This window comes from Ruegeria atlantica (assembly GCF_013033965.1).
Classification (GTDB): Bacteria; Pseudomonadota; Alphaproteobacteria; order Rhodobacterales; family Rhodobacteraceae; genus Ruegeria; species Ruegeria atlantica_D.
Genome location: NZ_WQFE01000002.1, coordinates 397,137 through 495,383, shown reverse-complemented (window position 1 = coordinate 495,383; position 98,247 = coordinate 397,137). Strand labels below are relative to the sequence as shown.

Annotated in this window: 98 protein-coding genes and 1 tRNA gene (1 of these 99 cut by a window edge); 60 read left to right on the top strand and 39 right to left on the bottom strand. The window is 58.8% G+C overall.

Annotation, left to right across the window (positions count from 1 at the left end; translation table 11 throughout):
* The first annotated feature begins 160 nt into the window (after positions 1 to 160).
* Positions 161 to 1,156, top strand: a complete 996-nt coding sequence (locus tag GOW16_RS06350) for a helix-turn-helix domain-containing protein (protein ID WP_170411947.1) — start codon at positions 161 to 163, stop codon at positions 1,154 to 1,156.
* 151 nt (positions 1,157 to 1,307) lie between these two features.
* On the opposite strand, the gene GOW16_RS06345 is transcribed toward GOW16_RS06350, so the two are convergent.
* Positions 1,308 to 2,000 (bottom strand): Crp/Fnr family transcriptional regulator, encoded by a 693-nt coding sequence (locus GOW16_RS06345; RefSeq protein WP_170411944.1) that lies wholly within the window; start codon positions 1,998 to 2,000, stop codon positions 1,308 to 1,310.
* 180 nt (positions 2,001 to 2,180) lie between these two features.
* Between GOW16_RS06345 and hemA the strand changes: the two genes are divergently transcribed.
* The 3 genes from hemA to GOW16_RS06330 all read left to right on the top strand — a co-directional run bounded on the left by hemA (position 2,181) and on the right by GOW16_RS06330 (position 4,578).
* The gene (hemA, locus tag GOW16_RS06340) at positions 2,181 to 3,404 is read left to right on the top strand and encodes a 5-aminolevulinate synthase (protein WP_170411943.1); all 1,224 of its coding nucleotides are present in this window, start codon (positions 2,181 to 2,183) and stop codon (positions 3,402 to 3,404) included.
* A gap of 170 nt (positions 3,405 to 3,574) precedes the next feature.
* Positions 3,575 to 3,979: a hypothetical protein gene (locus GOW16_RS06335; RefSeq protein ID WP_170411940.1), complete on the top strand. Its 405-nt coding sequence runs from the start codon at positions 3,575 to 3,577 to the stop codon at positions 3,977 to 3,979.
* Positions 3,928 to 4,578, top strand: coding sequence for a hypothetical protein (locus GOW16_RS06330; RefSeq protein WP_170411936.1), 651 nt, complete (start codon positions 3,928 to 3,930; stop codon positions 4,576 to 4,578). The genes GOW16_RS06335 and GOW16_RS06330 overlap by 52 nt, the downstream gene beginning before the upstream one ends.
* An 18-nt stretch (positions 4,579 to 4,596) precedes the next feature.
* Here GOW16_RS06330 and GOW16_RS06325 read toward each other — a convergent pair whose 3' ends face one another.
* Genes GOW16_RS06325 through GOW16_RS06300 form a run of 6 tightly spaced genes read right to left on the bottom strand, consistent with a single transcriptional unit; the run spans position 4,597 to position 10,015 of the window.
* Entirely contained in the window at positions 4,597 to 4,884 is a 288-nt protein-coding gene (locus GOW16_RS06325) for a cytochrome C oxidase subunit IV family protein (RefSeq protein WP_170411932.1), read from the bottom strand.
* 5 nt (positions 4,885 to 4,889) lie between these two features.
* The gene (locus GOW16_RS06320) at positions 4,890 to 5,438 is read right to left on the bottom strand and encodes a cytochrome c oxidase subunit 3 (RefSeq protein WP_170411929.1); all 549 of its coding nucleotides are present in this window, start codon (positions 5,436 to 5,438) and stop codon (positions 4,890 to 4,892) included.
* Positions 5,435 to 7,357 carry a nitric oxide reductase activation protein NorD gene (locus tag GOW16_RS06315; RefSeq protein ID WP_170411926.1) on the bottom strand — a complete coding sequence of 641 codons (1,923 nt, stop codon included), beginning with the start codon at positions 7,355 to 7,357 and terminating at the stop codon, positions 5,435 to 5,437. Before GOW16_RS06315 ends, GOW16_RS06320 begins: the two co-directional genes overlap by 4 nt.
* 9 nt (positions 7,358 to 7,366) lie before the next feature.
* A complete protein-coding gene (locus tag GOW16_RS06310; RefSeq protein ID WP_254429695.1) occupies positions 7,367 to 8,176 on the bottom strand; it encodes a CbbQ/NirQ/NorQ/GpvN family protein in 810 nt (269 codons plus the stop codon).
* Between the two features lie 5 nt (positions 8,177 to 8,181).
* Positions 8,182 to 9,549 (bottom strand): cbb3-type cytochrome c oxidase subunit I, encoded by a 1,368-nt coding sequence (locus GOW16_RS06305; protein ID WP_058274912.1) that lies wholly within the window; start codon positions 9,547 to 9,549, stop codon positions 8,182 to 8,184.
* A gap of 16 nt (positions 9,550 to 9,565) precedes the next feature.
* Positions 9,566 to 10,015, bottom strand: a complete 450-nt coding sequence (locus GOW16_RS06300) for a c-type cytochrome (protein ID WP_170411920.1) — start codon at positions 10,013 to 10,015, stop codon at positions 9,566 to 9,568.
* Between the two features lie 306 nt (positions 10,016 to 10,321).
* On the opposite strand from GOW16_RS06300, the gene GOW16_RS06295 reads away from it, so the two are divergent.
* Positions 10,322 to 11,371 (top strand): Hint domain-containing protein, encoded by a 1,050-nt coding sequence (locus tag GOW16_RS06295; protein WP_170411916.1) that lies wholly within the window; start codon positions 10,322 to 10,324, stop codon positions 11,369 to 11,371.
* Positions 11,372 to 11,398: 27 nt separating this feature from the next.
* Here the strand turns inward: GOW16_RS06295 and GOW16_RS06290 are convergent, their stop codons facing one another.
* Entirely contained in the window at positions 11,399 to 12,577 is a 1,179-nt protein-coding gene (locus GOW16_RS06290) for an NnrS family protein (RefSeq protein WP_170411913.1), read from the bottom strand.
* Positions 12,578 to 12,811: 234 nt separating this feature from the next.
* On the opposite strand from GOW16_RS06290, the gene GOW16_RS06285 reads away from it, so the two are divergent.
* The 20 genes from GOW16_RS06285 (at position 12,812) to GOW16_RS06190 (ending at position 33,193) form a co-directional block, all read left to right on the top strand.
* Positions 12,812 to 14,488, top strand: a complete 1,677-nt coding sequence (locus GOW16_RS06285) for a cytochrome D1 domain-containing protein (RefSeq protein WP_170411910.1) — start codon at positions 12,812 to 12,814, stop codon at positions 14,486 to 14,488.
* A 124-nt stretch (positions 14,489 to 14,612) separates the two neighbouring features.
* Complete coding sequence (locus tag GOW16_RS22955; RefSeq protein WP_170411907.1) at positions 14,613 to 16,400, top strand: NapC/NirT family cytochrome c; 1,788 nt, start codon at positions 14,613 to 14,615, stop codon at positions 16,398 to 16,400.
* A 54-nt stretch (positions 16,401 to 16,454) separates the two neighbouring features.
* A complete protein-coding gene (locus GOW16_RS06275) occupies positions 16,455 to 16,856 on the top strand; it encodes a cupredoxin domain-containing protein (protein WP_170411905.1) in 402 nt (133 codons plus the stop codon).
* Positions 16,857 to 17,046: 190 nt separating this feature from the next.
* Positions 17,047 to 17,808, top strand: a complete 762-nt coding sequence (cobA, locus tag GOW16_RS06270; RefSeq protein WP_170411902.1) for a uroporphyrinogen-III C-methyltransferase — start codon at positions 17,047 to 17,049, stop codon at positions 17,806 to 17,808.
* Positions 17,801 to 18,157 (top strand): c-type cytochrome, encoded by a 357-nt coding sequence (locus GOW16_RS06265; RefSeq protein WP_170411899.1) that lies wholly within the window; start codon positions 17,801 to 17,803, stop codon positions 18,155 to 18,157. The genes cobA and GOW16_RS06265 overlap by 8 nt, the downstream gene beginning before the upstream one ends.
* Positions 18,154 to 19,299: a cytochrome D1 domain-containing protein gene (locus GOW16_RS06260; RefSeq protein ID WP_170411898.1), complete on the top strand. Its 1,146-nt coding sequence runs from the start codon at positions 18,154 to 18,156 to the stop codon at positions 19,297 to 19,299. The genes GOW16_RS06265 and GOW16_RS06260 overlap by 4 nt, the downstream gene beginning before the upstream one ends.
* 3 nt (positions 19,300 to 19,302) lie before the next feature.
* Complete coding sequence (gene ahbB / locus GOW16_RS06255; protein ID WP_170411895.1) at positions 19,303 to 20,292, top strand: siroheme decarboxylase subunit beta; 990 nt, start codon at positions 19,303 to 19,305, stop codon at positions 20,290 to 20,292.
* Positions 20,289 to 20,738 (top strand): Lrp/AsnC family transcriptional regulator, encoded by a 450-nt coding sequence (locus tag GOW16_RS06250; RefSeq protein WP_170411892.1) that lies wholly within the window; start codon positions 20,289 to 20,291, stop codon positions 20,736 to 20,738. Before ahbB (GOW16_RS06255) ends, GOW16_RS06250 begins: the two co-directional genes overlap by 4 nt.
* Complete coding sequence (gene ahbB, locus GOW16_RS06245; protein WP_170411889.1) at positions 20,735 to 21,217, top strand: siroheme decarboxylase subunit beta; 483 nt, start codon at positions 20,735 to 20,737, stop codon at positions 21,215 to 21,217. The genes GOW16_RS06250 and ahbB (GOW16_RS06245) overlap by 4 nt, the downstream gene beginning before the upstream one ends.
* Positions 21,218 to 21,221: 4 nt before the next feature.
* Positions 21,222 to 22,436, top strand: coding sequence for a heme d1 biosynthesis radical SAM protein NirJ (gene nirJ / locus GOW16_RS06240; RefSeq protein ID WP_170411886.1), 1,215 nt, complete (start codon positions 21,222 to 21,224; stop codon positions 22,434 to 22,436).
* Positions 22,411 to 23,964, top strand: a complete 1,554-nt coding sequence (locus GOW16_RS06235; RefSeq protein ID WP_170411882.1) for a nitrite reductase — start codon at positions 22,411 to 22,413, stop codon at positions 23,962 to 23,964. The genes nirJ and GOW16_RS06235 overlap by 26 nt, the downstream gene beginning before the upstream one ends.
* On the top strand, positions 23,921 to 24,184 hold the full coding sequence (locus tag GOW16_RS06230; protein WP_170411880.1) for a hypothetical protein: 264 nt from the start codon (positions 23,921 to 23,923) through the stop codon (positions 24,182 to 24,184). The genes GOW16_RS06235 and GOW16_RS06230 overlap by 44 nt, the downstream gene beginning before the upstream one ends.
* An 89-nt stretch (positions 24,185 to 24,273) precedes the next feature.
* Positions 24,274 to 24,738: a DUF2946 family protein gene (locus tag GOW16_RS06225; protein ID WP_170411877.1), complete on the top strand. Its 465-nt coding sequence runs from the start codon at positions 24,274 to 24,276 to the stop codon at positions 24,736 to 24,738.
* 44 nt (positions 24,739 to 24,782) lie between these two features.
* Positions 24,783 to 26,906, top strand: coding sequence for a NosR/NirI family protein (locus GOW16_RS06220; protein WP_217354540.1), 2,124 nt, complete (start codon positions 24,783 to 24,785; stop codon positions 26,904 to 26,906).
* A gap of 16 nt (positions 26,907 to 26,922) precedes the next feature.
* Positions 26,923 to 28,830: a TAT-dependent nitrous-oxide reductase gene (gene nosZ, locus GOW16_RS06215; RefSeq protein WP_170411871.1), complete on the top strand. Its 1,908-nt coding sequence runs from the start codon at positions 26,923 to 26,925 to the stop codon at positions 28,828 to 28,830.
* Positions 28,831 to 28,833: 3 nt separating this feature from the next.
* The gene (locus tag GOW16_RS06210; protein WP_170411868.1) at positions 28,834 to 30,090 is read left to right on the top strand and encodes a nitrous oxide reductase family maturation protein NosD; all 1,257 of its coding nucleotides are present in this window, start codon (positions 28,834 to 28,836) and stop codon (positions 30,088 to 30,090) included.
* Positions 30,080 to 30,970, top strand: a complete 891-nt coding sequence (locus tag GOW16_RS06205) for an ABC transporter ATP-binding protein (protein ID WP_170411865.1) — start codon at positions 30,080 to 30,082, stop codon at positions 30,968 to 30,970. The genes GOW16_RS06210 and GOW16_RS06205 overlap by 11 nt, the downstream gene beginning before the upstream one ends.
* Positions 30,970 to 31,791: an ABC transporter permease gene (locus GOW16_RS06200; protein ID WP_170411862.1), complete on the top strand. Its 822-nt coding sequence runs from the start codon at positions 30,970 to 30,972 to the stop codon at positions 31,789 to 31,791. Before GOW16_RS06205 ends, GOW16_RS06200 begins: the two co-directional genes overlap by 1 nt.
* Complete coding sequence (locus GOW16_RS06195; RefSeq protein WP_170411859.1) at positions 31,788 to 32,303, top strand: nitrous oxide reductase accessory protein NosL; 516 nt, start codon at positions 31,788 to 31,790, stop codon at positions 32,301 to 32,303. Before GOW16_RS06200 ends, GOW16_RS06195 begins: the two co-directional genes overlap by 4 nt.
* Positions 32,300 to 33,193 (top strand): FAD:protein FMN transferase, encoded by an 894-nt coding sequence (locus GOW16_RS06190; RefSeq protein ID WP_170411856.1) that lies wholly within the window; start codon positions 32,300 to 32,302, stop codon positions 33,191 to 33,193. The genes GOW16_RS06195 and GOW16_RS06190 overlap by 4 nt, the downstream gene beginning before the upstream one ends.
* A gap of 70 nt (positions 33,194 to 33,263) precedes the next feature.
* Here GOW16_RS06190 and GOW16_RS06185 read toward each other — a convergent pair.
* From GOW16_RS06185 to GOW16_RS06170, 4 genes are all read right to left on the bottom strand, one after another.
* Positions 33,264 to 33,353, bottom strand: a tRNA-Ser gene (locus GOW16_RS06185).
* 404 nt (positions 33,354 to 33,757) lie between these two features.
* A complete protein-coding gene (locus GOW16_RS06180) occupies positions 33,758 to 34,015 on the bottom strand; it encodes a hypothetical protein (protein ID WP_170411853.1) in 258 nt (85 codons plus the stop codon).
* Between the two features lie 427 nt (positions 34,016 to 34,442).
* Positions 34,443 to 34,760, bottom strand: coding sequence for a DUF3775 domain-containing protein (locus tag GOW16_RS06175; RefSeq protein ID WP_170411851.1), 318 nt, complete (start codon positions 34,758 to 34,760; stop codon positions 34,443 to 34,445).
* Between the two features lie 87 nt (positions 34,761 to 34,847).
* Positions 34,848 to 35,621, bottom strand: coding sequence for a DUF1365 domain-containing protein (locus GOW16_RS06170; RefSeq protein ID WP_170411848.1), 774 nt, complete (start codon positions 35,619 to 35,621; stop codon positions 34,848 to 34,850).
* Positions 35,622 to 35,770: 149 nt separating this feature from the next.
* Between GOW16_RS06170 and GOW16_RS06165 the strand changes: the two genes are divergently transcribed.
* Genes GOW16_RS06165 through GOW16_RS06155 form a run of 3 tightly spaced genes read left to right on the top strand, consistent with a single transcriptional unit; the run spans position 35,771 to position 37,551 of the window.
* Complete coding sequence (locus GOW16_RS06165; protein ID WP_170411845.1) at positions 35,771 to 36,427, top strand: sigma-70 family RNA polymerase sigma factor; 657 nt, start codon at positions 35,771 to 35,773, stop codon at positions 36,425 to 36,427.
* Positions 36,428 to 36,437: 10 nt separating this feature from the next.
* The gene (locus GOW16_RS06160; protein WP_170411842.1) at positions 36,438 to 37,088 is read left to right on the top strand and encodes a ChrR family anti-sigma-E factor; all 651 of its coding nucleotides are present in this window, start codon (positions 36,438 to 36,440) and stop codon (positions 37,086 to 37,088) included.
* A gap of 58 nt (positions 37,089 to 37,146) precedes the next feature.
* On the top strand, positions 37,147 to 37,551 hold the full coding sequence (locus GOW16_RS06155; protein ID WP_170411838.1) for a hypothetical protein: 405 nt from the start codon (positions 37,147 to 37,149) through the stop codon (positions 37,549 to 37,551).
* Between the two features lie 3 nt (positions 37,552 to 37,554).
* Here GOW16_RS06155 and GOW16_RS06150 read toward each other — a convergent pair whose 3' ends face one another.
* From GOW16_RS06150 to GOW16_RS06125, 6 genes are all read right to left on the bottom strand, one after another.
* Positions 37,555 to 38,784 (bottom strand): DNA recombination protein RmuC, encoded by a 1,230-nt coding sequence (locus tag GOW16_RS06150; protein WP_170411835.1) that lies wholly within the window; start codon positions 38,782 to 38,784, stop codon positions 37,555 to 37,557.
* Positions 38,785 to 38,836: 52 nt separating this feature from the next.
* The gene (gene mutL, locus GOW16_RS06145; protein ID WP_170411832.1) at positions 38,837 to 40,687 is read right to left on the bottom strand and encodes a DNA mismatch repair endonuclease MutL; all 1,851 of its coding nucleotides are present in this window, start codon (positions 40,685 to 40,687) and stop codon (positions 38,837 to 38,839) included.
* 282 nt (positions 40,688 to 40,969) lie between these two features.
* Positions 40,970 to 41,899: a metal ABC transporter permease gene (locus GOW16_RS06140; protein WP_170411830.1), complete on the bottom strand. Its 930-nt coding sequence runs from the start codon at positions 41,897 to 41,899 to the stop codon at positions 40,970 to 40,972.
* The gene (locus GOW16_RS06135) at positions 41,896 to 43,101 is read right to left on the bottom strand and encodes a metal ABC transporter permease (protein ID WP_170411828.1); all 1,206 of its coding nucleotides are present in this window, start codon (positions 43,099 to 43,101) and stop codon (positions 41,896 to 41,898) included. The genes GOW16_RS06140 and GOW16_RS06135 overlap by 4 nt, the downstream gene beginning before the upstream one ends.
* 3 nt (positions 43,102 to 43,104) lie before the next feature.
* Positions 43,105 to 43,908, bottom strand: a complete 804-nt coding sequence (locus GOW16_RS06130) for a metal ABC transporter ATP-binding protein (RefSeq protein ID WP_170411994.1) — start codon at positions 43,906 to 43,908, stop codon at positions 43,105 to 43,107.
* A 3-nt stretch (positions 43,909 to 43,911) separates the two neighbouring features.
* Positions 43,912 to 44,865, bottom strand: coding sequence for a metal ABC transporter solute-binding protein, Zn/Mn family (locus GOW16_RS06125; protein WP_170411991.1), 954 nt, complete (start codon positions 44,863 to 44,865; stop codon positions 43,912 to 43,914).
* Positions 44,866 to 45,063: 198 nt separating this feature from the next.
* On the opposite strand from GOW16_RS06125, the gene deoC reads away from it, so the two are divergent.
* Genes deoC through GOW16_RS06110 form a run of 3 tightly spaced genes read left to right on the top strand, consistent with a single transcriptional unit; the run spans position 45,064 to position 49,241 of the window.
* The gene (deoC, locus tag GOW16_RS06120) at positions 45,064 to 46,062 is read left to right on the top strand and encodes a deoxyribose-phosphate aldolase (protein ID WP_170411826.1); all 999 of its coding nucleotides are present in this window, start codon (positions 45,064 to 45,066) and stop codon (positions 46,060 to 46,062) included.
* Positions 46,063 to 46,073: 11 nt separating this feature from the next.
* Positions 46,074 to 48,407, top strand: coding sequence for an aldehyde dehydrogenase family protein (locus GOW16_RS06115; protein ID WP_170411823.1), 2,334 nt, complete (start codon positions 46,074 to 46,076; stop codon positions 48,405 to 48,407).
* Between the two features lie 24 nt (positions 48,408 to 48,431).
* Complete coding sequence (locus tag GOW16_RS06110; RefSeq protein WP_170411821.1) at positions 48,432 to 49,241, top strand: SDR family oxidoreductase; 810 nt, start codon at positions 48,432 to 48,434, stop codon at positions 49,239 to 49,241.
* Between the two features lie 21 nt (positions 49,242 to 49,262).
* On the opposite strand, the gene GOW16_RS06105 is transcribed toward GOW16_RS06110, so the two are convergent.
* The 7 genes from GOW16_RS06105 to GOW16_RS06075 form a co-directional block, all read right to left on the bottom strand.
* Positions 49,263 to 50,573: a M16 family metallopeptidase gene (locus GOW16_RS06105; RefSeq protein WP_170411819.1), complete on the bottom strand. Its 1,311-nt coding sequence runs from the start codon at positions 50,571 to 50,573 to the stop codon at positions 49,263 to 49,265.
* Entirely contained in the window at positions 50,570 to 51,910 is a 1,341-nt protein-coding gene (locus GOW16_RS06100) for a M16 family metallopeptidase (RefSeq protein WP_170411817.1), read from the bottom strand. Before GOW16_RS06100 ends, GOW16_RS06105 begins: the two co-directional genes overlap by 4 nt.
* Positions 51,911 to 51,991: 81 nt before the next feature.
* Positions 51,992 to 52,510 (bottom strand): DUF3035 domain-containing protein, encoded by a 519-nt coding sequence (locus GOW16_RS06095; RefSeq protein WP_170411815.1) that lies wholly within the window; start codon positions 52,508 to 52,510, stop codon positions 51,992 to 51,994.
* A 50-nt stretch (positions 52,511 to 52,560) separates the two neighbouring features.
* Positions 52,561 to 53,031 (bottom strand): signal peptidase II, encoded by a 471-nt coding sequence (gene lspA, locus GOW16_RS06090; RefSeq protein WP_170411812.1) that lies wholly within the window; start codon positions 53,029 to 53,031, stop codon positions 52,561 to 52,563.
* Positions 53,031 to 54,620, bottom strand: a complete 1,590-nt coding sequence (purH, locus tag GOW16_RS06085) for a bifunctional phosphoribosylaminoimidazolecarboxamide formyltransferase/IMP cyclohydrolase (protein WP_170411808.1) — start codon at positions 54,618 to 54,620, stop codon at positions 53,031 to 53,033. Before purH ends, lspA begins: the two co-directional genes overlap by 1 nt.
* Positions 54,621 to 54,642: 22 nt before the next feature.
* Entirely contained in the window at positions 54,643 to 56,382 is a 1,740-nt protein-coding gene (locus GOW16_RS06080) for a heparinase II/III family protein (RefSeq protein WP_170411805.1), read from the bottom strand.
* 87 nt (positions 56,383 to 56,469) lie between these two features.
* On the bottom strand, positions 56,470 to 57,729 hold the full coding sequence (locus GOW16_RS06075) for an RsmB/NOP family class I SAM-dependent RNA methyltransferase (RefSeq protein WP_170411802.1): 1,260 nt from the start codon (positions 57,727 to 57,729) through the stop codon (positions 56,470 to 56,472).
* Between the two features lie 89 nt (positions 57,730 to 57,818).
* On the opposite strand from GOW16_RS06075, the gene GOW16_RS06070 reads away from it, so the two are divergent.
* Positions 57,819 to 58,001 carry a DUF1674 domain-containing protein gene (locus GOW16_RS06070; protein ID WP_170411799.1) on the top strand — a complete coding sequence of 61 codons (183 nt, stop codon included), beginning with the start codon at positions 57,819 to 57,821 and terminating at the stop codon, positions 57,999 to 58,001.
* Positions 58,002 to 58,005: 4 nt separating this feature from the next.
* Here GOW16_RS06070 and GOW16_RS06065 read toward each other — a convergent pair whose 3' ends face one another.
* Positions 58,006 to 58,860 (bottom strand): LysR family transcriptional regulator, encoded by an 855-nt coding sequence (locus GOW16_RS06065; protein WP_170411796.1) that lies wholly within the window; start codon positions 58,858 to 58,860, stop codon positions 58,006 to 58,008.
* Positions 58,861 to 58,958: 98 nt separating this feature from the next.
* On the opposite strand from GOW16_RS06065, the gene tmpA reads away from it, so the two are divergent.
* The 4 genes from tmpA to GOW16_RS06045 all read left to right on the top strand — a co-directional run bounded on the left by tmpA (position 58,959) and on the right by GOW16_RS06045 (position 62,310).
* Positions 58,959 to 60,095: a 2-trimethylaminoethylphosphonate dioxygenase gene (gene tmpA / locus GOW16_RS06060; RefSeq protein WP_170411793.1), complete on the top strand. Its 1,137-nt coding sequence runs from the start codon at positions 58,959 to 58,961 to the stop codon at positions 60,093 to 60,095.
* Positions 60,092 to 60,682, top strand: coding sequence for a (R)-1-hydroxy-2-trimethylaminoethylphosphonate oxygenase (tmpB, locus tag GOW16_RS06055; RefSeq protein WP_170411790.1), 591 nt, complete (start codon positions 60,092 to 60,094; stop codon positions 60,680 to 60,682). Before tmpA ends, tmpB begins: the two co-directional genes overlap by 4 nt.
* Positions 60,679 to 61,347 carry an ureidoglycolate lyase gene (locus GOW16_RS06050; RefSeq protein ID WP_170411787.1) on the top strand — a complete coding sequence of 223 codons (669 nt, stop codon included), beginning with the start codon at positions 60,679 to 60,681 and terminating at the stop codon, positions 61,345 to 61,347. The genes tmpB and GOW16_RS06050 overlap by 4 nt, the downstream gene beginning before the upstream one ends.
* Before the next feature lie 99 nt (positions 61,348 to 61,446).
* Positions 61,447 to 62,310 carry a hypothetical protein gene (locus GOW16_RS06045; protein ID WP_170411784.1) on the top strand — a complete coding sequence of 288 codons (864 nt, stop codon included), beginning with the start codon at positions 61,447 to 61,449 and terminating at the stop codon, positions 62,308 to 62,310.
* Between the two features lie 413 nt (positions 62,311 to 62,723).
* Here the strand turns inward: GOW16_RS06045 and dapB are convergent, their stop codons facing one another.
* Positions 62,724 to 63,533, bottom strand: a complete 810-nt coding sequence (gene dapB, locus GOW16_RS06040; RefSeq protein WP_170411781.1) for a 4-hydroxy-tetrahydrodipicolinate reductase — start codon at positions 63,531 to 63,533, stop codon at positions 62,724 to 62,726.
* Between the two features lie 89 nt (positions 63,534 to 63,622).
* On the opposite strand from dapB, the gene rbfA reads away from it, so the two are divergent.
* The 7 genes from rbfA (at position 63,623) to GOW16_RS06005 (ending at position 68,382) form a co-directional block, all read left to right on the top strand.
* A complete protein-coding gene (gene rbfA, locus GOW16_RS06035) occupies positions 63,623 to 64,018 on the top strand; it encodes a 30S ribosome-binding factor RbfA (protein ID WP_010438628.1) in 396 nt (131 codons plus the stop codon).
* Positions 64,015 to 64,749 carry a phosphodiester glycosidase family protein gene (locus GOW16_RS06030; protein WP_170411778.1) on the top strand — a complete coding sequence of 245 codons (735 nt, stop codon included), beginning with the start codon at positions 64,015 to 64,017 and terminating at the stop codon, positions 64,747 to 64,749. Before rbfA ends, GOW16_RS06030 begins: the two co-directional genes overlap by 4 nt.
* Before the next feature lie 60 nt (positions 64,750 to 64,809).
* Complete coding sequence (truB, locus tag GOW16_RS06025; protein WP_170411775.1) at positions 64,810 to 65,715, top strand: tRNA pseudouridine(55) synthase TruB; 906 nt, start codon at positions 64,810 to 64,812, stop codon at positions 65,713 to 65,715.
* A gap of 22 nt (positions 65,716 to 65,737) precedes the next feature.
* Entirely contained in the window at positions 65,738 to 66,241 is a 504-nt protein-coding gene (locus tag GOW16_RS06020) for a DUF1643 domain-containing protein (protein WP_170411772.1), read from the top strand.
* A 95-nt stretch (positions 66,242 to 66,336) separates the two neighbouring features.
* Positions 66,337 to 67,344, top strand: a complete 1,008-nt coding sequence (locus GOW16_RS06015; RefSeq protein WP_170411769.1) for a calcium-binding protein — start codon at positions 66,337 to 66,339, stop codon at positions 67,342 to 67,344.
* Positions 67,345 to 67,488: 144 nt separating this feature from the next.
* Positions 67,489 to 67,758 carry a 30S ribosomal protein S15 gene (gene rpsO, locus GOW16_RS06010; protein WP_008757925.1) on the top strand — a complete coding sequence of 90 codons (270 nt, stop codon included), beginning with the start codon at positions 67,489 to 67,491 and terminating at the stop codon, positions 67,756 to 67,758.
* Positions 67,759 to 67,950: 192 nt separating this feature from the next.
* Positions 67,951 to 68,382 (top strand): VOC family protein, encoded by a 432-nt coding sequence (locus GOW16_RS06005; protein WP_170411766.1) that lies wholly within the window; start codon positions 67,951 to 67,953, stop codon positions 68,380 to 68,382.
* A 39-nt stretch (positions 68,383 to 68,421) separates the two neighbouring features.
* Here GOW16_RS06005 and GOW16_RS06000 read toward each other — a convergent pair whose 3' ends face one another.
* Positions 68,422 to 69,390 (bottom strand): LysR family transcriptional regulator, encoded by a 969-nt coding sequence (locus GOW16_RS06000; protein WP_254429694.1) that lies wholly within the window; start codon positions 69,388 to 69,390, stop codon positions 68,422 to 68,424.
* Positions 69,391 to 69,470: 80 nt separating this feature from the next.
* Here GOW16_RS06000 and GOW16_RS05995 point away from each other — a divergent pair, with 80 nt between their 5' ends.
* From GOW16_RS05995 to GOW16_RS05980, 4 genes are read left to right on the top strand one after another with little or no spacing between them, the layout of a single operon-like run.
* On the top strand, positions 69,471 to 71,000 hold the full coding sequence (locus GOW16_RS05995) for a trimethylamine methyltransferase family protein (protein ID WP_170411763.1): 1,530 nt from the start codon (positions 69,471 to 69,473) through the stop codon (positions 70,998 to 71,000).
* The gene (locus GOW16_RS05990) at positions 71,000 to 73,366 is read left to right on the top strand and encodes a GcvT family protein (RefSeq protein ID WP_170411760.1); all 2,367 of its coding nucleotides are present in this window, start codon (positions 71,000 to 71,002) and stop codon (positions 73,364 to 73,366) included. Before GOW16_RS05995 ends, GOW16_RS05990 begins: the two co-directional genes overlap by 1 nt.
* Positions 73,363 to 75,741 (top strand): GcvT family protein, encoded by a 2,379-nt coding sequence (locus GOW16_RS05985; RefSeq protein WP_170411757.1) that lies wholly within the window; start codon positions 73,363 to 73,365, stop codon positions 75,739 to 75,741. Before GOW16_RS05990 ends, GOW16_RS05985 begins: the two co-directional genes overlap by 4 nt.
* Positions 75,738 to 77,063: an aspartate aminotransferase family protein gene (locus GOW16_RS05980; RefSeq protein WP_170411754.1), complete on the top strand. Its 1,326-nt coding sequence runs from the start codon at positions 75,738 to 75,740 to the stop codon at positions 77,061 to 77,063. Before GOW16_RS05985 ends, GOW16_RS05980 begins: the two co-directional genes overlap by 4 nt.
* 117 nt (positions 77,064 to 77,180) lie before the next feature.
* On the opposite strand, the gene GOW16_RS05975 is transcribed toward GOW16_RS05980, so the two are convergent.
* The gene (locus GOW16_RS05975) at positions 77,181 to 78,782 is read right to left on the bottom strand and encodes a BCCT family transporter (protein ID WP_170411751.1); all 1,602 of its coding nucleotides are present in this window, start codon (positions 78,780 to 78,782) and stop codon (positions 77,181 to 77,183) included.
* A gap of 292 nt (positions 78,783 to 79,074) precedes the next feature.
* Between GOW16_RS05975 and GOW16_RS05970 the strand changes: the two genes are divergently transcribed.
* The 5 genes from GOW16_RS05970 (at position 79,075) to GOW16_RS05950 (ending at position 83,450) form a co-directional block, all read left to right on the top strand.
* Positions 79,075 to 79,428, top strand: coding sequence for an ArsR/SmtB family transcription factor (locus GOW16_RS05970; protein ID WP_170411748.1), 354 nt, complete (start codon positions 79,075 to 79,077; stop codon positions 79,426 to 79,428).
* The gene (locus tag GOW16_RS05965; protein ID WP_170411744.1) at positions 79,409 to 79,831 is read left to right on the top strand and encodes an SRPBCC family protein; all 423 of its coding nucleotides are present in this window, start codon (positions 79,409 to 79,411) and stop codon (positions 79,829 to 79,831) included. Before GOW16_RS05970 ends, GOW16_RS05965 begins: the two co-directional genes overlap by 20 nt.
* Positions 79,828 to 80,196, top strand: coding sequence for a DUF1761 family protein (locus GOW16_RS05960; RefSeq protein WP_170411741.1), 369 nt, complete (start codon positions 79,828 to 79,830; stop codon positions 80,194 to 80,196). Before GOW16_RS05965 ends, GOW16_RS05960 begins: the two co-directional genes overlap by 4 nt.
* Positions 80,197 to 80,427: 231 nt before the next feature.
* Positions 80,428 to 82,578 (top strand): polyribonucleotide nucleotidyltransferase, encoded by a 2,151-nt coding sequence (gene pnp / locus GOW16_RS05955; protein WP_170410729.1) that lies wholly within the window; start codon positions 80,428 to 80,430, stop codon positions 82,576 to 82,578.
* Between the two features lie 362 nt (positions 82,579 to 82,940).
* Entirely contained in the window at positions 82,941 to 83,450 is a 510-nt protein-coding gene (locus GOW16_RS05950; protein ID WP_170411738.1) for a hypothetical protein, read from the top strand.
* Here the strand turns inward: GOW16_RS05950 and GOW16_RS05945 are convergent.
* Positions 83,447 to 84,082 (bottom strand): DUF1326 domain-containing protein, encoded by a 636-nt coding sequence (locus GOW16_RS05945; protein WP_170411735.1) that lies wholly within the window; start codon positions 84,080 to 84,082, stop codon positions 83,447 to 83,449. The two genes, GOW16_RS05950 and GOW16_RS05945, sit on opposite strands and share 4 nt — an antisense overlap.
* A gap of 239 nt (positions 84,083 to 84,321) precedes the next feature.
* Here GOW16_RS05945 and GOW16_RS05940 point away from each other — a divergent pair, with 239 nt between their 5' ends.
* The 4 genes from GOW16_RS05940 to GOW16_RS05925 all read left to right on the top strand — a co-directional run bounded on the left by GOW16_RS05940 (position 84,322) and on the right by GOW16_RS05925 (position 86,769).
* Complete coding sequence (locus GOW16_RS05940) at positions 84,322 to 84,591, top strand: PepSY domain-containing protein (protein ID WP_170411732.1); 270 nt, start codon at positions 84,322 to 84,324, stop codon at positions 84,589 to 84,591.
* Positions 84,592 to 84,614: 23 nt separating this feature from the next.
* Positions 84,615 to 85,136 (top strand): helix-turn-helix transcriptional regulator, encoded by a 522-nt coding sequence (locus GOW16_RS05935; protein ID WP_170411729.1) that lies wholly within the window; start codon positions 84,615 to 84,617, stop codon positions 85,134 to 85,136.
* Between the two features lie 150 nt (positions 85,137 to 85,286).
* A complete protein-coding gene (locus GOW16_RS05930) occupies positions 85,287 to 85,976 on the top strand; it encodes an outer membrane protein (protein ID WP_170411726.1) in 690 nt (229 codons plus the stop codon).
* A gap of 70 nt (positions 85,977 to 86,046) precedes the next feature.
* Positions 86,047 to 86,769 (top strand): glycosyltransferase family 25 protein, encoded by a 723-nt coding sequence (locus GOW16_RS05925; protein WP_170411723.1) that lies wholly within the window; start codon positions 86,047 to 86,049, stop codon positions 86,767 to 86,769.
* Positions 86,770 to 86,826: 57 nt separating this feature from the next.
* Here GOW16_RS05925 and GOW16_RS05920 read toward each other — a convergent pair whose 3' ends face one another.
* Complete coding sequence (locus GOW16_RS05920; protein WP_170408508.1) at positions 86,827 to 87,477, bottom strand: peroxiredoxin; 651 nt, start codon at positions 87,475 to 87,477, stop codon at positions 86,827 to 86,829.
* Between the two features lie 204 nt (positions 87,478 to 87,681).
* Between GOW16_RS05920 and GOW16_RS05915 the strand changes: the two genes are divergently transcribed.
* Positions 87,682 to 89,121, top strand: coding sequence for an aldehyde dehydrogenase family protein (locus tag GOW16_RS05915; protein WP_170411719.1), 1,440 nt, complete (start codon positions 87,682 to 87,684; stop codon positions 89,119 to 89,121).
* 56 nt (positions 89,122 to 89,177) lie between these two features.
* Here GOW16_RS05915 and GOW16_RS05910 read toward each other — a convergent pair whose 3' ends face one another.
* The 3 genes from GOW16_RS05910 to GOW16_RS05900 form a co-directional block, all read right to left on the bottom strand.
* Positions 89,178 to 89,612 carry a glyoxalase superfamily protein gene (locus tag GOW16_RS05910; RefSeq protein WP_170411716.1) on the bottom strand — a complete coding sequence of 145 codons (435 nt, stop codon included), beginning with the start codon at positions 89,610 to 89,612 and terminating at the stop codon, positions 89,178 to 89,180.
* 176 nt (positions 89,613 to 89,788) lie between these two features.
* Positions 89,789 to 90,682: a cation diffusion facilitator family transporter gene (locus GOW16_RS05905; protein ID WP_170411713.1), complete on the bottom strand. Its 894-nt coding sequence runs from the start codon at positions 90,680 to 90,682 to the stop codon at positions 89,789 to 89,791.
* Between the two features lie 52 nt (positions 90,683 to 90,734).
* Positions 90,735 to 91,586 carry a methylated-DNA--[protein]-cysteine S-methyltransferase gene (locus tag GOW16_RS05900; RefSeq protein WP_170411710.1) on the bottom strand — a complete coding sequence of 284 codons (852 nt, stop codon included), beginning with the start codon at positions 91,584 to 91,586 and terminating at the stop codon, positions 90,735 to 90,737.
* Positions 91,587 to 91,704: 118 nt separating this feature from the next.
* Here GOW16_RS05900 and nth point away from each other — a divergent pair, with 118 nt between their 5' ends.
* Both nth and GOW16_RS05890 read left to right on the top strand, forming a co-directional pair.
* Entirely contained in the window at positions 91,705 to 92,349 is a 645-nt protein-coding gene (gene nth / locus GOW16_RS05895) for an endonuclease III (protein ID WP_170411985.1), read from the top strand.
* Complete coding sequence (locus tag GOW16_RS05890) at positions 92,346 to 93,335, top strand: adenosine kinase (protein WP_170411707.1); 990 nt, start codon at positions 92,346 to 92,348, stop codon at positions 93,333 to 93,335. The genes nth and GOW16_RS05890 overlap by 4 nt, the downstream gene beginning before the upstream one ends.
* An 8-nt stretch (positions 93,336 to 93,343) precedes the next feature.
* On the opposite strand, the gene GOW16_RS05885 is transcribed toward GOW16_RS05890, so the two are convergent.
* From GOW16_RS05885 to GOW16_RS05865, 5 genes are all read right to left on the bottom strand, one after another.
* Complete coding sequence (locus GOW16_RS05885; protein ID WP_170411704.1) at positions 93,344 to 94,183, bottom strand: DUF547 domain-containing protein; 840 nt, start codon at positions 94,181 to 94,183, stop codon at positions 93,344 to 93,346.
* Positions 94,180 to 95,553 (bottom strand): radical SAM protein, encoded by a 1,374-nt coding sequence (locus GOW16_RS05880; protein WP_170411701.1) that lies wholly within the window; start codon positions 95,551 to 95,553, stop codon positions 94,180 to 94,182. The genes GOW16_RS05885 and GOW16_RS05880 overlap by 4 nt, the downstream gene beginning before the upstream one ends.
* Positions 95,554 to 95,625: 72 nt before the next feature.
* Positions 95,626 to 96,336 (bottom strand): glutathione S-transferase family protein, encoded by a 711-nt coding sequence (locus tag GOW16_RS05875; protein ID WP_170411698.1) that lies wholly within the window; start codon positions 96,334 to 96,336, stop codon positions 95,626 to 95,628.
* 64 nt (positions 96,337 to 96,400) lie between these two features.
* Positions 96,401 to 96,940 carry an RNA polymerase sigma factor SigZ gene (gene sigZ / locus GOW16_RS05870; RefSeq protein ID WP_170411695.1) on the bottom strand — a complete coding sequence of 180 codons (540 nt, stop codon included), beginning with the start codon at positions 96,938 to 96,940 and terminating at the stop codon, positions 96,401 to 96,403.
* Positions 96,941 to 96,946: 6 nt separating this feature from the next.
* The gene (locus GOW16_RS05865) at positions 96,947 to 97,432 is read right to left on the bottom strand and encodes an RNA pyrophosphohydrolase (protein WP_170411692.1); all 486 of its coding nucleotides are present in this window, start codon (positions 97,430 to 97,432) and stop codon (positions 96,947 to 96,949) included.
* Between the two features lie 138 nt (positions 97,433 to 97,570).
* Between GOW16_RS05865 and GOW16_RS05860 the strand changes: the two genes are divergently transcribed.
* A protein-coding gene (locus GOW16_RS05860; protein WP_170411688.1) for an NADPH-dependent 2,4-dienoyl-CoA reductase crosses the window boundary here: on the top strand, positions 97,571 to 98,247 show its start. It continues 1,351 nt past the right edge of the window; 677 of the gene's 2,028 nt are visible here — the first part of the coding sequence; the start codon lies at positions 97,571 to 97,573; the stop codon falls past the right edge of the window.

The following is a 98,247-nucleotide window of genomic DNA, read 5'->3' as shown; positions in this document are numbered from 1 at the left end:
AGAAACCTCATCTGCACATGCCCCCCAATGGAAGCATACGAAGAAGCCGCCGAGTAAGAGGGCTGAGCGACACGACCGATCCCCGAACGCCCGGGGGTCGGTCAAAAAATGAGGGCGATGCCACAACAGGCAAGGCTCAAATCCAGCAGGTGGAGGAACAATGAAACACTATGTCCTCAATAACGGTCGTTCGCCCAAGGCCTGTGCAGCACGGCATACCCCCCACAGGAAACACCATGTCGATCTTGTCCTCTCTGGCACGGACACCGAAGCATCGGCACAGATCGTCCTGGACTTTTTCGACGCCCTGAACAGGCTTGCCGAACACCATTCCTATGTCATCAACATTCGCAGGCTGGCCGAAGGACCGGCAGAAGGGCCGCTTTATTGGTCTAGCAGAACGGCTGTGTTTTGGGGGGATATCCACGAAAACTGGCTGTTGAATGAACCTGAGAAATCTTGGACTTCACAGGTTGTTAACCTGTCGTCGCGCACAATTCTTGTTGGCGGCGCCGTTTTGCTGCTTGCGCAGATCGGACGTGCCGAGAAAACAGTCGCCGCGGTGCATCCCAACTTTACGGCTGCAGCGCAGGAAATCGGGTTGATCGAAGATGGTTCGGGTATCCATATGGCCCGAGATAATCGGCTACACAGTGCTTCAACCAGGCTAAGCGCGCTGCGGTTGTTGTCCAATTTCGTCTCGGTCGATCACGGAGAGCACCTGGCAGACACGCTGCGCGGCTATATTGGCCTGTCCGAGCCCAAAAGGATTGCCAATAGCCACCTTGCAACCCGGCTGATCCAACGATCCGAGGCAGACCCACAAGTGTGCAGAACTGTCGACACCATGCTTGATAATCTTGAGGATCCGTTGCGGATCTCTGATCTGGCGCAAACGCTGGGCACTTCGACACGGCAATTGCAGCGCCGGTTCCTGAACAGAACCGGCACAAAGCTTTTGACAACGTACAGAGAACTCCGCCTGGAACGGGCAAACACGTTGCTACGGACAACGGACCTGTCGCAGCGTGAGATTTCGGCCGCTACGGGCTTTTCGTCTACCGTCGCTCTGGGCCGCGCATTTCGCGTGCACTACAAGGCCTCTCCGGACGACATCCGCAATCAACGCTTTGCGGGGCAGCTTTCAATCAACTAGTCGGCACAGAACCGGGCCGCGCATTTCGGTCGTTCCACCCCAGCCCGAAATACGCGGCAGACCTAGGCGTTTTGCACACAAACATGCAAATCTATCCTGGCAACCGGATCGAAAACTATGTGCAGATAACCCAACTGCCGTGTCGATTGCGTTACTTTTCCGAGGAGTCTCTTTCGGCGTAGTCACGCAACGCCTGAATGTCCGCGATTTCGGCGTGATTTCGGTTGATTTTTACACCTACAGGCTTGAGCCGCGAAAACGCCCGGCTCAGGCTTTCGGGTTTCATGCCCAGGCGGCCGGCAATCAGCATCTTGTCATAAGGCAGCTCGACCTCGCAACCGCCGGACACCTTATCGGACAGGTTCAGCAGAAATTCAGCTACCCTTTGCGCACCGGTCTGCGCCTTAAGTTGTTCCAACTGTGCAACCAGTGAATGCAGATGGGTAAAGGTCGAGGCCAGGATCGACACGCCAATCTCAGGGTCTTCGCGCATCAGGGACAAAAGAACCGGGCTGGGAATGTGCATGATTTCACAAGCCGAAACGGCCTCAGCAGAGACAGGGTAAGGCACATTACGCAGCGCGACCGCTTCGCCGAAACTTTCGCCACGGGTAAAGACGCTGACCACTGCCTCGGCCCCGGTTGGCGCCATGCGAAACAGCTTGACCCAACCTGCCAGAACGACATGTACCGCCTTGGCCTCTTCTTCCTGAAGAAATATCGTCTCGCCCCGGTCGTAGCGCCGCCAGATCGCGTGACTAAGCAACTTGTCGATATGGTGTTCTGGCAGGCTTTTCAGCAGCAGTGACTGCCTGGCGATTATCTTTTGTGCTTCATGGGCCAAGAAGTGCCCCCTTTTTCCCTGGCCGATCTCCCGGCCGGTACATCCCTACTTTATGGCTATGCCAAACCTGAATTCCCGGCACCAGCCTTTTCGTGTGAGGCAACTTGACAATTGTCATGTCATCGCGCGGCCAGCATGCCTAACCTCAGGCCAAAGCCAGTAATCCCGGGAGTGCGTGAGATGGACTACGAGCGATTTTTCACCCAGAGCCTCAATGATCTGCGGGACGAAGGAAACTATCGTGTTTTCATAGATCTGCAGCGGCACTGCGGGGCGTTTCCGAACGCACGCCAGACCGACGGAGCGCTGCAGCGCGATGTGCGGATCTGGTGTTCCAATGACTATCTGGGCATGGGGCAGCATCCGAATGTGATTGGCGCGATGCATGACGCACTGGATCGCTGCGGTGCCGGCGCAGGGGGGACGCGCAACATCTCGGGCACAACGCATGACCATGTGCTTTTGGAAAACGAACTGGCGGATCTGCACGGGAAGGAGGCCGCGCTGCTGTTTACTTCGGGCTATGTCTCGAACTGGGCCGCACTGGGAACGCTGGCGGCCAAAATCCCCGAGCTCGTCGTTTTCTCGGATGCGTTGAACCACGCGTCGATGATCGAAGGTATCCGCCATTCACGGGCGCAGAAAGTCATCTGGAAGCACAACGATTTGGCGGACCTTGAGGCGAAACTGGCTGCAGCAGACCCCGACGCGCCTAAGATGATCGCGTTCGAATCCGTCTATTCGATGGATGGCGACATCGCTCCGGTCAAAGAGATTTGCGATCTGGCCGACAAGTATGACGCGATGACCTATCTGGATGAGGTTCACGCCGTTGGTCTTTATGGTCCGCGTGGCGGTGGTATTGCCGAACGTGAGGGGTTGATGGACCGCCTGACCGTCATCGAAGGCACATTGGGTAAGGCGTTTGGTGTGGTCGGTGGTTACATCGCCGCCTCGGCTGCGCTGTGCGATTTCGTGCGTAGCTTTGCCAGCGGGTTCATCTTTACCACCGCCCTGCCTCCGGCAATTGCGGCTGGGGCCGCTGCCTCAATCCGGCATTTGAAACAATCGAATACCGAACGCGACCTGCAAAAGGCCCGCGTGGCGCAAGTTCGCGCGCGGCTGGATGCCGAAGGCATTCCGCATTTGCCCAACCCCAGCCACATTATCCCCGTGATGGTAGGTGATCCGGTGAAATGCAAATTCATCTCGGACACGCTGCTGGAAGAGTTCGGAATCTACATCCAGCCGATCAACTACCCAACCGTGCCGAAAGGAACCGAGCGTTTACGGATCACCCCTTCGCCCGTGCATACGGATGAAGATATCGACCATCTGGTCGGCGCCCTTTCGGCCCTGTGGCAACGGTGCCAGATCGCCCGGATGCCAATCGCCGCTCAGTAGCCAAAGCACCCCCTCTCTTGGAAATTTGCCGCCTCACCGAGGCGGCTTTTTTGGTGCGACAAACTTTTGTCCAATTCACATTCTAACCGGAAAGCATGAAGCAGTTTATTCTCTTAGGTTGTATTGTTCTCGCCGTAATTGGGTGCAGTCGAGAAACCCCACGTGACAAGATGTTCGATGAATTGCGTGCGCAAAAGGACGTTCAGACGCCTTTTCCTAGCGCAGGTTACACATATGCCAGCTTTGACTCAGGCCACGGCTATCAAATTGAATATCTGGATCCCAATGGGCGCGCTTTTCTTTGGTACCCGGGCAATCGTAGTGCTGTGTCGGGTGAATGGAAAATCGTGCTGGACGAGATTTGCTATCGCTACGGTTCGAACACGTTCAACCCCCAAACATTGCAGCGAGGCGGGTCCTGGAGCTGCGATTACACGGGACGGGCTGGCTATCTGGTCACTGCCTATCAAAAAGGTGATCCCTTCAATCTGAGATCCGGGAAAATCCCTTATGACCGCAGCAAATGCGATCTTCCCAAAGAATTAAAGAAAATCAAGAAAGTGAGTTGCAAATGAGGATTGTTTTATCTGCTGTGGTTCTTGTTCTCATGAGCCACGCTGCAGCCAGTGCCTGCACCAGCATGAAGCGTTTGCCCGTATTCAACTACAAGAAACATGCCAGTGGTGACGCTGATTTCTACGGCCTTGATCCCAAAAAAGGTCGATACATCGTCATCCAGCACACGGGCGGCGTTTCAAAAATCGAAATTTCGGCAAAACGTGGTGCAAAGGCGCAATACACCCGAGCGGGTACCGGGGACCCTTTGCCTGTGACCGTTATGGTTTCCGAAAACCTGTGCACTCAAGGAAGCACGCGGCTGTTCACAAAGAAGTTTCATGCCCGATTAAAAGAACAATACTCAACGCAGTTCTACTTGCCGTTTTCTGCTTCTCAAAACAAGACCCCAGCTATTAATCTGGCTCAATCGGTTCTGCGGGCAACGTACTGCCCAAAGGGTGAAATCGCGCTCAACCACAAGTTTCAATACGTCGACAAGTCCGGCAGCAACCCTGTCGTGAAAACAGCGCCCGCAGCCCGAGCCTGGGGGTCCGATCCGTTCGATGAAAAGTGGATCATTCAACTGACATGTTCGGAATGGCGAAGCATCCAATAGGAACTATGGCAGAGGGCTTCAGATCAGGAACAGCGCCAGAATAAGGCACCCAAAAGCGATCATGACAAAAGTGAACCCGCGCAGCCACGTGGGGCTATCGGCAAGGTCCAGGTAACGCGCAAGGATTACCCGGGCTTTGATCAGCGCGAGGATCAAAATGCTGCTGCCAACAAAAGCCGGGGGCGCCGGCAGTGTGGTCAGCAACGTGGAGGCCAGGCTGAGTGCCAGCAGGGTAACCCACGCGCGTGTTAGTGTGCTCGGCGGCCATTGGCGGGAGAGTTTGGGAACAGATGAAGCAGCGCGCATGCTCGTTACCCCAGCAGGTAGATCACGGGAAACAACATGATCCAGACCAGATCGACCATGTGCCAGAACTGGGCACCCGCCTCGATGTTGCGGGCATCATCGCGCCAGGCGACGAACAGCAGGATACCCACCCCGGCCAACACATGTGCGGCGTGAAAGCCAGTCAGCAGGTAGTAGAACATGAAAAACGGGTGGGTCTCAAACGTGATCCCCTGCGCCGCTTTGCCCGCGTATTCGACACCTTTAATGATCAGGAACACTACCCCCAGCAGGGCAGAACCGATCAGGGCAAGACGCGCGGCGCTACGGCGCGCTGCCCTGTGCCAGTGCAATGCCTGCGCCGCGAGAAAACCTGAGGTGACCAGAACCGCCGTATTGAACGCAGCCCCCGTTCGGTAAAGATGCGACTGTGCCTCAGCAAAGCCAGACGGGTCGGTCAGGCGGACACCCATGAATGCGATCAGTCCTGCCCCGAACACCAGAAGTTCCGAGATGATGAGCACCCACATCAATAACTCACCCGGAAGCTCGTCAATCAGGGACGTATCGCTCATGCGCCGACCAGTTGGCGGTAAATTTGCGGCAATGCCATTGTCAGGCGGTGCGGGTCGGGGATGACGGCGAACCCGCCTTGCCCGAACATACGCGGGAACCAGCTTTTGCCGGATTTGTCGATGGTGACGCCGAACACCGATTGACCCACGCGGCGTGCTTCGCGGACAGCTTGCCGCGTGTCTTCGATACCGTGGCGGCCTTCGTAGTGGTCAAGATCGTTGGGCTTTCCATCAGTGATGACCAGCAAAAGGCGGCGCTTGCGCGACTGCGCTGCCAGTTCGGTCGAGCAATGACGGATCGCGGCCCCCAACCGGGTGTAATGGCCTGGGCGCAGCGAGGCGATGCGTTGTTCGACCGTCGCTCCCATCGGCTCATCAAACCGTTTGCAGCGTTGAACATAAACACGCTGGCGTTTCAGTGAACTGAAGGCATGGATGGCGAAGTCGTCGCCACAGGCATTCAGGCCCCAGGCTAGTGCGGCCAAAGCCTCGCGTTCGATGTCGATGACTGCACGGCCAGTGACGGCACTTTCTGTTGAACGGCTGACATCCAGCAGGATCGAAACCGCCAGATCGCGCGCTTCGGGACGGGATTGCATCCAGATACGCTCGGTTCCATCACCATTTGCACAGCGATCAACCTGCGCCCGTACGGCGGCCTCGATATCCAGTTGATCCCCATCCAGATGCCCGCGTGTCATGATACGACCGGGGCGCAAGGCCTCGAACTGGCGCTTGACCGCGCGGATACGGCGGGCGGTGGCTGGGTCTTTGCCAAACTCGGCCGCGTCTTCGCGGATTTCTGCATCAGAGAGCAGAACATTGACGTGATCGGGCAGATAACGGCCCGTACGCACATCCCACTCGGGATAGAGGATACGGCCTGACAAACGTTCTCGGTTCACGTCCTCGGGTGCGAGGTCGAGATGCAGTTTCAGCTTTGTGGGCGGCGCCTTGGATATCTGCCCAAGGCCAATCTCTTCCTGATCGTCAGCGGCTTTTTTGGCGTTGTCTGGATCGTCGTCATCGATGCGCCGGTTTATGTTCAAGAACTCGGCCCAACTGAGGATCGCCTCGAACTTGTGTAGGATAAAGCTGTCGCTGCGGGACGCCTGATCGGATTTGCGACGGCGGGCACGGTGAGTTTTCTCGCCGGATTCTTCGGGCGGACCCTCGGTATCGGGGTTTTCGACCTCGTTATGTTCGGAAAAGCCAACCGCACGCAGTTCGGGCCACAGTGGGACCGGGCGCATCGGTTGATAGCCGCGCGGTGCGGTCAGTTCATCGTCCATCGCCAACAGGTTTTCGGCCTGCTCCGACAATTCGGCGCGATCGCCCAGACTGTGCCGGATCAGCTCTTCGACAGCTGCTTCGACAGGCGGAAGGTTGGGAGTGTCGCGTTGAAGCAGAACACCTTTGCAAAGCTCGGTGTAAAGCGGGCGAAGGCCCGGGGCGTCTTCCAATGTTGCCCCGACCATGTCCTGCGCGGCGGTCAGGGCGCGCAGATCAGCACGCAGCGGATCATCTTCGTCAATTCTCGTCCCGGCATGCGCGGCAGCGGCCGCCAGCCAGACATAAAGTGCGCCATTTGCTTCGCGTGCAGGAAACACTGCCAAACGGTCCGGCAGTCGCAGCACCTCGCCATCAAACGAGGCGCGCGGCATCAATTCCACCTCAGCCCCCAGCCGGCGACGCCAACTCAGACGGTGGCGGGAAACCTCGGGTGAGACCGGGCGCAATTCGACGCCCGGACTACCCCCAAGCCCTCGGAAGAGGACGGCCAGCCGCCCCGCGACCTGTGACAGGTCGACCGCGGCTCCATCATGCACCTCAGGTGCATCGAGGCGGCTGGCAAGGGTGTGCCACAGTTTCCCGATCGTTTCTTCGGGTTCCCATGGCTCAAAGTCGATCTTGACCATCGGCCGGCCTCACCCAAAGACAGCCGTGACAAGATCGAGGAGCCCGCGTTTGATATCCTCGTCATCAGTCAGAGGTTCGATCATTGCGGCAAGGATGGCGCGGTCGGTGGACATGCCCTGGGCGATCAGCGTCGCGGCATAGACAACCAGACGAGTGGAAACGCCTTCCTCAAGATCCTGCCCCTTGAGCCCGCGCAGTTTGCCTGCAAGGCGCACCAACGGCTTGCAGCGTTCCAGCGGCAGGCCGCTTTCCTGCGCAACGACTTCAGCCTCCATCTCGGGCGACGGGAAGTCGAACTCCAGCGAGATAAAGCGCTGCCGGGTCGAAGGTTTCAGGGTTTTCAGGATATTCTGGTAACCGGGGTTATACGAGGCCACCAGCATGAAACCGGGTGCGGCTTCAAGCTCCTCTCCGGTGCGGTCGATCGGCAGGATGCGCCGGTCGTCGGTCAGCGGGTGCAATACGACGGTGACGTCCTTGCGGGCCTCGACCACCTCGTCGAGATAGCAGATTGCGCCTTCGCGCACCGCGCGGGTCAGGGGGCCGTCGACCCAGACGGTCTCGCCGCCTTTCAGCAGGTAGCGCCCTATCAAGTCCGCGGCGGCCAGATCGTCGTGGCAGGCCACGGTATAAAGCGGGCGGCCAAGACTGGCGGCCATGTGCGCGACAAAACGGGTCTTGCCGCAGCCCGTCGGACCTTTCAGCAGGACCGGCAGGTTGTTGGTATAGGCGGCAGCAAACACATCGCATTCGTCGCCTTGGGGCAGATAGAAGGGGGCGCTGGCCGCCCCCGTTCCCATTTGAATGGAGCCATCCATTTCCATCACTCCGCTGGGGTTTCAGCAGCGCCCGGCTCGATGATCTCTTTGCGAGGCACCCAGACCGAGTAGATGAACAGCAGCGCGCCAAGGACCACTACGACGCCGGACCCAAAGCGCATCCAGTAGAAGATCGCGATCTGGTCTTGCACGTCCATGAAGTAGTCTCCAACCACGCGCTGCATGTGTGTTTGCACGGTTCCACCGAAGGTCAGCACAAAGGTCATGAAGACCATGCCGCTGGTCATTAACCAGAAGCTGCCCATGTTCATCACCTGATTGTACGGATCACGGTTCTTCAGGATCGGCATCGCATAGCTGAAGATCGCCAGGTTGAGGCAGACATAGGCACCGTAGAAGGCCAGGTGGCCATGCGCGGCGGTGATCTGCGTACCGTGGGTATAGTAGTTCACCCCGTGCAGCGTGTGCAGAAAGCCCCAGACACCGGCACCGAAGAACGCCAGCGTGGCACAGCCCAGCGACCACAGAAGTGCGGCCTTGTTGGGGTGGTCACGACGGCCCTTCCAGACCATGACGAAGGCAAAGGCCATCATCGCAAAGAACGGGATCACTTCGAGGCTTGAGAAGATCGATCCGATCCACTGCCAATACGCAGGTGTACCGATCCAGTAGTAGTGGTGCCCTGTACCAAGGATGCCCGAGAACAGCGCGGCCGCGACGATGACATAGAGCCATTTCTCGACCACTTCACGGTCTACACCGGTCAGTTTGAGCATCAGGTAGGCCAGGATCGAGGCCATGATCAGCTCCCACACACCTTCGACCCACAGGTGGACGACATACCACCAGTATTGCTTGTCCAAGGACAGGTTGCCCGGATTGTAAAAGGCAAACAGGAACAACAGCGCCAGACCCCAAAGGCCCAACAACAGGATGTTGGTGATCGCGGTCTTCTTGCCCTTCAGAACAGTCATCGACACGTTGTAAAGGAAGATCAGCGCGGCCACGACGATGCCCGCCTTGACCCATTTGGGTTGCTCAAGGAATTCGCGCCCCTCTTTGCCCAGCAGCCAGTTGCCCTCGAACAGGTTGAAGGTATATGTCAGCACCACGCCCAGCGTTCCGACCACAAGGATGATCAGCTGCAAATAGGCCAGCATGGGCGAATGGATCTCACGCTCGGCCTCTTCCGGGATCAGGAAGTACGCCGCCCCGAAGAAGCCCAGGATCAACCAGACGATCAGCGCATTTGTGTGCAGCATCCGCACAATGTTGAACGGCAGAAGCTCGCTCAGGAAATTGGGCGAAACATAGATCCATCCGGCGATCAGACCGCCGATGACCTGGATCGCGAACAAGCCCATCGCTACGGCAAAGTAGGCGTAGGCAATTTTTTGGGATTCGTATTTCATTGCTCCGTTCCCTTTCTCAGCCAGCCTCGTTGGGCGGCCAGTCCTGAGCGTCGATATTGTCCGTCCAGATCAGGAAGTTGGTCAGATCACGGATCTCTTCGTCGCTGAGGTTGAATTGCGGCATCTGTCGGCGACCGGGAACGCCGGTGGGCTGCGCCTCCATCCAGCCCTTGAGCGCTTCAAAGGCTGATTCCGGGTCATCAAGGACGCCCCAGCGGGTCATCACATTCGCAACTTCCGGAGCAAAGTAGGCTCCTTCACCAAGAATGGTGTGACAGTTGATACAGGCGTGTTTTTCCCAGACGTGTTTGCCCCGTACCACGCTGTCATCAAGTTTCGCGGCATTCTCGGAATTGACGATGTACAGGTGTGAATGGGCCGACAGGGCCAGAAAGATGAGAATAAAGAACAGTGACCCGCCATAGAATATATTGCGCGCCATGCTCTTGGTCATGACTTCTCGCATCGCGCTCTCCTTTGCGCAGATTAGCTAGTGGAGAGCAGAATGCAGCGCGGGCCGGTTTACCGCCTTAACGAAAGTCAAGACTGGCAAACATTGCTGATGAAGCACCCAGAGCCCGCAACAAAAAGGCCAGCCCGAGTGTGGCCTGCGGGAAACTATTGTGCCTACAACTGGCCCAATTACCCCAAAAATGCCGTTTTGACGCCTTGAAAAACGTCGCCAGACTCAGCAACACTTTTTCGTGAGTACTCAGTAGCGTCGCTTTTGCGCGGCCTCGCAGAAGCAAAGCACACAAAGGTCAGGGTAACGATGGCAATTAATATTTACGGTGCATTCCGTTCTGACTCGACGATGTCGACCAGTCAGGCGCAGCTTTACCAAGTCAACACCACCTTCCAGATCTCGCAATACAGCCAAATTACAATCACCGATGGTGCCGACGGCACTATTATCGACGGTGACAACGTGGTCAACGAAGTGCCAAACGACCCGACACAGACCTATTTGGGCCGTGCGTTTGACTGGGATTACACCATTCGGGTCCGTGATGAAGATGGCAATACTTATGAAATCGGCGTCATGGATTGGGACATCAACAACAATGGGTCTATAAACACCAATTCCGCTGAGCAGGGTTATTTTCTTGGCTTCATCGGCGGAAGTGTTCCGCCACTGAACACGACGCTGACGATTATCGCACTCACCGATAACGGTCCGGACATTCCGGTGGATACGGTGGTACCATGTTTCACGCGAGGTACACTGATCGAAACGCCTGATGGTATGCGCCCTATCGAGACGCTGACCGTCGGGGACGAGGTGATGACAATGGACCGCGGTCCGCAGCGTATTCGCTGGATCGGCGCGCGCTCACTGACCGACCATGAGCTGTCGGAAAAGCCAAAACTGCGCCCGATCCGCATCTCAGCCGGAGCACTGGGCAGCGGACTTCCGCTGCGCGACCTGCTAGTGTCACCGCAGCACCGGATGCTGGTGCGCTCGGCCATTGCAATCCGTATGTTCGAGACCAGTGAAATTTTGGTGGCCGCGCACGCGCTTGTTGGCATTCCTGGTATTTCGGTCGAGGAAAACGCAGAAACGGTCGCGTATTACCACATGCTTTTCGAGCAGCATGAGATCGTTTTCGCCGAAGGTGCCCCGTCCGAAAGCCTATATGCCGGAGCCGAGGCGCTTAGGACTGTGCCCGCTGCGGCGCGAGCAGAAATGCTGGAGCTGTTTCCCGCCTTGGCCTCTGAGGGTTTCGTACCACCATCAGCGCGCCCGATCCCGGCCAAAGGCAAGCAGGTCCGGCACATGGTGCAGCGCCACATCAAGAATAGCCGATCATTGATCGAGTGACTTTGGCTTTTTGGAACAACAGGTTGCCTAGCCTCGCGTCACACGTGGGCCGGTCAAAGCGGGCCACATAGCAATCAGATACAGCGCAAAGGCGGTGACCCACAGGCCGTCCGACAAGAGCATCGCAACGAGATAGCCTGAATCCAGCTCGGCCCCAATCCAACGCGACAACGCAGCTACTGCCATCAAACCATAGGCAACAACCATCGGTCCCGGCGCGACCAGCGCGCGACCGCTATGTCCAAGCGCGGCGCGGCTCATGACCGCCAACGTCATGCCGCCTACGCACCCGATACCCAGAACGTGCAGGGCGGCCACTTCATTGCCAATCCCAAGTACTGCCATCCCCCACAGGATCAGACCCAGCGCCAGCATGCCCAGCCCCAGATGCAGCGCGAGAAGGATCGGTTCCCGGGCGGCCCATAAGGTCCGCCACCGGGCCATGCGCAGGATTTGTACGAGGCCCAGTGCCAGTGCCACGACACCTGCTACAAAATGCGTGCCTGATAGCAGCACAGCCAGCGGCAGGATCAGGGCCAAAACCATTCCTGGCTTGTCCAGTTGTGCAACCGACATTGGCCAGTCGGCCTCGGGCACGCCGGCCCGTTTCATGGCGTTGCGGGTAAAGGCCGGCGTTATCCGTCCGCCCAAAATGGCAATCATCGCGCATAGTGTCAGCAGACCCGCCCGCAACCCGGATTGCAGGGTGTCATCCGTCAATCCCATCCATTCCAGATGCGTGAACAAGTCGGCGATCCAGATAAAGCTAAGCAACAGCAGGAAAACCATGTTCTGCGGTTTCGGACGGCGGACCAGTTGCGTTGCGATTTTTGCTGCGAGGATCGGAACGAAAGCTAGGTCAATCACGGCAACCAATACCGTTGGCAGCATCCCCGAAAACCACATTGCCATCCGGCCCGCCAACCATACCCCTGCCGCGAGGGCGATGAACCGCGCGCGCGCATCAGGTGCTCCGGTCCAGTTTGGCACCGCCGTCAGAAAGAACCCACCCAACGCCGCAGTGGCATAGCCAAAGATCATCTCATGCGCATGCCACATAGGCGGCGTCATGCCGTAATCCGGCGCCATGTAAGGCACCGTCAGCCACAATCCCCAGACCAGTCCGACAAACAGGCCATACAGCCCGGCGGACAGAAAAAACACGCGGAACCCCTCACCAAAAATACGGGTGATGACTGCGGGCATGGCTGCTCTCCTAGGTCGTTTTTCCAAGCCCTAGCAGCCTGCTTGTTCGCGGCACTTAACCAAAATCAAAACGGCGGAAAACATGTCTATAAAACACAGATTTTCTGAGGTTTTTTTGGGTGAATTTTTGCATCTCTACCCCGGTTTACGCCCCATCCGTTGACTTTCGTCAAGGAGCCGAAGGCTTCGGTGGGCCAACCTTAGCCCTGCCTCACCAGCAAATGGAGAGTGATCATGTCACTTGGAATCAGCTACAAAAAAACTGGCCGTGCCTTTGGGGTCGGTTTGGCGATGCTGCTGGGCAGCGTCGCTGCTCCGACACTCGCCGAAGAGCCAACGCTTGACAAGGAAGCCTTTGAGTCGTCGAAACAATTGTACTTTGAACGCTGCGCCGGGTGCCATGGCGTGTTGCGCAAAGGGGCGACCGGCAAAAGCCTTGAGCCATTGGTCGAAACGAAAAACGCCGACGGCACCGTGACCGAATCCGGCACCCTGAAACTGGGTCAGGAACGGCTCGAAAAAATCATCGCCTGGGGGACCGAAGGCGGGATGAACAACTTCTCGGATGTGATGTCCGAGGACGAGATCAGCAATATGGCGACCTACATTCAGATGGAACCGCCCAAGCCGCCGGAAATGTCGCTGGAACAGATGATGGCGACTCGTAAGGTCTATGTCGAACCCGAAGATTACCCGACCGAGCCGCTGCATGGCCGCAACTGGGAAAACTTCTTCGTGGTCATCGAACGTGACGTCGGCAAAGTGGCCGTCATCGACGGCGACACCAAGGAAGTGCTGGCGCATATTCCGACAGGCTATGCCGTGCACGTTCTGAAAGCGTCCGAGCACCATAAACTGGAAGAGCCGGAAAACCCGGGCCGCTTCTGGTACACGATGGGCCGCGACGGCAAGATGACCAAGATCGACCTGTGGCAGAACCCTGAAAACATGCTGGTTGCAGAGGTCACGATTGGCTATGACGCTCGCGACGTGGCGGTATCAGGTGACGGTAAATACGTGATCGGTGGGGCCTATTGGCCGCCGCACTTCGCGATCGTCGATGCCGAAACAATGGAACCCAAGAAGGTTGTCTCGACCCGAGGCTACAACGTGGACGGGGACTATGTGGAAGAGGCGCGTGTGGCCGCGATCTACACCACTCCGAACGAGCCAACTTGGATTGTTGCCGTGAAGGAACTCGGCCAGCTCTGGCAAGTGGATTACTCAGACCTGGACAACCTGCGGATCGACAAGATCGACAGCGCCAAGTTCCTGCATGATGGGTTCTTTGACCCAACGGGCCGTTACTTCCAGATCGCCGCGAACGCGTCGAACAAGATGGTCGTGGTCGATACCGAAACCCACAAGCTGGAAGCCATGATCGACACGGCGCCGCTGCCGCACCCCGGTCCGGGCGCTAACTGGGATGATCCGAATTGTGGCCCGGTCGCCGGCACGACCCACCTGGGCGAAGGCACGGTCACCGTCTGGGGCAACGACCCCGAAGGCCGCCCCGATGATGCATGGAAGGTCTGCTATGAGGTGGAAACCGACGGGCCCGGTCTGTTCATTCGGACGCACCCAGACTCGGACTACATCTGGGCCGACCAGACCAAGCACCCCGAGCCTGAGGTCCAGCAATCGGTGCAGGTCATCGACAAGGCAACCGGTGAGATCGTGAAAACGATCCAGATCACTGAAGAGGAAGGCAACGTCGCCGTCCACTTCGAGTTCAATCAGGACGGCTCCGAGGTCTGGGTTTCCAAGTGGAACCGCTCGACCTCGAAAGAAGCGAACGGTGAGATCGTGATCTACGACGCCAAGACGCTGGAAGAGATCGGCCGCGTGAAGGGGCTGTTTGCACCGACCGGAAAATTCAACGTCTACAACCGGTCGAACCACGTCACCTGACGGTTTCGCAACCAACTTCGGAAAGGGCGGGCCCCTCGCCCGCCCTTTCCTCGTTTGACCACCCAGCCAAACTCACCGGCCTGCCATCCAAGGCCAGATAAGACAGCCAAAACGGAGCCCGGATATGACTTCCGAACCGGAAAAGAAAAAACCGATCTGGCGCCGGTATTTCCTGTGGGGAATGCCCGTGGCCGGTATTGCCGCAGCCTTTGTCGGCGGCATCATCTTCTGGGGCGGATTCAACACCGCCATGGAAGCCACTAATACCAAGGAATTCTGTATTTCGTGTCACGAGATGCGCGACTTCGTCTACGAAGAATACACCGGCACCATCCATGATGTGAACCGGTCTGGCGTGGGCGCCGTCTGTTCCGATTGCCACGTGCCCAAGGACTGGACGCACAAGATGATCCGCAAGATCAAGGCATCCAAAGAACTGTACGGCAAGGTGGTTGGCACCATCAACACCCGTGAGAAGTTCGAAGCCAAACGCGTGCATCTGGCGATGAATGAGTGGGAACGGATGAAGGCCACCGACTCACGTGAATGCCGCAACTGTCACGACTTTGAATCGATGATGCCTGAATTCCAGAAACCCCGCGCGCGTCAGCAACACCTGAACGCGATGACCGTGGGCCAGACCTGTATCGACTGTCACAAGGGGATTGCGCACTCGGATGCCCGCGACCGGGCCGACGAGGAATACCTGGAAAAGCTCGAAGCACCGAACCCGGACTTTATTCGACAGATCCCGCCGGAATACATGGCGAGCCTTGAACGGATCGAAGCCAAGGAAGCCGCAGAAGCCGAAACCGAGAAAGCCGCCAAACAGGCGCAGCATGAAGCCGTGCAGGCCCAGATCGCTGCTGCTGTGGATGCGGCTGTGGCCGAAGAACGCGCCAAATCCAACGGTGAGGAAGCAGCAGCGCCCGCAAGCGGGGGTGGTGATGATGTCGGCGCGGATATCGACTGGAACGCGGTTGCCACCGCCGATCTGAAACTGTTCTACCCCGGTCAAGCCTCGTTTGAATGGGTTCAGAACGGTAAGTCCCACGGTGGTGCGCGTCCTCTGACCAAAGGAGGCGATCAGTGCACGACCTGCCACGCCAAGGAACTGGACACAATCGGCAACAAGATCGTTGCTGGCGGTGAATTGGAACCCACCCCGATCCCCGGCAAACGCGGTGTGATCGACGCTACTGTTCAAGCAGCGCATGATGATGAAAACCTGTATATCCGCCTGCAATGGCCGGATGCAGGTCATAACCCTGCGCCGTTTGTGGACGGTGGCAAGATGGACCCAGACAACCAGATCAAGGTTGCCATGATGATCACCGGCACTGGGATTGAGCTGGGCGATCAGGTGGGCTGCTGGGCGTCGTGCCACGCCGACAACAGCTATATGCCCTTTGATCCGGGCGCGGATGCGATTGCTGCAAATGGTGACGTTGCGGGCCGGCTGGCCACGCAGGATACAGTGACCAAATACATCAGCGAAAGCCGCACGGAAGTCGAAGTCAAAGGCCGCCGCGGCAAGGCTCTGGGCGGTTGGGACAAGCTGGAGGCAGAAGCTCAGATCGAGCAGTACCTGGCCGATGGAACCTATCTTGACCTGATGCGCGTCTACGCCGATGGCAGCGCGACAAACGGTTATCTGCTGGAACAACGCGTGGTCAATGATGGTGAGATTGCCGCCTCGGCCAATCTGGCTGGCGGCATGTGGACCGTTGTGTTTACCCGCCCGCTGAATTCAGGCGCGCCCGGCGACGTCCCGCTTGAGGCGGGTCAGACCTACACGGTCGGTTTTGCGATCCACGACGATTTTGCGGCCGCGCGGTTCCACCATGTGACGCTGGATACCAGCCTCGCACTGGATGACGACAGCGCGTTCATCAACGTGGTCAAACAATAACGGATGGGGGCCGGGCATTCCGGCCCCGTTCATTTTGGAAAGGAGATTTGGACGATGAAACCCCGGCACCTTCTTCCCACCTTGCTGCTTCTGTCTTCGCCCGCATGGGCGGATGAGAATACCGAGATCTGCGCAGAGGCCGAGGAGCGCTATGTCGAGCTTTTTGACCGGCCATCCTCGACGGTCGAAGATGCCAAGGTGGTGCTGATGTACAAGTACAACTTCTGCCCGGCCGAATTGACCGTGAAGGCCGGCACCACTGTCCGCTGGGTCAATGTCGACAAGCGGACCAGCCACTCGGTCCTGCTTAAGGATGGCAGCGAACCCGAAAGTGACAGGCTGTTCCCCGAGGAAACGGTCGATCTGACTTTCCTGACACCCGGCCCGCAGGAATACCTTTGCGGTCCGCATTGGGAAACGCAGAACATGATCGGAATGGTCACCGTCGAACCCTGAGCCGAGGCAAGTAAACAGGCAAGAAGCAAGGAGCGCGGGCGCAAATCCCGCGCTCCTTAACTTTAGTCAAGGAAACAGCGCGGTTAATGCGCAAACCTGCCTTCATGACACGCCCGGTTGGCCCAGCGACGTCCCCAATTCGCCGAATGGAACCGGGTTCAGAAGACAAATAGACCAAGCGAGTTTGCACATGAGCGGTAAGGTTTTTCTGATTGGTGCCGGTCCCGGCGACCCCGAACTCATGACCTTGCGCGCGCTGCGCATGCTGCAAGAGGCCGATGTGGTTGTTTATGACCGGTTGGTCTCGGCCGACATTCTGGAAATGCACACCCCCGGCGCGCGACTGATCCCAGTCGGGAAGGCGCCCAAATGCCATTCAGTGCCACAGGATCGCATCAACGACATTCTGGTCAAAGAAGCCCGCGCAGGTCATTGCGTTGCGCGTTTGAAAGGCGGCGACCCGATGATCTTTGGGCGTGGTTCGGAGGAGGCCGCCTATCTGATGGCCCACGGTATCGCGATTGAATACGCACCGGGCATCACCGCCGCACAAGGAGCATCCAGCTCCACCGGAGTGCCGCTGACCCATCGCGGTCTTGCGACGTCGGTTCAATACGTCACCGGTCACAGGCAGGCCGACAAGGTACTGGGTCTGGATTGGAAACGGCTGGCCGATCCGGACTCGACGCTGGTCATCTACATGGGTGTCGCCAATATTGGTCAGATTGCCATGGGGCTGATGACTGAGAACCTGCCCGGCTCGACCCCGGTTCTGGCAGTGGGCAAAGCCACCACGCCAGATGAGCGCCGCCTGATTTCCCGGCTGGACCAACTGGCGGCGGATGTGCGCAAGGCAAAGCTGCAAGCGCCGACTTTGTTCATCATCGGCCAGGTTGTGTCGCTTCTTGCGAACCGACCGGTCGCGGACCTGTTGGAGCAAGCTCATGGCTAAGTTTGGACATGCGAATATTGGCCCGTCCAGCAAGCGGTCGCTGCCTTCAGCGCTTCTGACATTGGCCGTGCTTGTCGCCACTTCGGCCCTGGCCGCCGACGTGCTTGATGGCGATACGCTGAAACGGCTTGTCCATCAGGATTGTGGCTCTTGCCACGGTTTGTCTCTGAAAGGCGGCCTTGGCCCGGATCTGCGGTCCAAAACGTTGGAACATTACGATGCAGAGGTTCTGACCGGCGTCATTCTTGACGGCATCCCCGGTACCGCGATGCCCCCTTGGCGACCCCTCATTAGCGAAGAAGAGGCCGAATGGATCTCTCACTACCTGCTGGAACAGGAGGCAGAATGAAACACCTTTTTCTAAGCCTGGCTGCCACATTGATAATGACAACGGCCTATGCCGAACCTACGGCCACAGGCGACTTGGGTCTGGTGATTGAACGGGCTCAAGGCTCGGTCTTGCTGGTGGATCAGTCAGATCGAGCAGCATTGGCGCGGATCGAGGGGTTAGGGGATCTGTCCCATGCCTCGCTGGTTTATTCACCTGATGAGCGCTTTGCCTACGTGTTCGGGCGCGATGGCGGGCTGACCAAGGTCGATATCGTCACCCGCCAGATCGTGAATCGCGTCGTGCAGGCCGGCAATGCGATTGGCGGCGCAATCTCAGACGATGGCCAACTGGTGGCAGTATCGAATTATGAACCCGGCGGCGTGCGCGTCTTTGATGCGAACACGCTGGAAATGGTCGCGGACATCCCCACCGAGGGCAAAACCATCGGTCTGGTCGATGCGCCGGGCCGTCGGTTTGTGTTTACCATGTGGGACACGGGCGAGACGTGGATTGCCGACTTCTCGGCAGGCGCACCCGAAATCACCAAAATCCTCGACATGGGCAAGAACCCCTATGACGCACTGATCACCGCCAATGGTCGGACCTACATCACCGGGCTGTTCGGCGAAGACGGGCTGACCGCGCTGGATCTGTGGGCCGAAACCCCCGAACCGATCCGCGTACTGCCGAACTACGGCCGCGGTCAGGAAGAAATGCCTGTTTACAAAATGCCCCATCTGGAAGGTTGGGCACTGACAGGCCGCGAGTTTGTTCTGCCCGCAGTGGGCCACCACGAAGTTCTGTGGATCGATGCCGACACTCTGGAGGAAACAGGGCGAACCCAAACGCACGGCCAGCCGGTCTTTGCCATAGCCCGACCCGATGGGCGACAGGTCTGGGTGAACTTTGCCCACCCGCTGAACGACACGATTCAGGTGATCGACAGCGTCAGCAAAGAGATTGTCCACGAGTTAAAACCAGGTCCGGCAGTGCTGCATATGGAGTTTACACCTCGGGGGCATGAGGTTTGGATCAGCGTGCGCGATGCCAACAAGGTCATGGTCTACGACACGCGAACTTTCGAAAAGTTGCGCGAGATTGATGCCGACAGCCCCTCGGGTATCTTCTTTACTGCCCGCGCGCACAGAACGGGGTTGTAGGCGATGGACCATATTACCGACCCGATCGACCGCCGCCTTCTGGACGAGTTTCAGCGCGATTTTCCTGTAATCGACCGACCGTTTAAGGAGCTGGCTTGCATGCTGGGGCTGGACGAAGCCGAAGTGCTGGATCGCCTCGCCCGAATGCGTTCAACCGGCCGGATTACTCGGGTCGGCGCGACGATTGCACCGGGCACGGTTTCCGCCAGCACCCTGGCCGCCGTTGCCGCCCCGGGGGAACGTCTGGAAGAAGTCGCCGCCCTGATCGACGCCGAACCCGGCGTGAACCACAATTACCAGCGTGAGGACGAATGGAACCTGTGGTTCGTCGCCACCGGCCCCGACCGCGCGCATGTGGATGACACGCTGACCCGGATCGCGCAGCGCACCAGGCTGCGGGTCCTGGACCTGCGTTTGGTGCGCCCGTTCAACGTCGATCTGGGGTTCCGTATGTCGGGCGATTCCCGAAACGTGCCTGACCCACGCATAGTCGACCGCTCAGTCCTGCAAGATGGCGACCGCGCGCTGTTACAGGCCCTCAGTTCGGGCTTACCGCTGGTCGCAGAGCCGTATGCCGCACTGGCCCAATCGATGGAACGCGATTCCGCGGAGGTCATGGAGCGGATCGAGATATTGCACAATGCCGGCATTATCTCGCGCCTAGGCGTGATCGTGCGCCACCGTGCGCTCGGATGGTCGGCCAACGCGATGGTCGTCTGGGACATGCCGGTCAAACAGATCGACGCCGCCGGGCCTGCCCTTGCAGCCCACCCCCGAGTGACCTTGTGTTACGAGCGGCGGCCAGTCGAAGGGATCTGGCCATATCGCCTTTACTCCATGTTTCACGCCCGCACGCGTAGCGAAGCGCTCGAGGCGTTGGCCAGTGCGCGTGCGCTGCCGGAATTGTTTGGGGCGCAGCACAAGGTTCTGTTCTCGACCCGGTGCTTCAAACAAACCGGCGCATTGATTCAACCAAAGGAAGCCGCCGCATGACGTTGGATGAAACCGACCGTGCCATCCTGAACCGGTTGCAGGATGACTTGCCGCTAACCGCGTACCCCTATGCTTCCGCAGCACAGGAACTGGGTCTTTCAGAACCTGACCTGCTGGCTAGGCTGACGCGGCTCAAAAACGAGCGGGTGATCACGCGTTTTGGCCCATTCTTTGACGCAGCCGCCATTGGGGGTGCGTTCTGTTTATGTGCAATGGCCGTACCACCCGAGCATTTCGAAACCGTCCTGACCAAAGTCAATGCGCACGCGGAGGTCGCCCATAATTATGAGCGTACGCACCGGCTGAACATGTGGTTCGTACTGGCCACCGAAACACCCGAGGGGATCGAGGCCACCGCCGATGCGATTGAACGGGAAACGGGGATCTGCGTTCTCCGTTTCCCCAAATTGCAGGAATTTTTCATCGGCTTCCGGGTGGCGGCATGATCGACGCAAAAGACAGAGAGATTATCGAAGCGCTGCAAGGCGGCCTGCCCCTGGTGCCGGCACCCTATGCGCAGGTGGCGGACAGCCTTGGCATCGACGAAGACGCGCTGCTGCATCGTCTGGCCGACCTGAAATCGCGTGGTGTGATCCGCCGCATTGCCGCAGCGCCCAATCACTACAAGCTGGGCATGACCTCGAACGGGATGACCGTCTGGGATGTCGAAGACGCCCGCATCACTGAACTGGGCGCACAAATCGGGGCTCTGCCCTTTGTGACCCATTGCTATGAACGTCCCCGCGCTCTGCCCGACTGGCCTTACAACCTGTTTGCCATGGTCCACGGGCAGGATCGCAATGAGGTCGAGGAAAAGCGGGCGGAAATCACCTCCATTCTGGGTGATGCCTGCCGGGCCAAAGATATCCTTTATTCCACGCGTATCCTGAAAAAGACAGGGCTGCGCCTGAAAACGAAAGGCTGAGACCATGTTCCGCCTGACCGAATACATGCAGCAACTCGTCACCCCTACCCCGGTGCGCAAACGCCGCCCCGGTCCCGTGAAACCGGTGGTGATCTGGAACCTGACGCGGCGCTGCAATCTGAAATGCCGCCATTGCTACACCGTCTCGGCGGATGTGGCTTTCCCCGGTGAGCTCAGTCACGAGCAAGCCATGGTAACCCTAGAGGATCTGGGCCAGTTTCGCGTCCCGGCCCTGATCCTCTCGGGTGGGGAACCTCTGGACCGGTTCGATTTCTTCGACATCGCCAAGCGCGCGCGTGAATTGGTGCCGATGCTGGCCCTGTCGACCAATGGCACGCGGATTCACGACGAAACCGCCGACATGATCGCCGATGTGGGCTTCAATTATGTCGGCATCTCACTGGACGGAATCGGCGCCACCAATGACTGGTTCCGGGGCGTCGAGGGCGCCTTTGCCGATGCCTTGCGCGGCGTGCGCGAATGCAAAAAGCGTGGCATCAAGGTTGGGTTGCGGTTCTGCCTGACCGAAGGCACCCAGCATCACCTGCCCGACCTGCTGCAACTGTGCGACGACGAAGGGGTCGACAAATTCTACCTGTCCCACCTGGTCTATGCCGGACGCGGCGACAAGAACCGGGGCGAGGACGCCGAGCACTTGCGCACCCGCAAAGGGCTGGACCTGCTGGTGGATCGTGCGTGGAAGGCCGCCTCGGGCGGGCACCCGTTGGATATCGTGACCGGCAACAATGACGCCGATGCCGGGTATTTTCTGAACTGGGTACATGCGCATTTCGATGCCGACAAGGCCGCTCATGTGCGCGAACATCTGGCCGCGTGGGGCGGGAATTCCAGCGGGCTGGGCGTGGCCAATATCGACAATCTGGGCCGGGTCCATCCCGACACCTACTGGTCCGACTACACAGTCGGCAATGTGAAGACGAACCCGTTTTCCGAGCTTTGGACCAGCGATGATCCGATGCTCGCCATGTTGCGCACCCGCCCGCGTCCGCTGAAGGGGCGCTGTGGGGCCTGTCAGCTCAAGGATGTCTGCGGCGGCAATACCCGGATACGGGCGTTGCAACTGACCGGCGACCCCTGGGCCGAAGATCCGGCCTGCTATCTGACAAGTCAAGAAATCGGCGTCGAGGATGCGGGCGAGCGCCTGCAGGTCACGCCGTTCCGAGGAAAAAGCCATGATCCGGCGCATCAGTTCTTTTGACACTCTGAAAATCGGCACATTCTGTTCGCTGCTGCTGGCAGGCACCGCATGGGCCGATGCGCCGTCGGATTACGCCGAGCATTGCGCCTCATGCCATGGCGAGAACCGTCTGGGTGGGGTCGGTCCAGCGCTGATCCCCGAAACGTTGAAGCGGATGCGGGGGCCGCGTGTGGCCGCTGTGATCGCCGAGGGGCGTATCGCGACACAGATGCCTGCGTTTTCGCATGAGCTGGACGCGTTGCAGATCGAGGAACTGGCGGGGTGGTTAAAATCGCCGCTGGAAACCGATCCCGAATGGGGCGAGGCCGATATCATGGCCAGCCGTACTCTGGACGAGGATTATGCGCCAGTGGACGCGCCTGTTTGGGACAGCGACCCGATGAACATCACGCTGGCCGTCGAAACCGGCGATCACCACGTCAGCGTTCTGGATGGAGACACGTTCGAGGTGCTGGACCGGTTCGAAACCCCCTTTGCAGTGCATGGCGGGCCAAAGTTCAGCCCCGATGGACGGTACGTCTTCATCATGTCCCGCGATGGTTGGGTTCAGAAATACGACATCTGGGCGCTGAAACAAGTGGGCCGCGTGCGCGCTGGCCTGAACAGCCGCAACATCGCCATGTCCGGCGATGGTAAGTGGGTGGCTGTGGCGAATTACCTGCCGAACTCTCTAACGCTGCTGTCGACCGACGATCTATCGGTGGCGAAAGTCATTGAGGTCAAAAGCAAAAAAGGCAAACCCAGCCGCGTCTCGGCGGTCTATCAGGCCCCGCCTCGTGAGAGCTTTGTTCTGGCGCTGAAAGACGTGCCCGAGATTTGGGAGGTTTTTTACGGGGACAACCCGCCGCAATTCGGCATTGGCCACGACTTCCGTATCGAGGGTCAATTCAAGAACCCCAATCCGTTCCCGGTGCGCAAGATCACAACGCCCGACTATCTGGACGACTTCTTTTTCGACCAGAGTTACGAATACGTCATGGGCGCGTCCCGAGGCGGTGAGGGCGGTCAGGTGATTGACCTGGTCATCGGTCAGAAAGTGGCCGATTTGGACCTGCCCGGCATGCCACATTTGGGATCCGGCATCACGTGGAAGCATGGCGATACGACCGTAATGGCGACACCGCACCTGACCGATGGCACTGTGTCGGTGATCGACATGGAGACATGGGAGACCGTCAAGCAGATCAAGACCGAAGGCCCCGGTTTCTTCATGCGCAGCCATGAGAATTCGCCTTACGTCTGGGCCGATGTGTTCTTTGGCCCCAATAAGGACGCCATGCACGTGATCGACAAGCAAAGCCTTGAGATCGTTAAGACTCTGCGCCCTGCTCCGGGCAAAACCGCAGCCCATGTGGAATTCACCAAAGACGGCAAGCACGCGCTGGTGTCCATCTGGGAAGATGATGGCGCGGTAATCGTCTATGACGCGCAGACGCTGGAAGAGGTCCGCCGCCTGCCGATGCGCAAACCTTCGGGAAAATACAATGTCTGGAACAAAATCACCTTCTCGGAAGGCACCAGCCACTGAAAGCAAGTGGCCGGTCTGGAAGCTGGCGATATTGCTGTATCCGGCCACGGCGCTGACCGTGGCCATAAACCTGTTTCTGGCCGGTCTGATCGCCAACAGCGCCGGGTTAGCGGTGATCGAGCCTGTAACCGCGATCCTGTGGTCCGTTCCTCTGGGCGTACCCGCCGCGTGGTTGGCTGGGCGTTGGCTGCGCGGCTTGATGGATGAAGCGGACAACTAACCCGAATTCCGCAGTGGCCTAACCGAAGTCAAGTATCACTACGACAGAATCCCCTACGACTTAGGAAAGACTTCCGAGTTGGATTCTCAATGCCCGCCCTTAGCCCTTTGCACAATCTCCCTGTTCGCGCATTGCGCGCGACATGTGCGTTGGCGGGTATCCTCCTTCTGTTGTTGCAATTGCTTGGCCCGGCGCTGGCGAGTCCCGGACAAAGCATGTGGGTGGAGATCTGCTCGGAGGCGGGCGCGGTTTGGGTAGAGGTTGACTTTGAGGAGGAAGACCGAGACCCAACTGCGCCCTGCCCAAAATGCGCCGACTGCGCATTATGCGCGGTCACGACTGCAGCGCCGCTGCCCGATCTGCCCGTCCTGACGCGGGACCGCACTGTTCGCACTGCGCACCGTTCGTATTGCGAACTGGTTCAGGTCTACGGCTCGAAACGATTGTGGCCCGAAACCCGAGGTCCTCCGCGCGGGCTCAAAATCATAACAGAACGCGCCCTGCGCGCGTCCATAGCGTCAATCCAAGTATCCGGAGGTGCGCTGTGGTCGTAAGTCGCGCAATCCATTTCCTGCTGGCCCTTACCCTGTCCTGCCTGATGGCGATCAGCGCCCGTGCCGACAGCCTCGCCAGCTTCCTGCCCGATATCCCGCCCACCGATCTGGTTCCCGGTGCCGATACCTTTGGCCCGGTGCGCGATGACGTGCCCGTTGCCCCGGTTCTGAAAGGTGGCGAGACTGTCGCCTGGGCTTTCCTTACATCCGATTTCGTCGGCACAACCGGTTATTCGGGTAAACCTATCCATGTGGTGGCCGCCATCGACGACGATGCGGTTCTGACCGGTGTGAAACTGGTCAAACACTCGGAGCCCATCGTCCTGATCGGTATCCCAAACTCGCGCATGGTCGAGTTGACCGAAGGCTATGCCGGGCTGGACCTGAAGGTCGAAGCCGAGACCGGGGGCGAGGGGCATGACCTCGACATTATCTCCGGCGCGACGGTCACGATCATGGTGATCGATGACAGCCTCGTGCGCGGCGGCATCAAAGTTGCGCGGGCGCTGGGGCTGGGCGGGTTGTCTCCGCTACAGGCAGACGGGCCGAAACGCGAAGTCGATATGGCACAGGACGCCGTATATGACTGGACCACCTTGTCCGGCGACGGCTCGATCCGGCGCCTGACGCTGGATGTTGGTCAGGTCAACGCGGCCTTTGAGGCCACAGGCGACCAACGCGCCATCAAACGCCCGGAACCGGGTGAGCCGGATGACACGTTCATCGATATGCATGTGGCGCTGGTCTCGGTTCCTTCGATCGGCAAGTCCCTGTTGGGCGAGGCCGAGTATCAGAATCTGACAGAGTGGCTGGACGAAGGCGAACAGGCCATTCTGGTGCTGGGTCGCGGGGCCTACAGCTTTAAGGGGTCGGGCTATGTCCGCGGCGGCATTTTTGATCGCATTCAGCTGATCCAGGGTGACAACTCCGTTCGGTTCTTCGACAAGCAGCAAGAGCGTCTGGGCAAGGTTGCAGCCCAAGATGCACCCAGCTTCACCGAGCTGGATATTTTCAAGATCCCCGCCGAGGCCGAGTTTGATCCGGCCGAGCCGTTCCGCCTGCAATTGCTGGTGCAACGGGCCGTGGGCGCAGTGGAAAAGACATTCCTGACCTTCGACCTGGGCTATAAACTGCCGGAACAGTACCTTCTGCCGGTTGCGGCCCCTGCCGTTGTGGATGACGCCACCGGCGAAGCCGCCGCCAAGGCCGCCTTGTGGAAGCGTATCTGGAAGGACCGCACCGTCGAGATCGGCGTCCTTGGCGTCATGCTGCTGGTCCTGACGGCGACCTTCTTCTTCCAGTTCCACGCGACGATGAACGCACGGGTCTTCTACTGGTTCCGCATCGGATACCTGACCATGACCCTGTTCTTCATCGGTTGGTACGCCAACGCGCAGCTGAGCGTCGTGAACCTGATGGCTCTGGCCGGAAGCCTGCGGACCGGATTTAGCTGGGACGCCTTCCTGCTGGACCCGCTGGTCTTCATCCAGTGGTTTGCCGTGGCCGCTGCTCTACTGTTCTGGGGACGCGGGGCCTATTGCGGCTGGCTGTGCCCGTTTGGTGCGCTGCAGGAATTGACCAACAAGATCGCGCGCGCGCTGAAAGTGCCACAATGGACGCTGCCATGGGGACTGAACGAACGCCTGTGGCCGGCGAAATACATGATCTTCCTCGGACTCTTCGGGCTCAGCTTTGTCTCGATCCCGCTGGCTGAGACCTATGCCGAGATCGAGCCCTTCAAGACCGCGATCATTCTGAAATTCATGCGCGACTGGCCCTTCGTGGTCTTTGCGCTGACCCTGCTGGGGATCGGGCTGTTCATCGAACGGTTCTATTGCCGCTACCTCTGCCCGCTGGGCGGAGCGCTGGCGATCCCCGCCCGTATCCGCATGTTCGACTGGCTGCGCCGCTACAAAGAGTGCGGCACCCCCTGTCAGACCTGCGCCAACGAATGCCCCGTTCAGGCGATCCACCCCACCGGTGAGATCAATCCGAACGAGTGCGTCACCTGCCTGCATTGTCAGGTGCTCTACCAGTCCGAGGACAAATGTCCCGTCGTTATCCGCCAACTGAAACGGCGGGCCAAGACAGGGTCGGTCAATCCCAAGACCCCCCTCGGGCAACCACCGGCGAACCATCCGAACGCCAAACCGCAATCCGTTTCCTAAAAAAGGAGGAACGATCATGTCGGACAATGAAAACAAACTGAACATCACACGCCGCGGGATGCTGGGGGCGACCGCCACCGGCGCCGTGCTGGCCGGGACCGGTCTCGGCTCGACCCTGATGACCGCGAAACAGGCCAGCGCCGCAGCCAATGCCAATCTGCAGCCCGGTGAGTTGGACGAATACTACGGCTTCTGGTCCTCGGGTCAGACCGGCGAATTGCGCATCCTGGGCTTCCCGTCCATGCGCGAGCTGATGCGGGTGCCTGTGTTCAACCGCTGCTCGGCCACAGGCTGGGGTCAGACCAATGAATCGCTGAAGATCATGACTGACGGCCTGCTGCCGGAGACCAAAGAGTTTCTCGCCAAGCGTGGCATGAACACCTATGACAACGGCGACCTGCACCACCCGCATATGTCGTTCACCGATGGCACCTACGATGGCCGCTACCTGTTCATGAACGACAAGGCCAACACCCGTGTCGCTCGTGTGCGCTGTGACGTCATGAAATGCGACAAGATCACCGAGATCCCGAACGCCAAGGCGATCCACGGTCTGCGACCGCAGAAATTCCCGCGCACCGGCTATGTCTTTGCCAATGGTGAAGATGAAACTCCGCTGGTCAATGATGGCAGCGTGCTGGACGATCCGTCGCAATACGTGAACATCTTCACCGCGCTGGACGGTGACACCATGGAAGTGGCGTGGCAGGTGATCGTGTCGGGTAACCTCGACAACACCGACTGCGACTATCAGGGTAAATACGCTTACTCGACCTCGTACAACTCGGAAATGGGTATGAACCTGGCCGAGATGACCGAGAACGAGCTGGACCACGTAGTGGTTTTCAACCTCGCGGAAATCGAAAAAGGGATCGAAGCCGGCGACTATCAGGAGCTGAAAGGCGTCAAGGTTCTGGACGGACGTAAGGGGCAGAACAAGAAATACACCCGCTACATCCCGATCCCGAACTCGCCGCACGGCATCAACACCGCGCCTGACGGCAAGCATGTCTGCATCAACGGTAAGCTGTCGCCCACCGTATCGATCATGGATGTGACCAAGCTGGACGCCCTGTTCGAAAGCGATGCCGATCCGCGGTCGTGCATCGTGGGTGAGCCGCAACTGGGTCTTGGCCCGCTTCACACAGCCTATGACGGTCAGGGCAACGCGTTCACCACGCTGTTCTTGGACAGCCAGATCGTGAAGTGGAACATCGAAAAGGCAATCGAGGCCTACGGCGGTGTCGATGTGGACCCGATCATCTCGAAGGTCGACGTTCACTATCAGCCGGGTCACAACTCGACCTCCATGGGCGAAACCAAAGAGGCCGATGGCAAGTGGCTGATTTCGATGAACAAGTTCTCGAAAGACCGCTTCCTGAATGTAGGCCCGTTGAAGCCTGAAAACGAGCAGTTGATCGACATCTCGTCCAACGAGATGAAAGTGGTTCACGACGGCCCAACCTTTGCCGAGCCGCATGACTCGATCATCGTGCGCGCCGACATCGTCAACCCGGTCAACGTCTGGGACCGCAACGACGTCACATGGGAAGACGCCCGCAAACAGGCCGAAGCTGATGGCATCGATCTGGAAGAAGGCGCCGAAGAGCCCATCCGGGACGGGAACAAGGTGCGGGTCTACATGACCTCGCAGGCTCCGACCTTCAGCCTTGAGAAGTTCACCGTCAAACAGGGTGACGAGGTGACGGTTTACATCACCAACCTTGATGACGTGGACGACGTGACCCACGGCTTCTGCCTGGGCAACTACGGCATCGCGATGGAAGTCGCACCGATGGCAACCGCTTCGGTCACCTTCACCGCAGACCGTCCGGGCGTGCACTGGTTCTACTGCCAGTGGTTCTGCCACGCGCTGCACATGGAGATGCGCGGCCGGATGCTGGTCGAACCTCAGGGAGCATAACTTATGCGTTGGTCCCTGCTCATACCGCTCCTGCTCGGCTCGCCCCTTTGGGCGGCGGACTGGGATGTGCCCAACCGGGCGGGGGCCATCAATGAAACACTGGCACAGGCGGCGGATGGGGACACCCTCCGCCTGAGCCCCGGTATCTATACCGAAACCCTGGTTCTGGACCGGCCCGTCACCATTGACGGGTTGGGCCAGGCCACCATCGACGGACAAGGCAAAGGCAGTGTTATCACTGTGACCGGGCCGGGCGTGACCGTACGCGGGCTGACCGTGATCGGATCAGGCTCAAGCCATGACGGGATCGACAGCGGTATCCAACTGACCAAAACGGCCAAAGCGCCGGTTGTCGAAGACAACGTGCTGCTGGGTAATCTCTATGGCGTCGACATTCACGGGGCCAAGGAAAGCATTGTGCGTGGCAACCGGATCGAGGGCCGTCAGGACCGGCGGATGAACGACCGCGGCAACGGTGTCTATGTCTGGAACGCGCCGGGTGCGCGGGTTGAAGACAACGACATCCGCTATGGCCGTGACGGGATCTTTGTGAACTCGTCCAAGAAGAACACCTTCACCGGCAACCTGTTCCGCGATCTGCGCTTTGCGGTGCATTATATGTATGCGGACAATTCGGTGGTCAGTGACAATGTCTCGATCGGTAACGATCTGGGCTATGCGGTGATGTTCACGACCAATGTGACCGTGGCCAACAATGTCTCGATTGGTGACCGCGAACATGGCGTAATGCTGAACTACGCCAACAAAAGCACCATCACCGGCAATGTGGTGAAAGGTGCCAAGGAAAAATGCACCTTCCTCTATAACTCGAACAAAAACGAATTCACCGACAACTGGTTCCAGGGATGCGGAATCGGCATCCACTTTACTGCCGGAAGCGAACGCAACCGCATCGTTGGCAATTCATTCATCGGGAACCGGACACAGGTGAAATACGTCTCGACCAAATGGGTCGAGTGGTCCGAGGATGGGCGCGGCAATTACTGGTCCGATTTCGTCGCCTACGACGTGGATGGCAACGGCATTGCCGATGCCCCCTATCGCCCCAATGACTCTATGGACCATGTGCTGTGGACCCAACCCGCAGCCAAACTTCTGCTCGGCTCCCCCGCCGTGCAGCTGGTGCGCTGGTCGCAATCCGCGTTCCCGGCCCTGCTGCCGGGCGGCGTGATGGACAGCAATCCCCTGATGCAAGCCCCTGAACCCCCAGCAATGAAAAAGGTGCCTCATGACGGATAAGGCCCTAATTATCGACCATGTCAGCAAGGACCGAGGGAAAACCCGCGTTCTTGACGATATCAACCTGTCACTTGCCCCCGGTCAGCGCGTCGCGCTGCTGGGCCATAACGGCGCGGGCAAGTCGACCCTGATCAAATCCATCCTCGGTCTGACACCGATCCAGGACGGAGCTATCCGGGTCGGAGACGCCACCCCCGGCAGCGCGCAGGCGCGGCGCGAGACGGCGTACCTGCCCGAGGCGGTTTCGTTTCATCCCGCGCTAACCGGGCGTGAGCAGTTGACCCTGTTTGCGCAGCTTTCAGGCGCAAAAGCCGATGTGCCCGGCCTCTTAGAGCGCGTTGATCTGAGTGACGCATTAGACCGACGGATCGGCACCTATTCCAAAGGGATGCGGCAACGTCTGGGTCTTGCCCAGGTGCTACTGGGTCAGCCAAAAGTGGCCCTGTTGGATGAACCGACATCGGGCTTGGACCCAATTTCTCGGCAGGATCTTTACGCCATCATCGACGAGTTGGCCGCACAGGGTACCGCCGTCCTGATCGCCTCGCACGCTTTGACCGAGGTCGAGGCCCGCACCGACCGCATTGCCATCATGCGCAAGGGCCGGATGGTCGCCGATGACACGCTGACCAACCTGTCGGCGTTGGCCGGTCTGCCAATCCGCCTGAGGGTACGTGCCAGTGCCAACCCTGACGCCCTGGCCGCCGAGCTAGGCGGCAACCGGATAAATGGCGCATCCGTCGAGTTGCTCTGCACACCCGAAGACAAGATGGAGGCCCTGCGCCACATCGCCGGTATGGGCGACGCGGTGGCGGATGTGGAAATGACGCCGCCCAAGCTGGAGGACCTCTATCGCCACTATGCACAAGAGGATTTGTAATGACCCGCTTCCTCGCCATTACCCGAACTGAAGTGTTGATCCTGCGCCGGAACCGCTGGCTGTTGATGGCTACCTTGATCATGGTTTTGTTCGCCTTGGCGCTGACCTTTGCGGGCAGCGCACCGACCGGCACGCTAGGGGTCGATATGCTGACCGTCTCGGTCGCGTCGATGACCACGCTGTCGGTCTATCTTGCGCCCCTACTGGCACTGATGATCGCATTCGACGCCATCGCAGGAGACGTGGACCGCGGTAGTCTGTCGCTACTGCTGTCCTATCCCGCTGGTCGCGGGGAAATCCTGCTGGGCAAATTCACCGCCCACCTGGCGGCATTGGCCTTTGCCATGACCGTCGGTTTCGGCACTGCGGGTGCGGTCGCTGCTTGGTTCGGTGGCGCTGGGCCGGAAAGCCTTATGGCTTTGGTCCGCCTCATCCTCACATCCATCCTGCTGGGCGCTGTGTTTCTGGCGCTGGGATACCTGCTGTCTGCTTTGGCGAGGGGCGCTACGGCGGCAGCAGGTCTGTCGGCCGGGCTCTGGCTGGTTTTTGTCGTCCTCTATGATCTGGGCCTGTTGGGGGCTGTCGTCATGGACAAGGGCGGCACCTTCACTCAATCCGTCTTTCCGTGGGTGATGGTAGCCAACCCGGCCGACGCATTTCGACTTTGGAACATCGCCGCGACTGAAGGTGTCGCGATGGCGTCCGGCATGACCGGTGCCGCACAGGCCCTGCCCGTCTGGGCTGCGCCTGCGTCGCTGTTGATCTGGCCGGTGATCGGCTTTGCCCTTGCCCGGGCCGCATTTCGGAGGGTCGAGCCGTGAAACGTCTGTGCCTCATCGCGCTGGTTGCTCTGACCGCCTGCAAAGAGGAGGTGGCCGTTGCTCCCGACCCGGTCGATCTGACGCCCGATGCGCTAAGCTATTTCTGTCAGATGAACATCGCCGAACATGGCGGACCCAAGGGGCAGATCCATCTGGAAGGCTACCCCACGCCGCTGTTCTTTGCGCAGGTGCGCGACATGGTGGCCTACCTGAAAAGCCCAGAGCGGGATGCCGAAATCACGGCAGTCTATGTCAGCGACATGAGCGTCGCGCCCAATTGGCGCCAGCCCGGTATCTCGAATTGGATCGACGCCGACAGTGCCACCTTTGTGGTCGGCTCGGACGTCGCGGGCGGAATGGGCGCGCGCGAGGTGGTGCCATTTTCCGACCCGAACGATGCCGCATCCTTCATTGACCAATATGGCGGTGCAGCCCTGCCTCTGTCTGACATCCCTGACACCGAAGTGCTGGGCCCCGTCGACCTGGACCTGCTACTGGAGACACCCGCATGACCCTTCTGTCCCGCCGCCGTTTCCTGACCATCTCAGCTGCAAGCGCGGCCTGCCCGGCAATCGCCGCACCGGTGACACCAGCCCGGTGGCGGGGTTCTGCATTAGGCGCACCAGCGAGCATGCATTTGGTCGGGTTGTCAGACGCGCAAGCTCGCCCGATATTTGCCGCCGTCGAAGCCGAAGTGACGCGTCTGGAGGACATCTTCAGCCTCTACCGCCCGAATTCCCAACTTTCTCGTTTGAACCGAGATGGATCTCTGACGCATCCGGCCCCCGAATTGTTGAACCTGCTCAGCCTTTGCTCGGTTTTGCACGAGAATTCCGACGGAGCTTTCGACCCGACAATACAGTCTCTCTGGATAGCATTGGCCACTAGTGGCGACGTTGCGGCGGCCAGAAAGACCGTTGGGTGGACCCGGGTCTCGGTTGGCAGGGACATCATCCGCTTGCCCTACCCCGGGCAATCGGCACTAACACTAAACGGCATTGCCCAAGGGGCGATCACGGATCGAATTGCCGACCTGCTTAAGTCACAAGGTCTGACAGATGTGCTGGTAGACATGGGCGAAATTGCCGCCCTGGGACGGCGTTATGACAAGCAGGACTGGCAGGTCGGTCTTGTCGGCCCGAAACGGCGGCTCATAAAGCGTATCGCGCTGCGTGACCGAGCCGTAGCTACTTCGGACAACGCGGATCTGATGTTAACGGACAGGTACGGACATATTCTCAGCCCGAAAGGCCAATCTCCAGAGCATCGGGTTTTGTCGGTCTCAGCCAAAACCGCAGCTCTTGCCGACGGTCTTTCAACCGCCCTTTGCGCTCTTCCCAAAGGAGATATGACAACTGTCCTGAACCGCTTCCCGGACGCTCGACTGGAGATGAGCCTCTGACTGCGTTGCGAAAAGTGGAAAGCGCGACGGACGGCGTCGACTTCGCGATTACAGCCATCTCGGAAAAAAGTGGCGGAGACGAAGGGATTCGAACCCTCGAGACCCTTCCGGGCCTACTCCCTTAGCAGGGGAGCGCCTTCGACCACTCGGCCACGTCTCCGCTGGCCGGTATATCCTTGCCTGTCGACCAGATACAAGGCGATTTTGATCAAGCTCGTTATTTTTCTGAAACGGATTACGTCGGTGCTATCACGGATACATTTTCTTGGTGAAAGCCACGTCTTATCCGCGCCAGTCTACTATTATGAACCGTAAGCGACGCCGCTGCAGCGAGTTTTCGATTTTCGGAATCGCCCTATCACCATCCACTGAGTTCCCCGCCAGCCCCCATTCGTACATATTTAGGCCTCTGCTGCGAGGCGCATTTGATACGCAAACCTTACGCGTTCCCTGCCTCAGGTCCGACTGAAGTCCCAACAATCGGATGAGCGCCGGTGCGGGGGCCAGACGATTGGGATTGCGTAAATCCTGCAACAATTGTGCGGTTGGCAGGGCATCGGTCAGTTAGATCACAAACCTATACGGTGCGCGGTGGATTTCGATAAATGCCACGTTGCGCAGCATGCGACCTTCGTGCGCGAGATCGTCGCTGTAGAAGGCAACCTGCGCCGCACGGTCTGTTACGCCACTGGCCCAACCCCTCCCACTTGCACGCAAAATCTCAAGGAAACGATTCCGATCCGGTGTCATCAGGAACCCATTGATCCAGCCGCTCGACAGACCCCGGTCGACCTTGTCCCGATACCCTGCGCTGTAGACCATTGATACCGTTGTGTTCGGATCCGCACGAAAGGCGTGACGCTGTCGACCAGAAAGGGTATTTCGGGCAAAGCCTCGACCTGTTCCGGTGTGCCCTGCACGATCGAAACTGGAGAGAACCTGAAGGGGTTTCTGACGATGGTGCGGCCAACACAATCACGTGCGCGGAAAGAAATGTGATCCGCCAGTGAATACTCCGGAAGCTCGATGCAGACGCCGCAGGATTGGGCGGGCCGAGACCCAAAGCCCAGGCAAAACGCGAGTACTGCAACCATTTGCAAGACGCGCCACACGGGTCATGATCCGTTTCCCGACACCCCAACCTGAATGGGTTTGCTCTCGGATTTCCTAGTCATGGTATCCGAAAACCGGGTGCGCGGCGAACATCTTGCAATTTGTGATCTGGGCCGGCTGCGCGCAGCCAGTGCACTTACATCAGGTCGTTTTCAACATCCTCGGCCGAAATACCCAGCGCGTCCAAGCCGTTCTCAAGGTGATCCGACAGGTGCGGCGTTCCGATCAGGTAATCCGCGCAAGGGGTCGAGGCTTCGGACTTGGCAGTCGCGATGGCCTCGGGCAAATCTTCGGCGAAAAAGCTTTCACGCCCGACCCACATGACAGCTACCAGTTCAGCCTGCTCGTCCTCGCTCATCCGGTCGATGAAGGCGCGCAATTCGCCCTCGGCGCGATCCAACTCGCGCCCCATCATCGCGACCTGAGCGATTTTCCTTGGCGAAATCTCCATCATGACCCAGCTCCTCGTATTCGCGGTTTCAATAATACCACAACCACGGTGATCGGCCTGAGTCTTTGATCTTGAGCAAAAACCCGTGGTCTAGGGCTTGCCGCTGCGGGACATCGGCTGATCAGGAACTGGAGCCGTTCGGAAGGGGACAAACCGGGCCTTTTTGACCTTGAGCTTGAGCGCCTGCCACAGGATCAGGAAAAATGCACGCCGGGCCCCGAAGGGCCGGCGCAGCAACGACCACAAGATCGCCCGGTTGGTTAGCGGCGCACGTGGCCCGGTCAAGGTGGCAATCAACCCACCAGCCTCTCGGCCATAGTCGATCCAGACACCGACACGCTCGGGGCGATGATCGAACCGGAACTCGTATGTGCCTTCTATTTTCTGAAACGGCGAGACATGCATCAGCTTGTCCGCAACGATGCAATCTGTTGGTTGGATCGGCGCAAAACCCGGATTATTGCACAGATAGTTGTGGCGCGTACCGTAGGTGTTGGTGACTTCGGCCACCACGGCAAATAGCTGCCCGTCGGCATCGAAGCAGAACCAAAAGCTGACCGGGTTGAACACATGCCCAAGCACCCGCGGCTGCGTCAACAACTCAAGCCGTTTAGGTTGTGTCACACCCATCTCATCGAATTTCGCACGCAACCACACCGCGCCCTGGCCTTTGCCGGGCTCACCACCGTGGTCGAGGTCTCGCCAGTACATCGCATTGGCGCGGTTCATCGAAAATAAAAAAGGCGTGTCAGGCCGGGCTTCGGGGTCCAGCAGGATGTAGTCGATGGAATACCGAAACGCATTCTCAATCCTACCTTTGCGACCGTGATAGGTATGGCCCGCAATATGATCGACTCTATTCATTCCAAGCGATTTCCCATCTTGCCTGCAAGCCGTTCAAACGGCGCTCTTTTTTTCGTCATATACATACTTATCATACGAAACATGGTCCGGTTCGGATTAAAATAGCACCACAATGTGATCCAGCTTGGGCCACACTGCGTAATGTTGTTATGTTTACCGAGATCGATACCGCGACCTTGGATGAACCGGTGGCCAGCAGGCCTTCACAGAAACCGTGGCGCGCGAAGAAACGCATCAAGGGAAAACCGGTGAACCGAGCGGAAGACAGTTGTGACACCAGAGCTGAGTGGGTGAGCCACGTCAGACGCATAAGGGATGCACAGGATCAGGCCGCGTTTGCTGAGTTGTTTCAGCATTTCGCACCGCGGATCAAGGCGTTCCTGATAAAGTCGGGCTCGGATGCGGCCCTGGCTGAAGAGTGCGCGCAGGAAGTGATGGCAACTCTTTGGCACAAGTCGCATTTGTTTGATCCCGCACGGGCAACCGTGGCCACTTGGGTGTTCACAATTGCCCGGAACAAGCGCATCGACGTACTGCGCAAGCAACGCCGCCCCGAGCCCGAGGATTTGGGATGGGGGCCTGAGGCAGAGCCGGAACAGGACGACGTACTTGCGCTGCAACAGGAAACCGCGCAGCTACGCGGCGCTTTGACCGCGTTGCCAGAGGCGCAAAGACAGCTGATCGAGAAAGCCTATTTTGGCGATCTGAGTCATCGGGAAATTGCATCTCAGACCGGATTGCCACTGGGCACGATCAAATCACGGATACGGCTGGCGCTGGACCGCTTGCGCCATGCGATGAATTGAGATGACGGATATGAGCAACAAGATCAAACATCACCTGACGGACGACCTGCTGATGGCCTACGCCGCAGGCACTCTGCCCGAGGCGTTCGACCTGATGGTCGCGACGCATCTGTCCTTGTGTGATCATTGCCGCGCACGGGCGGAAAGTTTTGACGCCGTCGGTGGATTTGTTCTGGAAGAACAGGACGCGACCGTTGCGATGAATGACAAGGCGCTTGCGGAGACAATGGCTTTGATTGCAGACGGCGCGCCGGTTGCAAATCCCAAGCGCCCAAGCTGTTCGGTTTTGCCAACCCCGTTGCAGGATTATGTCGGAGGTGACGTGAATGACATCCGCTGGCGGCCAATCGGCATGGGGGTCAAGCAGGCTATTTTACCGACGACCGGCGAGGCGACCGCCCGGCTGCTGTTCATTCCGGCGGGAACCGCGGTGCCTGACCACAGCCATAATGGCGTGGAGTTAACAATGGTCCTGAAGGGCGCGTTTTCGGACGAGGTCGACCGTTTCGCCCGGGGTGATGTGGAAATTGCGGATGAAGATCTGCACCATACCCCGACAGCCGATATCTCCGAAGATTGCATTTGTCTGGCGGTCACCGACGCGCCGCTGAAATTCAACAAGCTGATGCCACGTCTGTTCCAGCCCTTCCTGCGCATCTGACGCGGGCGGCGCTCACGTGCTAGTGTGATGCGGTGAACCGAATGGTGGAGACATAAGAATGGTCCGAGTTCTGATTTTGACTCTCACCCTGATGGGCTTTGCATCAGGCGCGTTGCCTCAACGTGCTGCTGTTGTAAAGTTCGAACAGGGCAATTTCGGAACGATGGTAAACGGCGCTGTCACTGGAAACGAGTATTTCGACTACAAGCTCGGCGCAAAAGCCGGGCAAAAGATGTTTGCTGACCTCAAGGTCAGCGACACAAACGGATATGGCGTGATCTACTTCAACATTCTTCCACCCGGAAGTGATGGTGTTGCGATCTACAACGGCTCTATCGACGGAAACACCGCCCGCATCGAACTGCCCGAGGACGGAGACTACACGATCCGAGTCTACCTGATGGGCAATGACCGCGATACGGACAAGACGGTCGGCTACAATCTCGACCTGTCGATCCAGTAGCGCTTACCCCTCGGACTGGCCCAGGGGCACGACGTTGGTGTGATCGTCCGGTGCCAGTTCTTCGAAATCGAAATTGTCCAATCTCTGCGCCCGGCGGCCAGCCTTTTCGGCGCTGATCTTGATTTCCGAGATATCCTTGGCTGCCTGCCCGAAATGGCGATCTAGGTTAGAAACGCGGTCGCCCAAACGTTCCACATCTTTGTGCAGCAAGCCCAACTCTTTGCGGATCGCGCCTGCCTGTTCACGCATCCGCGCGTCTTTCAGGATCGCGCGCATTGTGTTCAATGTTGCCATGCATGTGGTGGGTGAGACGATCCAAACACGCTTGCTAAAACTCTCCTGCACCAGTTCCGGGAATTTGGCGTGCAATTCGGCATAGACTGCTTCAGACGGCAGGAACATCAATGCGCCATCAGCGGTTTCGCCATCCAGAATGTACTTTTCGGAAATGTCATTGATGTGCTTGCGCACGGTGCTGCGGAACATCTGGACGGCCGCTTTCAGCTCCATATCGTTGGTTGAGCCGATTAACGCTTCATAGGCCTCCAACGGGAATTTACTATCGATCACAATCGGCCCCGGAGGGTTCGGCAGATTGATCAAACAGTCTGCACGCCGCCCGTTCGACAACGTTGCCTGCAGCTGGAAACTGTCAGAAGGCAGCGCCTTGGACACGATGTCGTTCAGCTGAATCTCTCCAAACGCGCCGCGTGTTTGCTTGTTCGACAGGATGTCCTGCAAGGACAGCACATCGCCCGATAATTTTGTGATATTGTCCTGTGCCTTGTCGATGGCCGCCAGACGTTCCTGCAACTGCGTCAGCGACGTCGCCGTCTGTTTTGACGAGCCGTGCAGGGATTCCTTCATCCGTTCCTGCATCTCGGCCATCGCGCGCGCCGATTTCATCGCGTTATCCGCCAGCCGGTCATTCATCTGCTGCTGGACCGAGGACAGGCGCGATTCGACCGTCTGTATCACCTGCACTTGTGCATTGGCCTGCGTGTCCGAGACATGCTGCAGCCCGCCGCGTAACTGTTCCTGCCCCTGCCCCAACTGCTGAACATTCTGCCCCAGATGCGCCAGTTGCCGTGCCAGCGGTTCTGCCATGCGGGCAGATCTGTTTGCCGCTCGCAGTGACAAAAACAGCAGCAAAAGGATCAGCGCAACAACCCCACCCACGGCCAATACCACGGGGTCGTTCAACGCATATTGGGTTCCTGCAATCTCGATCATGTCGCCTCGGATGTTCTTGTTTTATTCTCCTTAACCCAACAAGGCCATTGGATCAACTACGGCCGAACAATCGCTCGATATCGCTCAGCTTCAATTCCACGTAGGTTGGCCGCCCGTGGTTGCATTGACCGGAATGGGGCGTCGCCTCCATTTCGCGCAGCAGGGCGTTCATTTCCTCGGCCCGCATCCGGCGACCCGACCGGACCGAGCCGTGACAGGCCACCCGGCTAAGGATCGCCTCGATCCGCGCCTGCACGGTCTGGCTTTCGCCCTGATCGGACAGTTCGTCGAGGATATCGAGGATCATCGCGCGGGCATCCACCTCACCCAAAATGGCTGGCGTTTCCCGCACGGCGACCGCACCGCCGCCAAAGGGCTCTATTGTCAGGCCAAGACGCGACAGGTCGTCAGCCACCGCCATCAGACGGGCGCAATCACCTTCGGACAGCTCGACAATTTCGGGGATCAGCAGCGCCTGCGCAGAAACCCCGTTTTCAGCCATCTGGGTCTTGAGCTTTTCATAGACCAGCCGCTCATGCGCGGCGTGCTGGTCGACAATCACCATGCCATCCGCTGTTTGCGCGATGATGTAGTTCTCATGCACCTGTCCACGCGCAGCGCCCAATGGCAGGTCCTCGACCGGAGCTTCTGCGACCGGGGCCGGGGGTGGTTCGACCACGCTGCCGCTGTAATCTCGTGAAAGCTCGGCGAAGCCGGGTGCTTGCGCCTGATACGCCGCCTGCCGTGTAGCTGACGAGGGGCGGTCCATCTGGTACACCCGAGCGGGCGCAGGTTGCGCCGGTTCGGGGCGCATCGCGCCCAGCGTTGCATTAGCCACAGTCGAGGAGGCCCTGTGCCCAGCCTCGGCCAGCGCGTGCCGCAGGGCCGAAACGATCAATCCGCGGGCCACACCCGGATCGCGGAACCGGACCTCGGACTTTGCCGGATGCACATTCACATCCACCAGCGTCGGATCACAATCGATGAACAACGCCGCCGCCGGATGCCGATCGTGGCTGAGGAAATCAAAATAGGCCGCCCGCAGTGCCCCTGTCAGCATCTTGTCCCGAACAGGCCGCCCGTTGACGAACAGATACTGTGCCACCGCCGCGCCCCGCGAATAGGTCGGCAGGGCCGCATAGCCGTACAACCGGATCCCCTCGCGTGTCGCATCGATCTGCAGCGCATTTTCCGCAAACTCACGCCCGATCACGCGAGCCAGCCGGGCATGAAGCGCGTCGAACAGATCGCCATTTTCGCGATCGGCCCGGAAGGTCACGCGCCCCTCTCCACCACCAGAGACGTCACGCAAGGTGAACGTCACCGCAGGCTCGGCCATGGCCAGTCGTTTGACGGTGTCGTTGATCGCCTGCGCCTCGGCCCGGTCTGTGCGCATGAACTTCAATCGGGCCGGGGTGGCGAAGAACAGATCGCGCAGTTCAACGACTGTGCCGGTACGCAAGGCCGCAGGTTTTGCCCTGTCCATTCGACCACCTGCGACGTGGATCGAGGCCGCTTCCCCCCCCGGCACCCGGCTGGTGATGGTCAAGCGGCCAACCGCGCCCAGCGATGGCAGCGCTTCACCGCGAAAACCGAAAGTGTGGATATTCAGCAGATCCGACCCGTCGATTTTCGACGTCGCATGGCGCGACAGGGCCAATGGCAGATCCTCAGCAGCAATCCCGCAGCCATCATCGGTGACGCGAATCAGCGTCTTGCCCCCATCAGCGATGTCGATCGCGATGCGGGTTGCGCCTGCGTCGATGGCGTTTTCCACCAATTCCTTAACTGCAGATGCCGGGCGTTCAACAACCTCACCCGCCGCGATACGGTTGATCGCCGCATCATCAAGTTGCCGGATTACCGGGCGATTTTCGCTGATATTGGGGTGTGCCTGCGCCATACCACCAGACCTAGCACAACCATGCACGATTCTGCCACCGCTTAGGCACATAATTCAATTGTGGGGAGGGGGCGTTCGAACAATCACACCGTACCTTCCAGACAAGTAGCTAGTCTGGGTGCGATTGCTCGAACGATCCGGAGTGAGTGGTGGTCATCCAATAATCCTGAGACATTTTGTACCACGAATCCGATTACGGGACGTGAAGACTCTCCTGTCCCCAATCCGGGTGGCAAAGTTTGGCCGATGCGGTGCAAAGCCCGGTGGCGGGAAAGTGCCGGGTCAAGCGGTTCCGGGTGCACCCGCCCGTGTCCGGCAGGGGCCCCACAAAGCCGCAAACGCGAGGATCAGACCAGATATCGTTGCGATCATGCCTGCTGCACTGACCGCATCCGCCGCCCCAAGCCAAAGCGGGCCATATCCGGCCAGCACATATCCGAAGACAGCCGACAGGATGGCAAAGGCGACACTCCATGCGATCTGGGTTTCCAGGCGGTTGGTCATCATGCGCGCGGCTGCAGGTGGGCAGATAAACATGGCAATCACGATGATCGATCCAACGGCGTCAAATGCCGCCACAGCGGCAATCGCGGCCGTGATCACCAAGGCCATACCCAGAACTCCGGTCCGGATACCAATGGTGCGCGCGAACCCTTCGTCAAAGGTGGAAATCTTTAGTGGCCGCCAAAAAAGCCACACAAATAGCGAAACCCCCAGCAAGGTCAGCGCAATCCGGGACAATTCCGGTGGTAGCCCCGCCAACGCCACAGGGTCCAGTACAGAAGACCAACCCGTCGCGTCCAACCAGATCAAGCTTTCCAGATTACCATAAAGCGCATGTTCGACATCCAGATGCACGGTCGATGTATCGGTCTGTTCCAGCAACAGGACCCCGGCCGCGAACATGGTCGTAAAGACAACACCCATCGCGGCACCTGCCTCGATCTGCCCCAACCGCCGAACGGCTTCGATCAGAACCACAGCCATAACGGACGCACCCGCAGCACCCAGCATCATGGGCCAGGTCGAGATCGCTCCGGTCACCAGAAAGGCCACAACGATACCGGGCAGCACTACATGGCTGATCGCGTCGCCGATCAGGGCCTGTTTTCGCAAGACCAGAAAGTTGCCGGGCAATGCACAGGCGATTGCCGCAAATGTGCCGATAAGCAGGGGCGTCAGTGACAGGGGCACGAATTCTTCACCGCTCATGCCGGAACCTCCTGCGGGCCACCGATCAGGCGGTCGATCTCGGCTATCTGGTCGCGGGTCAGGACGGTTTCGATATCTCGAAGCCCGTCATAAAGCGCAGCCGTCGCTTCATGCGTTTGATCTGCCCTGACGATTTCCCAGCGTTTCTCGTCACGCAGCGCCTTAGCAGCCCGGGCTTTGCCTGTTTCAGTGGCCACGCCGTCGGCTCTGGCCAAGCCGGCACGCCGCAACAGGCGCAGGGTCAAAGGCTCATAGATCTTCTGCCCTTGTGCCAGTGCCAGCAGCCCCTGCCGGATATGGACCCGACGCTGGAACCGCATATGTCGCAGGACGGCTGCCAGAACACCGCGGACCGGGGCTAAGAACATGGACAACGCGAAGAAGCCGAAGCTGACCAGCACGATGATCGGACCGGTCGGCAGGTTGGGGGCCGAAGCTGACAACGCCGCGCCCAGATAGCCGGCCAACCCTCCGGCCAATCCAGCCAGTAACACGACGCGGTCGGAACGCTCTGACCAGAATCGAGCGGTAACGGGGGGGATGATCAGCAGTGCCACGATCAGGATCAGTCCGACAATCTTCAGACCAACCACGGTAACCGCCATGACCAAACCCATCATGGCAAGGTCGATACGGTGTACCGGCAGCCCTCGGGCGGCGGCATATTCCGGATCAAAAGCCACCATAGTCATCGGGCGGCGAATAATCATGACCAGCAATAGTGTTGCCGCCCCACCGATCGCGATGATTAATGCATCCGCCCACAGCATCCCGGCGGTAGAGCCAAGCAGGAACCCTTCGAGCCCGGCCTGGCGGCCTACGCCCATTGTCTGGATCACGGTCAGTAGCACAATGCCAAAGCCAAAGAACACGGAAAGGACCGCACCAATCGCGGCATCCTCGGCCAGCCGCGTGTGGCGGGTCAGCCAGTTCATACACAGCAACCCAATCCAGGCCGAGACCGCCGACCCGGCCAACAAGCCAATCAGATTGCGCCCGTCGCCCCCAAAGGCGACCAGAACCATGAACCCGAGGCAGACCCCGGGCAGCGTCGCGTGGCTGATTGCATCACTGACCAGCGCGCGTTTGCGCAGGAACAGGAACGTGCCCGTTACGCCGGCAGATACGCCTAGCAAAGTCGCACCAATAGCGACCAGCGTGGCGTTGTAGCCCAGCTGCAGGGTCAGAGCATCCCAAAGCATGATTTACCCCAATGCGCGCGAGATCTGGTCGATCTGGGCGGTGGCCAGACGGCCTCCGTAGGCCGATTGCAGGGTTTCGGCGGTGAAGGCCTCAGCCACAGTTCCCTCGGCCACTTTGCGCGTGTTGATCAGGAAAACATGGTCGAAATAGTCCGTCACGGTGGCCAGATCATGATGCACGACGACCACTGTCTTGCCCGCCTCTTTCAATGACTTAAGCACAGCGATGATCGCCTTTTCGGTCGCCGCATCGACGCCTGCGAAAGGTTCATCCAGCAGGTACAGGTCTGCGTCTTGCGCCAGGGCACGAGCCAGAAATACACGCTGTTGTTGACCACCTGAAAGCTGACCGATCTGGCGATCCGCGAAATCGCGCATCCCGACCCGATGCAGGCAATCCATCGCGCAGGCCATGTGGCGCGCCCGCACGCGGCCCAGAAGGCCCAACTCGCGAGACAGACCCATCAGCACCACATCAATCACGCGCGTGGGAAAGTCCCAGTCAACACTTGCCCGCTGCGGGACATAGGCAATTCTGGCGCGCTGTTTCTCCAGCGGCTCACCAAAAACGGAAACCTGCCCGGACAACGGTGTGACGATACCCAGCGCCGCCTTGAGCAAGGTCGACTTCCCCGCCCCGTTCGGCCCGATAATCGCAGTCATCGCGCCGGACTGCACGGTCATATCCACCGAAAACACCGCTGGTTTCTGACCGTAGGACACGGTCAGGCCACGGATGGCCAGCGGGCTTCCCTCAAGGCCTTTCCCGGCGACCGAAACGCCCTGTTGCGCGGCCAGCTCCAACATCACTCAAAACCCCGCCGACAATTTGCCGTTCATGCCATGTTCGGGCACATCGGCGCCCAGTGCTCCGGCGATCACAGAAATGTTGTGATCCAACATCCCGATATAAGTGCCCTCATAGGTGCCCGGTTCTCCCATAGCGTCGGAATACAGCTCTCCGCCGATGCCGACATCATGACCTTTGGCCGCAGCACCCTCGATCAGCGCACGCATTGACCGGTCGGATACCGAGCTTTCGACGAACACAGCCGTCAGTTGCTGATCCACCAAGGTGTCGACCAACTCGCCAATCCGGTTCAGGCCGGCCTCGGACTGGGTCGAAATGCCCTGAATGCCCAACACTTCATAGCCATATTCCTCACCGAAATAGCCAAAGGCATCATGGGCCGTCACAAGCACACGGTTGTTTTCCGGCACAGCAGCCAGCACCTGCTTGCCATAGGCCTCCAACTGATCGATCTCAGCCAGGTGCGCCTGCGCGTTGGCTTGGAAGATATCGGCAGCTTCCGGGCGGGCCTCGGTCAGGGCTGCTTGAACCTCAACCACCACGTCGCGCCACAGCGCCGGGCTCATCCATACATGAGGGTCGTACTTGTCGGCATAATCGTCATGCGCGCGCAGCTTGGACTTGTCGACACCCTCGGCCACAGCCACGACCGGGCGTTTGCGTCCGAGATCATGGAAGAAGTCCTCCATTTGCGCCTCAAGATAAAGACCGTGCCACAGGATCAGATCCGCGCGCGTCATCGCCACGATATCACTGCGGGTCTGCCGATAGGCATGCGGGTCGACGCCCGGCCCCATCAGGCCCTTGACCTCAACCTGATCACCACCAACCTGACGCGCCGCATCAGCAATCATGCCCGTGGTTGCAACCACTTTCAGTGGTGCCTCGGCCCACGCCGCGACCGGCAAAGCAGCGGCAAAAGCCAAAGCTGCAAGAAAACTACGACGAATCATTGCTGACCCCATTTAGGTATCCTCATGCTCCTGAATATGCGAACCATTCGCAACTAAGTCAACGCTATTGCGAATTATTCGCAAGAAAACTTCAATTTTGTCCATTTGGTCAAAAAAATTGCACTCGGGACGCCGGTATGCCTTCCATTCAGGCGCAAGCCGTGCGATTTTGGCGCAAACCTCCCAAAGGATGTGAAGATGGAAACGCAGAGCTCAGAAAGCCCCGTGCGCACCGCGCATCTGCCGCAAGTGACCGAGCCCAGAAACCCCGGTATGGATCTTGATCTGGACTGGGTGCGCGCCGTGCAGGTCAATACTTCGGCCATTGAACGCCGCGCCGCGACCCTACCCGGTCGTCGGTCGGTGAAGAAAGAGTATCAAGCTGCGTGGCTGCTGAAGGCGGTCACGATGATCGACCTGACCACCTTGTCCGGCGACGATACCGTGGGTCGCGTGCGCCGCTTGTGCGCCAAAGCGCGCCAACCGGTCGCATCTTCGGTTCTGCAAGCACTGGACATGCCCGCGATCACAACTGGGGCCGTTTGCGTTTATCATGACATGATCGAAACCGCCGTAGAGGCGCTGAAAGGCACCGGCATTCCGGTCGCTGCGGTATCCACCGGTTTCCCCGCTGGTCTATCACCGTTTCACCTGCGCGTGGCCGAGATCGAAGAAAGCGTAAAAGCCGGGGCCGAAGAGATCGACATCGTCATCTCGCGCCGTCACGTTCTTTCCGGGGACTGGCAGGCTTTGTATGATGAGATGAAGGCCTTCCGCGTCGCCTGCGGCGATGCGCATGTCAAAGCCATCCTCGCCACCGGAGAGCTGGGTAGCCTGCGCAACGTCGCGCGCGCCTCGCTGGTTTGCATGATGGCGGGTGCGGATTTCATCAAGACTTCAACCGGCAAGGAAAGCGTCAACGCCACCCTGCCCGTTTCGCTGGTGATGATCCGCGCAATCCGCGACTATTACGACCGCACTGGATACCGGGTCGGTTACAAACCTGCGGGTGGCATTTCGAAAGCCAAGGACGCGCTGGTCTACCTGTCGCTGATCAAGGACGAGCTGGGCGATCGCTGGCTGGAACCGGACCTGTTCCGCTTTGGCGCGTCGTCGCTGCTGGGCGATATCGAGCGGCAGTTGGAACATTATGTAACGGGCGCATACTCCGCCGGCTACCGTCACTCCATGGGCTGAGGACAGGAACAATGACAGTCAAAGAGATTTTCGAGACCATGGACTATGGCCCTGCCCCCGAAAGCGTTGCCGAGGCTCTGGCCTGGCTGGTCGATCAGGGTGACAAGTTCGGTCAATACATCGACGGCGCCTTCACTAAACCCGGCAAAGGCTTTGAAAGCCGCAACCCGGCGACCGGTGAAGTACTGGCCAAACTGACACAGGCAAAACAGGCCGACGTGGACGCCGCCGTTGCCGCCGCGCGCAAGGCGCAACCGAAATGGGAAAAGCTGGGCGGCGCGGGCCGTGCGCGGTACCTTTATGCCATTGCGCGGCTGCTGCAGAAACACTCGCGACTGTTTGCCGTGCTGGAAAGCCTCGACAACGGCAAACCGATCCGCGAGTCGCGCGACATCGACATCCCACTGGCGCAGCGGCATTTCTACTATCACGCGGGCATGGCACAGTTGATGGAAAGCGAACTGCCAGACGCTGAGGCGCTGGGTGTGTGCGGCCAGATCATCCCGTGGAACTTCCCTTTGCTGATGCTGGCGTGGAAGATTGCTCCCGCGATCGCCATGGGCAACACGGTGGTACTGAAACCGGCCGAGTATACCTCACTGACCGCGCTGCTGTTTGCCGATATTTGCTCACAAGCTGGCCTCCCGAAGGGCGTGGTCAACATCGTGACCGGCGACGGAGCCGTGGGCGAGATGATCGTGAACGCAGATGTAGACAAAATCGCCTTTACCGGCTCGACCGTCGTAGGTCGCCGCATCCGCGAGGCAACTGCCGGTTCGGGCAAGGAATTGACATTGGAGCTGGGCGGTAAGTCTGCTTACGTCGTTTTCGACGACGCCGATATCGATAGTGCCATCGAAGGCTTGGTCGATGCGATCTGGTTCAATCAGGGTCAGGTCTGCTGTGCGGGTTCTCGCCTGCTGGTGCAAGAAGGTATCGCTGACCGCTTCCACGACAAGCTACGCGCCCGGATGGACAAGCTACGCATTGGCGATCCGCTGGATAAATGCATCGACGTGGGCGCAGTTGTGGATCCGGTCCAGTTGCAGACCATCAAGGGCATGGTCGAAAGCAACACGGTTGGCCACGTCCATCAGGCGGCTTGCGAGTTGCCCGCGAATGGCTGCTTCTACCCGCCGACGCTGATTTCGGGCTTGGAGACCTCGGACCCGCTAATGCAGGAAGAGATCTTTGGCCCCGTGCTGGTCTCCTCGACCTTCCGCACGCCGGAAGAGGCGGTCGAACTGGCCAACAACACCCGTTACGGGCTGGCCGCGACAGTCTGGACCGAGAACGTGAACCTGGCGCTGGACATCGCGCCCAAGCTGGTTGCGGGCGTGGTCTGGGTGAACGCCACCAACCTGTTCGACGCGGCTGCCGGGTTCGGCGGTGTACGCGAAAGCGGCTTTGGCCGTGAAGGCGGTTGGGAAGGTCTGGCGGCCTACACCAAGCCCAAAGGCAAAGCCAAGCCGCTGGCGAAAGTTGAAGCGACCGGTGGCGAGGGCGCTCCGGCCGATCCCATCGATCGCACCGCCAAAATGTATGTCGGTGGCAAGCAGGCGCGACCTGACAGCGGCTATTCGAAACCTGTTTGGGGCAAGTCCGGCCTGCTGGGCCATGTGGGGCTTGGTAATCGCAAGGACGTCCGGAACGCGGTTGAGGCCGCGGCGGGCGCTAAAGGCTGGTCCAGGACCACCGGCCATCTGCGGGCGCAGATCCTGTATTACATCGGTGAAAACCTTTCGGCCCGTGCCGACGAGTTCGCCACACGTATCGACGCCATGACCGGTAAGAAAGACGGCTCGAAAGAGGTTGAGGCCTCGATCCAGCGCCTGTTCTCTGCCGCCGCCTGGGCCGACAAGTATGACGGTCAGGTACACGGTGTTCCGATCCGCGGCGTGGCGATTGCCATGAAGGAGTCCGTGGGTGTCATCGGAGCGCTCTGCGCCGACGAAGCACCTCTGCTTGGGTTGGTTTCGGCGATGGCCCCGGCAATAGCAATGGGCAACCGGACGGTTCTGGTGGCCTCGGAACCCTATCCGCTGGCGGCGACGGATTTCTACCAGATCCTCGAGACGTCCGACGTTCCTGCGGGCGTGGTCAACATCCTGACCGGCAGCCATGCAGAGCTGGCGAAACCGCTGGCCTCGCACCTGAACGTCGATGCGGTCTGGTCGTTCTCCTCCACCGACCTGTCAAAAGAGATCGAGGTCGTCTCGGCCGGGAACCTGAAACGGGCCTGGGTGAATAACGCGACGGCATTTGATTGGGGCGTGGACCATTCTCGCCGCTTCCTGCAGGCTGCGACCGAAGTCAAAAACATCTGGGTGCCCTACGGCGAGTAGGGCTCCCCTCCAAGGGAGGCCTACATGGATTTTTCAGGAAAAACCGCCATCGTCATTGGCGGAACCAGCGGTATCAATCGCGGCATTGCCGAGGCTTTTGCGGCCTCGGGTGCCAAATTGGCCGTCGCCAGCCGTTCTCAGGAAAAGGTCGATGACACCATCGCCGCGCTGAAAGAAGCGGGCGCACAGGACGCCATTGGGGCGGCCTTTGACGTTCGCGACCCCGAAGCGGTAGCTGCGGGCTTGAAGCAGTTCCACGACGCGTTTGGCGATTTTGACGTTCTGGTGTCGGGCGCAGCGGGTAATTTCCCCGCGCTGGCCGCCGAGATGTCGGTCAATGCCTTCAAAACCGTGATCGATATCGACCTGATGGGCACGATCCACGTGATGAAAGGGGCGTATCCCTATCTGAAGCGCCCCGGCGCCAGCATCATCAACATCTCGGCCCCACAGTCTTATCTGCCTTACGAAGGTCAGGCTCATGTCTGCGCCGCCAAGGCAGGCGTCGATCAGATCACCCGCACCCTGTCTATGGAATGGGGCGTAGAAGGCATCCGCGTGAACTCGGTCGTACCGGGCTTTATCGAGGGCACCGAAGGTGCGAAACGTCTGGCCCCAACTCCGGATGCCGGAGAAGCCTTGCGAAAGGACGTCCCCTTGGGCCGCTGGGGGCAGCCGCAGGACGTGGCGAACGCCTGTCTGTTCCTTAGCTCGGACATGGCCAGTTATATCAGCGGCACGGTTCTGGCCGTTGACGGCGCACTGTACCAGCGCGGGTCAGGAAAGTTCGGCCAGATGATGGGGCAGATGCTGCGCAGTATGAAAAAGGGTTGAGCAGCGCTCAGCCCCTATTTCTTAGTTCGTGGTTTCCAGACCCACGGGCTTTCCAACCACGGTAAAATGCAGCCCCTCCGGGTCGAGCAGTTCGGCGGCGACCCGGTTAACCTCTTCCAGCGTTATCGCGTTCACCTTGTCATTACGGGTGGCGATATAGTCGATGGGTAAGTCTTCCATCTGCATCCCGACCATGATCCCCGCAATCTGGCCATTGCCGTCAAATCGCAACGGATAAGCACCGGTCAGGTAGGTCTTGGCATCGTCCAGCTCTTTCTGGGTCACACCTTCGGACGCGGCGCGAGCCCATTCGTCTCGGATAACCTCAACCGCTTCGGCAATGCGATCATTGCTGGACGACACGGATCCCAAGTAGACCGAGGCTAAATCCTTGGGCACCAGGTAAGTGCCAATACCATAGGTCAAGCCGCGCTTCTCACGGACTTCCTGCATCAGGCGGCTTTCAAACCCGCCTCCGCCAAGGATGTGGTTAAGGATGAAGGCGGCAAAGAAATCGGGATCGTCGCGGTCAATACCAGCCTGACCAAACAAGGCCACGGATTGCGGCGTGTCGAACTCGACCACGCTGACACCTCCGGGGATGGATACATCAGCACGTTCAGGGATCGGCTTGCCCGTTTCCGGCAGGTCAGACAGTAATTCATCCAGCAACGCACCCAGCTCTTCGGGGGTTATGTCACCCACCGCCCCGATATACATCCGGTCTTTGGCAAAGACATCCTGATACGCAGTGACCACGTCGTCGCGCGTCAGGGCTGTCACGCTTTCGATCGTGCCTTTGCCTTCTGTGCCGTAAGGGTGATCTCCATAAGCCATGCGCGCAAAGTTGCGGCCCGCAATGTCATTTGGATCGGTTTGGTCGGATTTGAGGCCGGACAGCACCTGCGCCTTTACCCGGTCCACCGCATCCTGATCAAAGCGGGGATCGTGAATGGTTGTGCGCAGCAGGTCAATCACATCATCGCGGTTTTCGGTCAGGAACTGCGCGGTGATCGACACCGTGTCGTCAGTTGCGTTGTAACGGAAAGAGGCCGCCAGCGACTCCAACTCGCGCGCATAGGTGCGGGCATCCATGTCGCCTGCGCCTTCCTCGATCAAACCGCTCATCAGGTAGACCGCGCCTCGTTTGTCCGGATCATCCAACGATGTACCGCCGCGAAAGCGCAGCTCCAACGCGGTGAAGGGGATCGAGTGATCCTCGACCAGCCATGCGGTGATCCCACCGGGAGAAGTGACCTCTTCAATTTCGATTTCAGCCCAAGCAGGCAGTGCGATGACAAAGGCGATCAGGGTTGCAAAAATCCGTTTCATTGCGTCACCTCATCATCGCGCATTAGCCAGCCGGTAACCGATGTTTCCGGTTGTATCACCTCGCGGGCGGCGGCGATGATTTCATCCGCTGTCACTGCCTGCAGGATATCGGGCCAGGCCTGCACATCCTCGACCGTCAGACCGCTGGTCAGGGCGCGGCCATAGCGGTTTCCAATCCCGTCCACATTGTCGCGCGCATAGGTTTGCGACGCGCGCAGCTGCATCTTGATCCGGTCAAGGTCGTCTTCGTTCACACCTTCGGCGATGAAGTCTGCAACCACCTGATCCATTGCATCCTCGGCCTCTTGCAGAGAAACACCTGCAGCCGGCACGACGATCAGATCAAAGGTTGTATCGTCCAGCGAGACACCCCGGTAGAACGCGCCGGTGTAGACAACCTTTTGCTGCTCGAATTGCAGCTTTTCATTCAGATAGGATGTGGTGCTGCCCCCCAGAAGTTCCGCCAACATGTACAGAGCAGCGGCTTTCTCCTGATCGCCCGGATCACGCTCGGGGGCCAGATAGCTGCGTTGCACGTATGGCTGCGAAACGCGCGCATCCTTGTATGTCAGACGGCGTTCTGCGGTTTGCGGCGGCTCTTGCGAGCGCACGCGCTCTGGCAGATCCGGATTGGCGGGGATCACGCCGTAATACTGCTCGGCCAACGATTTGACCTCGTCCGGTTCGACATCACCGGTGACGACCAGAATGGCGTTATTGGGGGCATAATGGGTCTGGTAGAAGGACAGCGCGTCCTCCATGTCTAGCGTTTCCATCTCGTGCCGCCAGCCGATGATTGGAACACCATAGCGATGGTTTAGGTACTGTGACGCGCTCATCTGCTCGCCGAACAGGGCACGGGGGCTGTTGTCGGTGCGCTGATTGCGCTCCTCAAGGATGACGTCACGCTCGGTGACAATATCATTTTCACTCAGGCGGATATTGCGCATCCGGTCCGCTTCCATCCGCATCATCAATTCCAGCCGGTCGGCGGCGACGCGTTGGAAATAGGCAGTGTAATCATAGGACGTGAAGGCGTTGTCGGTACCACCATTGGCCGCAACGGTGGCGGAGAATTCTCCTGGGGCCAGAGTGTCGGTGCCCTTGAACAGCAGGTGTTCCAGAAAATGCGCCACGCCTGATGATCCCACGGGCTCATCTGCTGACCCCGCGCGATACCAGACCATATGCTGCACCACAGGCGCGCGGTGATCTTCTATCACGACGACATCCATGCCGTTGTCCAGCGTAAAGGTAGTGACCGCCTCGTGCCCCTCGCTTGCAGCAAGAGGGGTTGCGGCGATCAGGGCAGCCGACAATGCCAGGGCCCGAACCATAGGGCATCCTCCGTTTGATTTATGCTGTTCAAACTACGGTGGTGCCGCGCGGGTTCAAGACCGATGACGAAAAGTTAAAGATTATTCATCTACCGGCGGCGACGAAGGCGTTTCGATCCCGGCTTGGCGTGCTGCCTCGTTCTGAATGTCGGGGTTCAGCGTTTCACGGCGATAAACCTGCGAATAACGGTCCACATTGAACAAGCGCAAGCGCGTCAGGCGGGCCTGCTTTCTGCGAAACTCGGCATCCTGAGCTTCAATCTCCTGCCGGGTATTAGCCGGAACGCCATAGCGGCTGGAAGCAGTCACAAGGGCGGCGTCAGCGGACGGAATGGCCGTGTTTGGGTTCAGCGATGCTGCGTTCCCGCCCAAGGCAACCACCGCATCCGCCTTTGGGGTTGGATCAGTCAGGTTTTCACCACCTGGCGTAGGCGCGGGCAGAAAGGCGTAGTCTTTGGGCTCGGTCAACGGTTTGACAGGCAGAACTGAGAATTCATCCGGACCCGCGCCAGGTGCCTGAAGGTGGCGCAGCCCGATATCGGAACACCCCGCCGCGGCAAAGGCCAATGTCAAAGCAATTATGGAACGCGGCAGCCGCATCAGAGTCTCCAGCCTGTTTCAGGCGCTTTTATCGCATTTCAAATGGCGCGTCACGAGGCCTTTTTGCCTTCGAACAGCACTAATCCGATCGCTCCGGCGAAAATGAACACGTCGGCAAGGTTGAACACGAAGGGGTTATTGATGCCGCAACAGGACATGTTCAGGAAATCCAGAACATACCCATAAAGCAAGCGATCTATGACATTGCCCATCGCGCCGCCGATCAGCAACCCGCCGCAAAACAGCATCAGCTTCGACGGTGTTGTGCGCAACAACCAGATCAGCACGCCGACCGAGATCACCAGCGATATCCCGATCAGCACCCAGCGGGCAGCATCGGTATTGCCCTGAAACAGGCCGAAATTGATACCCCGATTCTCACCGTATTTGAACACCAAGAGCGGCGGCAGGACGTCTATATTCCCTTCGGCCACACGCATCACATGAACGACCAGATACTTGCTGATCTGGTCGATCAGAAATGCGGCCAGCCCAGCCCAAAAAAGCAAACGATAGCGCATCAGTGACGGAAGTGGCGCATGCCGGTGAAGACCATGGCCAGCCCTGCCTCATCTGCAGCAGCGATGACTTCGTCGTCACGCATCGAGCCGCCGGGCTGGATCACGCAGGTCGCGCCAGCCTCCGCAGCCTCCATCAGGCCGTCGGGGAACGGGAAGAACGCATCCGAGGCCACGGCGGACCCGATCGTCAGCGGCTGCGGCAAGCCCAGCGCATCGGCCATACGTTCGGCTTTCTTGGCGGCAATCATGGCCGAGTCCAGACGGCTCATCTGGCCTGCGCCAACACCAACGGTCGCGCCATCTTTGACATAGACGATGGCGTTGGATTTGACGTGTTTAGCAACCTTCCAGGCGAACAACAGGTCACGCATCTGTTCGTCGGTCGGGGCCTTCTTGGTGACGACTTTCAGGTCATCCATGCCAACAAAGCCGTTATCCTTGTCCTGCACCAGCAGGCCTCCGGCCACCTGACGCACCGTCTTGCCACCTGTAGCCACATCAGGCAGGCCCTCAGTCGTCAGCAGACGCAGGTTTTTCTTGGCGGCGAAGATCGCCTTGGCCTCGTCCGACGCACCCGGCGCAATCACGACCTCGGTGAAAATGCCGGTGATTTCCTGCGCGGTTTCGGCATCCAATGGCTGGTTCAGCGCAATGATGCCACCAAAGGCCGAGGTGCGGTCACAGTCGAACGCGGCTTTGTAGGCGTCCAGCAGGGTCGCGCCCCTGGCCACACCGCAAGGGTTGGCGTGTTTGATGATCGCACAGGCGGCGCTTTGCGCCGGATCGAACTCGGCTACCAGTTCAAAGGCCGCATCGGTGTCGTTGATGTTGTTGTAGCTCAGTTCCTTGCCCTGATGCTGCACGGCGGTCGCGACGCCCGGGCGGTTCGTACCATCGGTGTAGAAGGCCGCCTGCTGATGACTGTTCTCGCCATAGCGCAGAGTCTGTTTCAGTTCACCGGCAAAGGCGCGGCGTTTTGGGGCCTCAAGCTGCAGCGCGTCGGCCATCCAATTGGACACCGCTGTGTCATAGGCGGCCGTGCGAGCATAAGCCTTTTGCGCCAACCATTGACGGAAACCGTAGGACGTTTTTCCGTAATTCTCCTCCAGCTGATCCAGCAAGGACGAGTAATCTTCGACATCCACAACCACGTTTACAAAAGCGTGGTTCTTGGACGCTGCGCGGATCATTGCAGGGCCGCCGATATCGATATTCTCGATACAGGTGTCGTAATCGGCACCTTTGGCCACGGTCGCCTCGAACGGATAGAGGTTCACGACCAGCAAATCGATTGCACCGATGCCGTGTTCATCCATCGCCGCGACATGCGTGTCGTTGTCCCGCAGTGCCAGCAGACCGCCATGCACCATCGGGTGCAATGTCTTGACGCGCCCATCCATCATTTCGGGGAAACCCGTGATCTCGCTCACGTCCTTCACCTCAAGCCCCGCATCGCGCAGCGCCTTGGCGGTGCCGCCGGTCGACAGCAGCTCGATCCCGCGTTCAGCCAGCGCCTTACCCAGCTCGATCAGCCCGGTCTTGTCGGAAACGGAAAGCAACGCGCGGCGCACGGGGTGAAGATCGGTCATGGGTCCAAAGGTCCTTTTGGCGTCAGTCAAACTCGGGCTCGTCCCGGTGCAGATCGCGCACGGCATAGGCAGTATCCTGTGCCTTGCTCAGCGTCCACCGGATGCGCGTCGCATACTCCATTGCGCGCCCGGATAGAACGATCTGTTTTGTCGCGCGTGGCTTTAAACGGCCTTTTTCCAGATAAACGCTTGGTTCAACAGACAATTTTCCCACGCCATCGTGGCGGAAAACCCAGATCTCACCGCTTTTGAGCGCCATCGACACCGCCGCGCCGCCCAAATCCAGCGCCGCGTCCACGTCCGGATGCAGGTGAAACCGAATATCAAAACCGATGCCTTTAAGGCCCGAGGCATCCATCGCCTTGTCAAATTGCCGTTTCGCCTTGTCAGTGGCCGTCAGCAGAATGTCCTCGCAGGCCAGTTCACGCCCATCAAACCGCAACTCAAAGGTACGCGCATGGGTTAGACCGAAGACCTTGGTGTAGCCGTCATGCCCGGCCATAAATCGCATGCCTTCAAAGGCGTCCTCGAAATCAATGGGAACCTCCTGCGGCGCGTCCACAAGTGCTTCGCGCTCAGAACCCGGCGTCGGAGGTGCCAACCGAGCGCTTGAATACCCGTCAAGGCACAGCGTCGAATGAGACGGTGTCGCCCGACCCGCACGCCGCCACTCCATCCCAAAGCTTTCGCCCGAGCCGCAGTTAACCACCAGCGGCCTGCGGCCCGACGTGAGTTCAAATGCCAGAGTAGACGCATGGGCATTGTACGACGCCGCCCCCTTGGGTGGGCGGCTGGCATCCACGATCACACTGGTTCTGGCCGCGTAAAGCCGGGCAAACCCCATGGACAGTCCCGCCGCATGATGTGGCCGCACCCCACTTTGCGCCAATGCCTGATCCAGACGCCCTTCGACACCGCGCCCACCGCCGTGAAACCGGGCCAAAGCCCCGTCTGCATGGCGCAAGCTGCGCAAAGTAGGGGCCATGCGCTTGATGGCGTTTGCCTGCGCTCCGGGCGTGCCTCGCCCCAACTCGCCCAGCGCGGCTGAAGTCCATGAAAGCAGCATAAAGACTTCAAGTAATTCTTCGGGATTGCGGGTCGGGATACCGCCTTGTTCGTCGACTTGACTGTCACACTCGCGCGCCAAGGCACGAAGGGCTGGATCGGCCATTTGCTCCAACCCCTCCAACGCCAAACCGGCCTGCACCAGCCCGGCAAGCGCCTCGAACCGGGGAAGACCCGGGGTCGCCGCTTTCCAACGCTTGGACAGAAACCATGTCTGTTGGGCCAACGAGCGAAAAAACATTCTGCTTTGGTGTTCATCTGCGCCGCGCAACAGGAATATCGCATGGTTGATCCAGCGTATTACGCGCCGCCCGGTCAAATCCGGCGCCCAGCCCGGCCCCTGACCGCGACCATGCGCATTAATCCAACCCCAGACCCACCGCTGGGCCTTTTCGCGCGCGCGCATATCGCCAACAGCCGCCAAATCGTCCAGCCAGGCAAACCCGTGGCGTTCATTGTCGAACCCGGTGCTGGGCGCGGCCACGTCCCACAACTCGGTATCCTGCGCCTCAACCAGATAGCCTGCGAACAGCAGATTACCCGCGACCAGCTGACGCCCGCGCGCAAACGAGCCTACTGTGCGTGGTTCAGGCTCGCCAACAAACCCCGAGACCGCTTTTTGCCGCTGACTGAGCCGTGCATAGAGACGGTTCTGAAACCGTGTCCACCGATTGGTCATGGTATCTGTCTTTGACATGACGCTCGTTACTCTGCCCCTTGCGCTCTGCTGGCGCCTGAGACCCAACGATAGACCGGGGCGATCGTCAAGTCATCGAAAAGCGTCTTACTTCGTCGATTTGTTCAGGCGCGCGATATAGAACCCGTCCATTCCACCGCGATCTGGCCAGAAATCGGGCCGCAGGCGCAGACCGCCTTCTTCGGTAATCCAGTCAAGCTCAATTCCGGCAATGGTCAACGCAGCGCGATCGACTGCCATGTCCGGATATTGGTCCAGAGCTTCTTCGACCTGCACCTCGCCCTCATCCGGCAACAACGAACAGGTGCAGTAAACCAGCCGCCCGCCGGGTTTCAGCAAGCTCCAGGCATGGGCCAGCATCCGGCTCTGCAGCTCGATCAGTTCACCAAACTCAGATCCGTCCTTGGCAAAGGGCAGATCCGGATGCCGACGGATGGTGCCCGTCGCCGAACATGGTGCGTCCAGCAGGATGGCGTCATACAGCCCATGATGTTCAAGCGCGTCGCCAGCGACAACAGTAGCCTTCAGTCCGGTGCGTTTGAGGTTGTCGCGAACGCGCGCCAAACGCGACTCCGAGATATCGAGCGCCGTAACATCGGCCCCCGCAGCTGCCAATTGCAGCGTCTTTCCCCCGGGTGCCGCGCAAAGGTCGAGGATCTTTTCACCCGATTTCGGCGCAAGAATGCGGACGGGTATGGCCGCTGCCGCGTCCTGCACCCACCAATCACCTTTGTCATATCCCGGCAGAGCCGTGACCTGACCGGCATCGTGCAGCCGCATCGAACCTGTTGGCAGCGCTCCTCCCGGTCCGCTGGCACCCGGCTTGACAGTAAGGTCCAGCGATGCGCCGTCGAAATGTGCCGCTTCCATTCCCGTGATCGCGTCCTCGCCCCATGCCATGATCAGCGGATCACGCAGCCATTCAGGCAAACGCGGCACGCGCATTCTTGGCCATGCTTCCGGTCCTTCGGCGGCTACTTTGCGCAGCACGGCATTCACCAGACCTTTCAGGCGCCCGTGCTTGCGCGAGCGTCCGACGATCTCGACCATGGAGTTCACGACCCCATGCGCGGCTTCGCCGTTGCACAGCTCAACCGCTCCAAGGCGCAGGGCGTTGTGAACGGTCAAAGCAGGGGTGCGGTGCAGGTGGTTGTCCAACAGACGATCCGCTCGTTCCAGCCCGCGCAAGGTTTCCAGTGTCAGGCGTTGCGCCCGTGCGCGATCCTCTGGCCCCAGCCGTTCCAGCGCGCCCGCAGCCAGACATTCGGACAGCAACCGCCCTTCGCCAAGTATCTGATCCAGCAGAAAGATCGCGCTGCGTCGGGCCGCTGTTGCGTTGTCGGACATGGAATCGCCTTTGAATAAATCCTCGCCCGCATTGCCAAGGGCGGACGCGCGCGTATATCAAGCCCATGCACGGAAAGGAACCCGATGTCATGAGTGACGACCGCAAAGACCTGCCGCCCGCCGCCCAGCGCGCCTTGGCCGAAGCCGAAGAGCGTCGCAAAAAGGCGGACGCCCAAGCGAAAAAGTCGCCCAAAGAACTTGGCGGTCGTGATGGCCCCGACCCTGCCCGCTATGGCGATTGGGAAAAGAAGGGCATCGCGATCGATTTCTGATCGCTCATCCTCGCAAAGCTTCCAGAAAATCCGCGATCAGAGCACGCTGTTTTTTCGATTTTGCTCGCTCTTCGGGCCATGTCAGCCAATACCCATCCTTTGTTTTCAGCTCTGGCAGGTTCAGTCTGCGCAGCCGCCCTGTCTGCAGATCCGCCTTGGCCAGTGGCACCGACCCCAACGCCACGCCCAAGCCCTGACGCGCCGCGGTAAGTGCATGCTCCATTGAGTCGAAGCTGATGTTCGACGGTGTCACATCACCCTGATCCGCTTTCTGCGCCCAATCCCGCCAACCCGGCCGTTCTCCTCGCAGATCAATCAATGGCGCGCGCCACACCACGCCCGGAGCAGCCATCGGCACCAGCACCTCGGCTGCTATCAATTCCGCATCCCGTCCAGGCCACACGCCGCGCCCGTAACGGATTTGCAGCCACGTTCGTTCTTCATCAAGAGAGGACCGCCGCGCCACAGAATCCGTAAGTATACGCACCTTCGGCTGCCTCTCATGAAATCGGGCAAGGCTGGGCACTACAAGCGCATGGATGTGCGACGACAACCCGGCCACGCGCAATTCGCGCGGGGATTTTCCGAACAGATCCTCAGTGTTCCGTTCAAGGGCTTGTAGGCTGTCCTGCACCAGCGGCAGATAGCTTTCGCCTTCGACAGTCAGCGACACGCCCCGCGCCTCACGCACAAATAACGTCCGCCCCAACCAGGCCTCAAGATTGCCGATCCGCTGACTGACTGCAGCCTGCGTCAGGCCAAATTCCCGTGCCGCCGCCGAAAATCCGCCCAGACGCCCAGCCGCTTCAAAAACGCGTAGCCAGTCCAAAGGCGGCAAACCGATCTTTTCCTTAGCCATAAGTTTTTCCAAGCCTCAGCAGAAAGAAGGATTAATTGTCGTAATGCCATAAGAGGCGTATCTCCTCAACCAAAGCCCGCGCTGAACAGGAGACCCCCATGCTGCGCTCTGCCACCCATGACGCCTCGGTTGTGACCGTTGAATTCGACACCGGCACAAAGGCTCGCTTTCATGCCATCTGGCTGCGCGACAACGCGCTGGATTCTGAGACCCGCTCGCCCGGCAATGGCCAACGTCTGATCACCATTGGTGATATCCCCTCAGACATTTCGGTCAGCGCTGCTGAGGTCAGTAATGGCGATCTGACTGTCACCTTCCAACCCGAGGATAAGACAGTCATCTTCCCCGCCGATTGGCTGGCCGAGAACAGCTATGACCGCGATCACGGCTTGCCCACTGGGCGGACAGCCCCTGGTATCACCACCTGGGAACGCGGCATCGAAGCCCCAAGCGCCGATTGGGATGAAGTTCACGCCAATCCCGCTGCCAAGCGTGACTGGCTGGCGGCAGTCGCTGAGTACGGCTTTGCCAAGCTGACCGGCGGCCCGACCGAACCGGAATCCCTGCTGAAAGTCGCTGATCTGTTCGGCTACGTCCGCCAAACCAACTACGGCCCCTATTTCGAGGTTCGGACCGAGGTGAACCCGACCAACCTCGCCTATACCGGCCTTGGTTTGCAGGCGCACACGGACAACCCCTATCGCGATCCGGTTCCGACGCTGCAAATTCTGTATTGCCTGGAAAACAGTGCCGAGGGTGGTGATTCCATCGTGGTTGACGGCTTCCGCGCCGCTGAAAAGCTGCGCGAACAGAACCCTGAAGGCTTTGCTTTGCTGGCTGGCTATCCTGCCCGCTTTGAATACAAAGGCTCCGACGGTGTCTGCCTGCGTTCGCGCCGCCCGATGATCGAACTGTCGCCGGATGGTGAGCTGGTCGGTATCCGCTTCAATAACCGTTCATCCGCTCCATTCGTAGACATCCCCTTCGACCAGATGGAAGCCTATTACGCCGCTTATCGCGAGTTGGGCGAGATCATCGACGATCCGGCAATGGGCGTGTCGTTCAAGCTGGAACCGGGCGAAAGCTTCATCGTCGATAACACCCGCGTTCTGCATGCCCGTCTGGGATATTCCGGCGCGGGTTCACGCTGGTTACAAGGCTGCTATGCCGACAAGGACGGGTTGCTGTCCACTCTGGCCGCGATGGAAATGGCCCAGCCGGAGGCAGCAGAATGAAACCCGATTTCTCGACCCTAAGCCGCGATAACATTGTGGCCTTCATCGGCGATATCTTCGACCGTCGCGGCGGCGAAGAATACCTTGGCGAACCCGTCACGATGGCCGAACACATGCTGCAAGGTGCCACCATTGCTGAACAGAACGGCCAACCAGAAGAAATCATCGTCGGTGCCCTGCTACACGATATTGGCCATTTCACGTCCGAGTTCGGCACCTACCACCCCGACGACACCGAAGATCGCCATCACGAGGACGCGGGCGCGGAAGTACTGGAACAGTTCTTCCCCTCGGTCATCACGGATTGTTGCCGCTATCACGTGGCGGCCAAGCGGTATCTCTGCGCCACCAAACCCGAATACTTCAACCGCCTGTCTGCGGCTTCGGTCCACACGCTGCAGCTACAGGGCGGGCCAATGAGTGCCGAGGAAGTCGCAGAATTCGAGGCCAACCCAAACCTGAAAGAGATCATTCAGGTGCGCTATCTGGATGAGGCAGGCAAGCGCGCGGACATGGAAACCCCGGACTTCAATCATTTTGCGCCGATGGTACAGCGCATGGTCGACAGGCATCTGGGTGCAGCATGAGCGCGCCGGAGTACATCTTTGAGGCCAGTTCGAAACCGTCGCTACCGTGGCACGAGGTTCCGCTGATCCGCGCCACCTACGAATCCGTTAAGGGTTATGGCTGTCTGGTCGATGACCCCGATACGTTTGAGATTGAAATCGTGCGCTGGCCCCAACAGGGCTGGCGTCCGATTGACCAAGGCACTGGCGACGAAGCGGGTTGGGTAGAAGGCACATTCAAATGCGATTGGCAGGGCGATGTGCTTTATGGTGAGAACGAAGCGGTCAAGGGCCACTATGTGCTCGGCTGGTCCGCTGATCCGCAACAAGCGCAGACCGACCGGCAAACCGCACCTCGTGATCAGGTGCTGCTGTGGCACATGAACTATCATCCGGATGGTGGGCAGATGTTTTGGCCGCTGGATAACAAGCCGTTCATCGTCCCGGTTGCCTTGCCTGGCGACAACCTGACACCGGATAAGGTGGTCGCGTTCTGGTGCGATGGAACGCGCGGCCTCTATATCCACCCCGGCATCTGGCACGAGGGGATTTTCCCCGTCGAAGACAATCAGCGATTCCTCGACCGGCAGGGCCGGGTGCACGCCCGCGTCAGCGCGGATATCGGCCAAGAGTTCGGCGTGTATCTCGCCTGTCCGTTGCGTGCAGACAGAATAAGGGACCTGTAGGTCAACGCTGCCACCGTGTGGTGCGGTTTTTAGATTTCCTTAACCTTTGCGCCGAACTTCTGCGATACTTTAAGCACATGGTTGCAAAGGAGGCGTCCGATGGGATTGAACAGGCGGAAGGTTGTCCAACTGGGAACGGCAGCTGCGGTGGGAACGGTTCTGCCGCGATTTGCCATAGGAGCGACCGGTCAGAACGATGCGTTCGAAGCGCAATTTGCGGACACGCTGGATCGCCTGAAAGCCGCTTTTTCCAACCTCGGGTTTTCCGAGACGCAACCTCTGTCGATTGCTACGGGGAATAATGACTATAACGGCGGGCTGCGGCACGATTTCGATCAGAACTCATTGCCGACAGATCAGTTCATCATCCAACCTCTGGCCCGAGTTGGCGATGTTGACGAAAAAGCGCGTCCCGACGTCCTGCCACTGTTTCACGAGGTCGGCTGCCACCCCGGCGGAGCGGCCAGCGGCCGGGACACAACGCAGCTGATGTTGCGTCTTTTGACAGAAGAATTCGGGCTCGACCCGGCCCGCACGGCCTTCGTCAGTGTTCCGCAAGCAGCTGACATGCGCCCGGTTTTGGATGAGATGAATTTGCCTTTTGCAGAAAAGGTCCTGCTGCGTGATGAGGCCGAGGCGTTGGCCGCCCGCGATGCCTCGGGCTTTTTCTTCCCCGATCCGTTTGGAGACGAATACCTGGTGACAATGGGCGTCTATTATCGCGTCGGCGATCTGGAAGAAGTCGCGCCCAAGGCCTATCCCCCGTCCGACAACTGGACCGAGATCGGAGAGATCATCATCGGAGGAGAGGTTGCACCCCTGGGCATCTCTATCGGGGCTGAACGCCTAACCTATGCCATGACAGGTCAGTTACCGACATGGGATCAGCGTTTGGGTGCCTTGTTCACGAAAGCCCAACAGGATGGCGCGGAACCACCCGGCCTCGCGGTCTTTCATGAATAGAACTGCCAGATTACGGCGATGACTGGGACACGGTTTGGGCACTCTGTTTTTGATCATGTTCGGGTTCGTGGTTGTCGTGGCTCTTTCCTCATGGGCCGCCACGATTCTTCTCGCTTCGATTTTCCCGGTGTTTAACTTCAAAGATGAATTTATCGAGTTTTGGACAAGAGCGAGGGGGACACCTCCGTCGCGCAAAAGGCTTTTTGCTAAACGCCTATGGGGCGGCAAACTACTTTTTCATGGTTGAGAAAACCAACGATCAGCATATGCCCAACGCGATACGTCTTGTCCCGAATAGATATATTTTTGTCTGGCTGCTGCTACAGTTTGCTTCACTGGTAACAGCAGCGCTTTTCTGGGTCGTTGCATTCATCGTTTTTGTTTTTGTAACCGCGTACATCTAATAGCGACTTCTACAACCCAAGCACATCCACCATGTCATACTGACCAGGCGCTTTGCCCTGCCCCCACAATGCCGCTTTCAGCGCGCCGCGGGCAAAGATGGCGCGGTCGGTGGCCAGATGGCGTAGGACGATGCGTTCTCCGGGGGCGGCGAATAGGACGTCGTGTTCGCCTACGATGTCGCCGCCGCGAATGGCGTGGAAGCCGATATTGCCGCGTTTGCGGGCACCCGTGATGCCGTCGCGACCCCGGTCAGACACTTCTTCCAGTTTCACGCCGCGCCCTTCAGCGGCCGCCTCGCCCAGCATCAACGCAGTGCCCGAAGGCGCATCGACCTTGTGGTGGTGGTGGCCTTCGATCACTTCGATGTCGAAATCCTCATCCAGCGCAGCGGCGACCTTTTTGGTCAGTTGCACCAGCAGATTGACGCCGAGGCTCATATTCCCCGCCCGCACGATTACGGCGTGACGCGAAGCAGGCTCCAGCGCTGCGATCTGTTCTTCGGTCATGCCGGTGGTGCCAATCGCGTGCACACAACGGGCCTGTGCCGCCAACGCGGCAAATTCCAGTGTCGCCTCGGGCGCGGTAAAGTCGATCACTGCCTGTGCTTGCGCAAAAGCCTCCAGCGGATCGTCGGTGACTTTTACGCCCAGTGCCTGACCGCCCATCGCCTCGCCCACATCCTGACCGATCCAGTCATGGCCCGTCCGCTCAACAACACCAACCAAACGCGCCTGATCGCTGTCGGTCACTGTCTTGATCAGCATCTGCCCCATACGGCCCGAAGCCCCTGTGATGACGATCCCGGTAATATGGGTCATTGCGCTGGTCCTTTCTAAAGTCGGCTCAAAGCCTCCTACCCGGTTCGCGCCCGCTTGGCAAAGCCCAGCTTTGCGCTTAGATCGGGGATATGGCAAAGAACAAATTCCACGATGGCCCCGGCCCGTCCCAACGACAGCTGCGCGTCGGCGAACTGATCCGTCGCACCCTGTCCGAAGTTCTGGCGCGCGGAGATGTCCACGACCCCGACCTGAACCGTATGTCGATCACTGTAGGTGAGGTGCGCACCTCGCCCGATCTGAAGATCGCCACTGCCTATGTACTGCCCCTGGGTGGTAAAGGACAGGAGGACGTGATCGAACTGCTGGCCCGCAACAAGGGCGAGCTGCGACGCATGGTCGGCAAAAAGGTCGGCCTGAAATTCTCACCCGATCTGCGGTTCCGTCTGGATGATACCTTCGACCGGCTGGATGACACCCGCCGCATGTTCGAACAGGACGCGGTGCGCCGCGATTTGGACGAGTGATCCGAACACTTGTCACGCTGGGCGCGGCTCTCTGGGCTGCGCAGGCCTCGGCGGTGACCTGCGAGAAGGTGACCCATGAGGATAAGCGTTACACCATTTGTGAGGTGGCTGCCTCGGAAGACTTGCGCCTGTTTCTGAATGACGAAAGCGGCGACGTTCTGGGTCACTTTTCTTCGGTGAACGAAACGTTGGCCCGGGATGGCAAGCGTCTGGCATTTGCGATGAACGCGGGCATGTATCATGACGACCGCTCGCCCGTTGGGCATTATGTCGAGGGCGGTCAGGAACAGATGCGTGTCATCCCCAATGCCGGGCCGGGCAACTTCGGATTGCTGCCGAACGGAGTATTTTGCATCCGCGAAGGCCGCACCGATGTCTTTGAGACACTGGACTATGTAGATCAGATGCCTCAGTGCCGCTTTGCCACCCAATCCGGGCCCATGCTGGTAATCGATGGAGAGCTGCACCCACGCTTTCTACCCGATTCGACTTCGCGCTATATCCGCAACGGCGTGGGCACCAGCGAAGATGGCTCGCTCGCGGTTTTCGCGATCTCGGATGACTATGTCACCTTCCATGAGTTCGGCAGCCTGTTCCGAGATGTGCTGGAAACCCCAAATGCGCTGTTCTTCGACGGCAATATCTCTCGCATGTATGAGCGCGCAGGAAATCGATCAGATGTCGGATTTTCCCTTGGCCCGATTGTGGGTGTGGTCGAAGATACGCCCTGAAATTGACAGCGGCAGAGCGATCCGTTAGGTCGCGCGCCTCGGCAAGAATCAGGGTGTAGAATGGGACGCAAACGCAAGGGTCGCGACATTTCCGGTTGGCTGGTGGTGGACAAGCCCGCGGGCATGACCTCTACGTCGGTTGTCAACAAGGTGCGTTGGGCGATGGACGCCAAGAAAGCGGGCCACGCGGGTACGTTAGACCCAGAGGCGACGGGCGTACTGGCCGTGGCTTTGGGTGAGGCGACGAAGACAGTTCCCTACATCACCGATGCTTTGAAAGCTTACACGTTCACCGTGCGTCTGGGTCAGGCCACCAATACCGATGATGCCGAGGGCGAAGTGATTGCGACCAGCGATGCGCGCCCTTCGGATGAGGACATCAAACAGGCGCTGAACCCGTTTCTGGGTGATATCATGCAGGTCCCGCCCAAGTTCTCGGCCGTGAAAATCGACGGCCAGCGCGCCTATAAACTGGCCCGCGATGGCGAGGATGTGGAACTGGCCGCGCGTCCGCTATGGGTTGAGGAGTTGATTTTGGTCGACCGCCCCGACGAAGACCACGTGACGCTGGAAATGACCTGCGGCAAGGGCGGCTACGTCCGCTCGATCGCTCGCGATCTGGGCGCAGCGCTGGGGTGCCACGGTCACGTCCGGGAACTGCGCCGCATCTGGTCCGGCCCATTCGATATCGAAGGCAGCTTGAGCATCGAACAGATCGACGAGATGGCCAAGACCACCGCGCTGGACGAATACCTTCATCCGTTGGAAACCGGTCTTGCCGACCTGCCCGAGTTGAAATGCACACCCGAGGGCGCCACCCGCCTGCGCAACGGCAATCCGGGTATGGTTCTGGCCTCGGACGTGGAATACGGCGACGAGGCCTGGGCCTCGCTCGACGGCAAAGCTGTGGCCGTCGGGATCTACAAATCCGGCGAATTGCACCCCAGCCGGGTGTTCGTCGAATAAGCCCCGTGTTAGGCGAGAAGGCATGATCACTCGTTCCCACACCAAGGGCGACGCGCCCTCGACCGCCGTGTATTCCGATTGCGAAAAGTATCGCTATAGCCTGACCCGCGTCTGGGACGCAGGCGGAGGTAAGGCGTTGTTCGTAATGCTAAATCCGTCGACTGCAACCGAAGTGCAAAACGACCCGACAGTGGAGCGTTGTGAGCGCCGCGCGCGGGCACTGGGATTCGGCGCTTTTCAGGTGACCAACATCTTTGCTTGGCGTGACACCGATCCGCGTAAGATGCGCGCCGCCGCCGATCCGGTAGGTCCCGAGAATGACGCGGCAATTCTGGATGGCGTGCAATGGGCCGATCAGGTCATCGCCGCCTGGGGCACCCATGGCGCACATCTTGAGCGCGGCCCCGCGGTTGAAACCCTTCTGCGCGGCACCGGCCAACCGCTGTTTCATCTGGGTCTGACCAAGGACGGGCATCCCAAACATCCACTTTACATCGCCTATACCCAACAACCCGAACCCTGGTGACAAAAGGTTAACCACAAGTTCAGCTTGGCTTTGACCAACTGACTGATCGCATGGGATATTTCATCCTCGGAGCAGTGCGTTCTCGGAGGGTTGCCATGTTTCTGATCGGATTGCTGAGCCTGGCCGCAATGGGCGGAGCGGCCTACGCGATGGGTGGGATACTCGAGGCCGACGAAGACAGCGAAGAAGATGAGATCATCGAAGATGAACCACAGGAGGTTTCTGACGGCAATTTCCTCGAGATTGGTGAAAACATAGACGAACCCGAAGACCCCTCGACCGGGACCATCATCTCAGAGTTCGAGGGCGATCTGGTCGTGGCCGGGGGTGAAGGAACAGACATTCTGACCGGGCAGGATGGCGACGACCAGATCAACGGCTACGGCGGCGACGACACTGTGCTGGGGGGCATGGGCGATGACACCCTGCATGGCGGTGAAGGCGGAGATACGATCCAGGGCGGCGAAGGCGACGACGTTTTGCATGGCGAAGGTGACGATGACGTCCTGTCCGGAGATGATGGCGACGACACGCTTTTTGGCCATTTCGGCGAAGACAGGCTGGACGGCGGTGATGGGGATGACGACCTGTATGGCGGTCAGAACAACGACACGTTGACCGGAGGTGCGGGCGCGGATGCGCTGCATGGGGGTTTCGGCGACGATGTGCTCGCTGGTGGCGCAGGTGAAGACGTCTTGTTTGGTGGCGACGGTGACGATGTTCTGACTGGTGAGGATGGCGAAAACGAAGACTCCGCGGATTTTCTGAATGGCGGCGCTGGCGACGACGCTATTGTTGCCCATAGCGGTGATATCGTGACCGGAGGCGAAGGCGCTGACAGCATCCACCTGAACCCCGAGGATAACGACGATGCCGTTAAGGTCATGGATTTCGAACCTGGGCAGGACAAGCTTTTGATCTCGTGGGAGGGCGAGGAGGATCCGGAGGTCCTCATTGAAACCGACGCCGAAAATGAGAACGTGACCCGGATAATGGTCGACGGGCAAAACGTCGCCCAATTGCTTGGCGCCGAAGGATTGACCCTGGATGATATCCAACTGATCAACGGTCAGGAGCTGTCGCAGCTCAGCGCGCTAAGTTGAACCCATAGAATCCCTTTGCCATTTGCCTGAAATCCGCTTATACGCGCGCATCCGCATCGGAATCGGTGCGGTTTTCTCCATGGGCCTGTGCTGGACGACATCCCGGCCTGCGCCATTAACTCTAACCTTCTAAAGGAGACCCCGATGTCGATTACTGCCGCTGAAAAAGCACGCGTCATGAAAGAATTCGCAACCAAGGACGGCGACACCGGTTCGCCTGAAGTCCAGGTTGCAATCCTGACCTCGCGCATCACCACCCTGACCGAGCACTTCAAGACCCACAAAAAAGACAACCACGGTCGTCGCGGTCTGCTGAAAATGGTCGCCCAGCGTCGTAAGCTGCTGGACTACCTGAAGGGCAAAGAAGAAGCGCGTTACCAGGACCTGATCAAAAAGTTGGGCATCCGCCGTTAAAATCGGATTCCACCGATTTAAAGTTTCAAACGTCCGCCTTTTGGCGGGCGTTTTTTGTTGGTTTTGGAACCGCGCACTCGGAGCAATGGTTTCATAAGGTTCAATCCAGCTTGCAGTTCACAAACTCTGTCGGCACTATCCCGCAATCCCCACGGCGCAAATCCAAAGTGACAACAAGTAAAACGGAACCAAATGAAGCTGGAATTTCACCACATCAACCTCGTGGCCGACGACGTAGACCGTTTGCATGACTTTTATACAAACGTCTTGGGATTGGATGATATTCCGCAGCAGAACTTTCCGCGTTCCGAAGCGACCGAAGGTTCCGGCTATGATGGCCAGATCCGCTTTGCGACGGAAGGCAATATGCAGATGCATCTGGCGGAACGGGACTTTGATGTCGCATTCAAAAACAGTCAGGTCATCAATCCGGTAAGTCGCGGTCACATTGCGTTCCGAACAGATGATCTTGCCGCAGTCTTGAGGATACTTGAAGAAAACGAAGTTCCCTATTCAGACTATGGCACTGCTTTTTCGAAAGAGTGGCATCAGGTGTTCTTTCGCGATCCCGAAGGCAATGTCGTCGAAGTTCACCAACAGGTATCGACCTTGGACCAAACCTAGGTCCGAGGGTCTCGAAACCGTTCAACTCGTAGCAGTGCGCTAGCCCATATCATAACCGACGTTTTTGGTTCCGATACCACCCATATGACCGGTAATGCGCTGTACCAGTATCTGTCTGGACATGTCAGCAAGCGCTTTCGGAAAACTCTGAAGCTCTTCCTTTCTGGCGACAACGGTCAATGTGCGCGAAAGGCCCGATACCGGGAGGTCTTTCAACCGCAATCGCATGTTCTCTACCAAACCATCAATCAGCAATGTCGGCGTCAAAAGACTGAACCCCTGCCCCGCGGAAACACAGGACGTAACCATACTCGACCGGTCCGCCTGAATGACCTTGTCGGGTTCGAACCGCAATCGGCGCAGATGCTGCGCAATCTGGCGGCCCGCGTTGGTTGTATCTCCGAAACGCACCAGAGGAAGTCGCGTTTGGATCGCTTCCAGACTGTCTGTCGGGCCATCATATGTTTCCGGCAGGACCAGAAGGTATCTTTCGGTCAGAACGTGGTGACGCTCTAGACCATCCATATCCAGAAACGGGTTTGATGTGATGGCAAGGTCCGCTTGTTTCGTTCGCAGCAGGTGTTCATGGTTGCCGCTTTGACCCGCATGCAGAGTGATATCTTCGACGTTGAATTCCCTCTGCGCAAACGCGACCAAAGAGGGCGTCAGTGTCGTAGCAATCGAGGCTTGAATTCCAACCCGCAGCAAGCTCAGAGGCTTCTGGCCGACATGGCGCAATTCGGTTTCCATATCCGAAAGTGCATCCAGAATCTTCTGCGCCTTGCCATGCAAACGCGCGCCTGCATAGGTCAGCCGCGCCGGGCGCGTACCGCGGTCCAAAAGCAAAGTACCAAAGGCCTTTTCCAACGCCGTGACGTGCTGGGACGCAGCTGGTTGTGACAGGTTCAATAGCTTTGCCCCCGCCCGCATTTGACCTGTTTCCGCGACGGCCACGAACACCTCAAGTGAACGCATCAGGCTTGGTGACAGCTTGCGATGATCGGGCATTGCTCAACCTTAGTATAAATAACAATTATACTGTTGGAAATTTCTTGGTTTTCGTCAAGCTCTGGGTCAACGCTTTGGCCATGGCACGCTCACGTTCATCCCGCCGCCGCAGGGCTGCTGAACCTCGCACTCTTCCCGAGGCGCACGCGCCGTATATTCTGCGCAAGCTTTCGACCTTCAACGTCCTCAGCGAAGCCGGGCTGGAACAGATCGAGGCCAATGCCGATACCATTCTTGCCGAAACCGGAATGGAGTTTCAGGACGACCCGGAGATTCTGACCATTTTTGCCGATGCTGGCTGTGATGTGGACGGCACGCGCGTGCGGTTCGCGCCGGGGTTCTGCCGCAATACGATCATGGCGACCGCGCCAAAACAATTCATTCAACATGCCCGGAACCCGGCCAATAACGTTCAGCTCGGCGGCGAGGCCAGCGTATTGTGCCCGGCTTGGGGGCCACCCTTTGTGCACGATCTGGACCGGGGTCGGCGCTATGCATCGCATCAGGATTTCGTCGATCTGGTCAAGCTGCATCACAGCTTGCCCTGGCTGCACCATTCGGGCGGCGTGGTTTGCGAACCGGTGGATTTACCGGCTAACAAGCGCCATCTCGACATGCTCTATGCCCACATACGCCATTCTGACCGCGCCTTTATGGGGGCCTTTATCGGAGCGGAACGAGCAGGCCACTCGATTGACATGGCCCGGATCGTGTTTGGTGATGATTTCGTGGCGGAAAACGCCGTGCTGTATTGCGTCTCGAATACCAACGCGCCGTTGGTGATGGACAGCCACATGTCCGGCGCATTGAAAACATATGCCCGCGCAGGACAACCTGTTGCCTGCACCCCTTGGGTTCTGACCGGGGCCATGTCGCCCTCAACCGTCGCCGGGACATTGGCGCAGGTGCTGGCCGAAACCATGGCAGCGATGACGCTGACCCAGTTGGTAAACCCCGGTTCACCCTGCCTGATGGGCAGTTTTGCCTCGACCATGTCGATGAAATCCGGTGCCCCCACATTTGGCACGCCCGAAGCCGGGTTGATGGTTCTCGCCGCTGGTCAGCTTGCCCGCAGGCTGGGGGTGCCGCTGCACACGGTCGGCACGCTCAGCGCATCGAAAATTCCGGACGCCCAAAGCCAGCAAGAGGCGACGTGGGGCCTGATGATGTCGATGTTTGCGGGGGCCAACCTGATCAACCACGCCACCGGTTGGCTTGAAGGCGGTTTGGTGACGTCGTTCGAAAAAACGATCCTGGATCATGATCTGTGCGGCAAGATCGGGCGGTTCTTCGATGGCATCGACATGAGCGAGAACGCGCAGGCTATGGAAGCCATTGCGGCAACCGGCCCGGGGCAGCATTTTTTGGGGTCCGAGCATACGCAGACCAATTTCATGTCCGCATTATTCCGACCCTGGACACCGGACGACAATTCGTTCGAGCAATGGCAAGCCGCCGGAGAGCTGGACGCCGCAGCCCGCGCCAATGCGATCTGGAAAGAGCGGCTTGAAACTTACGAAGACCCCGGTCTCGATCCCGATACTGACGCGGCACTGCAAGATTATATCGCGCGGCGCAAGGCCGAGAAACCAGATCAGGATTACTTTTGATGAGCCGTATCTTGATCATCGGAGGTGGCGCTATTGGCCTGAGCCTGGCCTACCATCTGGCCAAGCGTGGGGCGAATGACGTCACGGTTCTGGAACGAAACCAGCTGACCTCGGGCACCTCATGGCATGCGGCGGGGATTGTCGGCCCATTGCGCGCGACACCAAACATGACCCAGCTGGCGATGGCCGCACTTGAGGTCTTTCCGGCCCTCGAGGCCGAGACCGGCATGTCCACTGGGTACCGCCGAACGTCCGGCTATTGGCTGGCACGAGAGCCCGCCCGCTTGGATGAGCTGCGCCGGATCGCCGATCTGGGCCAAGTGCTAGGGTTGACCCCGCGCATGGTCGACGCGTCGGACGTGCCTTTGCCACAGCTCGATCTGAGTAACCATGTGGGCGCGCTTTGCGTACCCGAAGATGCCAATGTGAACCCCGTCGATCTGTGCATGGCTTATGCCAAGGGCGCCAGAGATCGTGGAGTGACGATACATGAAAACACCGCTGTTCAATCATTGCGAAAAGAGGGTGGGCGCATCATCGGCGTGACCCTTGCGGACGGCTCCGAATTGGACGCCGACCAGGTCGTCATTGCCACCGGGGCATGGTCGCGCGAACTGGCCGCCGGTGTGGACGTGGCGTTGCCATTGCAGGCCGTTGAGCACATGTATGTGGTCACCGAACCCATCCCCGGTCTGCCCAACCCGTTTCCGGTGATCCGGGATCTGGACCGTGGCATCTATATCAAGGGCGATGCCGGCAAGCTGGTCATCGGCGGCTTTGAACCCAACGCCAAATGCTGGGACGCCTATGGCCCCGAAGGGGACCGCCCTTTCCTTGAGATGGCCGAGGATTGGGACCATTTCGCCTCTTTCATGGAAGCCGCGTTAGAGTTGTGCCCCAGCCTTGAAGCGGTCGGCATCCAGCATTTCATGAATGGCCCCGAGAGTTTTACGGCGGACACAAGGCCACTTGTCGGGGAGACATCGGTGGATGGGTTGTTTGTAGCGGCAGGAATGAACTCGGTCGGGGTGATGTCTTCGGCGGGGATCGGACGGGCTTTGGCGGACTGGATGGTTGACGGCCACCCCCCGATGGACATGTGGGAGGTCGACGTCGCACGAGTCGATCCCAAAACAGCCACAGCCAAACACATGGCCGACCGCATGGAGGAGGCGGTTGCCGATCTCTTTGCCCTTCACTGGCCATACAAACAACCAAAGGCGGGGCGGGGTCTGCACAAATCCACGCTGCATGATTGCTGGGCTCAGGCCGGAGCACATTTTGGCCTGACCGCCGGTTGGGAACGCGGGCTGTATTACGGACCGGCACAGCCCTATTCGACAACGGATCAGGCTTGGTGGCCGCTGGCCGAAGCGGAATCCGCGATTATGAATCAGGGCACAGCGCTGGTTGACCTGAGCCCCTTTACCAAGCTGGACATAACCGGGCCGGATGCTCTGGCGGCACTGAACCGTCTGACAACCGCGCAGATGGACGTGCCCATCGGTCGGGCTGTCTATACCCAGATGCTCAACGCGCTTGGTGGGATCGAAATGGATGTGACCATCACGCGGTTGGGCAACGATGCGTTTCACGTGACCTCCGGCGCCGCCACACGCACACGCGATCTGATGTTCCTGCGCAGACATTTGAAGGGCGATGTATCTGTCGAAGATGTAACCGAAACATTTTGCACAATCGGCGTGATGGGAGGCAGCAGTCGGGCGCTGCTGCAGGGCCTTGGCAACCTTCCGGAAATGGCATTTGGCTACGCCGCCACCGCCGAACTGGCAGGCATCCACTGCCGTGCCACACGCGTAAGTTTTGTCGGAGAGCTGGGCTGGGAGTTAACCGTAACCAATACTCAGGCCCCTCAGCTGTTCGATACCCTTCACAAAGAAGGCGCGCGCCCGCTGGGCCACTACGCGGTGGATGCCTGCCGGCTGGAAAAGGGTTTCAAACACTGGGGACACGAACTTGGCCCAGAGATTACGCCACTTGAAGCCGGTCTGAGTTTCACTATCGACTGGTCAAAGGATTTTCAGGGCAAGGCGGCACTAGAGAAACAAAAGACCGGTGGTCTGCATCAGCGCCTGATCCTTCTGCACATTCACGGCAATGCATTGATGCTGCATGACGAACCGGTGTTCGAGGACGGCGCCCATGTTGGGTTGACCACCTCGGGCGGGCGCGGGCCGCGAACGGGGTTGAACCTGTGTTTTGCCATGGTCTCGGTCCAGCCAGGCGAGACACTGGTCCAGACATGCGAACGAAACTTCACGGTTCGGGTCGCCGGGCAGAATTATCCGGCGCAGCCTTTGCGTCGCCCGCCCTTTGATCCCTCAGGCGAAAGGATGCGTGCATGATCAAGGCGCAGGTTACAATCATCGGCGGCGGGGCCATGGGTGTTTCGCTGATGTATCATCTGGTCAAGGAAGGCTGGTCCGATGTTCTGCTGGTCGAGAAAAACGACCTGACCCATGGATCGACATGGCACGCGGCAGGGCTGTGCACCCATTTCGCGCATAATCCCACCATCCAGGAATTGCGCGCCACATCTGTCCGGCTGTATCGGGATATCCTCCCGCAGGAAACCGGACGCGATTGCGGCTTTCACCGTTCGGGTGCGATGCGGATCACGCGCAACCCCGACCGAATGGACGAGTTCCGCCATGTGGCCGGCCTGTCCGAATTCACCGGCTACCCGCTGGAAGTCCTGACCCCCGACCGGATCGCCGAGCTGTTTCCGCTGGCCAAATTGGACGGGCTAATCGGCGGGATTTATGAGCCCGACGATGGCCATGTTGACCCCACTCTGGCGACCCACGCAATGGCCGAAGTCGCCCGGCGTGGAGGGGCTCGGATCATGCGGAACTGCCCGGTCACCGCAATTGAACGCCACCCGGATCATTGGCGGGTCGAGACCGCGAAAGAGGTCATCGAGACCGTCCACGTGGTCAACGCCGCAGGCACCTGGGGTTGGGAAATCGGGCATATGATGGGGCTTAACATCCCATCCGTTCCTGTGCTGCACCAGTATCTGGTGACAGACACAGTTGAGGCCGTGTCATCCCGGATCAAAGAAGGCCTGCCCGAACTACCGATCATCCGCGATCCCGAAGAAAGCTGGTATGTGCGGCAAGAACGTGACGGGCTTATCCTTGGACCTTATGAAAAGGACGCCAAGGTCTGGTCCGTTGACGGCGTGCCGCCGGATTTTGGCGCTGACCTGATGCCACCCGATCTGGACAGTGTAGAACACATCATCATGGCCGCGATGGAACGCATTCCGGCGCTGGAAACAGGTGGTGTGAAATCGGTTATCAACGGACCCATTACCTTTACCCCGGATGCAAATCCACTGATCGGACCTGCGCATGGGCTGGAAAATGCCTGGCTTTTGACCGGTTCGTCGATGGGGGTGATGGAGGGCGGCGGCGCGGGTTGGTTCCTGGCGCATTGGATGACACACGGCGCGCCACCGATGGACGCGCTGGCAGTGGACTCGCGCCGCTTTGGGTCTTGGGCGGATCGCAATTATCGGGTTGCCAAGGCGGTCGAGTGTTTCGGCCTGCAGTTTGGTGTGCATTACCCGCATGAGGAACGCCCAGCGGGGCGAGGACTGCGCCTGTCTCCGCTGCACGACCTGATGGTCGAACGTGGCGCGGTGATGGGCGCGGCTTATGGGTGGGAGCGGCCAAACTGGTTCTCAAACTCGCCCGGAGCAATCGCCGATGAAACCTTCCGCCGTGCCAATTGGTTTGAACCGGTGGCGCAAGAGGTCGAGGCCGCGCACAATCGCGTCGCCATGGCGGACCTGTCGGTATTCTCAAAATTCGACGTCACTGGCCCGGATGTTGCGGCCTTTCTGCGAGCGTTGGGGGCAAACCGCGCGATCCTGCCGGGACGCATCGGGCTGACCCATGCACTGACCCCTGCGGGCGGCGTGCTGTCGGAATTCACGGTCACTCGCCTGTCCGAAGATCACGCCTATCTGACCAGCGCCGCCGCGGCAGAGCAGATCGACCACGATTTTCTGACACAGGTTGCGAAAGACTTTGACGTCACCGTTCGAAACGTCACCAAGGATCTGGCAGTTATCGGCGTCATGGGCCCCAAATCCACCGACGTGCTGCCCGAGTTGAACCATATGCCCTGGCTCACCGCGCAAGAAACCCATGTTGCCGGGTTTCCCCTGCGCGCTCTGCGGGTGTCGTATCTGGGCGAATGCGGCTGGGAACTGCATGTGGCTGCAGAACATGCCGCGCAGTTATTCCTGACGCTTGAAGAGATCGCCATGCCGCATGGCCTTGGATTTTATGGGGCCTATGCAGCAAACTCCATGCGCCTCGAAAAAGGATATCGCGGCTGGGGCAACGACCTGACGACCGAACGCAGCCCGCTTGAGGCTGGTCTGACCCCCTTTGTCCGCAAAGAACTGCGCAAAGATCTGGCCCGGGACAATCCTTGGGACATGGTGCTGCTTGAGGTCGACGCCGGAGAGGTGGACCCGTTCTACGCGCATACGATCTGGAAGGGCGGCACGCCAGTGGGTATCGCCACATCGGGCGCATATGGACACCGGACAGGCAAAGTTTTGGCCCTGGCCTATTTGCGCGAGCCAAGCGGGCGCGAGGGGCTGACCATTTCAATCCTTGGCCAGCATCGTGCCGCTACCATCCTGCCCGAAGCCCCCTTTGACCCCGAAAACTCACGCCTGAAAACCGGAGGTTCCAAATGACCGACCACCCCCTTCACACCGACTGGGACTTCTCGAACACCGCCGCGCGGCGGGACCAGTATTATGCTGCCTCGCTGACGCGCTTTACCCCGTTTCGCGAGCCCATCGTGTTCAAGAAAGGCCAGGGCCAGTACCTTTGGGATACGGATGGTCGGAAATACACTGACTTGCTGGGCATGAATGTATGTATCTCAGTCGGACATTCGCATCCGCGCGTGGTGGCGGCGGCAACAGCACAGGCGCAGGAGCTGACGCACTGCACGACGATGTTCTACCATCCGACCCCGGCACATCTGGCCGAAGAATTAGCCGCGACGATGCCCAAAGGACATGACTGGGTTGTGCACCTGACCAACTCGGGGTCCGAGGCGGTTGATCTGGCGATGACCATGGCGCGCACCTATACAGGCAATCTGGACTTGCTTGCCTTGCGGACGGCCTATCACGGGCCGACTGCAGCGGCCCAGTCGATTACCGGTATCTCGGGCTGGCGACATCCGGGCATGCCCGGCAACGTGGCTTTTGTACCTGAACCCAACCAGTACCGTGGCATCTTTGGACCGGGCACCCAGCCCTATCTGGAAGAGATCGGCCACACAATAAACGCAGCGACATCCGGTCAGGTCGCAGGCATCTTTGTCGAAAGTGTTCAGGGCTATGGCGGTATCATCGAAATGCCCCCCGGCTATATGTCCGGCGCAGCCGAACGTGTGCGCGCGGCAGGAGGTCTCTATATCGCGGATGAAGTACAGTCCGGCTTTGGCCGCACTGGCGAAAACTTCTGGGGGTTCGAAGCGGACGGCGTCGTGCCCGACATCGTCGTCATGGCCAAGGGTCTTGGAAACGGCTTCCCGATCGGGGCGGTTGTGGCCAAGAAGCATATCGCCGAACCCATGGCAGAGAGATTTATGTTCCATACCTACGGTGCCAACCCAACCTCGGCTGCGGCAGCCCGGGCCGTTCTTGCCGTCATGCGGGACGAGGGACTACAAGAAAACGCCCGCACTGTCGGTGCGGCATTGCTGGAAAGGCTGCATGGCCTGAAAGACAAGTATCACGTCATCGGCGACGTCCGCGGGAAAGGCCTTATGCTTGCGCTGGAGTTTGTGAAAGACCGGGACAGCAAAGCGCCCGACAAGGACATGACGACAGAGGTTTTCGAAGCCTGCCGTGCACAGGGAATTATTCTGTCTAAGTCCGGGCCGTTTCAACAATGCTTGCGGATGGTGCCGCCGCTTTGTTTGTCGCTGGAGGATGTGGATCAGGTGGCGGATAGTCTTGATCAAGCGCTCGAAACTGCCGTGAGTGTTGCCAAAACATAAATGTCCGGGCCATCGGCCCATGCCATTTGGCTTCGAATGATCCGGGCGTTTATGGTTGTCTGGGGACGAAAAACGCCCGCCAAAAGGCGGGCGTTTCAGTATTTCGGGATCAAGCCCCTACATCTTGGCTTTTTCTGATTTCAGCGCCAGCCACAAACAGTAGCACATGATCAGAACCACCAACGTGAACGGAATACCTGTCGAAACCGCAGCACCTTGCAGTGCAGAGAGACCCCCGCCGAGCAACAGCGCAATGGCGACCAGGCCCTCAAGCGTGCACCAAAACACCCGCTGAACCACCGGTGCGTCCATCTTGCCACCCGCAGTAATCGTGTCGATCACCAGGGAACCGGAATCCGACGAGGTGACAAAGAACACCACGATCAGGACCAGCGCGATTGGCGCAACAATACCGTAAAGCGGCAGTTCCTTGAGGAATCCGAACAGCGCACCTTCAGGGGCGTAGCTGTCGATCACCGTGGCGCGGACACCTTCGGCTCCGCCTGCGTTCAGCATGTCGATGGCGGCACCGCCAAAGGTCGACATCCACAAGGCGCAGACAGCCGTCGGTGCCAGCAGGGCGCAAAGGATGAACTCGCGCACTGTGCGACCTTTTGAGATGCGGGCGATGAACATGCCCACAAAGGGTGACCATGCAATCCACCAGGCCCAGTAGAAGGTCGTCCAGCCGTGGAAGTAACTGGTGTCTTCACGCCCAAACGGGTTCGACAGCGCCGGCAGGTGGAACACATAATCCACCATCACGTTGAAATACCGCGCAATGGCCGTGCCGACACCGGTAACAACGATCACGAAGATAAACAGACCCACGGCCATGATCATGTTGATTTCACTCAACCGTTTGACCCCGGCATCCATGCCCATCAGGACCGAGCCCAACGCAATCAACGTGATACCGATGATCAGCAGGACCGTGACAGTTGGGCTGGGTTCGATGCCGAACACCTCATTCAATCCTGCCGCAACCTGCTGCGCGCCAAGACCTAACGAGGTGGTCAACCCAAACAGCGTCGCAAATACAGCTAGTGTATCTATGATATGGCCCCACCAACCCCAGACACGCTCTCCGAGGATCGGGTAGAAGGCAGACCGCAGGGTCAGCGGAAGATCAAGGTTGTACGCAAAGATGGCCAGGCTCAGGCCAACTGCGGCATAGACCGCCCAGCCTTCCAGCCCCCAGTGATGGATCGTGCCGACGATTCCAGCATATTCATTGCCCGGAACCGCGATGTCGATGCCCAGAGGCACCGCGTTACCGTCCTCGGCAAAGTTGTAGTAAACGGGCTCCATCACCCCAAAGAACAACAGGCCGATACCGATACCAGCCGCGAACATCATAGCGATCCATCCGGCATAGGAATAATCGGGCTTTGCGTCCTTGCCACCGATCCGCACCTTGCCGACCGGCAGGATGATCAGGACCAGGCAGAACAGGGTGATGGCATCGACCGACAGAACCAGGAACCAGTCAAATGTGCTGGTGAGCCATGGTCGAAGCCAGCCAAACAGTGCCGCGGCCCCCTCCTGGTTTGCAAGCGCGATCAGTACGAACGCGAAGATCAGGATGCTCGAGATCAAAAAGACCGGGTTGTGGATGTCCAGACCGAAGGGTCGGACGTTGTCCTGCCCAAGCTCGTATTCGGTCTCAAAATCATAAATCCGGGGATCCGGATCCAGCATTTTCTTGGTTTCAGCCATTCGTCTGCCCTTCTGTTCGCTAAGTGCAAACGCCAAGGTATTCGACCAGCGGACGGAAACGAGATTTTGTCCCTTGGCGCTTCTCCGTCAATTCGACCGCGGGCTTCGTGATAACAGCCTACACTGACGACATAATTTCACCAAACGCATTCCTGTTAATGAATTTATGGAGCTTACTAAGAGATCTCAGTTAGCGTTGAGAGTGCTCGCCACATCTGCTGGCCAAGGGGCTTTATACATGTTATTCACCCAAATGGTTGACTGACGCAGAAGAAGGTTGTAATTCATCCATATGGTTGAACGAGAGAGTCGCTTTGATCTGAGCGCGATATTGAAAGCCGCGTCCGACCCAACTCGCCGTGCGATCCTGACAATGCTTGCGCAGCAGGGTCCCTTGCGGGTGACGGATATCGCGCGGCGCTTCGAGATGAGCCTCAATTCGGTGTCCAAGCACATCAAGGTGCTGGAAAACGCCGGGCTGGTGCGACGCCGGACTGAGTGGCGCGAGCATTTGATCGAGATTCAAATGGATCCCTTGTCAGCCGTGGATGAATGGTTTGCCGGTTTGCGTTCGATCTGGGCGCTTCGGTTGGACGCTTTGGAAACTGCTTTGGAGGACCCAGAAGATGACGGAACTGTCTCTTGAAATCACACGCGCAATCCCGCACCCGCCCGAGAAGGTATTCGACGCCTGGTTGAACCCTGAGATGCTGGCTAAATTCATGCTGCCGGGGCCGGGTATGACCGTGCCCGAGGCGCAGTCCGACGCAAAGGTAGGTGGGCGTTTCAAGATCATCATGCGCGCGCCCGAAGCCGGAGATCTGCCACATGAGGGCGAATACAAGGTCATCGACCGCCCGAACCGGCTGCAATTCACCTGGAATTCTCCGTACAGTCAGGACGACTCCACCGTGACGCTGGATTTCACGCCGATCGACACGGGAACTGAGTTGCGCCTGCATCACATCCGCTTTCCATCACAGGAAAGCCGTGACAATCACGAGGGCGGCTGGACTGCGATCCTTGTGGCGCTGGAGGCGGCGCTATGATCAACTGGCTGGCCCTTGCCGCGGGGGTAATCGCGGCCTTTCTGCTGGGGTGGCTGGTCTACGGACCGGTCGGCTTCCAAAAACGCTGGGCCGAAGGAACCCGGATCGATCCGACGCCGCCGGATTCGCCGCCATTGCCACAGATGACCGCACAGATCGTATTCCTGATCTTGCTGGCCACCGTGATTGGGATCACCGAAACCACCAACAGTCTGGGTGTCGCCGTTCTGGCCATCCTTGCGGTGGCGGCGCAGGCGGCCTCGGTCGGGGCCTGGGCGCAAAAAAGCGCGTTCGCGATTGCGGTCGACACCAGTTACGCCTTGGGATGCGGCGTGGTGATGATCCTCGCGCACGCAATCCTCTGAACACTCCCGGCCCGGTCCAGCAAGGATCGGGCGTAGGCTGCGCGGTCCTCCCCTGGTCTTGTGCGGTTCCCCTTTCCTTCGACAGCAATCTGATGTATGCGCGCGATATCTGAGACGTTGTGCCCTGATCCCGGCACTCAGACGAAAGCTAAAACGGGATCGGCGGCAATGGGGCCGCCATGCAAACGGGAGACCCGCAGGGGCGGGAGTGCTCCCATCTAGGATACGCATATGTTTGATGTAACGAAAAAATCTATGCAGTGGGGCGAAGAGACGCTCACACTGGAAACCGGCAAGGTTGCCCGTCAGGCTGACGGCAGCGTGATCGCGACTCTGGGGGAAACCAGCGTCATGGCGAACGTGACCTTTGCACGGGCTCAAAAACCGGGTCAGGACTTTTTCCCGCTGACCGTCCACTATCAGGAAAAATACTATGCCGCCGGCAAGGTTCCGGGTGGCTTCTTCAAGCGCGAGGCGCGCCCGACCGAGAAAGAGACGCTGACCGCGCGCCTGATCGACCGTCCGATCCGCCCGCTGTTCGTTGACGGCTTCAAAAACGAAGTTCTGGTGATGTGCACCGTGCTGTCCCACGACCTGGTTAACGACCCCGACATCGTTGCAATGATCGCTGCGTCCGCTGCGCTGACCATTTCCGGTGCGCCGTTCCGTGGCCCGATCGCCGGTGCACGCGTTGGTTTCGAGGACGGTGAATACGTTCTGAACCCGACCGTCGATGACATGCAGGACCTGCGCCTGAACCCTGAACAGCGTCTGGATCTGGTTGTTGCCGGCACCAAAGACGCCGTGATGATGGTTGAATCGGAAGCCTACGAACTGTCCGAGGCGGAAATGCTGGGCGCGGTGAACTTTGCCCATGAGCAGATCCAGCCGGTGATCGACCTGATCATCTCGCTGGCCGAAGAAGCCGCGAAAGAGCCGTTTGACTTCCAAGCGCCGGATTACTCCGAACTGTCTGCAGCGGTTAAGGCCGCCGGTGAAGAGCAGATGCGCGCCGCCTTCGCAATCACCGACAAGCAGGAGCGCACCGCCGCTGTTGCTGCTGCCCGTGAAGCTATCAAGGAAGCGCTGACCGAAGAGCAGCTGGAAGACGGCAACCTCGGTTCCGCGATGAAAAAGCTGGAAGCGGGCATTCTGCGCGGTGACGTCGTCAAGGGCGGCAAGCGGATCGACGGTCGTTCGACCACCGATATCCGTTCAATCGTTGCAGAAACCTCGATGCTGCCCCGGACCCATGGTTCCGCCCTGTTCACCCGTGGTGAAACACAGGCTTTGGCCGTGACCACGCTGGGCACCGGTGACGATGAACAGTTCATCGACGCGCTGCACGGCAACTTCAAATCGAACTTCCTGCTGCACTACAACTTCCCTCCGTATTCGGTTGGTGAAGTTGGCCGCGTTGGTGGCCCGGGCCGTCGTGAGATCGGTCACGGCAAGCTGGCATGGCGCGCCCTGCAGGCGGTTCTGCCTGCGGCGACCGACTTCCCCTACACGATCCGCATCGTGTCGGAGATCACTGAATCCAACGGCTCCAGCTCGATGGCGTCGGTCTGCGGCGGCTCGCTGTCGATGATGGATGCAGGCGTTCCGCTGAAAGCACCGGTTGCCGGTGTGGCCATGGGTCTGATCCTGGAAGATGACGGCGACTACGCCATCCTGTCGGACATTCTGGGTGACGAAGATCACCTGGGCGACATGGACTTCAAAGTTGCGGGTACCGAAAACGGCATCACCTCGCTGCAGATGGACATCAAGGTCGCAGGCATCACGCCCGAGATCATGGAGAAAGCCCTGGCACAAGCCAAGGACGGCCGGATGCACATTCTTGGTGAGATGGGCAAAGCCCTGTCCGAGACCAACGAGTTCTCGGTCCACGCGCCGCGCATCGAGACCATGAACATCCCGACCGACAAGATCCGCGAAGTGATCGGCTCGGGCGGTAAGGTCATCCGCGAAATCGTCGAGGTTTCGGGTGCCAAGGTCGACATCAACGACGACGGCGTCATCAAGATCGCCTCGCCTGACGGTGAATCGATCAAGAAGGCCTATGAAATGATCCACTCGATCGTCGCTGAGCCGGAAGAAGGCCAGATCTACACCGGTAAAGTGGTCAAGATCGTCGACTTCGGCGCCTTCGTGAACTTCTTTGGCAAGCGCGACGGTCTGGTGCACGTGTCCCAGATCGAAAACCGCCGCCTGAACCATCCGTCGGATGTTCTGAAGGAAGGCCAGGAAGTTAAGGTCAAGCTGCTGGGCTTTGACGACCGCGGCAAGGTCCGCCTGTCGATGAAAGTTGTCGATCAGGAAACCGGCGAAGAGATCGTTCCCGAGAAGAAAGAAAAGAAAGAGGAAAGCGCAGAGTAATCTGCTCTTCTTTCAAATGATCAAGGCCCCGGTGGAAACGCCGGGGCCTATTTCTTTGGTCGTTTTGTTTGGTGTCTGGCTGTTCGATTGCCCTGCGCAACAAACCGAAACCCACTGCCTCAGCAATCAAATGTCAGCTAAGTCTTTTGAAAATAAGGGGATTGTGACACATTTAGCCAAGTTACCCAGCAGAGAGAGCATTTCATTTGAAGAAATTGATCGCCCTAGCTTGGTTATCTCTACTCTGTGCATGTGAACCTGACACGTACCCGAAACCGACAGATGCCGATGCCTACATTCTTCCGGGGCCAAGCCCCATCGTCAGTCAAAGTCAGTTTGTGCAGCTGTTCAAAGACTTGTGCTTGAACAGCCTGACTCGTCTAGCGGATTTTGAAACGACAGCACGTCGTCTCGGCTTAAAGCACTCGCTGAAAGCAGATCGGTTGAGACTAGTCTACGAAGTGAACGAATGGGCATCAGCAAAAGACCCCAAAGATGCAGCTTTGGAGATCTCCGTTGGATGGTCAGAAACACTGTATCTGATAGAAGGGGACACTTCGGGCCTCCCCGGCAAAGGACATATGTGTACCGTCACAGCATACTTGCCCGAATTGTCCGAAGAGGATCGCAATCAACTAGAGCGGACAGCCGACGAAGAATTGCGGCCAATAGCCGAGGCTCTGGACTTCAACGTCTATGCGGAAGACTATACCGTCACGCCAGATGACATTGGCTTGACGTTGCCCCTTTCCGAAATGATCAGAGCTGCCGCAACTTCGGAACCTGTAGATGGGTGTCCGCCAGACCACACGTGCTGGAGGGCCACGCCGTACAGCCTGAGAGTGGGTGCAACTATCGAACGTTTACCTTAGTGCGCCACACCCGACGGGCCATGCTTCATCACGTGCCACTGCCCGTAGCTGTCGTTCAGATCGAGTTTGATCGCCGCGTCCGCCGTGGTCGATGCGCTGCCAATCTCGGCCAGGGTAAATTCGATACCACCGGGAATGTCGATCCGTACGCGATGCGGGCCACCGCCATGTGGTGCCTCAATTGGGCGACCCGTTGAATTAAGCACGTCACCGATCAAAACCTTGGCGGTACGCTCATCCATGTCCATTTCGAAGTTGATCGGCAGAAACAGGGTCTCGTGGACTTTTTTGCACATGGCGCGGAAGACGTACCAATGGGTCGCCATTTCCTCGGTCTCTTCCCCATGAAAAACCTTCTCCAGCGCGGCGCGTTGGGCATCCGAAGCACTGGGATCGATGATCACCTGCATCTCACCGCCGCCTTCAAAAATCGGGCCCGGCCATGCATAGATCAGCGCAGCCTTTGTGCCCACCAGATCGGTGTCGCCAAAATGCCCTTTGGAAACCTCAAGCACTTCAAAGCCACGGCAATGCCCGTGGGTTGGTAGCTCTTCGAACTGACAGGGGCAGGCATAGCCGCAATTGCAGTTCCCGAACGCATCGCCTTCAACGTACCAATCTGTAAATGCCATCGTCTTCTCCTGTTCTACACAGTCTGAAAGCCCGATGCCCTGATTGCTTGCCTGTAGAATTCCCCCGCCTAACCCTAGCACAATTCACCCAAATGCAGAACCAAGCGATCTGAAACCCCACGCTACATGGCATAAACCTTGGTGCAATACCTTGCGTTTCAACCAAAAGCCAATCGCAGTGCACCCGGCCTGCCCCCAAATCCACTGCATCGCCACAACGTAAAAATAGGAGATGCAAAATGGAAACCTTGAAACTGCTGGCACTGACTGGACTGATTGCAACAGCGCCCGTGCTTGCGCTGGCCAATGTCGGACTAGGAGACAAACTGGGCACCACCGAGGCTGATATCCGCACCGCCCTGGAGGCGCAGGGATACCAGATCGAAGAGATCGAGTTCGAAGACGGTGAGATCGAGGTTGAACTCATCAAGGATGGCATAGAAACTGAACTGGTCCTGTCCGAGACGGACGGCGTGGTAACGGCCATCGAACTCGAAAAGGACGACTGATCGAAGGAAATCTCAGGAGCCCCATGAAGCTTTCACAAACGTCTTTGCTTTGGCTCCTTCTGGTGGTGCAGGCCGTCTGCGCCGCCTTTTTCATGACTGACGCGATGCTGGACTTTACCGGCAAGGAAAGCGCGGGTTTTCGCCACCTCCACAGTTTCGAACTTGTCTTGGCGCTGGCCTTGATCGCAGGCCTTTCCGCGACCATTGCGCTGATCCGGTTTCAGAACAGGCGTGTACGCGACATGCAACGGCAACTGAGCGTGGCGCAGGGTGCGTTTGCTCAACTCATTGAATCTCAGTTCAGCGAATGGGACCTCAGTGATGCCGAACGCGACGTTGCCCTGTTATCTATCAAAGGTCTGTCAATCGCGGAAATCGCATCGTTGCGGCAGACCAAGGAAGGCACAGTCAAAGCGCAATGCGCCGCAGTATACCGCAAGGCGGGTGTCACGGGACGCGTTCAGTTACTCAGCCTCTTCATCGATGAACTGCTGTCCGAACCTTTGGTGACACACGGCTTGGACAGCTCGAATTCGACCACATAGACCGTTTTTCAAAGTGTTAGGTTGGCGTTGATCTTATTCACTCACACGCGCCCAATATCCTGTGAATTGAAGTGAAGGGCATGCACCTTTCTTTCGTGCCGTTATTGCCCACATGTCCGCCATACCAATTATGGAACAAAGGACATGGTCATGGTTACGCGTCTTCTTCTCGCTTCTGCAGCTTTGTCGATCAGCGCGTCCGCGCTGGCCGCACAAAGCTTGTCCGAAGGTCTCTACTTGCAGGGTTTTGCCGGGTACAGCCAACTGCAGGACAGCGACTTTAGCGGCACGATCAATGGATCGACGCAATCGGTTGATACCGATTTCGACGGCGGCTATGGGCTGGGCATCGCGGTCGGCAAAGAGATCCCGCAATGGTCGAATGATCGGATCGGCACCCGGATCGAGCTGGAGCTGTCCTATCGTGACAACGACGTGGATGGTGTCAATTTCTCTGGAAATGGACCCGGTGCGGAAGGCAACATTTCGGGTGACGTGTCGCAGACATCGCTGTTCGCCAACGTGCTGGTCGATTTCAAGCAGGCCGGAGCGTTCACGCCCTATATCGGTCTGGGTTTGGGTGCCACCTACTCTGATCTGGACTTTGCATATGGACCGGGCGTCGAGTTGAACGACACCGACACGACCTTTGCGGCTCAGGTCATTGCAGGTGTCGCATATGAAATCAGCCCCAACACCGCTCTGACCCTGGACACCCGATATGCCCGCGCATTCGACGTGTCCTCTGCGCGTTTGGCACCAAATGGTGCGTCTACAGGCACAGTTGAAGACGATATCGACGCCTTCAGCATCAATGTCGGCTTGCGCTACGGGTTCTGACACCTCACGGGGAAGTGTTTCTTTCGGGTTTCTCTTCCCCCTTCCGCCCCTGTGTTCTATGCACTGTGGCATGAAGACTTTTGTCATCCATATGACGGCAAGCACAGCGCGGCGACCCAATGCCGAACGACTATGTGCCAATCTGCCCAATGCGGAACTGTTCGAGGCCGTCAATGGGAAGGACCCCGCTCAAATCGCGGATGTGCAATTGTTTCCGGGTGATCTGCATCGGCCCAGATACCCTTTTCCGCTGCGCCCGGCCGAGATCGGAGTTTTTGAAAGTCATCGTCGAATCTGGCGGAAGCTGGTGGATGAAAAGATCGATCGCGCCATCATCACCGAGGACGATCTGCGCATAGATCCCTGCCAGATGGCTAATGCGTTGGCGATGCTGGATCCGATTGCGACCCCGGATCACTATATCCGAATTCCGGTGAAACAACGCGAGGATGCAGCGCTGACCCTCGCCAAACAAAACGGATTGCGTCTGATCCTGCCAAAGGTCATTGGCCTGCAGTGCGTTTGCCAGATGGTGGGGCGGCGTGCGGCTGAACGCTTGCTTGCCGTAACCAACCAAATTGACCGGCCGGTCGATACGTTCCTGCAGATGCACTGGGTGACAGGACAGCCGATCCTTTCCTTACAGGGAAGTGGCAATCAGGAAGTGGCGAAGGAAATCGGCGGTTCGACCATACAGTCAAGCCCGCCGCTGGCAGACAAGCTAACGCGTGAATTCAAGCGTGCTGCTTATCGTCGGAAACTGTATCAGCACCCACAACGATCCGCAGCTTAAACAACTTTTTTTGGAAACCATGAACCGGGCGGAGCTGTGCGCCCCGCCCAAGCAATCTTAGCTGGGTGCTTTGGTTTTACGCAGATACGGGAAGATGGTTTCGAACTCGCCGAACTTTTCTTTCGCCTCGTCATTCGACACGGCTGGCGGGATAATCACATCTTCACCCGGCACCCAATTGGCAGGTGTTGCCACGCCCTTGGCGCTCATCTGCAGGCCGTCCAGCGCGCGCAGGATTTCCGCAAAGTTGCGGCCTACCGTCATCGGATAGGTCATAGACAGTTTCAGCTGTTTGTCCGGGCCGATGATGAATACCGAACGAACGGTGGCGCTGTCGGCGGGGGTGCGCCCATCGGGCAAATACGCCTCGGCGGGCAGCATGTCGAACGCCTTGGACACGGCCAGACCGTCATCGGCGATGATCGGAAAACCGGGGTTGGCGTTGCCATACGCCTCGATGTCTTTCTTCCACTTCTTGTGGTCCTCGACACCATCGACCGAGACGCCGATCACCTTGGTGTTGCGCGCCGCCCATTCGTCGTTCAACTGTGCAACGGCGGAAAACTCGGTGGTGCAGACCGGAGTGAAATCCTTGGGGTGCGAAAACAGGATCGCCCAGCTGTCACCGATCCAGTCATGGAACTGAACCGTGCCCTGATCCGTTTCTGCAGTGAAATTCGGAACGGTGTCATTGATGCGCAAACCCATGGGGCATCTCCTTTTTTGTGAACAAACCGAGTCGATTGATAAAATCTAATTACTCAGCGCCATTGTTAAACCATTTGCCGCCTTAAAGGGTATTCATTTTTGTGGAAAATAATTTGATCAAATTTCCTCTTGTCACTCTGATATGCCGGTGCCAGAGTGGCGCGAATTCCCGGTATCCGGGCTATTGGATCAGGAGAACATGCGATGATCGAGAAACGCAATTTCTACATCAACGGTTCATGGGTTGCCCCGTCCGCGCCCAATGATTTCGAAGTCATCAACCCCTCGACCGAGGAACCATGCGCGGTAATATCGCTGGGTGGTCAGGCCGATACCGATGCTGCTGTTGCAGCCGCCAAAGCGGCTTTGCCCGGTTGGATGGCGACGCCAGTTGCGGACCGCATCGCGCTGGTCGAAAAACTGATCGAGGTTTATCAGACCCGCTCTGAAGACCTGGCCAACGCGATGTCCCAGGAGATGGGCGCGCCGATCGACATGGCTCGCACGCAGCAATCCGGTGCGGGCATGTATCACCTGTCGAATTTTGTGCGGGCGGCCAAAGCGTTCCAATTCGACCGCCCGCTGGGTGATCACGCACCTAATGACCGGATTATCTATGAAGCCGTCGGCGTGGCCGCCCTGATCACCCCGTGGAACTGGCCGATGAACCAGATCACGCTCAAGGTCGGCGCGGCAGCGATTGCAGGCTGTACCATGGTCCTGAAACCGTCCGAGCAAAGCCCGCTGAACGCAATGATCTTTGCCGAGATGATGGATGAGGCGGGCTTCCCCGCAGGTGTCTTCAATCTGGTAAATGGCGATGGTGTCGGCGTCGGCTCGCAACTGTCGGCGCATCCGGATGTGGATATGGTCAGCTTTACCGGCTCGACCCGTGCCGGGACAGCGATCTCAAAAAGCGCAGCTGATACGTTGAAGAAAGTTCATCTGGAACTGGGCGGCAAAGGCGCGAACGTGGTCTTTGCCGATGCCGATGAAAAGGCCGTTAAGCGAGGCGTCCTGCACATGATGAACAACACCGGCCAAAGCTGTAACGCGCCCAGCCGCATGTTGGTACAGCGCCCGATCTATGATCAGGCCGTGGAAACAGCCGCCGAAGTTGCCAACATGGTCTCGGTCGGCAGTGCGCAGGAAGAAGGGCGACACATCGGTCCCGTCGTGAACGAGGTCCAGTGGAGCAAGATTCAAGATCTGATCCAGAAGGGCATCGACGAAGGTGCTCGTCTGGTTGCAGGTGGGACCGGTCGCCCGGATGGGCTGAACAAGGGCTATTTTGTGCGACCGACTGTGTTTGCGGACGCCAACAACCAGATGACCATTGCGCGCGAAGAGATCTTTGGCCCTGTCCTGACCATGATCCCCTTCGACACCGAAGAAGAGGCGGTCGAGATCGCCAATGACACGCCCTACGGTCTGACCAACTACGTGCAAACGCAAGACGGCGCGCGAGCCAACCGAATGGCACGGGTGCTTCGGTCCGGCATGGTCGAGATGAACGGCCATTCGCGCTCAGCCGGGTCGCCCTTTGGCGGCATGAAGCAATCCGGCAACGGGCGCGAGGGCGGTCTGTGGGGTCTTGAGGATTTCCTTGAGGTCAAAGCCGTCGGCGGCTGGGCGGCAGAGTGACGCCAAGCCCGTATTGAGCATTAAGGCGCGGCGGTGTTACCCGCCACGCTTTTTTCTTACGCGGGGCGCACAATCAGGTGTGGCTGACCGTCGGACGTATGCCGTCGAGAACGACCATCCCAACCGATCTCTCCGGTTACACGCTGCCGATAGGCCGAGAAGCTGTCGAACTGAACAACATCCACGGGCGTGTCAAAGTGCAAGGTAATACGCCTGTGCGACCCATCGCCCAGCGTTGTCAGGCTACGGATCTTTGCGCGAAAGGGCTGGCCCAGATAGGACCCTTCGACCCGGTCACCAACACGCAAGAGCATGCGGTTTCCAGCCATTGCGTGCAGTGTGTTCCAGTCGCGCACCCCATGTTGATGCGCCAGCAGTTCCAGCGATTCACTGTGCGAAAGCGCAACCCCCGCACCACGCAATCTGTCGCGCAATCGTTTTGCCTGCGCTTTCAACTCCTCAAGCGGAGCGATGTTTTTCGATAGAGTCATGTCTTGCCTCGTTTCCAAAAACGGGCGCCAAATCAGGACGGGGTTCGCATTGCCATCCGCGCGCCGGGAAAGGGCAACAGATGTTCATCAACCGGGTTTCACCAATGCCAAATGGCCGCGAACGGCAGGGGACCCGAACCTGAGCAACATGTGGCACCGGCGGATGTGTCTGTCAATCAGGCGCCCGTACTTTTCAACTCGCTGTCCGGTTCCAGATGGATGACAAAGACTGACCCCGGATACTTTTGCACCAGCGCTTCTTCGATATCGTCGCAGATATCATGCGCATCAGCGACGGACATGGCACCGTCAACCACAAGGTGAAATTCAACAAAGATCATATTAGCGGACCGGCGACCGCGCAGATCATGATACTCTAGCGCCTGGCCTAAATTGCCTTCGATTGTCTCGCGGACAGACGTCAATTCTCCATCGGTCAGCGACGCATCCATCAGCCCGTCGACCGAACTGCGGATCACCTTCCAACCTTCCCATAATATGTTGATGGCCACCAGAATCGCGATGATGGGATCAAGGATCAGCCATCCCGTCGCCATTGCAATCAGCAACCCGACAACAACACCGACCGAGGTCATAAGATCGGTCAGAATGTGCTTGCCGCTTGCCACCAGCGCCGGTGAGGCTTCGCGTCGCCCAACGCGCAACAGCAGAAACGCCCAAATGCCATTCAGGCAGGTCGCACCCACGTTTATGGCAATACCCAGCAACGGTGCACCGGCCAGTTGTGGGTCAGGCAGGGCAGAAACGGCTTCGCGTATGATCAGCAGGGCTGCCAGAACAATCAGCGTTCCTTCAACCACGGCCGACAGGTATTCAGCCTTTTTGTGCCCAAAGGGGTGTTTTTTGTCTGGCGGCCTGCCCGAAACCCGAACCGCAAAAAAGGCAAGCAGTGCCGCGGCGACATTCACCACCGATTCCAGGGCATCCGACAACAGTGCAACCGAACCGGTCACCCACCAAGCCAACAGTTTCAGCAGCAACACTGCAACCGAAACCGGAATTGCCCACGCCGCGAAAGTCTGTGTGATCTGCCTGCTTTCTTGCCTCATGGGTTCTCACTACCACATGAAGCTGCAGCACAAAGTTAGTTTTTTGACCTCTTTATGCGTCGGCCTGAGCAGCCTCATACGCCAACATCGCGCGTTTGACCGGCAGGCCCCAGTGATAACCACCCAACCCGCCGGATTTTCGCAGCGCCCGGTGGCATGGGATCAGCCAGCTGACCGGGTTGCGGCCCACTGCGGTACCCACTGCGCGCACGGCTTGTGGTGATCCCACACGCTGGGCGATTTCGGAATAGGTGGTGACCTGGCCTGACGGGATGTGCATCAGCGCCTCCCACACTTTGATCTGAAGCGGAGAGCCGATCAGAAACAGCGGCGTGGGTTCCAGCCGCTCGCTGACCGAACCAAACGCACTCAGCACCCAAGGGCGCAGGCGCATAGGATCTTCGACGAACGCGGCTTTGGGCCAGCGCGAGATCATGTCTTCCATCGCGGCCTCTTCGCCGGTTTCCGCGCCAAAAGCCATGCCACAAATGCCCTTGTCGGTTCCCATCACCAGAGCAGGGCCAAAGGGGCATTCGAACCAGCCCCAATAGATGGTCAACCCCATGCCCTTGCGCGCGTATTCGCCGGGGCTCATGGATTCCCACTTCAGGAACAGATCGTGCAGGCGACCACTGCCGGACAGACCGACGTTATGCGCGGTTTCTAACGTGGTGAACCGTTCCCGCAGCAATGCCTTGGCGTGGCCCAGCGTCAGATACTGCTGGTAGCGCTTCGGCGACACCCCGGTCCAGCGCGAGAACAGGCGCTGGAAATGCGCCGGGCTCATATCCATCTGGCGGGCCAGCTGCTCAAGGCTCAGGCCCTCGCCGCCCTGATCAATCAGGTCAATCGCGCGGCGCATGACGTTGTAGTGGTATCCGCTTTCGGGGGTCTGGACGTTCATGGTTCTCACCTCATTGTCTTGACCAAATCATAGCGCGCAGGTTACGCGCTCGCGACCCGGAACTTGCGCATTGGCTTTGGACTTGTATCAACGCGCCCTGAACGGCATTAAGGCGCGGATGGCAAAACAACTCGGATATCACACGATCCGCGAGATCTTTACGCGTTTCCATGACGCCGACCCGGAACCCAAGGGCGAGCTGGAGCATGTGAACGTCTATACTCTGGTCGTCGCCGTGGCACTGTCTGCGCAGGCCACCGACGCTGGGGTGAACAAGGCTACGCGCGAACTGTTCAAAATCGCTGACACACCACAAAAGATGCTGGAGCTGGGCGAAGAAGGTCTGATCGAACATATCAAGACCATCGGCCTGTTCCGCCAGAAGGCGAAGAACGTCATCAAGCTCAGCCGGATTCTGGTCGAGGACTACGACGGTGAAGTTCCCAATTCCCGCGCGGCGCTGCAATCTCTGCCGGGTGTCGGACGCAAAACGGCCAATGTTGTGCTGAACATGTGGTGGCGGTATCCGGCGCAGGCTGTGGACACACATATTTTTCGGGTCGGCAACCGCTCGGGCATATGCCCCGGCAAGAATGTTGACGCCGTCGAGCGCGCCATCGAGGACAATATTCCAACTGACTTTCAGCTGCATGCGCATCACTGGCTGATCCTGCATGGCCGCTATCATTGCAAGGCGCGCAAACCCATGTGCGGCACCTGCATCATCCGCGATCTCTGCGAATTTGAGGACAAGAACCTATGAAAACCTACCAACTGACCGGCATCGGAAATGCTGTTGTGGACGTAATTTCCCAAGCCGACGACAGTTTCCTGGAGCTGATGGGCATCGAAAAAGGCATCATGCAACTGATTGAGCAGGAGCGTGGTGAAGTTCTCTATGCCTCGATGGAAGGTCGGGTTCAGACGCCGGGAGGTTCGGTTGCAAACACCATCGCTGGCGCTGGGGCGCTGGGATTGGACTCGGCGTTTATCGGGCGCGTGCACGACGACGCTCTGGGGCGGTTCTATGCGGACGCGATGAACGAAGATGGCGTCGATTTCGTGAACCCGCCGGTGCCGGGTGGCGAGCTGCCGACCTCGCGTTCGATGATCTTTGTCTCGCCCGATGGGGAACGGTCGATGAACACCTATCTGGGGATTTCCTCGGAACTGTCGTCGCAGGACGTATCGGATGAGGTCGCCGGGAACAGCCAGATCATGTTCCTTGAAGGCTATCTGTTCGACAAGGAAAAGGGCAAGGCCGCGTTCCTTGAGGCCGCACGCGCCTGTCACAAAGGCGGCGGCAAAGCGGGTATCGCCATTTCAGACCCGTTTTGCGTGGAGCGCCACCGGGTCGACTTCCTGCTGCTGATCGAAAACGAACTGGATTTTGTCATTGGCAACGAGGCCGAGATCAAATCCCTGTTCGAAACCGACGATCTGGAAGAAGCATTGGCCAAAACTGCCGAAATCTGCCCCCTGGTCGTCTGCACCCGCTCTGGCGACGGCGTGACCGTTCTCAGCGCTGGCCAACGTGTCGACGTACCGGTTGAGAAAGTCGTGCCTGTGGACGCAACCGGCGCTGGCGATCAGTTTGCCGCCGGATTCCTGTTTGGCATGGCCACGGGCCGCGATTACGAAACCTGTGCCAAAATCGGCAATGTCTGTGCGCGGGAAGTCATCAGCCATATCGGTCCGCGCCCCGAGGCAAACATGCAGGACCTGCTGCGCACCGAAGGGTTGTTGTAGTCCGTTGATTAAGACCCAGCCGCCGCGTCGTTCAAGGCCCAGTCATACTGGTATGCTTTGACACGCGGCGTCTGCTGCAGGCGTGCGCGCAGTTCGGGCTCTGCTGCCGTCTCAATATAGGCCAGAACAGCCTTTTCATTCGGCCCAAAATCTTCGCGGAACCAAATGTAGATCTTCGACAGGATCAACCCGCCGCGATCGTCAAACCGGACGCCACGTGGATCATTGACATAGGCGCGTTCGGCAGCCGTCAGATCGCGCTCCAGCGTCTCGGCCCGCCACGCCCGACCCATCAGGTTGGGACAGCCCACAGCGGCACAATTCAATGCGTAGTGAATGCGCGGCTCGTCAAAGGTGGGGCGTATGATGCGGTGTTCGATATCGTTCAGCGTCAGCTCTTGCCCCGCCACCAACGCCAGAGCACGATTCCACGGGCCAATCGACAGCGGGCTGTCCTTGATGTCGCGGATCGAAGCGACGGGATAGTTGTCGAGGACCTCATGCACTGTCAGCGCATTGTACAGGTTGATCCAGTAAGCCAGCTGCTGATCGCGTGTCAAAAGCGCGGGGTTTACGGCTTGCAGGTCGGCCAAGTAACCGTCTAAACGCGCCCGATCTGCCTGTGTCACTTGCCCATAAGCGACCCGGTTCACGCCCGTCTCATCCGTGGCAACATAGCGGTTCAGGAAAACCGTCCAGTCGCGGTGATCGATCTTTTCGCCTGGCGGTGACGCAAATCGGGTCAGGCTCTGCCCGGGCAGCGCCTTTGGCGCGGGCAAAGCTAACCGTTCAACACTGGCACAGGCCGTCAGAAGGGGAAGGAACAACAGGATCAGAAGTTTTCTCATGACGCATCCTTTTGATTCCGTCGCATGGCCCGCATCTGCCCCTTGAGCCGCTTGAGCGGAGCCAGACGCGGATCATTCAAGTCCGGCAGGTCGGGACCACCGGACAGTCGAGGAACTGCGGCATTCCACCAGCTTGGGCCAGTCGGCCCGTCAACCCGGTCTGGCGCGGCCAGATGAATGTCACGCTGCGCGTTGTGAACGCACATGGACAGCGGCCCGTTCGCCGTGGCGACCATAAAGACGCAAGACGCACAGCGGTCTTCTTCGAGCGCGTCGGCGGCCATGAAATTGTGGATAAACACTGACTGCCGACGGACGGGACCCTGCAACAACCCTCGACCCAACCGCAGCACGCATCCCAACAGATGTAGCCCGGCCCGCAGCGCCAGCAGCGGGTTGCGCCTCACCATGCGCCAGATGCTGTCGCGGGTGTCGATATGGCCGTCTGCCGACTGATCGACCCGGCTGAGCGCAGCGATCACTTTGTGCGTCAGGCGCTTGGCGGACAAAAGCGAAACCGCGCGCCCTCCAGCGGTGACAACACTTGCATAGCGATTGCATTTTGCATGGCCCACGGCGGCCGTGTCGAAATGCAGGGGCGTTTCATACCCGGCCTCAACCGCGGCCATCACGCTATCCTGCGTGATCGCATCGGGCCGTTCGCGCAGCACTCCGCGCCCGGTGTCGGCCTGCATCTGGAACGAGACAAAGGAGACCTCGGGGCAGTCTCGCATGAACCGCGCCAGCGCGGGAAGTTCGTGGAAATTGCCCCCAAAGACCGTCGTGTTGAACAACACCCGCAGGCCCAGCCCGCGCGTGTGGCGGATATAGGCCCGTCGCACGATGTTCAGTTCAGCCTCGCTGTCGAAGCCTTTGCGCTCTTGCGTCATGTCCACGTGAAACGCCACATCGTCCAATCCGGCCGCAGCAAGCCGCGTCAGAAATGCCCGGCTGGCGCGGATGCCGTTGGTCATCAGGCAGGACCGCATACCCAAACGCCGGATCTCGCGGCAGAGCGCCTCAAGATCTTCGGCCTTGCGCAGGGTCGGATCTCCGCCCGTAAGTTGGACCGATACACCGGGGCCGTAGTGGCTGTGGATTGTTGCAATGCGCGCATACAAAACCGACAGCGGTGGATCATAGGTCATCTCAGCCCGGTCCGAGAGGTAACAGAGCGTGCAGTCCAGATTACAACGCTGCGTGACTTCCAATGCGACGCAGGCGATGGGATAGAACCGGCCAGCTGTCTGTCCCGCACCATATTCCCCGCATTCTTGTAGACCGCCGCGCAACGGAGCGCGGCGGTCGGTGCCGGTGAACTTGCGCCCGGCGGGCCTAACGGAAGAGAAAATTGGGGCGGTGTCCTTCATGAAGCTGAAGCTAAACGGCCCATTCAGTAGCGACCACGCCCCCTCACGCCAACGTGCGGGATGGTGATTGAACTAGCCGCAGCAACCGCCGGATTGTTTCAACGGTGCCATTGCAGGTGCCTCGTTTTGGTTCGCACCCCGCCCCAACCACGTCCGCTCGGCGAGATAGAAGTCGGCAAACCTGGTGGCAAAATCCTCGGAAACAGTTTTCTGAGGGATACCAGTTGCCAGCAGAGCTTGTTGCCATGCCTTCACCTTGGGATAGTCAGCCAACATATCGTGCCCGCTGTGATCAGCCACAATTGCAGCGCGATGAAGCAACGGCAACCACGCCATATCGACATTGCCCAGCACTTCACCTGTAAAGAACGGGCCGTCCCCAAGCTGCTTTTCGGCTTTTGTAAAAGCGGCGTTCAGCTTGGTCGACCGATCCACAAAGATCGCCTGATCCGCGCTTTGCATCGCGCTGCACTGAACCAGATAATGCTTGCTGGCCTGATAGCTCCACGCGCGGCTCAGGGCGCGCTGTTCCGGCGTCAGGTCGGGCTGCAACGGTGCTGCTACCTCGTCGAGGTATTCCGCAATCGCGTCCGACTCGAACAGTGCTGTACCACCCTCGGTCACCAGAACCGGCACCTGACCTGTGGGCGACAACTCCAAAAACCAGTCCGGCTTGTCGCTGAGGCTGATGTAGTCGATCTGATACGGCACCTGCTTGGCTTCCAACAGCGCGGTGACGCGCTGAACAAAGGGGCAGATTTTGAAACTGATGATACGGATCATGTGTCTTTCCTTTTGCTGGTTTCATCTGTCAGACGAAGCCCGCGCCAAAAAGACGACGATCAGATCAACATTTTTTGCAGGATTTCGGTTTTTCCTGAACGTCCGAGATATTGCCCCGCACATCCATCGAGATGTTGCAGCAATCCTCGAAGGCTTTTCGCAATTCTGCCCGGCCCTTTTGCACACGGGACTTGAGGGTTGAATACGCCAACCCCTGTGCCTGCGCGTATTCCTGTTGGGACATGCCACCGATGTCGATCGCCATCAGCATGTCCGCGGTTTCCTGCGGCAACCCGCGAATGAAAGGTTCGACGCACCCCTCAAGTTCCTGACGCGTTTCCGGATCATCCCGGTGATACCAAAGATCATCCGGGTGGGCCTCGGCACGGCCGGATTTTCGGTAATGGTCGATGATCGTGCGGTCGGCCGTTTGAAACAGCCACGGCTGCAGTTTGGCAGGGTCTTTCAGGTTGGGCAGACCAGTGAAGACTTTGACCGAGATCTCTTGCAACAGGTCATCCACATCTGCCGCGTTGGAAACACGCGAATGCAGAAACGCCTTCAGGCGTGCGCGGTACTTGGGCCAGATGTCTTCAATCTGCATGCCGCTTTATGTCAGGTGTTCGGCAAAGGCGGCAACCACCTGCTGATAAACATCGCGCTTGAACGGTACGATCTCTTCGATCAACTTGCCGGGTTCCTGCCATTTCCACCGGGTGAATTCAGGGTGCTCAGTCTGAATGTCGATCTGGTCATCGTGGCCTGAAAACCGCAGCAAATACCATTTCTGTTCCTGCCCGCGATAGCGGCCCTTCCAGATTTTGGGCACGATGTCGTGGGGCAAATCATAGGGCAGCCAACCATCCGTCTCGGCCACGATCTCAACAAGGTCCGAGGTCACGCCCGTTTCTTCCCACAATTCGCGCAGCGCCGCGTCGCGCGGATCTTCGCCCTTGTCGACGCCACCCTGAGGCATTTGCCAGGCGTCGACGTGGCGGTCATTGCGCTGACCGACGAAAATCTTGCCCTCGGCATTCATCAGCATAAGCCCCACGCAGGGGCGATAGGGCAGTTTGGCGATCTCTTCGGGGGTCATGCGTGGCCTCGTAAACATGCTTTGCAGTGTCTGTAACAAGCGGCAGAGTGAAGGCAAAGGGTGTGACGTTAGGTTTCGCGTGACAAAGTTTACGCGAACGTCAATCTAACGCTGAGAATTCGGGAGGGAGAGTTCGCCATGACTGCGTACCCAAACATGCTGGCCCCGCTGGACCTGGGCTTTACCACTTTGAAGAACCGCGTCCTGATGGGGTCGATGCACACAGGGCTCGAGGAAACCGGCGACTGGAACCGGGTGGCCGAGTTCTATGCCGACCGTGCACGCGGTGGTGTGGCGCTGATGGTGACAGGCGGGATTGGACCGAACCTTGAAGGCTCGGTTCTGCCGGGTGCGTCGATGATGACCAATGACAAAGAGGTCGCGAACCACTCCATCGTGACCCGGCGCGTGCACGAGGCGGGCGGCAAGATCGCAATGCAAATCCTGCACGCGGGCCGCTATGCCTATGGTCCCAAATGTGTGGCCCCCAGCCCGGTGAAGTCCCCGATCTCGCCCTTCCCGCCAAATGAACTGGATGAAGAGGGTATCGAGAAGCAGATCGCCGATATCGTGAATGCCGCCGTATTGGCCCAGCAGGCGGGCTATGATGGGGTCGAGATCATGGGCTCCGAGGGGTATTTCCTCAACCAGTTCCTTGTAACCCATACCAACACGCGCACCGACCGGTGGGGCGGGTCATATGAGAACCGTATGCGTCTGCCCATTGAGGTCGTGCGCCGCACGCGGGAGGCCGTGGGCACCAATTTCATCATCATTTACCGCCTGTCGATGATCGACCTGATCCCCAATGGCTC

What these genes read in the sequence shown, in the direction of transcription:
- GOW16_RS06350 (WP_170411947.1), top strand. Translation starts at nt 161, where the DNA reads ATGAAACACTATGTCCTCAATAACGGTCGTTCGCCCAAGGCCTGTGCA.
- hemA (WP_170411943.1), top strand. Translation starts at nt 2,181, where the DNA reads ATGGACTACGAGCGATTTTTCACCCAGAGCCTCAATGATCTGCGGGAC.
- GOW16_RS06335 (WP_170411940.1), top strand. Translation starts at nt 3,575, where the DNA reads ATGTTCGATGAATTGCGTGCGCAAAAGGACGTTCAGACGCCTTTTCCT.
- GOW16_RS06330 (WP_170411936.1), top strand. Translation starts at nt 3,928, where the DNA reads ATGCGATCTTCCCAAAGAATTAAAGAAAATCAAGAAAGTGAGTTGCAA.
- GOW16_RS06325 (WP_170411932.1), bottom strand. Translation starts at nt 4,884, where the DNA reads ATGCGCGCTGCTTCATCTGTTCCCAAACTCTCCCGCCAATGGCCGCCG.
- GOW16_RS06320 (WP_170411929.1), bottom strand. Translation starts at nt 5,438, where the DNA reads ATGAGCGATACGTCCCTGATTGACGAGCTTCCGGGTGAGTTATTGATG.
- GOW16_RS06315 (WP_170411926.1), bottom strand. Translation starts at nt 7,357, where the DNA reads ATGGTCAAGATCGACTTTGAGCCATGGGAACCCGAAGAAACGATCGGG.
- GOW16_RS06310 (WP_254429695.1), bottom strand. Translation starts at nt 8,176, where the DNA reads ATGGATGGCTCCATTCAAATGGGAACGGGGGCGGCCAGCGCCCCCTTC.
- GOW16_RS06305 (WP_058274912.1), bottom strand. Translation starts at nt 9,549, where the DNA reads ATGAAATACGAATCCCAAAAAATTGCCTACGCCTACTTTGCCGTAGCG.
- GOW16_RS06300 (WP_170411920.1), bottom strand. Translation starts at nt 10,015, where the DNA reads ATGCGAGAAGTCATGACCAAGAGCATGGCGCGCAATATATTCTATGGC.
- GOW16_RS06295 (WP_170411916.1), top strand. Translation starts at nt 10,322, where the DNA reads ATGGCAATTAATATTTACGGTGCATTCCGTTCTGACTCGACGATGTCG.
- GOW16_RS06290 (WP_170411913.1), bottom strand. Translation starts at nt 12,577, where the DNA reads ATGCCCGCAGTCATCACCCGTATTTTTGGTGAGGGGTTCCGCGTGTTT.
- GOW16_RS06285 (WP_170411910.1), top strand. Translation starts at nt 12,812, where the DNA reads ATGTCACTTGGAATCAGCTACAAAAAAACTGGCCGTGCCTTTGGGGTC.
- GOW16_RS22955 (WP_170411907.1), top strand. Translation starts at nt 14,613, where the DNA reads ATGACTTCCGAACCGGAAAAGAAAAAACCGATCTGGCGCCGGTATTTC.
- GOW16_RS06275 (WP_170411905.1), top strand. Translation starts at nt 16,455, where the DNA reads ATGAAACCCCGGCACCTTCTTCCCACCTTGCTGCTTCTGTCTTCGCCC.
- cobA (WP_170411902.1), top strand. Translation starts at nt 17,047, where the DNA reads ATGAGCGGTAAGGTTTTTCTGATTGGTGCCGGTCCCGGCGACCCCGAA.
- GOW16_RS06265 (WP_170411899.1), top strand. Translation starts at nt 17,801, where the DNA reads ATGGCTAAGTTTGGACATGCGAATATTGGCCCGTCCAGCAAGCGGTCG.
- GOW16_RS06260 (WP_170411898.1), top strand. Translation starts at nt 18,154, where the DNA reads ATGAAACACCTTTTTCTAAGCCTGGCTGCCACATTGATAATGACAACG.
- ahbB (WP_170411895.1), top strand. Translation starts at nt 19,303, where the DNA reads ATGGACCATATTACCGACCCGATCGACCGCCGCCTTCTGGACGAGTTT.
- GOW16_RS06250 (WP_170411892.1), top strand. Translation starts at nt 20,289, where the DNA reads ATGACGTTGGATGAAACCGACCGTGCCATCCTGAACCGGTTGCAGGAT.
- ahbB (WP_170411889.1), top strand. Translation starts at nt 20,735, where the DNA reads ATGATCGACGCAAAAGACAGAGAGATTATCGAAGCGCTGCAAGGCGGC.
- nirJ (WP_170411886.1), top strand. Translation starts at nt 21,222, where the DNA reads ATGTTCCGCCTGACCGAATACATGCAGCAACTCGTCACCCCTACCCCG.
- GOW16_RS06235 (WP_170411882.1), top strand. Translation starts at nt 22,411, where the DNA reads ATGATCCGGCGCATCAGTTCTTTTGACACTCTGAAAATCGGCACATTC.
- GOW16_RS06230 (WP_170411880.1), top strand. Translation starts at nt 23,921, where the DNA reads ATGTCTGGAACAAAATCACCTTCTCGGAAGGCACCAGCCACTGAAAGC.
- GOW16_RS06225 (WP_170411877.1), top strand. Translation starts at nt 24,274, where the DNA reads ATGCCCGCCCTTAGCCCTTTGCACAATCTCCCTGTTCGCGCATTGCGC.
- GOW16_RS06220 (WP_217354540.1), top strand. Translation starts at nt 24,783, where the DNA reads ATGGCGATCAGCGCCCGTGCCGACAGCCTCGCCAGCTTCCTGCCCGAT.
- nosZ (WP_170411871.1), top strand. Translation starts at nt 26,923, where the DNA reads ATGTCGGACAATGAAAACAAACTGAACATCACACGCCGCGGGATGCTG.
- GOW16_RS06210 (WP_170411868.1), top strand. Translation starts at nt 28,834, where the DNA reads ATGCGTTGGTCCCTGCTCATACCGCTCCTGCTCGGCTCGCCCCTTTGG.
- GOW16_RS06205 (WP_170411865.1), top strand. Translation starts at nt 30,080, where the DNA reads ATGACGGATAAGGCCCTAATTATCGACCATGTCAGCAAGGACCGAGGG.
- GOW16_RS06200 (WP_170411862.1), top strand. Translation starts at nt 30,970, where the DNA reads ATGACCCGCTTCCTCGCCATTACCCGAACTGAAGTGTTGATCCTGCGC.
- GOW16_RS06190 (WP_170411856.1), top strand. Translation starts at nt 32,300, where the DNA reads ATGACCCTTCTGTCCCGCCGCCGTTTCCTGACCATCTCAGCTGCAAGC.
- GOW16_RS06180 (WP_170411853.1), bottom strand. Translation starts at nt 34,015, where the DNA reads ATGGTCTACAGCGCAGGGTATCGGGACAAGGTCGACCGGGGTCTGTCG.
- GOW16_RS06175 (WP_170411851.1), bottom strand. Translation starts at nt 34,760, where the DNA reads ATGATGGAGATTTCGCCAAGGAAAATCGCTCAGGTCGCGATGATGGGG.
- GOW16_RS06170 (WP_170411848.1), bottom strand. Translation starts at nt 35,621, where the DNA reads ATGAATAGAGTCGATCATATTGCGGGCCATACCTATCACGGTCGCAAA.
- GOW16_RS06165 (WP_170411845.1), top strand. Translation starts at nt 35,771, where the DNA reads ATGTTTACCGAGATCGATACCGCGACCTTGGATGAACCGGTGGCCAGC.
- GOW16_RS06160 (WP_170411842.1), top strand. Translation starts at nt 36,438, where the DNA reads ATGAGCAACAAGATCAAACATCACCTGACGGACGACCTGCTGATGGCC.
- GOW16_RS06155 (WP_170411838.1), top strand. Translation starts at nt 37,147, where the DNA reads ATGGTCCGAGTTCTGATTTTGACTCTCACCCTGATGGGCTTTGCATCA.
- GOW16_RS06150 (WP_170411835.1), bottom strand. Translation starts at nt 38,784, where the DNA reads ATGATCGAGATTGCAGGAACCCAATATGCGTTGAACGACCCCGTGGTA.
- mutL (WP_170411832.1), bottom strand. Translation starts at nt 40,687, where the DNA reads ATGGCGCAGGCACACCCCAATATCAGCGAAAATCGCCCGGTAATCCGG.
- GOW16_RS06140 (WP_170411830.1), bottom strand. Translation starts at nt 41,899, where the DNA reads ATGAGCGGTGAAGAATTCGTGCCCCTGTCACTGACGCCCCTGCTTATC.
- GOW16_RS06135 (WP_170411828.1), bottom strand. Translation starts at nt 43,101, where the DNA reads ATGCTTTGGGATGCTCTGACCCTGCAGCTGGGCTACAACGCCACGCTG.
- GOW16_RS06130 (WP_170411994.1), bottom strand. Translation starts at nt 43,908, where the DNA reads ATGTTGGAGCTGGCCGCGCAACAGGGCGTTTCGGTCGCCGGGAAAGGC.
- GOW16_RS06125 (WP_170411991.1), bottom strand. Translation starts at nt 44,865, where the DNA reads ATGATTCGTCGTAGTTTTCTTGCAGCTTTGGCTTTTGCCGCTGCTTTG.
- deoC (WP_170411826.1), top strand. Translation starts at nt 45,064, where the DNA reads ATGGAAACGCAGAGCTCAGAAAGCCCCGTGCGCACCGCGCATCTGCCG.
- GOW16_RS06115 (WP_170411823.1), top strand. Translation starts at nt 46,074, where the DNA reads ATGACAGTCAAAGAGATTTTCGAGACCATGGACTATGGCCCTGCCCCC.
- GOW16_RS06110 (WP_170411821.1), top strand. Translation starts at nt 48,432, where the DNA reads ATGGATTTTTCAGGAAAAACCGCCATCGTCATTGGCGGAACCAGCGGT.
- GOW16_RS06105 (WP_170411819.1), bottom strand. Translation starts at nt 50,573, where the DNA reads ATGAAACGGATTTTTGCAACCCTGATCGCCTTTGTCATCGCACTGCCT.
- GOW16_RS06100 (WP_170411817.1), bottom strand. Translation starts at nt 51,910, where the DNA reads ATGGTTCGGGCCCTGGCATTGTCGGCTGCCCTGATCGCCGCAACCCCT.
- GOW16_RS06095 (WP_170411815.1), bottom strand. Translation starts at nt 52,510, where the DNA reads ATGCGGCTGCCGCGTTCCATAATTGCTTTGACATTGGCCTTTGCCGCG.
- lspA (WP_170411812.1), bottom strand. Translation starts at nt 53,031, where the DNA reads ATGCGCTATCGTTTGCTTTTTTGGGCTGGGCTGGCCGCATTTCTGATC.
- purH (WP_170411808.1), bottom strand. Translation starts at nt 54,620, where the DNA reads ATGACCGATCTTCACCCCGTGCGCCGCGCGTTGCTTTCCGTTTCCGAC.
- GOW16_RS06080 (WP_170411805.1), bottom strand. Translation starts at nt 56,382, where the DNA reads ATGTCAAAGACAGATACCATGACCAATCGGTGGACACGGTTTCAGAAC.
- GOW16_RS06075 (WP_170411802.1), bottom strand. Translation starts at nt 57,729, where the DNA reads ATGTCCGACAACGCAACAGCGGCCCGACGCAGCGCGATCTTTCTGCTG.
- GOW16_RS06070 (WP_170411799.1), top strand. Translation starts at nt 57,819, where the DNA reads ATGAGTGACGACCGCAAAGACCTGCCGCCCGCCGCCCAGCGCGCCTTG.
- GOW16_RS06065 (WP_170411796.1), bottom strand. Translation starts at nt 58,860, where the DNA reads ATGGCTAAGGAAAAGATCGGTTTGCCGCCTTTGGACTGGCTACGCGTT.
- tmpA (WP_170411793.1), top strand. Translation starts at nt 58,959, where the DNA reads ATGCTGCGCTCTGCCACCCATGACGCCTCGGTTGTGACCGTTGAATTC.
- tmpB (WP_170411790.1), top strand. Translation starts at nt 60,092, where the DNA reads ATGAAACCCGATTTCTCGACCCTAAGCCGCGATAACATTGTGGCCTTC.
- GOW16_RS06050 (WP_170411787.1), top strand. Translation starts at nt 60,679, where the DNA reads ATGAGCGCGCCGGAGTACATCTTTGAGGCCAGTTCGAAACCGTCGCTA.
- GOW16_RS06045 (WP_170411784.1), top strand. Translation starts at nt 61,447, where the DNA reads ATGGGATTGAACAGGCGGAAGGTTGTCCAACTGGGAACGGCAGCTGCG.
- dapB (WP_170411781.1), bottom strand. Translation starts at nt 63,533, where the DNA reads ATGACCCATATTACCGGGATCGTCATCACAGGGGCTTCGGGCCGTATG.
- rbfA (WP_010438628.1), top strand. Translation starts at nt 63,623, where the DNA reads ATGGCAAAGAACAAATTCCACGATGGCCCCGGCCCGTCCCAACGACAG.
- truB (WP_170411775.1), top strand. Translation starts at nt 64,810, where the DNA reads ATGGGACGCAAACGCAAGGGTCGCGACATTTCCGGTTGGCTGGTGGTG.
- GOW16_RS06020 (WP_170411772.1), top strand. Translation starts at nt 65,738, where the DNA reads ATGATCACTCGTTCCCACACCAAGGGCGACGCGCCCTCGACCGCCGTG.
- GOW16_RS06015 (WP_170411769.1), top strand. Translation starts at nt 66,337, where the DNA reads ATGTTTCTGATCGGATTGCTGAGCCTGGCCGCAATGGGCGGAGCGGCC.
- rpsO (WP_008757925.1), top strand. Translation starts at nt 67,489, where the DNA reads ATGTCGATTACTGCCGCTGAAAAAGCACGCGTCATGAAAGAATTCGCA.
- GOW16_RS06005 (WP_170411766.1), top strand. Translation starts at nt 67,951, where the DNA reads ATGAAGCTGGAATTTCACCACATCAACCTCGTGGCCGACGACGTAGAC.
- GOW16_RS06000 (WP_254429694.1), bottom strand. Translation starts at nt 69,390, where the DNA reads ATGCCCGATCATCGCAAGCTGTCACCAAGCCTGATGCGTTCACTTGAG.
- GOW16_RS05995 (WP_170411763.1), top strand. Translation starts at nt 69,471, where the DNA reads ATGGCACGCTCACGTTCATCCCGCCGCCGCAGGGCTGCTGAACCTCGC.
- GOW16_RS05990 (WP_170411760.1), top strand. Translation starts at nt 71,000, where the DNA reads ATGAGCCGTATCTTGATCATCGGAGGTGGCGCTATTGGCCTGAGCCTG.
- GOW16_RS05985 (WP_170411757.1), top strand. Translation starts at nt 73,363, where the DNA reads ATGATCAAGGCGCAGGTTACAATCATCGGCGGCGGGGCCATGGGTGTT.
- GOW16_RS05980 (WP_170411754.1), top strand. Translation starts at nt 75,738, where the DNA reads ATGACCGACCACCCCCTTCACACCGACTGGGACTTCTCGAACACCGCC.
- GOW16_RS05975 (WP_170411751.1), bottom strand. Translation starts at nt 78,782, where the DNA reads ATGGCTGAAACCAAGAAAATGCTGGATCCGGATCCCCGGATTTATGAT.
- GOW16_RS05970 (WP_170411748.1), top strand. Translation starts at nt 79,075, where the DNA reads ATGGTTGAACGAGAGAGTCGCTTTGATCTGAGCGCGATATTGAAAGCC.
- GOW16_RS05965 (WP_170411744.1), top strand. Translation starts at nt 79,409, where the DNA reads ATGACGGAACTGTCTCTTGAAATCACACGCGCAATCCCGCACCCGCCC.
- GOW16_RS05960 (WP_170411741.1), top strand. Translation starts at nt 79,828, where the DNA reads ATGATCAACTGGCTGGCCCTTGCCGCGGGGGTAATCGCGGCCTTTCTG.
- pnp (WP_170410729.1), top strand. Translation starts at nt 80,428, where the DNA reads ATGTTTGATGTAACGAAAAAATCTATGCAGTGGGGCGAAGAGACGCTC.
- GOW16_RS05945 (WP_170411735.1), bottom strand. Translation starts at nt 84,082, where the DNA reads ATGGCATTTACAGATTGGTACGTTGAAGGCGATGCGTTCGGGAACTGC.
- GOW16_RS05940 (WP_170411732.1), top strand. Translation starts at nt 84,322, where the DNA reads ATGGAAACCTTGAAACTGCTGGCACTGACTGGACTGATTGCAACAGCG.
- GOW16_RS05935 (WP_170411729.1), top strand. Translation starts at nt 84,615, where the DNA reads ATGAAGCTTTCACAAACGTCTTTGCTTTGGCTCCTTCTGGTGGTGCAG.
- GOW16_RS05930 (WP_170411726.1), top strand. Translation starts at nt 85,287, where the DNA reads ATGGTTACGCGTCTTCTTCTCGCTTCTGCAGCTTTGTCGATCAGCGCG.
- GOW16_RS05925 (WP_170411723.1), top strand. Translation starts at nt 86,047, where the DNA reads ATGAAGACTTTTGTCATCCATATGACGGCAAGCACAGCGCGGCGACCC.
- GOW16_RS05920 (WP_170408508.1), bottom strand. Translation starts at nt 87,477, where the DNA reads ATGGGTTTGCGCATCAATGACACCGTTCCGAATTTCACTGCAGAAACG.
- GOW16_RS05915 (WP_170411719.1), top strand. Translation starts at nt 87,682, where the DNA reads ATGATCGAGAAACGCAATTTCTACATCAACGGTTCATGGGTTGCCCCG.
- GOW16_RS05910 (WP_170411716.1), bottom strand. Translation starts at nt 89,612, where the DNA reads ATGACTCTATCGAAAAACATCGCTCCGCTTGAGGAGTTGAAAGCGCAG.
- GOW16_RS05905 (WP_170411713.1), bottom strand. Translation starts at nt 90,682, where the DNA reads ATGAGGCAAGAAAGCAGGCAGATCACACAGACTTTCGCGGCGTGGGCA.
- GOW16_RS05900 (WP_170411710.1), bottom strand. Translation starts at nt 91,586, where the DNA reads ATGAACGTCCAGACCCCCGAAAGCGGATACCACTACAACGTCATGCGC.
- nth (WP_170411985.1), top strand. Translation starts at nt 91,705, where the DNA reads ATGGCAAAACAACTCGGATATCACACGATCCGCGAGATCTTTACGCGT.
- GOW16_RS05890 (WP_170411707.1), top strand. Translation starts at nt 92,346, where the DNA reads ATGAAAACCTACCAACTGACCGGCATCGGAAATGCTGTTGTGGACGTA.
- GOW16_RS05885 (WP_170411704.1), bottom strand. Translation starts at nt 94,183, where the DNA reads ATGAGAAAACTTCTGATCCTGTTGTTCCTTCCCCTTCTGACGGCCTGT.
- GOW16_RS05880 (WP_170411701.1), bottom strand. Translation starts at nt 95,553, where the DNA reads ATGAAGGACACCGCCCCAATTTTCTCTTCCGTTAGGCCCGCCGGGCGC.
- GOW16_RS05875 (WP_170411698.1), bottom strand. Translation starts at nt 96,336, where the DNA reads ATGATCCGTATCATCAGTTTCAAAATCTGCCCCTTTGTTCAGCGCGTC.
- sigZ (WP_170411695.1), bottom strand. Translation starts at nt 96,940, where the DNA reads ATGCAGATTGAAGACATCTGGCCCAAGTACCGCGCACGCCTGAAGGCG.
- GOW16_RS05865 (WP_170411692.1), bottom strand. Translation starts at nt 97,432, where the DNA reads ATGACCCCCGAAGAGATCGCCAAACTGCCCTATCGCCCCTGCGTGGGG.